Source organism: Acinetobacter sp. BIGb0196 (assembly GCF_011759595.1).
Classification (GTDB): domain Bacteria; phylum Pseudomonadota; class Gammaproteobacteria; order Pseudomonadales; family Moraxellaceae; genus Acinetobacter; species Acinetobacter guillouiae.
On the sequence record NZ_JAAOZA010000001.1, the window covers coordinates 2,595,217 to 2,710,559 of the forward strand.

The window sequence follows — 115,343 nt, forward strand, 5'->3', positions numbered from 1 at the left end:
GCTCACTCACAAGCATTTGTTGAATCACTCGGTTTAACCTTCAACCCTTATACAACTCAAATCGAACCACACGATTACATCGCTGAATTATTCGATGCTTTACGTCGTTTTAACACAATTCTTATCGACTTTAACCGTGACGTTTGGGGCTATATCTCTTTAGGCTTCTTTAAACAACGTTTAAAAGAAGGTGAAGTCGGTTCTTCTACAATGCCTCACAAAGTCAATCCAATTGATTTTGAAAACTCTGAAGGTAACTTGGGCATTGCCAATGCAGTATTAGCGCACTTAGGCGAAAAATTACCAATTTCTCGTTGGCAGCGTGATCTTACCGACTCGACTGTATTGCGTAACATGGGTGTTGGCTTGGCACAAAGTTTAATTGCTTTTGAAGCATGTTCAAAAGGTATTGGTAAACTTGAGCTCAATGCAACACGTATTCTTGAAGACCTTGATCATGCTCAAGAAGTATTGGCTGAACCAATCCAAACTGTAATGCGCCGTTATGCAGTTGAAAAACCATATGAAAAATTAAAAGCATTGACTCGCGGTCAAGCGATGACACGTGACATGATGGTTGATTTTGTCAATGGCACTGAACTTGAAGCCGTACCTGCTGCTGATCGTGCACGTTTGGCTGAAATGAGCCCTGCGACTTACACGGGTAATGCTGCGGATCAAGCCAAACAAATTAAAGATTTGATTGCTAAAATCTAAGCTTTTAATCTTCTAAAAGACCTGAAAATGCGAAGCCAATGCTTCGCATTTTTTTGCTTTTTGATTACAATGCGCAGTAATAATTTTTAGAAAATACCATAATGATTTATCATGCCTTAACAAAAAAACATTGGCTTGTTCTTGCTATTCTTGCAATCGCAATCATTCTTGCCAGTATCAATCCTTTAGAATATCCATCCTACATGCTGCATCAGATTGGCACCTTGCTCATGCTGATTACCCTGTTTTTCTGTCTAAAGAAAATAGGGCTGACATTTTCATCATTTTTATTGTATATCCTCTTCTTGGTGATTCATGTCATTGCAGCACATTATCTTTATTCTTATGTGCCTTATAATGATTGGTCAATCAAATACTTACATTTTGATCTCAATCAAGCAATGGGTTGGACACGTAACATGTTTGACCGCTTTGTACACTTGTTCTATGGTTTATTCCTTTACCCATTTTTCTACCGAATTTTCCAAGTCTGGTTACCAAGCTTAAAGCCTAAAACCTTATTTTTATTGGTCATTCAATTTGTTATGGCAACCAGTTTATTTTATGAATGGATTGAATGGTGGATTGCCATTGGCCTATCTCCAGAAGAAGCTGAAAACTACAATGGGCAACAAGGTGATATATGGGATGCACATAAGGATATGTTCTTAGCCACCATTGGTGCAATCATGACAGGACTAGTCTCTTTAAAAGCTGCGACAAAAGGGAATCATCCTCAATAATAAGGACTTTCCTCTCAATATACTCACTCAGCGATCAAGTTCTTGGTGAGTATAGAATCCACTGAGTTTTACTTTTGCAATCTTTGTTTATTCTCTAAGATATCGGGCAAACTGCGCTCGATCCAACCAATCAAATAGTTTAATTTTTCAGCCGCTTGTGCACCTAAAATCGTCAATTGATACTCTACTTTCGGTGGTACTTCAGGGTAAACCGTTCTCAATATAAAGCCATCTTGCTCAAGCACTTTTAATGTCTGTGCCAGCATTTTTTCGCTGATCCCCTCAATTCGATTGCGCAGTTCACTAAAACGTTGCACACCATCATTTAAACAACGTAAAACCAATACAGACCATTTGCTGGTTAAATGCTCCAATATTTCTCTAGATGGGCACTGACTGGATAAAACTTGACCAATTAAATCACTTGAAGCATAGATGCTCATAAATTCTCTCTACTCAGTAATTAGCTTACTTTTAGGTACGTACTTACATATAGTAAGTTTAATGATTATGATAATAACATCAAGTTTAAAAAACATCCAATTTAAATCATATTTAAAGGTGAATTTATGAAAATCGCAATTACAGGTGCAACGGGCCAACTTGGACAATTGGTGATCCAAGCCTTACTTCAACATACTGCCGCTGAAAATATTGTGGCGCTGGTTCGAAATATAGATAATGCGCAGTCGCTCAAACAACAAGGGATTGAACTTCGCCTATTTAACTATGATCAACCTGAAACATTAATACCTGCTTTACACAATGTAGATAAATTACTTTTAATTTCAGCCAATGAAATTGGTCGTCGTACCCCACAACATAAAGCAGTTATAGATGCCGCAGTCGCAGCCAAAGTTGAACACATTGCCTATACCAGCTTACTCAATGCAACAGATAACCCACTCGGTTTAGCGCAAGAACATCGTGAAACAGAAGAACTTATTCTGCAAAGTGGTTTGAAATATACGTTTTTACGCAACAACTGGTATAGCGAAAATTATCTTGGCAACGTTAAACATACGGCAGAAACCGGAACACTTTATGGCAGCGCTCAAAATGGAAAAATCAGTTCAGCTTCTCGTTTAGATTATGCTGAAGCTGCAGCCAAAGTGCTTGCTTCCTCAGGACATGAAAATAAAACCTATGAGCTTGCAGGTTCAAATCATTTTACCCTTGCAGATTTAGCCTCTTATATCGCTTTGGCATCAGGTAAAACTGTACAGTATCAAGATATCAGCCCAGAAGATTATACTCAGGCGCTTCTCACAGCAGGATTACCCCAAGCACTGGTAACGGTTATTGTTGATGCAGATGTACAGACTGTAAATGGTGCAATGTATAGTGAAAGTAAAGACTTGGAACATTTGATTGGTCGTAAAACAACGCATATTCAGGATCAGGTTAAAGCTTTATTTTAGGCATTTTTAAAGATAAGCATGGGTTTAATACAAAATTTAAGCCCATGCTCTACTGAGTAATTAAGGATGAATATTTTTGATAGGAAAATCGATATTCATCTCCAGATCTGCGAGGGACTGTCTTTCTGTGTTGTACATAGTTGCACGGAACACCGCAATTTTTTTCATCGTCATTGGATCATTAATATTCAGTATTGGCTTAAGTTTATGCTTAACATATAAATGAATCACTTCATCAAATTCTAAATAAACAGGCCCATCAAACATAATTTTGATCGGAACTTGATAACGTCGTTTTAACTTAAATGGCACCGAAAGTTTAATCGGAATATCCACTTTTAAAGGAAATTGAGGCAACAGTTTATTTTGATAAACCAAGTCCGTAGTTGTTTCTAATGGCATTAGCGTTTCAATCTGAATATCAGTCTCATAATCAAGCTCAACCTCAATCGGCGTTGTCACAACAAAACTTAAATTAGCCAAATATTTGCCTTTCAAAGGTAAAGCCAACTCACGGTCAATCGTCAACTCAGTATCTAAAGCGCCTTGTGCATGTGTTTGTAAATAATTCCCCACATGGATTTTTGTCGGTAAAGATTCCGACAATTGAATTTGTGCGCTTTGTGCAGAAACCTGCATTGAGGCATGAATATTCAAATATAACCAAACGCACAGTGCAATGAGCAATACGACGCTGATAAAAATGAACAACAAATTTCGTATAGATTTAAAGATCCACATTTCCATACCACCCTATTTTAAAACTTCGGACTGTGGTTGTTGTGGTTCTACTGGCGGATGATCGCGACGTGATAGCCTTAAACTATTGAGTGGAATTTTAAGTTGCCCTTTTTCAATTTTTACTGGCAATGTATTTTGAACATCTACTGTTGCTTGAAGTGCTGATTTAATTGGAACATTGAGGTGGCCTTGAATTGGAATATTGGTTTTTAATGTCGCATCAAGTGGCACATGTAAATTTTCTTTAAGTAAAACCTTTACAGGCGCATCAAACTTTAAATGAATATTTTGGTTGAGTGGCACTTGTAAATTAATCGGCACATCCATATGAATCGGGATGTTCCCTTTTAACGGTAAAGTAATATCTTTGCCTAAAACAGTGACTTTAACCTTGGTATCAATCGGCATATCCTGATTGATTTTGATCACTTCATTCACAGGAATTGTGGTTTGAATTGGGACTTCATTATCAAAATACACGTGTGGGGTTAAGGTTTGTGTAATCGGTAAATTTAGCTTTTCATGAATAGGAATTTCAGCTTTGACTTTTCCTTTAACATCCACATCTAATGCGTCATGAATTTGTACTTTGGCTTGTAAAGGCTCTTTTAAATCGATACGTACAGCTTGATTTTCAAGTGGAATATAAATATTAAAATGTTTAAATACCCAGATTGCAATCAATACACCACACACTGTAGCAATAAGAATAAAGGCAACTCCTGCCATAACTTGCTTCAACTGCAAAATCCTGTCCTTAATTTTTATCCTTAATTATTTTTCATTTTAAATACTTATGTGAATTAATATGCGTTTTTATGTATAAAAGTCGAAGGATTTTGTTTAATTAATAAACAATTGATATCTAACCTACGGATTATTTCGAAAAATCAGCTAACCAATAGCACTGCACAATTGCTGTATTATTTTTATACTCAACACTCACATCGCCTTTTTCATGATTTTGATTGAATTTTAGAGTTTTAAATCGCTGCTTTGCTGCTGTAGCACTCAGATCAAAATATAAATATTCATTGTATTGTTGCGCTGGATGACCAAAACTAAATTCTATTTTGCGAATAGGAATGCCAGCATAAGTGACATTTTTTAATTTATAAGTGGTTGAGTCATATACCTGTTTATCCACATATTTTACATCAACCGTATAGTGTTCAAGTGATGCAATCAGTTCTGTATCTTCATTATGAAAATCATATTGCTGCCGAATTGCACAGTTTTGTTCAAAACGATCTTTTAATAAAGGACGTAATTCTAAGGATTTTGCATGTGTAACAAAACAAGTAAATAACATCATGATGCATAAGATTTTTGTTTTCATTTTATTTTCTCTAATTTCTTAATCAAATGTTTTTAGTCAAATTGCTGAGACAAATGGTAATTTTCATTTGAATTTAACCATATATCATCAATTTTGAATATAAAAAAAGGAGCTTCATTTGAAGCTCCTTTTCGACGACTCTTACAAATTATGCATTTGTTTCAGCCGGTACTTTTGGATAGCTTACGCCACATACTTGTTCAGCAATACGCAATACTTGGCAGCTATAACCAACTTCGTTATCGTACCAAACGTAAGCTGTTAAACGGTTACCAGAAGTAATTGTTGCTTGTGCATCAAATACACCCGCTGTACGAGAACCAATAAAGTCAGACGATACAACTTCTGTAGAGTTGGTATAGCCAATTTGACCTTGAAGGTTAGAGTTGATCGAGATTTGACGAATATATTCGTTCACTTCTTCACGATCTACTTCTTTCTCAAGTGTTAAGTTAAGAATAGCAAGTGAAACGTTTGGTGTTGGAACACGTACTGAATTACCTGTTAATTTACCTTGTAACTGAGGTAATGCTTTCGCAACAGCTTTTGCAGCACCTGTTTCTGTAATGACCATATTCAGAGTTGCAGCACGACCACGGCGATCCGCTTTGTGGTAGTTATCAATCAAGTTCTGGTCATTTGTAAATGAGTGAACAGTTTCCACATGACCATTAATCACTTTGTATTTGTCTTCTAACACTTTTAAAACTGGTGTGATCGCGTTAGTTGTACAGCTTGCAGCAGAAATGATTTTGTCTGAATCAATGATGTCTGCTTGGTTAACACCAAACACGACATTCTTCATATCACCTTTACCAGGCGCTGTAAGCACAACACGACTTACGCCAGGGCATTTAAGGTGTTGAGATAAACCATCGATATCACGCCATTTACCCGTGTTATCAATCACTAAAGCATTGTCGATACCATAAGCTGTGTAATCAACTTCAGCAGGACTAGACGCATAGATCACTTTGATAAAGTTACCATTTGCAATGATTGCTTCATTTTGTTCATCAACAGAAATTGTTCCTGCAAATGGACCATGAATTGAGTCACGACGTAACAATGAAGCACGTTTTTCTAAATCACCATCAGATGATTTACGTACAACAATCGCTTTAAGGCTTAAACCACGACCAAGACCTGATTGGCTAATGATTAAACGCGCTAAAATACGGCCAATACGACCAAAACCATAAAGAACAACATCTTTAGGCTCAACTTGCGCAGGACGACCTTCTAAAGATTGAACAGCTTGAGCAACAAATGCATCAATATCGCCACCCTTTTCTTTATATTCAACTGCAAGTTTACCTAAATCAACTTCAGCAGAACCGATATTATCTAATTTCGCTAAAGCTTCTAAAATAGGGAAAGTATGTACAACAGAAAGCTCAACATCCATCATACGTGTACGACGGTGTGCTTTAAGAATTTGAATTACTGAACGGTTCACTAAAGAACGACCGTACACAGAAGTCACAATGTTTTTTTCACGGTATAATTGACCGATTAATGCAATCATACGTTCCGCGATTTCTTCACGGTTTTTCCAGCGACCTTGGTGCTCTGCATGTAGGGCGATGATAGTGTCTTTGCTCACAGATACGTCCTCTATTTATGTATATCTAGACATGGATTTTTAAACCCCATAATTGTAATGTAATTCTCATTTAGTTGAAATCAAATCGTGGTACATTTTTATAATATTTTGTCATACTGGGTATTTTATTTTAAATTATGCCTTGATCTCTAAACAATATTTCAGCCATTTCGGTTTTTTACATCTATGTAGAATTTTAGTATTGATATTGACTTTAGCAAAGTAAGAGGAAAATAAACCAGATAACAATAAAAACAAATCAGACAAAAGAAAAAATAAAGCTGATGTTGCATCGTTAAACATCCTATTATCGCGCTTAGTCTGGGCTCTCTACTCAGCCCCTAACACACGCTTTAATCATCATTAATCGACGCATTAAATTCTTCCAAATCAAAATCAGCTAAATTTTCAGGCAGCTTCATTAAATAAGGAAAGCGAATAATACCATTGTCCCCTGAAGGAAATGCGTAATGGCGCTCCAATTCACTCATTGAAGTCAGGCTTTCAAACTCAATAAATACACTATACTTTGCTAAACCTTTAGGGACAGTTAATACCTCTAAATAGGTTTGTTTTTTTATCAACATTGCAGCATGGTTTGCTTGAACAATATCTTTTTCAACTTTCCCACCTTTGATCATTTTTTTTAACAGCGAGCCTTCTACTTCATTTTGTTCATTCTTTAATTGTTTAACATAGCTGTCTAAAGCCCTATAATCTTTCACTTGCTCAGCGATAATTTCTTGAAGTTTTCTAATCGGTTGTTGTGAGCGTTCATGCATGACTTGCCACTCTCGCGGACTCATTGGAATAAAAATTTCATCTTTACGCTTTTCCAATAGCTTTAAATAAGCCAGCAGACGATATTCAAACAGTTGTACATGAGAATTAAAAAATAATGCGGGTTGTTCTTTAAAGTCACGATAATGCGATAAAATTTCAGAAAATATTCGATGCACACTCATAAACAAATATTCAAATTCTTCAATATGTGATAAATCGCTTTTAACCGCATTTCTTAAAGGCATCAATATATTGGCCGTGAGCAACTGTTCAATGGTTTTGATATGGTTTTGTGCAACCGTATCACTATTTTTCCCCACCATTCCAAGGGGTTCCATCAAAAATGGCAAGAGCTTGTTTTCTGTGAATTCTTCAAATTCTTGCACAATTTCAATCACATCTCTATGGACTTGATGCTGAATTGTGACCATTTTCTGAATCAAAAGATCCGTGCTATCTCGATATTCACTTTCACTCATTTGATCCGTATCGAGAACCAAACCCGTTACATAGACCTGATTTTTATATTCAATATTTTCTTCAAACAAAAAGCGTCGAATTGAATAAGGATTCTGTTCAAAATTTTCAATTGGTGCAATTAAATAGATAAATTCAGAGGTTTTAACAATCTCAAACTTACGAATCCGTTGTTCTCTTAAAATAAAATACTTAAAAAAAGGACGTTTCATTAATTCAGATGATTTGGTCAATAAGGGCTTAAACCAATAACCCAATAATTGTTGTTTAATAAACACTTCAATAATAAAACATTTAATTTGATCAGAAGTTAAGTTGCGGATACCTGCTGGCGCTTCAATATTTAATGTACGGATCAATTTCGCCACATCTTGTAAAAAAACACGACGAATCAGTAATTTTTCTCGCTGCAAATTTAGATGATCATCCACCGAAATCAAATCAATTTGATACAACGCATTTTCTAAATAGTCTGCAATCTGAATACTATCTGTAATATTTTTTAACCAATTGATTGAGTTGCTCAGTTTGGTTGCAATGGAACGCATTCGCTCATTTTCAAAGGTATATTTTAAATTTTCTAATGAATTTGTGATTTTAAATTCAAAGCTGTTATTGCCTTTGTTCCATTGAATTTCTTTCGGTCTTAAAATTTGACGCTCAATCTCTTCGCGTATTTCGATATTGGCTTCGTCAAAAACATCACACAAAACCTGTTCCCAGTTTAAATCGGTACTAGGCTCTAATTGCAATAAGGTTGCCCGTGTTTGATAGGGAATTATTGTTGTGTTCATAATATATTCAGCGTTTTTTTACTCAAAAACCAAATTAAAACATAGATTAATGAGATTAATTTAACACTTTTAAAAATTATAGCCCAACAATTATCAATTTATTTTTTCTTGATTAACCTATTCTTTCGTCTAATTTTTCGATATTCAAGGCTAAGTTTTTCCGTTTATTGTTTTGTTGATAGAGATGCCAGATCCCCTCCAATACCAAAACACCCACAGCACACCAAATTGGAATATAAGTAAACCATTCATCTGCTGAAATAGACTCACCCAGCGCCAACGATGCTAAGGCCAACAAGACAGGTTCTAAATAACTTAACAATCCAAACAAGACCATCGGTAGATGGCGACTCGCCAAAATATAGCTACCTAAACCAATCGCACTCAGTATCCCAAGTCCTGCAACCACAAATATTAAAACCGGTGCATCAGCAAATTGGCTATAAGCATCTAATCCTGTTTGAGTGAAATAAATTGCGATGGGAATACAAATTAAAATATCCCACCAAAAGCCACCTAAATTATCGGTTTTAATAGTTTTTCGAACCAGAAAATAAAGCGAATAGCCCAATGCAACACTGAGGGTTTCCCATGCAATAGTGCCCAAACGCCATAATTCGTGCCCTACTCCAAGCACCGCAAAAGCAACGGCAACCATCTGGAATTTAGATAATTTCTCTTTATAAAAAATGCTACCTGCAAGGACTAGAACCAAGGGTAAAAGAAAATACCCAAGCGATACTTGTAAGCCGCGTCCATTCATCGGCCCCCAAAGGAAAAGCCAAAGTTGGAAACAGGTCAAAATAGAAGTGATGATCAATAAAAGTAATAAAGCAGGTTGTTTGACCATTCGATGATAAATGGTTTTAACATGGACAAAATCACCGCTCAATAACATAAATAAGGTCAGGAACGGTAAAGTGGCGATAATCCGCCAACCAAAGGTTTGTTGACTATCTAGATCGCCCAGCAATTTGGTATAAAAGTATAAGACCCCAAATGTTACAGATGCCAATACAGACAATACGACGCCCTTAAACATCTGTCGCCTCACGGTGATTTTCAAATAAATTCTTAGGCATTATAAACATCTTCACCCAAAATTAATTTGAATATTCAATTATTTTTCCAAACTCAAGATTTGCAAATATCGAAATATTCAAAATATATCGGCTTAAATTTCTGATTATTCTTGCGCGTTCTGCTTGGTTCGAATCAGATCTTTTAAGTTAAAACCAACAGTCTGTGCATAACGAAGAAATTCAGTTACTTTTGCTTCATCTGGATGAGGATCTCTAGACAGTAACCACAAATATTTTCGCTTCGGTTCTCCCACCAAAGCCATTTGATAGTTTGAATCAATTTTTAACACCCAATAATCACCACGTCCCACCGGCATCCAACGAATCGCTTCTGGAATAAAACTTACTTTAAATTTTGAATTAAACGGCTCATTACTGATAAATGCTTCACCCAATGAACGTAATTCTTGTCCATTTTGATCTACGCATCGATTATCAACTGCGACATTGCCATATTCATTCACGGTATATCGTGCAGTCACATCAGACTTACAATCTTTTTGAAAATACATTGGCTTGCGGGCAATTTCATACCATAGCCCTAAATATTGACCCAATTCCAATTTTGGAATCGCAGCTAAAGTCGAATTTTCCGCATAGGCTTTTGGATAAAAAAAGCTCGAAAAAACCATCCCGAATACGATTATTAATTTTTTAAAGTCATAAGAATTGGGTAATATTTTAAATAATTGCACCTTATACCCTCAGCATTACTTTTTACTATTTATTATAAAATAATCAGAAATTTAAACTTAGACTGTAGCTTTATGTATCCTTGTTCGAGCTAAAGCTACAGCAAGCACAAAAGTGAAATCATCTCACAATGAGACAATTACTTTAACATTCTGGTTTTTAAACGCACAATTTCGTCACGTAATCGCGCAGCTTGTTCAAATTGCAGTTCTTTAGACGCTTTTAGCATTTCTTTTTCAAGCTTGCTAATGTGTTTCGTAAAGAGTTTTGGATCAGATAAAATGTGACGCTCATCCGCAGTTAAAGCCTGATGCTGGTCACTAATTCCTGCTTCAATTTGATCATCGCTGATCACTTCACCAGTATCAATTTCTTTAATTGCTTGACGTACAGCACTGCGTGGAATAATGCCATGCTCTTCATTAAATTGAATTTGTTTGGCTCGACGACGATCAGTTTCATCTATGGCTTTCTGCATCGAATCAGTTATACGGTCAGCATATAGAATCGCCTTACCTTTTAAATGACGAGCGGCACGACCGATGGTTTGGATTAACGACCGTTCAGAACGAAGAAAACCTTCTTTATCTGCATCAAGAATGGCAACCAACGATACTTCTGGCATATCCAGACCTTCACGCAACAAGTTAATCCCGACCAGAACATCATGTACTCCTGTCCGCAGTTCGTGAATAATTTTGACACGCTCAACGGTATCAATATCTGAATGTAAATAAGCCACCTTAACCCCATATTCTTTTAAATATGAAGTTAAGTCCTCTGCCATCCGCTTGGTTAAAGTGGTGACTAAAACACGTTCATCGAGTTCTTTACGGATATTAATTTCTGAAAGCACATCATCCACTTGAGTCAATACAGGACGTATTTCAATTTCTGGATCGACCAATCCTGTTGGACGTACCACCTGCTCTGCAACTTGTTCAGATTTTTCCAGTTCGTATTTCGCAGGTGTTGCACTGACATAAATAGTGGTTGGAACAATACGCTCCCATTCCTCAAATTTCATCGGACGGTTATCCAATGCACTAGGTAAACGGAAACCATAATTGACCAAGTTTTCTTTACGTGAACGGTCACCTTTATACATTGCCCCAATTTGTGGAACAGTCACATGCGATTCATCAATAATCAGTAACGCATCATCTGGGATATAGTCAAATAATGTCGGAGGTGCTTCACCCGCTGGACGACCAGATAAATGACGTGAGTAGTTTTCAATACCATTGGTATAGCCCAACTGTTGCATCATTTCTAAATCATAACGGGTCCGTTGTTCGATCCGTTGTGCTTCAAGGAGTTTTTCATGTTCTTTAAAGAACACTAAACGATCAGCCAATTCATCTCGAATCGTTCCAATTGCACGCTGCAAATTATCTTTTGGCGTTACATAATGACTTTTTGGGTAGATTGTTATACGTGGTGCTTTACGGACCATTTTCCCAGTAATTGGATCAAACCATCGAATTGAATCGACTTCATCATCAAACAACTCAACCCGAACCGCATGTTGGTCCGATTCAGCAGGGAAAATATCGATAATTTCGCCACGAATACGATAGGTACCGCGTAAAAATTCCAGCTCATTACGGGTATATTGCATTTCAACAAGTCTGCGAATAATGTCATCACGACTAATTCTATCCCCTTGTACAATATGCAATAACATACTCATATAAGCATTAGGATCACCTAAACCATAGATCGCGGATACTGAAGCGACAATAATGGCATCACGGCGTTCTAATAAAGCACGTGTAGCAGAGAGACGCATTTGGTCAATATGATCATTGATTGCTGAATCTTTTTCAATAAAAGTATCCGAAGATGGTACATAAGCTTCAGGTTGATAATAGTCATAATAACTAACGAAGTATTCAACTGCATTGTTTGGGAAAAATGCTTTAAATTCACCATATAATTGTGCAGCGAGAGTCTTGTTATGTGCCATGACAATAGTTGGACGTTGCGTTTGTGCAATCACATTTGCCATGGTATAGGTTTTCCCTGAACCCGTTACACCGAGTAGAAGTTGGTCGTGAAAACCTTTATTTATGCCTTCGACTAATTTTGCTATTGCCTGTGGTTGATCCCCAGCAGGTTGATAATTTGTAACAAGTTCAAAAGGTTGATGTTCACTCACAATAATTCACTCTTTAACCAATCGGGAAGAAGCCACAGTAGTTTAACAGAAACCAATTAAACCCATACATTGACACCTATTCTAGATGGGGCTTTTTACACAATATTCAACAAATACCTTGACCCTTTTTTATTTCAATAGCAACATGGAAACAAGCCAATTAAAAGATTGAAAAACATGACATATCACTATCATGATGAAAGCATAATCAAAACTTTGCCAGAAGATACTGTGTTTGTTTTTGGTAGTAATATGGCGGGTACTCATCAAGGCGGTGCGGCAAAAACAGCACATTTACATTTTGGCGCAACCAAAGGTGTTGGACGTGGCTGGGCAGGACAAAGTTTTGCTATACCGACCATGAATGAACATTTACAACAAATGCCACTTTCGCAAATTCAACACTATATTGATGATTTTAAAATTTATACAAAAAATCACCCGAAGATGAAATATTTTATTACGTCGGTGGGTTGTGGTGTTGCAGGCTATAAAGTCGAAGAAATCGCGCCGATGTTTAAAGGTATTTCACGCAATGTGATCTTCCCTGCTTCATTCCGTCCATTTGTAGAAAAAACCTTGCCTAAGCTCACGCAAAAATTACTGCATAGTTTTTTAACTGATGACGTCATATTTAGTTCAGATATAGAGCAAAAGATTCAAAGCTTAGATTTAACTGAAGCTGAAAAAAGCCTTGCTACGATTATTCTCAATACGCCAATGTATCCTAACGACAGTAATGGTCGAGATCGTATTTTTGAAATACAAGATATCCTGCACAATTTAAATGGAAAAATATTTGAATTTCAATCTAATTCAGAAGGTTCAATGATTTTTGGAGGGGCTATTTTAGCACTTTTAGAACTCTATAATTTAAATGAAACAGACTTTATTGCAGTATGGACTGGTCAGCGTACTATTGCTGCACCAAAAGCAGAACATCGGGCTAAAAAGTAAAATGCTTTGATTATTTTTAATTGAACAACTATTTATGTTAAGTTTTTACTTATGTTATATAGTTAAACAGGGGTTGTTAACAATTCGTCTATGTTTGCGACTACGTGTATTTTTTAGGCGATACTAGGCACGAAGTACGAAATTTAGTCATTCTAAATGAGTAGTTCGTAACGACGTAGCGGCAAAAAACACACAAGTCCCGAAGGGTTGTGGCTAAAATTATCTCAGCCTACGTTATGACACTCGAAAATAGTCTCGCTATTCTCTTCGTTTCATGCCTTGTCTGCTCAATTTTAGCCTACAACGCAAGCCATTTATGAAATGTCAACAGCCCCTAAATTAATAAATAATTTTTTGGAAAATATATGGAGCAAATGGATTTAACAATATTTGATTTGTCTCCAATTGCCATGTGGCTACAAGATTTTAGTGGTATAAAAAAAATATTTGATGAATGGACTGCGCAAGGTATTTCCGATATTAAGCAACATCTATTGGAAGATACTAGCCGTTTAAAACCTTGTTTGGCGGCGATCCGCACCATTCATATCAATAAAAGCACCCTGATTTTATATGAAGCTGATGATTTAGCGGAGATTTTAGAAAAATTTCCAGAAATGCATACAGAAAATACTGAACTATTACATATCCAATTTTTTTCAGCGCTTTGGAATAAAGAAACAGATTGCTCGATTCAAGTGGTCAACCTTAGCTGCAAAGGCAAAAAAATTGATATCCAACTTAGAGCCAATATTTTAAAGGATGCGAAACAAAGCTGGGATCGAGTTTTATTAACCACGGAAGATATCTCTCAGTGTCAAAATGCACGTCGGATTGCAGAATCCCTATTTTTGCATTCACCCACTGCCCTCTGGGTCAAAGACTACAGCAAAATAAAATCATTATTTAATCAATTAGTAGCGAATAATGTCACTGACTTAGATCAATATATTCAGCAAAATCCAGATTTTCTATTTCTTTGTTTTGAAAACATCCGATCCGTTGGTGTAAATCAAGCTTTACTGGACTTATTTAATGCCGACAATGAACAACATTTTTATCAGCATTTAAATCATATTTTTAGAGAAAATTATCAACAAAATTTTCATAAACAATTATTACATTTATGGAATGATCATCATCAACTTAAACGAGAATGTGAATACCAGTCAATCAATGGAGATTTGCTGCATGTACTCGAACAGTTTGTTATTTTTCCAGATTCAAAACATAACTGGGATACCGTGCAAATTGCCTTTACCGATTTAACGGAACGAAAAAAATTAGAAGATCATCTGCAACATGCCAGTAAACATGATCAATTAACGCAGTTATATAATCGAACATTTTTTATCGGTGAAATTCAACGCTTACAATCTCAAAAATTTAATTCACTTTCATGTATGTATTTAGACATCAATGGTTTAAAAAGAGTGAATGATTTACAGGGACATCATGTCGGCGACTTACTGATTCAACGTTTTGCACATCTGTTAAAAAAATCCACCATCAAAACACCTTATTCTGTTTCGCGTATTGGTGGTGATGAATTTGTGATTCTTATGCCTGAATCAAATCATCTGCATATAGAAACATTACTTAAGATCATTCAACAAGAATTAGAGATAGATCGACTGAACAATCCTCAACATCCAATTCATGTTGCGATTGGTTATGCGACAACAAGCCATTATAAAAATATTGATGATTTATTAAAAAAAGCAGATCAAATTATGTATCAAGATAAGCAAGCATATTATTTATTAAATACGGATTAATGTCTTTTAAGAATTAAAGAAATTAATTGAAATTAACCAACATCAATGTAAACCCAATAAAAGGATAACCAGCGATCATAAAATACAATAAGTAATAAATAACTTGGATTTTATTATTTTATATCGCTCTTTTTTAGGATATATTTCAAACATTCTAGATCACCGCTCAACACACGAGAATCTTATAATGGAATTTTCTGATTCTTCTATTTTTGATATATCACCTACCCCGATGTGGATAGAGGACTATAGCGAAGTAAGAGAACAATTTAATCAGTGGAAAGGCCAAGGAATCACAAATCTTCAAAGCTTTTTAGAAGAAAATCCAGATCAGATTACGGCTTGCGCACATAAAATTAAGATTCTACATGTCAATAAAAAAACCTTAGATTTATTTGAAGCCAGAAATCAGCAACACCTGTATCAGAACTTAAATATTATTTTTCAGAAAGAAATGCTGCACTCACATATCAAAGAGCTGGTTGCACTTTGGAATGGAGAAGCTGAGTTTTCAAATACCACAGTCAATTACACGATTTCAGGCAAAAAATTAGACATCAAATTACGCGGTATCATCATGCCGGGTTCAGAAGTCAGTTTAGACCGGGTTTTAATCACCACTGAAGATATTACGGACTATCAAAATGCGCGCCGTTTAGAAGAAAAAAATCGCCAACTGGCAGAATCTCGCTTTATTTACTCGCCTACCTCGTTGTGGGTTGAAGATTTTAGTCGTGTAAGACTCCGCATAGACCAACTCCGTGAAATTGGTATCGAAGATTTTCGCACCTTCTTAGATGTACATACCGACTTTGTAAACCAGTGTATCGAAGACATCATCTTATTGGATGTCAATCAAGCAACCCTTGATTTATTTAAAGCCAAAGACAAAGAAACCCTGTTTAAAAACTTAAACAAAGTATTTGCAAAAGAGATGTATCAGACTTTCCGTGAGCAACTGATTGAACTCTGGAATGGTAAAATTCATCATCAACGTGAAGCTGTAAATTATGCATTGGATGGTTCAGTACGAAATGTATTGCTTCAATTTACTGTTTTCCCAGGCTATGAACATGACTGGAGTCTAGTGCAAGTTGCATTGACTGATATTACTGCACGAAAAAAAGCAGAAACGTATTTGGAATATCTGGGGAAACATGATGTTCTGACTAAATTATTCAATCGTTCGTTCTATACAGAGGAAATTAATCGTTTAGAGCGTGGTGTACTGCGTCCGACTTCAGCCATTTTTATTGATATGAACGGTTTAAAAGCCATCAATGATCAGTTGGGTCATGATGTTGGTGATGAATTACTGCGACGAATGGGCAATATTCTGACTCGTACCATTGCCAATACAAGTTATACCGCTTCTCGTATTGGTGGAGATGAGTTTGTGATTCTTATGCCTGCGGCAAATGAACAGACCGTCGAATCGATGATTATGACCATTGAAGAATTACTCAATATCGACAATCAATATTATTCGTCACAGCCTATTAGTATTGCCATTGGTTATGCAACAACATCTGCAAATGAAAGTATAGACAATATGTTGAAACGTGCAGATTTATTGATGTATCAAAAGAAAAAAAATTATTATGAATATGTCACGGAAATGTTAAATGGTAGTGCTTAATATTCCACAAGGATAAATGCTATAGCGTTAAGTAAAAGATTCTTTTTAATTCTTTTTATAAAAATAGGTGCATCAAGCACCTATTTTTATATCTCAAACACTTAGCGTTTTCCCATCGAACGGCGTGTACCACGAGGTGGCATCCAAGTACGATCTGCATATTGCTCAGGTTTAGGACGGACGTTGTTGTGGGCAACATCATCATCATTTTCTAAAGATGATGGCATTGGAAATGGTAAATTCACCAATGGCTTCTTTTTGGGAGTATTTTGGGTGCTCATGTGATTCACTCAATTTTAACTGGCTATATTGTACGTAAATTTCAGCTTTGATGCGAGTGCTCTTAAACTTTCGCTTTTATTTGTATTCTCTTGATACATTAATTTCTGCTTTTGATGAATATTTATTGAATTTGCATAGATATTAGACGACCAAACATGAAAAATTAGGCTATGATAATGTGCTTTTTATTTTTTTAATCCCTATAAGAAGGAATAATGCCGTGGACGTACGTCTCTCTGATCGTGTAAATGCCATCAAACCGTCTCCAACGCTTGCTGTTACCAACAAAGCTGCTGAATTAAAAGCTGCGGGTAAAAATGTAATCGGATTGGGCGCTGGCGAACCAGATTTTGACACCCCACAACACATCAAAGATGCTGCTATTACAGCGATTAACAACGGTTTTACCAAATATACCGCTGTTGATGGTACACCAGGCCTTAAAAAAGCAATTATTGCGAAACTAAAACGTGATAACAATCTTGACTATGCTGCAAATCAGATTTTAGTGTCTTGTGGTGGTAAACAGTCTTTCTTTAACTTAGCACTTGCTTTGTTAAACAAAGGTGATGAAGTCATTATTCCAGCACCATATTGGGTAAGCTATCCAGATATGGTGATCATTGCTGAAGGTGTTCCTGTCATCGTGAAATGTGGTGAAGAACAACGTTTCAAGATTACACCTGCTCAACTAGAAGCTGCGATTACAGACAAAACACGTTTGGTGGTTTTAAATAGTCCTTCTAACCCAACAGGCATGATCTACAGCAAAGCTGAGCTTGAAGCTTTAGCAGAAGTGCTCCGTAAATATCCTCAAGTTTATGTTGCTTCTGATGATATGTATGAGCCGATCCGTTGGGATGATGAGTTCTACAATATTGCTACTGTAGCTCCTGATCTTTATGAGCGTGTTATCGTGCTTAACGGTGTATCTAAAGCATATGCAATGACTGGATGGCGTATCGGCTATGCAGCAGGACCTGCAAAATTGATTGGCGCAATGAAAAAAATCCAATCACAATCAACTTCAAACCCAACTTCGATTTCACAAGTTGCTGCTGAAGCTGCATTGAATGGTCCTCAAGATGTACTCCAACCGATGATTGAAGCGTTCAAACGTCGTCATGATTTAGTTGTGAATGGCTTGAATGAAATTCAAGGGATTAGCTGCTTACCTGCTGATGGTGCATTCTATGCTTATGCCAACATTCGTCCTTTGATTCGTGCAAAAGGCTTAAAATCTTGCACAGAATTCTCAGAATGGTTATTGGAAGAAACTGGTGTTGCTGTTGTTCCTGGTGATGCTTTTGGTTTAGGCGGCTATATGCGTATTTCTTATGCGACTGCTGATGAAGTACTTGTTGATGCGCTTGCTCGTATTAAAAAAGCTGCAGATTCTATTGACGGTGTTGATGCAGCAATTGCTTCAATCGCAGCTGAAAAAGCAGCACAATAAGACGAGATTGGTTTAAATGAAAAATGGGTGTATTGATTACACCCATTTTTTTATCTTTGTTTATATTTTTAGATTTGTTGATATTGCTTATCAACACGTCACGATGTTTTATCAATAAGCTTCTATATTTTTTGTAAATTAATCTTTGAGTAGCAAGCCCGTGGTATTGTCTCCATCATTTCCAGTACCGTAATGATCTATACGTACAGTATCAACTTGCACAGTAGATGTGTTTGCCGCATAGTACTTTTCATGATCGACTAATAATAACCCTGTGGTATTGTCTCCATCATTGCCTGTGCCATAATGTTCAATTCTCGGCTCCTTATTTTGATCAAGCTTTGAATAAGGCACAAGTTTTATTGGCTCTTTCAATAAAAGACCTGACGTGTTATCTCCATCGCTACCTGTACCAAAGTGATCAATGCGTATTTCTTGCGTATTTTGATGTGATGCAAAACTTAAACTTGAAACACTACAAAGACCAATAACAGTTAATCTGATTAAAGTTTTCATGTCATTCTTCCCATTGAGATATCATTTCATTCTAGAGGTCGAAACTATACAATTCACGGTCATGGGAATTACATTTATGACATTAACCAATCTAAGCACATCTTCAAAAAAATCTAAAACCTAGCCTAAATCTTCAAGTTTTATTGCTGTTCCAGATCAGTTTGACTAAATACGATTCAGTGTTAAAGCGCGTTTTAGAGCATAAAAACTAAAGTTGATCATTTGTATTTATAGATCACTTTGTATCAATGATGCTCTAAATACTTTCGGTGCACATCCATATGTTTGTGTGAAAGCACGAGTGAATGCTGCTTGTGAGCTATATCCTACTAATTCAGCAATTTGAAAGATATTTTTGTCAGTCTCTTTTAGAAACTGACTTGCTAGTCTCATCCGCCAATTTTTTAAATATTGAATTGGAGAAACACCCACTTGTTCAACAAATTTTTTAGCAAAACTTGAACGAGATTGATGGGTAGATTGAGCCAAATTTTCCACATCCCATGCATAAGCAGGACGATCATGCATCAAAGATAATGCTTTACTAATCGCAGGATCACGTAAAGCGACAATCCAGCTTTTATGTTCGATGGTTGCCTTTGCCAACCAAAACCGTATTGACCACACCAATAGAAGATCGATGATTCGTGAAAGCATCACTTGACTACCAAGGCTAGGATGCTCAAGCTCAAGCTTTATCGCAGCAACAGTCATTGGCACCCATTCTGCAATTTTACCATTATCATTATGCGATGGGACATGGATATAGCGAGGCAATCCCTCTATTATGGCTTCACCATAAATTCCACTGAGTTTAAAAATACAGCTAATCACAGCAGCTGCTTGGCTTTCAGCATCCAACAATTCAATCGTGTGTTCTCCAGCTGAAGGTAGAACAATAATGTCCCCTGCTTTTAAAACCAGATCTAGATTAGAGTTTGCTACTTTAAGTCTGCATGTCGCCTGCTGAACGATATGGATATATGCATAATCCTGTTTAAAGCTTAACTGTTGTTGATCTGTAAATCGCGCGAAGTCATAGATCTCACCTGATATTTTTGCAAATTGATAAATATCAAAGAATATATCCGTTAAAGCACTTTTTTCAGCATATTCATCTCTCATTCTTTGTCACAATTCCTAAAAAGTGTTTCTGCAAAAACATTGGTGTTTCTGTTATTGTTAAAGTGAATTTAAACATGAATAATCGTTTATAGAAGCTTTTTTGAGTATAAAAATTACATTCAGTATCTATCCAATCTTTATACAAAAAGTCTTCAATCATTTAGCTCAACAAATACAATAGCATTTAGCTAGGAGACACACATGAGTAATAAACCGACAATTATATTCGTACACGGATTTTGGGGAGGCGCTGCTCATTGGAGTAAAGTGGTAACTGAGCTGTCTCACCGAGGTTATGAATCATTACGTGCAGTAGAACTCCCGCTTAGCTCACTGGCTGAAGATGTTGAACGAACAAGAAAAATGATTGCGCAAGTTCAAGGAGATGTGCTTCTGGTTGGTCACTCATATGGTGGCGCTGTAATTACTGAAGTTGGCAATCAAGCGAATGTGGTAGGTCTGGTTTATATTGCTGCTTTTGCACCTGACTCAAACGAAAGCCCTGGTGGCATTACTCAACAACATTTACCTGAGGCTGCACCAAACTTAGAACCAGACAGTGATGGTTATCTCTGGCTTAAAGCAGATAAATTCCATGAAAGTTTCTGTCAGGATTTAACCAAAGATGAAGGGTTTGCAATGGGTGTCACCCAAAAAGCGCCAGTAGCAAGCACTTTTGCCGATACGATTTCCACGCCAGCATGGAAAACGAAACCATCTTGGTATCAAATCTCGACTCAAGATCGAATGATCCACCCTGAAAATCAAAAAGTCATGTCTGCACGCTTAAATGCAAAAAAAGTGATTTCGCTAGATGCAAGTCATGCTTCTTTGGCATCACATCCAAAAGAAATTTCAGACTTGATTGAGGAAGCTGTCAGCTTTCTTGCTCAATAAATGATGAATGAATAGAGGAAATCAACAGATTTCCTCTATATCTTAGACCCATTTAAAACTAAGATTTATCGAAATTCAATTTGGCTATATAAATGCCTAAATTAGAATTCAGTAATAAAACCTCTACAACACTTTAAAACCGATGCTCCAGCTTTAAACTAACATTATGTTTATCATAAGAATATAGCCACTCTACATTGCTGTTATTTTGATTATATTGATAAGTGAGATTAGGTGTTAAACCATAAAAAGCCCAACGAGGTGCACTTAAAATCAAAGTATAATTTTGTTCAAAATCATGTCGTCTAGCCTCCAATACCGGAGTAAATTTATCAAATTGACGCCAACGGAAAGAACTAAACAAATTTGCGTTAAAACCTGAGTCAAAGTTTTTGGAAAGGCCTAAACGTATGCCCTGTTGCTGATAAGCCGTAAAATATTGTTCTTGGGTATTATGGTCGACAAAATCCAGTCCGCCAAATAGCGTCCAGTTTCTCGGTAAAATTTTCCAAAAGGTTGAATAGACTGAATATTCCACGCCATCTTGGCCTTTATACTGGGAATAATTTATATCTTTGATTTCGGCTTCTAACTTGACAGCTTTGTCGTTAGAGATAAAACGCATCCACTCACCCCTTAGCCCATAGGCACTATACAGCGGGTCGTGGGCATAGTATTTATGTTCAAATACGGGGGCAATCAAGACTTGATTACGTTCGTTGTAATAACTATAACCCGCATTTAAGTTAAAAGTTAATTCATTATAATCTGTCTGCTCTGGATAAACTTGACCATAGAATAATCCACGCAATGCAATACCATGTTGTCCAGAAAGCGACCATCGTTTAGTTAAGGTCGCTTCATAGTCCAAACCTTGTGCACTGATCGCATCAGGTGTGCCACGCTTTAATTGTTCAACAGGCACTACTTCCTTGGTCACTGGATCAATACCGTAGTAAGTAATAATGTCGTATTTATCGGAAGCATTATTGATATTGCTAGCATAACGTGAACCAAAAGCCAATGAACCATGCCATTCATCTCGTTGTTTAAGCCCTTTGAGATACATCTCTACGGTTTGACGAATACCTTGGGCAGCGGGATCTGTAGACAGGGCTAGTTGAGATTGAATCTGCTGAAATAACTGTTGACCTTGCTGATTTTTTTGTTGTTCAGTATAGACACGAGCCAGTTCAAGTTGAGTCATTAAATTATTCGATTGAATCTCTAGACTGTGTTTTAGTTTACTCTCAGCTAAACTTAAATTCCCCTGTGTTCGTGCCATGACGCCCTCAGCGAACTCAGTCAAAGCCTGATCATAATTTGGAAATTTTTTATATTTTTCAAGATAGCTTAAAGCCACTTGCCATTGTTTTTGCATCACTGCCAAGTAAAGTGCATATGCGACTTCTGCGGGTTCATCCTTAACCACATATTCTTGACCTTGTATGATCAGATTCGGTAATGCTTGTGTGTTTTTAGGGTCTTCTGATTTGAGTAGTTTCTTATCATTTTGATATTGCTGTTGGCTAATTTCCTGATTTAACCTGATACTGGTATCATCCGCTGCATAAACACATTGTCCACACTGCAATACGGCACCAAGCAATACTATTTTTTTCATCTATAAACTCACCAGATAGAATAAAAAAAGAAAGACTTACCGAAGTAAGCCTTTCTCATTTAAATCATTATTTTTTTCCACCAAAAGCAACGTCATGCACATTATTGTTAAATGTTGCAATTCCAGCTAAGCTGCTTTGGCTATTATAGAATTGACCTGAAACTGTCCCTGCACCAGCTGACGGATTAGTCGTCCAAGATGCATTTGAACCACTAATCGTTGCGTCGTTATTAATTGTTGCAGTACCCAAATTAAAGGTACGTGAACTATCGCTCAATGAACCCGTTAACTGTTTGGTTGCAAAGTTAGCGGTAAAAGTACCTGACAATAAATTAGAGCCATTATAATTATTGACACCTTGAACACTATAATTTGCAGTACCTGTAGACGGTACGCTGGTATCCGCATCTTTACCATTGTAATAAACAGTGTGTGTTGCTGGATCAACCGCACCTAAACGCTTACCGCTGGCATCTTTGGCTTCGGCATTCCACTCACCAAACCAAACGTCTTGTGTAGGCACTTGTTTATAGTTGGCATAACCAATCCCAGCATGAGACGCTGGAAGCCCAGGTAAGTACGGGCTTAGACGTACCACACCATTGCCATCTGCATAGCCGTTAAAACCTGAGAATGCAACAATTGCACCGTTATAAAGAATGTTAACACCAAAACCAACACCTGAGTTTGGATGAGTCGGTCCAAGTGAACCTGTAGAACCAACTACAATATTACCAATATCACTTGATTCACCTACAACAGCTGCTTGTGCAACACCCACTAAACCAACAGATAGTAAAATAGCCAATGAGATAGATTGAAGTTTCATTTTAAGTTCCTCGATATGAGTTTTAAAGTTTTATCATTAAGAATAAAAATAAAAGTATTAATGATTATCATTAAAAATAAAACATGTGCTGCACTGATTTTAATTTTTAAATTCAAGTGTAAAATCAAGGAGTACGTGTCTTATTTTCCACACATTTATTGCATTTGGTGTGCAATAAATTCGGTTAATTACCTCTAAGTTCCTTAAAACTTATGGGTAATGCTTAGCTTAAATGTTCGACCTGGTGCTGCAATTGCCGAACGAGTTAATGGATCAATATAGAATTCGTCAGTGAGATTAGTCCCCACCAGTTCAAATAAGGTGTCTTGTTTAAGTCGATAATTGATATAAGCATCCACAATGGTCATTGAGTTCCATGCCAAAGGGGTATTGGCGTAATAACTCATCTCTATATCGTTATAGTTTTTAGTTTCAGGATTTTCATACTTATGGTGATAGCTCGCACGAGTTCCGACTTCAAGTTTTTGATCAAAGAATCGTCCACCAAGTGTTAAATTAACTGAATATTTTGGGGTTGCCATACTGACTAAATATCCACCTACAAATCCATCATCAACACAACGATTTAATAAAAACTGGTGGCTCGCCCCTAAAAGCATCGCTGAGTTTTCATCACAAACTTTATTTTTAAAACGATAATTGGCACTTAAGTCAGTAAAGAAACGCCCATTGTCAAAGCGACTTTGCAGTTCTAATCCTTCTGTGGTAAGGCTATCGACATTGCTAAATGCCAAAGTTGGACTACGCTCAATCGCATTCTTAGTTTTGTTATAGTAATAAGCCAATTTAATATCTGCATAACTACTGTTTTTAAATAACTCAGATAGATTATGAACATAGGCAAGTTCATAATTTGATGCATGCTCTGGTTGTAACTTATAACCACTTAAGGTTCCAGAAAACCCAAGCGTGCTTTCAAACATACTTGGCATTCTATAAGCTTCGCTATAACGTAAATACATTCGACTATTGGGGCTAAAATTAACCGTTGCTGAAGCTGTTGGTGTCCAACCATGATCTTTAGTTTTTTGCACACCTGTTTTTGTTAAGTCAATATCTTCATAACCGCTAGGAATGCCACTACCAGAATAATATCCATAATCCCGACCTTGTACTAAGGTCCCATTTAAAAAGGGATTATTGGCAATGGTTAATTTTCCACGGTTATCCATTTTGTAATCAATTTTATTAGATTTCTGATAAATTCGACTTAAAATTCGAGCCTGCTTGCGCTCATCAGTCCAACCTTCCGCTAAAGCAAGAGCCTCTATACTTTCTCGTGTTTGCTGTTCAAGTTCTGGTGTCATATTTGGGCGTTTAGTAAAATAAGTCATACTTAATGCCGTGGCTTTTTTAATCAGGCTAAACTGGGGATCACCCGCATTGACTCGTTCATTAAGAAAATCATCAAAGGCCCAATAGTTTTGATATCTTGCACCTGCGTTTAAATTCAGCCATGAGACAGGTTGATAGTCAAAGTTAAAATTAAATTCTTTTTCTTCTCGACGACCTGCTCTCGGTAACATCCTATAACCCGAATTTGTTCCGTTAATATTCGGGTCTTTATAAATATCATCCGAACTGAGTTTTTCTTTTTGAAAACTCCCCCCAACAGTTAAACCCAGATTAGACAGCAATTTAAACTTATTACTTAGGGTCATTCCTTGGCGAGTATTGTCTGAATTTGCAGTAGCACTGTTCACAAAAACACCCAAGTTTGCATTGGTATCATTGGGAAATCCACCTGAACTATAGGTATGACTCTTGGTATCAGTCCGCCAAATATTGCCGTAGAAATCGACTAAATTATTATTTTGAGGTTGATATTTGTATTCCATATTATAGGCTTTAGAGTCGATATGACTTAAAGGCCATTGTGGTACCCCTGCTTTATTTTTGACGACTTCACCCCAAGCAATTCGTGAAGGTAAAATTTCTCCATTGATGATTGAACTGTCCCGATAACCGAACTCTAAACGCTGTTCATCTGTGGGTTTCCACGCCGCTTTTAACAAATAAGATTCTGTTTCAAGGGATGTATTGGGAACTTCTGTACCTCCTGGGTAAACTTTGGCAAGGTATGGAACGTAATTAAATCGTCCTGTGGCAGGTTTATCATAAAAATCACTGCCATTTTTTCCTGCAAAGTGATTGCCTTTATTACGATAAGCATAAGCAGCCAAAACTTCAAAATTATCACTACGTCCCGCCAAAGCAATACGTGTTGCAACATCATCGCCTGAATAAATATTATTTTCTTTATTCTGACGTGCTACTTTAAATAAGGATGGATCATAATAAGGCTCGAACACTGGATTGCCTTGCCAGTCCGTTCCTGTAGCTGGATAATTTGGATTATCATAAATGCTTTGACCTGTGAGTAATTGTGGTTCTCTAGGTTTCACTGCATTGCTGCTGGTTTCTACTTTTATCTCCCCACCAAAATTTTTACCTTCCTTTAAAACATCATCTACAGCTAGAGTATGAATAACGACCGCACCACCCACACCTGTATTTACATTGCGTGTGATGGAAGGCCCCTTAATGACTTGTAACCCACCGATTAAATTAGGGTCAATATAACTCCGATTATTCGCACCGTTATAACCACGCCATACAGTGAGTGCCTGTTCTGTCCCATCAATAAGGACAGGAACACGGCCCGGCCCTTGAACACCACGGATACTTGGATCTAAAGCACCACTGTTTCGGGCATCACCACTGTATACTCCGACCATTCCCTTGAATAAGTCTGCTGGCTGAGCGCCTTTATATCGTTCTATTTGCTCTTTGCTGGCATAGACGCTAGAAATATCTTGATCATAAACATCATTCTGCCCTTTTGTATCGCGACTGACAGTGCCAAAAACAGTCATTGGGCTAAGTTGTACGACATTTTCTTGATCAGCTATCATCGGCTGAGATTGTACTGGAATGGGTCTAATTTCAGCTTTATCCACATGCTTCAATATATAGCCATTTCCAACTTTCACCACAGTAAACTCGGTTGCTGCTAAAATATGTTGAAAGCCGTTTTCTAAATTATATTGTCCGCTTAAACCTAAGCTACTTTTACCTTTAAGCTGATTTGCATCAATTGCAATCGAGGTCCCCGCTTGCTCGGCAAAGGTATTCAGAACACTGGCAAGTGAACCCGCTGGAATATGATATGACTGCGTTTCTGTACTGAGCGCATAACTGCTTTGTGTCGCGACTGTTGTTGCTACACCCACACAAACGAGATGAATCGCCAATGCCAATGATGTCACTTTGAAAGAATATTTTGGATGCTTTTGACCGCAAACAGCTTCACTCATTTTACGCCCCAGTAAATGTAAATAAGAATCATTCAATATATTAAATTAAATGTATTCCTAATATTTGCTTCTACTTACTATGACGCTTCAGAATTGAAAAAGTGGAACCATTTATTCAAAATAAATTTAAATTATCTATCTTTTATTTTTCTAAGTTTATTATTAATTATATTTATCAAACAATTAGTAAAAAACGATATAAATTTTAGGCCTAATTTAAAGCTAAACAGCATGATTCAAACCAAGTGCTTAAATCATGCTGTTTATTGCAAAGTCACAACTGTGAAATATGGGGTGATTTGATAGACATTTAGCTGAGGGAATACACTGCTTAATAATTGCAATGCACTTTCGGTATGATCTAAAGGCAATACAGCATTGACCTTAATTTTCTCTAACTTAGCAGCGTTAAATATAATTTTTTCTTTGCTGTTTCGATTCAACTCATTTAGCACTTTTGACAAAGACATATTTTCAACAATCAAATGCCGTTGATTCCATTTCCGCTGTTCATTGTATAAATTAAAAGTATGTATAGGTTGTATACCATTTCGATCAAGTATGACTTCTTGCCCTGCTGTCACAATCACAGAAGATGCTTTGGTTTGATCTTCGTCTTGTTTCGAGGACTGAACTTTCACTTTGGAATGTAGCATTTTAAGCCCAGTCGCATCTGGCTGATATTGAACACTAAATGCAGTTCCCAATGCTTCAATTTGACCATGTTGGGTTTTGACAATAAAAGGACGGGCTTTGTCTTTGGCCACATCTACAAATATTTCCCCTTGAACCAACTCCACAACACGCTGATTTGCTGAGAAGTCCAGATTAACCGCACTCTGACCACTGAGTTTAAGTTGTGAACCGTCTGCTAAGGTTTGGGTTTTCCATTCTCCCGCATGATTTTTAATATCAGCGGTTAGATATGACACTGGATGATAAATAAAATAACTATAAATACCCCCTACACAACACAATATCACCGTTAAAATTCCACCATAGCGCATATTTTTTTGCTTACGGGCACTATGCAAACCTGTTTTTAAGACAGATTGGGTCATTTTCTGTTGTTGTGGAGTCTGTACCAGTTTTTGAATCGAAGTAATATATTGCTCGATATCTTGAGCAATTTTTTGGCGTTGTGGACTCTTGCTTTTCCAAGCATCAAAATCTGTTTGCGCTGTTCTTTTGAGTAAGTCATCATCGGTACTCAGCAGCACAATCCATTCCGCTGCTTCTTCGATTAATTGTTGCTTACTCTTCTCTTCTTCAATCATTTACTCAAACAAATCCTTCTCTTGTTTCAGTGCGTAGCATTGCACAAGGCAAGTTGCTAGATATTTTTGAATCATCTTGGTTGAAACACCAATGATTTCTGCAATTTCTTTATGGGTTAAACCTTCAAAATAATGTAGCACAAAAGCTTGCTGTGCTTTTTCAGAGACGCGTATCAAAGCCTGACAAATCTGGTCAATCGCTTGAACAACCTGAAGTTGATCTTCTGGCGAAGGAATTGTATCCAGCATATATTCCATCTGACTTAATTCATTCAGATAGGCTTGCTCTATGCGCTTACGGCGCACCTGATCAATCATTAAATTTCTAGCAATGGTCACCAGATATGCACGAGGTTCTTTTACTCCAAAAAGTTCATCACGCGTTTGCAGAATTTTAATAAACGTATCTTGTACCAAATCTGCAGCTTGCTCACTATTGCCTACTTTTTTTCTAAGCCATTGATGCAACCAAGATTGGTGATTACGGTACAATTGATCTACAAATGCAGGATTTTTGTTCACAATAGGATCAACTCTTTGATGGCCTGTTAAATGATAATAATTATCATTTAAATGTCAAGACACCCTGAGAGAAAATCCCCGTATATATGATTATTTTTTAGTTTATGTACATCCTTATGTTCTATTTGATCATTTAATATACTTAAAAAATAAAGTTAAATTATCAATAGTTAATGCCCATTGAACCTCAATATCTGGGTTATCATTCAGTTTAAATTCCGATTTATTATTTATGGATATTTTTATCATAAAATAATCTACCCTTTGGCATGTTATTTTAATGACTACAATAAGGACAAGAGGGTTTTTCTATAACAAGATGATATGAACTTGCACCATGTTCTAAAATAAGTCCTCGAATTTGCTGCTCTAAAGCCTCATCATTAATTTGTTGCAACTGACTACACTTTTTACAATATATTCTCATATTGGTTTGACTTCCCTTGAATGAATATAATGCTTGTTCACTGCCCAGCTTAAATTTAACCAACAATCCTGCTTTAACAAGCTGTTTCAGGGTTTGATAGACACCAGCAAAAGATAATTTTTTCACTTTTAAATCTGGACTATACAAAATTTCGGCTGCTGTCAGCTCTCGTTGTGCATTTCTTAAAATATTCAGTACAGTTAATCGTGTTGTGGTTACTTTTAAGTTTGCTTGCAACAGCAAGCGTTTAAGTTCTTCAGTATTTTTATAATATTCAAAGATTTCCATCCTGAGATTATCCTCATTTATGCTTTTAACCACATCCACAATTGCACACAAACCATCATCAAAACAATGGTCCCTACTGCCCATGGATGAGGCACAGTCCAAATTAAAATTCCAGCAGCCACACTCATACTGGCCAAAGAAAATAGTTTTACTTTTACGGGCAAAGTTCGTTTGAGTTGCCATTGCTGTAAAATCGGAGCAATGACTTTATTATTAACAATCCACTGATGCATTCGCTGCGAACCCTTTGCAGCAAACAACGTCGCAAGAAAATAAAAATCAAACGTAGGCAAACCAGGAACCACCAAACCGATCGTCCCTAAGACCAGACATAACCCCGCCAGTGCAATACAGATCCAGCGAACCAACCATGACTTCGCCAATCTCGGCTCCGACATAGAAATACTGGTATTTAGATTGGTCTCTGACCCCGTTTGCTTCATTGCTTGATTTCCTTTATCCATCATCAATTATTTATTTCAGTGTTTTTAATTGTGCTAAAAGTTCACCAAAACGATGAAAGCCTTGCATAGCCCCCTCAATAATCAATTGCTGTTCCTCTAAACTAAAATTTGCATCATCTAGGGTTTGCTTGAAACGCTTCCATACTAATCCACGACCCTCTGGATATGCTGCTAAGTTACGTGCAGCAAAATCAGCATTAAAGCCAAATCTAGCCTGAGCCTCTTTGAGTAAAAATGCTGCGCCTAAGGTTGAACCTTCTGAAACATAAATCCAGCCCAAAGATTGTGGAAAACTAATTTCATCTGTTGCAATACCCTGCTGCTGAGGCGTTAAACCTAAATCAGCCAAGTCTTGTAAAGCTGCATCGGAACGCCCACGCACATCTAAATCGGGAATCAATTGTTCAACCTGTGAATCTTGATAAAGATGTTCAACATCTTTCTGAAAATAATATTGCGACAGGGTGAATTGCGCATAATTCTCTTTGCTCTCAAACGCGCCTGATTGTTGCATCAAGATTTCCATACGTTCATGCTCTGCCAGTGTTTCTTGTTTCAAGCGTTGCATTAAACTACTACTGATCACTTTTTCTGTTGATGCGTTCATAAAAACTCCTAAATAAACCCTTTCATTGTTTAATGATCCAATCAGCGATTACGACCAAGCTTAAGCTGAATGGGAAAATCCACCACGATTGCCAATGCTTCACCATTGACAATATGTGGTTTAAATTTTGCTTTTTGTGCAGCTTGTATAGCTCTTTCATCCAAACTACTAATACCTGAGCTTTGCTTTACTCTGGCATCTATCGGCTGCCCTTGAGGATTGATTTTGATGGTGAGAACCAACAAGCGCTGCTGGTTTTGCAATTCGCGATCATCGTAATTAAGCTTGCCAAAGCTGAGTACATCGACCCGACTCACGGGAAGCGGTTGCTGTGGTTGAGAAGTAGAGGCAGCGTTTTGTTCTTTTTTATTGTCTTTGCCTGCTTCACCACCTGCACGTTTGGCTATCTCATTTGACTGACCTGAAGCAGTCTGTTCAGTATTCGTAGATGATTTTGTTTCAGTGAATGTTTGTGTTGACTGACGATTTGATTCAGATTTACTTTCCGTCTGTTGATCGGTTGGTTTTTTTTCTTGTGCTTTTGTTGTCTGTTGTGTTGTTTGATCCATCTTCAACTTTTTTGACTCAGTACTATGTATCACTTTGACCTGTTGTTGATGTTGTATCGCTGTTGCTACTGTAGATTGAGGTTGTGCTTTTGATTGCGTTGCAGCTTGCTCTGATGCCGTCTGCAGCTTTGTACTGCTTTGTTGTACAACATCGGTTTTGTTCAAGCTGATAAAACGAATTTGAATCGCATTTTCAGGTGAATGTGATTCAATACGAACATCTGTTTTTAAATAAGACAAAGACCATAACAACAATATATGACTGATCACTACCCCACAAAGCGTAGAGTATTTTTGCTTATCATTTGAAGCGAGAATTACAGCAGACATAGGCTTAGATACAGCACAAATAAATGTAGCGCATTTGCTGAGTGCTGGATAAAACCCTGTGCTTTTCTTGTCTGCTCAATCTATTGTATTGCGTTGTACTGTTCATGAATCCTTCCTGCTTCGTCTATCAGATCAATTGCCGTGAATTTAAAAAACGCTGCCTTTATCTATATAGACGAATGAGAAGGCAAAAATGCCTAATGAGAAATGTAATTAAATGTAAATAAGAATGGTTTAGAGGGGATAATTTGACGATAAAACAGTGGGCTACTGAACGTATTTATTTAAATGTAAAAAATAAACTTATATAAATAATGCAGTTAAAACAACTGAACTGTATATCTAAAGAAAACTATACGAGATAAAAATAATAGGAAGAAAAATTAGGCATCCAAATAAATGCATATAATAAATGCAATGGATGGCTTAGAAATATTGTAGAGGACAAATGCTTATCCTCTACAAAACACAAGATTAAAAATTAAAAGCTTAACGCAGAGCGCTTAAGGCAGTTTACGTACAGGTAAAGCTTTGCCACGTAATTTCTCAACAGCACTGAGGATAAACACAAAAAATACTGGCACAAAAAAGATTGCAAGTATCGTCGCACTGACCATACCACCAAAAACCCCTGTACCAATCGCATGTTGAGTTTCAGAACTTGCGCCTGTAGCAATCACCAATGGAATCACACCAGCGGTAAAAGCCAAGGATGTCATCAAGATCGGTCTTAAACGAAGTTTGGCAGCAGCAACAGTGGCTTCAATCAGAGTCATTCCCTCTTCTTTCAGCATTTTGGCAAATTCAACAATCAAAATGGCATTTTTTGCAGATAATCCAATGATGGTAATTAAACCCACTTTAAAGAAAATATCATTGGGAATTCCTCTGATCCATACCGCAACCACTGCACCAATCATACCTAAAGGTACAACCAGCATCACCGACAATGGAATCGACCAGCTTTCATAGAGTGCAGCAAGGACGAGGAAGACCACTAACATTGACAATGCCAATAAGAAATTGGTTTGCGCTTCTGACTGTTTTTCCTCCAAGGATTGCCCTGTCCACTCATAACCAATTCCTTTTGGTAATTGCTCAATCAGTCGCTCCATTTCCTTCATCACTACCCCAGAAGAAACCCCTTCTGCGCCTGCCCCTGCAATACTCAATGATGGTCGTCCATTATAACGATTGTATTGCTGCGGAGACTGTGTCCACACAGGTGTAACAATCTCAGAGAGTTTAACCAGTGCTCCAGTTTTATTAACCACATTCAAATTTAGAATATCAGTGATTTTCATCCGTGAATCGGCATCCACTTGAACAATCACTTGCTGCATTCGTCCTTGATTTGGAAAATCATTGACATACATTGAGCCCATTGAAGATGAAATGGTGTCTGTCACATCAGCAAAATTCACACCTAAAGCTTCTGCCTTATTACGATCAATTTTTAAATCGACATTACTGCCTGGTGGTAAACCCTCTGGATAAACATAAGCCAGTTTTTTACTGGTTGCTGCAAGACCAATCAACTGTGCTTGTGCCTCATTCAAAGCTTGCATTCCAAGATTACCGCGATCTTGTAAACGTAAAGTAAAGCCCGAAGTTGTTCCCATTTCTTCAATTGCTGGCGGTAAAACAGACATAATCGTACCTTCTGCACTGTCTGCCATGGCCGCATTTACAGCGTTAACCTCATCTGCAGCGGAGGTATTTCTTTCTTTGAAATCTTTTAAATTTGTAAAGGCAATGGCAGTGTTATTGCCAGAACCACTAAAGCCAAACCCGAGTACAGAGACATTTTCTTTAATACTTTCTCTGCTTTTTAAATGTTCCTCAAACGATTTTACAATGGTCAATGTCCGCTCTTGACTGGCATCTGCAGGCAATTGAAATGAGGTGATAAATGAGCCTTGGTCTTCTTCTGGTAAAAAAGCGGTTGGGATCGATTTAAACGCAAATAATAAGAAACCTGTCAGAACAACAAATACAATCATCACAGTAAAAATGTGTTTCAATAATTTCACTAAAATTGCTTCATACTTTTTATTGACGCGGTCAAAAAAGCGATCAAACCACGCAAAGAAGCCTTTTTTCTGATGATCGGCTTCAATCGGTTTTAACAAGGTTGCACAAAGTGCAGGGGTTAAAGTCAGTGCTAAAAATGCTGAGAATGCAATGGATACCGCCATGGTCACGGTAAATTGTCTATAGATAATCCCTACCGAACCACTGGCAAAGGCCATCGGTAAAAAAACCGCCACCAGTACCAAGGTTATCCCGATGATTGGACTGGTAATTTCTTGCATTGCTTTAGAAGTCGCATCAACAGGTGATAAGCCTTCCGTTGCCATGATGCGTTCCACATTTTCAATCACCACAATCGCATCATCGACAATAATACCGATGGCTAAAACCATACCAAACATAGTTAAAACATTGACCGAAAAACCACTGATCAACATCACTGCAAATGTGCCTAGAAGTGCAATCGGTGCAACAATTGAAGGGATCAAAGTGTAGCGAATGTTATGTAAAAATAAATACATGACAAGGAAAACCAACACCATTGCTTCCAGCAAAGTCATGATTACTTTTTCAATCGAAATTTTAACAAACGGCGCAGTATCATAAGGAATCGAATATTGCATCCCCTTTGGTAAAACCTTGCTCAACTCCTCAACTTTTGCTTTGACAGCTTCAGATGTCTTGACTGCATTCCCCCCTGGGCTCATTTGAATCGCCAAAGCGGTTGCTGGCTTTCCATTTTCTAAAATAGAAAAACTATAGGTTTGCGCCCCAAGCTCCACCCGTGCAACATCTTTAAGTGTGACTTGTGCGCCACTCTGGTTGGCACGTAGGGTAATATTTTGAAATTCTTCAACTGTACTTAACTGCCCTTCAGCCGTTAATGGCAGTGTAATCATCTGTCCTTGAACCGCAGGCAAACTCCCGACACTTCCCGGAGATATCGGCGTATTTTGTGCTTGAATGGCATTTGTGACATCTTTAATCGACAGCTGATAAGACACCAATTTGTTTGGATCTATCCAAATACGCATGGCCTTTTCAGATCCAAAGGATTGGATACGTCCTACCCCTTCAACCCGTTTTAATTCTTCAACCACATTTCGAACCAAATAATCACTTAAATCAATTTCTTTAAATTGATCATTTGGTGAGTTGATTCCGACCATCATCAGAAATCCAGAGGATGCCGCTTCAACAATTAGGCCTTGCTGTCTAACCGATTGTGGCAATCTCGGTTCGATAGACTTTAGTTTATTTTGCACATCTACCTGAGCCAACTCTGGATCAGTCCCCGGTTTAAATGTGGCGGTGATACTCGCTTGACCACTGGCATCTGAGGTGGCGCTGTAATAAAGTAAATTCTTTACTCCCGATAACTCTCTCTCAATCAAGGTGACAACACTATCATTCAAGGTTTCTGGTGTTGCTCCCGGATAGGTTGCATAGATACTAATCGAAGGTGGTGCAACTGAAGGAAAACGAGAAATCGGCAACTTTGGAATACTTAAGACACCAAACAGAATAATAAAGAGTGCAATCACCCAAGCAAAGATTGGTCGTTTAATAAAGAACTGCGATATCATAATTTTTCTCCTGTATTCGGAGAAGACTGACCTGCCGTGCTTTGATCACTGCCCTTATTTTGTGCTTGCGTGCCCCCAGCATCGGTTGTGTATTGCGACTTCCACTGGGTTATTTTTAAAGGCTGTTCTGGCTGTTGAATTCGATCATGCCCCTCAACGATGACTTTTTCACCTGCTTTAATTCCACTATTCACCACATAGAAACCTTTGTATAACTGTCCTAAACTCACTGGACGTGTTTCTGCAGTCTGATTTGCTTTTACAATCATCAGTTGTGCTTGACCTGAAATATCTCTTTGTACGGCTTGTTCAGGGACAAGTAAGGCATTGGGTTGTGATGCTCTGTTTAAACCAACTCTGACATACATCCCTGGCAATAATTTCCGTTGAGGATTATTTACTTCCACACGGATAGTGACATCACCGGTATTGGGATCTACGCTGGTATCTGAGAATAAAATCTTCCCAGTCACTGGATATAATTTACCCTGACTATTGGATATGCTGACCTCAGCACCACCACGTTGTAACAACGAACCATCATTCAAACGATCTTGCAATTGCTCATATTCAGAAATTGATTGTTTAACATCAACATAGACTTTATCTAACTGATGCACCAAAGCCATTGGATTGGTATCACTGGTGCTGACCAATGCACCTTCGGTTACCAGCAACTTACCAATTTGACCTGAAATCGGAGCGCGTACAGTCGCATAGCGTAAGTTTAAATTTTGTCGTGCCAATGCTGCCTTGGTTTGAGCAACTTCGGCCAAAGCCTGATGATAAGCGGCTTCTGTATTATTAAATTCCTGTTTACTAATGGCATTGGAAGGAAGCAGTTGTCGATATCGCTCCTGTTGCATTTTTAGACGCACTACTTCTGCCTGTGCTTTTGCCAATAAAGCCTGATTACTATTGACATCTGCTTGAAGAATTTCCGAATTGATCTTAAATAAGGGTTGTCCAGCCTTAACTTCACTGCCTTGGGTAAACAGCACCTTTTCAATAATTCCGCCAACTTGTGGGCGAATTTCTGAAATTCGATAGGCTTGTACACGTGCAGGTAAGTTTTCAATCAAATGAATATCTTGCTGTTGAACGGTATAAATACTGACTTTGGCTGGTGTAGCCTGCTGTGCTTGTTCTGCTTCAGCATTTCCTGAGCGATTACATCCAGTTAACGCACTCCCACTTAAAACAACCAATAAAATAATAAAAAAATAAGGCTTAGGCATCATCTGCACCCAGAGTTCTAGATATGACGATTATTGGCAATATTTGTGTACTTAGCGTCACCAAAGTGTGGAGATTGTGTGGATATAGCCACTAAAAATAAATTATGATGGGCCTGTATCCATTTTAAAGTATCCAGCAATGGGCAATATTTCTTTTGCGTCTGATCCAGCCAGTAAACAAATTTTAGTCGTTGAAGATGATTATGATATCGGCGATATTGTGGAGCATTATCTGAAAAAAAATGGCTTCAATGTGCTTAGAGCACTTAATGGACAGCAAGCCATCGAAATACATGCGCAGCAACAGATTGATCTGGTGATTCTTGACGTGAAATTGCCGATCTTAAATGGTTGGGAAGTTTTAAATCATATTCGTCAATCCAAACAAACCCCTGTGATTATGCTGACCGCATTAGATCAAGAAGTGGATAAAGTCACAGCACTTAGAATCGGCGCTGATGACTTTGTGGTAAAACCATTTAATCCAAATGAAATTATTGCCAGAGTTGAGGCAGTATTGAGAAGAAGTGCAATGTCATCTCAGGCGAAAGCCCAAATCATTAGCTTTAAATCAATTGAAATTAATACAGAAACACTTTGTGTATACATTATCAAAGAACATTCGAAAGCACTGTTAAACCTTACCTTAACGGAATTTAAGATTCTTGCGTTGATGTCGCAAGCGCCCTACAAGGTTTTTACCCGATCAGAATTAATGAACCATTGCTTGCCTGATGGTGATGCCTTAGAGCGTACTGTAGACAGTCACATCAGTAAATTACGTAAAAAACTGGAAGATCATCATCAAACTGACTTACTGATCAATGTCCGTGGTGTTGGCTATCGTTTAAGGCAAAATGATGAAAAATAACATTGGAATTAGCCGCCAGCTGATTATCACCATGGCCAAAGTGAGCTTATTGACCACTTGTTTTTCCTTGATTTTTGGCTATTTGACTTATTTTGTTGCCATCGAGTTTAAATTGGTCTCGCTAGAACAGTTAAATTCCGAAGACTGGTCATTTAATTTTGTTGATCTCACTTGGATTTTACTGGTGACTTTATGCGGTTCATTAACTTCTGTTTATTTAGGATTAAAATTAGCGCAACGCTTTATCGCCCCGCTAAATTCTTTAGCCATTGCAGCAAGAGAAATTAGTTTGGGCAATCTTTCCGTAAGAGCGCAATTGGACAATCCCTCTTCTGTCGCTGAAATCACAAAGATGATCAATGATTTTAATCGTATGGCAGAAAAACTGGAAATCTCAGTCAACAATGCATCTATTTGGAATGCCGCAATTGCACATGAATTAAGAACACCTGTGACTATCTTACAAGGTCGCTTACAAGGCGTGCTTGACGATATATTTACCCCAGATAAAGCCCTATTAAAAAATTTACTCAATCAAGTTGAGCAGTTGTCATTTTTAATCGAAGATCTAAGAACCCTAAGTCTGGCGGATAATCAACAACTTCGACTTAACCTAGAGTCAGTTTGTCTATCTGACGTCATTACACAATCTGTAAACTTACTTCAAGACCGTTTTGATCAAGCAAAATTAGTCATCGAAACCAATTTATCAGATCAAGCCTGCTTTTTTGACCGACAACGGCTTGAACAGATCTTAATTGCATTATTTGAAAATGAAATTCGTTATGCACAGGCAGGGATTTTACGGATTAGCACACAAAAAAAATCAGAAGGTTTGGTTTTAACCATTGAAGATCAAGGACCCGGTATTGCAGATCAGCATATCCCCTTTATATTTGATGCGTTTTATCGACTTGAAGAATCCAGAGGCAAGAAGAATGGTGGCAGTGGTTTAGGTCTATCTGTTGTCAATGCAATTATGATCGCGCATGAAGGTCGGATTGAATATTCCAAGTCACAAGCTTTAGGGGGAAGTTGTTTTAGTATTTTATTTAAGCCCGATAATTTAAATAAAATATGAGATCAACATCCAAGTATAAAATCGACTCATTTAAACAAACATTCAACTCATCTGTTTTAAATTGACAACTATCAACAACTATAGACAGATAACATAGCGGCCTGTAGCTGATCAAAGCGCTATCCAAACACATTTCTATGGCTATTGGTCTATGGTTATTGAGGCAAATTTGATTTTAACCTAGCGTAATTTTCTTTAAACGGTAATCCAATGTTGCCCGACTAATTCCAAGCATACGTGCAGCTTCTGAGACATTCTGTTGGCTTTTATCCATAGCGCTACGAATAATATTTTGTTCAAGTTGATCTAAAGAGAAATTCTCACTAAATAAATCCTCTACATTGATCAGCGATTGTGCAGTTTCACCCACTGCTTCTAAATCCTTATGTTGAGGAAACAAACTGTCCAATTTAATTTCCTGTTGATGATCGGTCAGTAAGGTGGCTCTTTCCAATAAGTTTTCCAACTCACGAATATTGCCAGGCCAATCATATTTCATCATAAAGTTTTTCGCTTTATCACTGAGCCCTTTTAGGGTCTTGTTATACATATTTTCAAAGCGTGCCAAAAAGTGATTAATCAGCAAGGGAATATCTTCTCTTCGCTCACGCAAAGGTGGAATAATCACAGGAAAAATATTTAAGCGATAATATAAATCTGCACGGAATTTTCCATCTTTAACGGCCTGCTCTAAATCCTCATTGGTCGCAGCAACAAGTCTGACATCGACTTGGCGGGTGCGACTATCTCCTACCCGTTCAAACTCACCTTCTTGCAGCATCCGTAATAACGCAGCTTGTGCGCGTGGTGAAAGCTCAACCACTTCATCTAGAAAAATAGTTCCACCATGAGCACGTTCAAATTTTCCCATTCGAGATTGAACCGCACCAGTAAATGCGCCTTTTTCCACCCCAAACAGTTCTGACTCAATCAGATCAGGAGGAATACAGGCACAATTCACAGCCACAAATGGTTGCGCTTGGCGCTGACTGCCATTATGAATACCCCGTGCAAATGCTTCTTTGCCAACGCCTGTTTCACCCTGTAATAAAACTGCGACTTTACTCCCTGCTGCTTTTTTAAGTAGATCACAGACTTTGCGATAGGCGACCGACTCTCCTACCGCATTAAACATGGTGTAATCACTTTCAGCATCGGTATAGATATTTTTCTTTAATTGATTGAGTTCCGCCTGTAAGGCAATGATTTCATCCGAGACGGCATCGGGTGACATAAAGCGAATCAACTCATCGGCATTTTCCCATTCACTCAACGGCTTTCCAATGATTCGACAATGCTCATCACCTTGAGCAACGCAATGTGTCTCCTGATAGATAATGGTCTGCCCCATGACAAAGCTGCTATAGCCACAGGCATAGCCCAATAACATCCAACAAGCAGGTTGATCTGAAGCACCAAATTCACTTAAATGCACTTCTGCCTCAAATGAATTAAGCCAGTTAAAATCAGCATAAAACTGTTTTAAATCATGACTTAAATGCAGTTCATTGACATCAACCTGTACCATGCCACGGATGCCATGCATTTGCGGTCCAGCCATAAAAGCTTCTGCTTCATTTAAATTTGGTCGTAGTTTTGAGGTTACTTCTGCATCGCGCATGCCAGCTTGGTAACCACAACGAATAAAAAAGCGTTTGGTGCGTTCAAGCCCCAGCATTTGATAGAGATCTTTTCTTAAAAAGCCCAGAATACTGGTATGCATCAACAGCATTCGATTTTCATCAAACCAGATTTGTCCGTGTTGAGCATCAAAAACGATTTTATCGAGTAAATCTTGAATATCTTTGTTCTGTTCCAGTATTTTTTTATATACCTTCACATCTTTGGCTGGGGGCATGATATATCCATCCTTGGCTATATGTCTTTGTGAATGCAATCTTGATATTACCTAATTCTGAACCAAAAGCTTCACTACCTTTTCTTATATTTTCATACCTTTAAGGTATATTGTTTTTATTTTAACCAATATCAAGTCGTTATTGGTTTTTATAAACATTAACTCGACCTCTCCCATCAAAATCACTGTTTCATCTTTTGATGAAATCAGCATCTCTTTACGTTCATTATTTGATGAAAATAATGTTGTCGTGCTTCATATCCTCATGAGCAATAAATAATAAACATTTGAATTTTAATTAAATTTTAAAGTTGGCACGACTTTTGGAATATCTAGAGCAAACCTAGTACATGAGCATGAAGCTCTACATCGAAATTGTTTTGATGTTGATAAAAGGATAAGCACATGATTGACGCTAAACAGCCTACCGCATTGGTCAAATATATCCGTATTACTGGTGAGCGGAATGCCAAATTTGTCGAGTTCGATTTTGCCATTCAAGACCCTACGCTTTTTGTTGAACTGATTCTCCCCCAACAAGCTTTCCAGCATTTTTGTGAAATTAATCATGTCATTGAAATGACCGCAGAACAACAAGCTTGGAACGATGCGCAGGAAGATAAATGGCGTTATGGCATTGAACCAACTGTTTTAAATCATGCTCGCCAACATTCTGATCAAGAAGATCAGGCTTAATTCTACAAGGAGAAGCTAATGACTTTAGAAATTAAAACATCCAATTTGCAACCGATTCGTCAGACTTATGCGTATATCGAACGCCGTTTTGGAGCCAAGCCCGCAACACGCTATCAAGAAGTCAGCTTTGATATTCAAGCTTCGACAAATTTTCACTATCGCCCCTTATGGAAGCCAGATAAAACCTTAAATGATAAAACCCATACCGCTTTGCAAATGCAAGATTGGTATGCATTTAAAGACCCTCGTCAATTTTATTACGGCGCTTATGTGCAACATCGTGCACGTCTGCAAGATACCGCTGAAAGTCATTATGCTTTTTTTGAAAAACGTCAGTTGGTCAATAATCTCAGTGATGAAGTGAAACAAAAAATCATCCAGCGTTTATTACCTTTTCGCTATGTCGAACAAACAGCCAACTTACATATGATGTCAGGCAGTGCCTATGGTTATGGCACTGTCATCACCCAAGCATGTATTTTTGCGGCTATGGATCGTCTCGGTATGGCGCAATACATTTCACGTATTGGCTTAATCCTTGATGGCAATACAGGTGAATCCTTACAACAAGCCAAACACGCTTGGCTAAATGATGAAACTTGGCAACCCTTACGTAAACTTTGTGAACAAAGCCTAACCGAACAAGACTGGTTCAAACTTTATATTTTGCAAAATCTTTTGATTGACAGCATGTTACAAGAGCTGGTTTTTGGACAGCTCGATGAATGGCTGGTTGAAAATGGCGGGCGTGATATTGCCATTCTTACTGAATTTATGAAGGACTGTTTAACTGATTTAGCGAAGTGGTCAGACAGTGTTTTAAAAACTGCGATTTCAGAATCTGAAGAGAATAAAACCCTGATTCAATCATGGATCACGGAATTACTACCCCAAGTTAAACAAGCATTTAGTGCTTGGGCACAAACCGCACTTACGGATTCAGGGATTGATTCAGGTCTAAATAAGATCTCTGAACGTAGCAAAAAAGCCGGCAACATTTTACTCGATTTAGCAGCATAAGGATTTGCCATCATGACCTCTAAAGTTTATTTAGCATTGCAAGACAATGACACTTCACGCTACATCATTGAAGCGATTGAACAGGACAATCCTGAAGCAACAATTCAATATCTTCCCGCGATGATTCGGGTCGAAAGCACTGGCGAGCTGGTGGTACGTGCAGAAACAGTATCAGAAAAACTTGGGCAAAACTGGGATATCCAAGAACTTCAACTCAACATGATCACCTTGGGTGGCAATGTTGATGAAGATGATGACAGTTTTACCTTGAAGTGGAACTAAGCCGTACTTCCCCTAGATTTAAAGCATAAATAGCAGGCAGCTGCATGTAAGTTAAAGGATGATCAAAATGAATAGCCAAGCCAAAGTAAACAATAAAAAGCTCAATGCCAAAGAACGTTATCGGATACTCACCCGTGATCTAGATTGGGACTTTTCCTATGCAGATCGTAAAGATGCTTTTCCGTATGAAGAGTTTGAAGGCATCAAAATTACCGACTGGTCGAAATGGGAAGATCCTTTCCGTTTAACCATGGATAACTATTGGAAATACCAAGCAGAAAAAGAAAAGAAGCTATATGCCATTTTTGATGCTTTTGCACAAAACAATGGGCAAATGAATGTTTCAAATGAACGTTATGTCAACGCAATTAAACTGTTTTTAACCGCGGTAACCCCGCTTGAGTATCAAGCGTACCAAGGCTATGCCCATGTTGGACGTCAGTTCAGTGGCATTGGTGCACGTATCGCCTCGCAAATGCAATCCATTGATGAATTACGTCATGTACAAACCCAGATTCATGCGATGAGCCATTACAACAAGTTCTTTGATGGCTTCCAAGACTGGGCACATATGCATGACCGTGTCTGGTACTTGTCTGTACCTAAATCATTCTTTGAAGATGCGCGTTCAGCGGGGCCTTTTGAGTTTTTATTGGCAATCAGCTTTGCCTTTGAATATGTCCTAACTAACTTATTGTTCGTTCCTTTCATGTCGGGAGCAGCTTACAACGGTGATATGGCAACCGTAACATTTGGCTTTAGTGCACAATCAGACGAAGCACGCCACATGACGTTAGGACTGGAAATTGTAAAATTCTTACTGGAACAGCACGAAGATAATGTGCCAATCGTACAAGAATGGATTGATAAATGGTTCTGGCGAGGAACTCGCCTGCTGTCCATCGTCGGCATGATGATGGATTACATGCTGCCAAATAAAGTCATGTCATGGAAAGAAGCTTGGGAAACTTATTTTGAAGAAGCAGGTGGCGCTTTGTTTAAAGACTTAAGTCGCTACGGGATTCGTATGCCGAAATATAGTGAAGTGATTAGCAAAGAGAAAGAACATGTTTCGCATCAAGCATGGTGGATTTTCTATAACTTCGGTCATGCAGCAGGCTTCCATACGTGGATCCCAACAGATGAGGAAATGGATTGGCTCTCAGAAAAATATCCTGACACGTTTGATAAATACTACCGCCCACGTTGGGAACTTGCTCGAAAAATGGAAGCTGAAGGTAAACGCTTCTATAGCGCGGGTTTACCTCAATTGTGCCAAGTGTGCCAAATTCCCATGACCTTTACTGAAATGGATGGTGACCCAACGCTATTTAGCTATCGCGATTCAATTTACAAAGATGAACGTTACCACACTTGCTCTGATGGTTGTCATGACATTTTTGAACGCGAACCTGAGAAATACATCCAAGCTTGGCTGCCTGTACATCAAATTTTGCAGGGTAACTGTGGTGGTCCAGATTTAGAAAGTATTTTAAGGGATTACTACAACTTTAATGTCGGTGCAGACAATCTCGATATTGAAGGTTCACCTGACCAACAGCGCTGGAAAAAGTGGAAAGGCAACGCAGCTTAAACCCTCATCCAAAAATTAAAAAATAAACAATGGATGTTGTCTAACTCGACAGCATCCGCTCAAGGATTTATTCAAAAGTTTAAGGAAATACACCATGACTGTACAAGCGATTGTTGAAAAATATCAATTTGAACCACTAGACCTACAACAAAATTACGGCGAAAACATATTGTTGTTTATTGGTTGGGATCATCACACCCTATTCTGTTCGGCACATGCTTTTGTGGTTTCACCAAAACAAAGCTTACAAGCCTTGATTGATGGGCAAATTCAAGCAGGTTTTGAGCAACATCCCGATTTTAAACATATTGATTGGTCTAAAGTTGAATTCCGTTTAAACCGCAATCTTTTACAGGCTGATTTTTCTAAGTCCCTAGAAGATTTGGGTTTTGATCATAAATCTCTCCTGCGCTTTGTAACGCCTGATTTAGCAGGTTACCAAGGCACACATGTTTAAGGAGAACACAGATGAGCTATCAAGTCACGATTGAACCAGCAGGAACCATCATTCAAGTTGAAGAGGATCAAACCATTTTAGATGCAGCATTGCGTCAAGGTGTTTGGTTGCCCTTTGCTTGCGGACATGGCACTTGTGGTACATGTAAAGTTCAAGTCACAGACGGCTTTTATGATGTAGGTGAAGCCTCACCTTTTGCGCTTATGGACATTGAACGTGAAGAAAATAAAGTGTTGGCTTGTTGTTGCAAACCAGAATCTGACATGGTCATCGAAGCTGATGTGGATGAAGACGAGGATTTCTTAGGCTATTTAGTCCAAGACTACCAAGCTAAGGTTATTGAAATAACGGATTTATCGCCAACGATTAAAGGTGTCCGACTTCAACTTGATCGACCAATGCAGTTTCAAGCAGGCCAATACATCAATATCCAACTCCCAAATATTGAAGGAACCCGGGCATTTTCAATCGCCAATACACCGAGCGAAGCAAATCTGATCGAATTACATATTCGTAAAGTGCAAGGTGGTGCAGCAACACGCTATGTGCATGATGAACTGAGTGTTGGTGAAGAAATGGCGCTTTCAGGACCTTATGGACAATTTTTTGTGCGTAAGTCTGATCAGCAAAATGTCATTTTCATTGCAGGTGGTTCAGGGCTTTCAAGCCCTCAATCGATGATTCTGGATCTTTTAGAACACGGTGACACCCGTATCATTTATTTGTTCCAAGGTGCACGGGATGTTGCTGAATTATATAACCGTGAAAAATTCGAACAGCTTGTCAAAGAATATCCAAATTTCAGATACATCCCTGCCTTAAATGCGCCTAAGCCAGAAGACCAATGGACAGGGTTTACAGGTTATGTACATGAAGCGGTTGCCAATTATTTTGAAAATAAATGCAGTGGGCACAAAGCATATTTATGTGGCCCGCCACCAATGATTGATGCCGCCATCTCCACCTTGATGCAAAGCCGTTTATTTGAAAAAGATATCCATACTGAACGCTTTTTAAGTGCGGCAGATGGTGCAAATGGGCAATCACGTTCGGCACTTTTTAGACACATCTAAAGTTGAGTGGTTGAACCCTTAAATTATCCAATATAGCAACACCAGCTTGAGTGATCTGCACCGATTCCAGATCACTCTCAAGATACTCATGCCAAATACTCATATCAATCAAAGGAAGATGATGATGAATAGACAACAAATCGATAGCCTCGTTCAGCAAATGAATGTCGCGACAGCAACAGGTGAAGTCAATCTGCGTGTTCAGCAAATCGTTGTACGTTTACTTGGTGATTTATTCCAAGCCATTGAAGACTTAGATATGTCTCAAACCGAGCTTTGGAAAGGCTTAGAATATTTGACAGATGCAGGTCAAGCCAATGAACTTGGACTTTTGGCAGCAGGTCTCGGGCTAGAACATTACTTAGATTTACGTGCAGATGAAGCAGATGCTAAAGCCGGTATTACAGGTGGAACACCACGAACAATTGAAGGACCGCTTTATGTTGCAGGTGCGCCTGAGTCCGTTGGCTTTGCTCGTATGGACGATGGCTCTGAATCTGGGCATGTCGATGCCTTAATCATTGAAGGCATTGTCACTGACACTGCTGGACAGATTATTCCCAATGCAAAAGTAGAAATCTGGCATGCCAACAGTTTAGGCAACTATTCATTCTTTGATAAATCTCAGTCTGCATTTAATTTACGCCGCAGTATTTTCACCGATACACAAGGTCAATATATCGCTCAAACCACCATGCCTGTCGGTTATGGCTGTCCACCTGAAGGTACAACACAAGCTTTACTCAATTTGTTGGGTCGACATGGTAACCGCCCTTCGCATGTTCACTACTTTGTCTCTGCGCCGGGTTATCGCAAACTGACCACCCAATTTAATATTGAAGGAGACAAATACCTTTGGGATGACTTTGCCTTTGCTACTCGTGATGGACTGATTGCTACTGCGCTGGATGTAACAAATCTCGCAAAAATTAAACAATACAATTTAAATAAAGCCTTTAAACACATCAAATTTAATTTCCAATTGGTCAAAGACGTTGATCAAGTCCCCTCTACAGAGGTTGATCGTCGTCGAGTAGCCGCTTAGTCAAAAATGTAGTGATACTAAATCCGTTTAACTACAGCTAGCTGCAATATAAATATCATTGAAAAGGATTTTCTATGAAACAACTGATGTTCAAACTTTCAGTTCCATTGATGCTCGGTTTAACCAGTAGCATTGCCTGTGCCACAGAAAATGGGGCTGACTCATTTGCCCTCGGTGCTGAAGGTATGATGGCAGGCGCACTACCTCCTGCTGGCGTGTATCTATTAAGCTATTATCAAAATTACCATGCTGGAAGTTTTGACAACGGCCCAGCGAATTTTCATTTAGATGTAAATGCCTTTATACCCCGTTTGGTCTGGATGACAGAACAAAACTATCTCGGTGGTCAACTGGGTTTCTATGCCATACAGCCTATGGTTGATCTCAGATTATCTGCAGCGGGGATGTCAGATCATAACAGTGGCTTAGGTGATTTAATGTTGGGGTCAATGTTAGGTTGGCATCAAGGAGATCACCACTGGATTGCTGCGATAGAAACAGTACTCGCTACAGGTCAATATGATAAGGCCACAGCACAGCAGCCTTTGGTCGCCAATATTGGCAAAAACTATAATACTGTTCGACCGATTTTTGCCTACAGCTATGCGCCAAAAAATGGTTTAGATATTTCAACTAAAATTTCTTATAGCTTTAACACTGAAAATGATGATACCCAATACAAATCTGGCGAATATTTTGCTGGTGATTATAGTCTTGGATATAAACTTACTGATCAGGTTAAAGTGGCTGTTGAAGGCTACGCTTTTAAGCAAACCAAGTCAGATAAGCAACAGGGTGAAAATATTGCGATGCGTGGACAAGTTTTGGCAATTGGTCCTGCAATACAATATCAAGATAAAAACTGGTCAATTGAAGCAAAGTATTTAAAAGAAACTCATGTTGAAAATCGCCCTGAAGGCCATACGAGTGTATTAAAATTTGTTTGGGCTTTTTAGTGGCTATGCTTTGCACTTAGCTGTATTTGGTTTTTTGTGCTGATGCTCAAATGTAGTTGTTAAATCATACTCATAATCAGTCATTAACGCCGAATGAACTTCATTCGGCGTTAATTTAGAAACCGTCAATTCGGGTTAAAGTAAAGCTGCAATATATAGTCAACCTGTCAAAAAACTCTGACACAAGAATATAATTTTTCATAATCGCTATTTTTAATTAAATCAATTGCATGGGGGAAATAAATTGTTTGATTATAAAAAAGTTTGCAATGCCACACCTTACAATCAAAGTTTAAATCGCTTTGCGTAGGCGATGCCTCACTTTTCAGAGATGAAAAGATACCGTCTTAACTGTCAAGCAAATTATTTCAGGATTCATGCCTTATAATTTGCCTGATAAGGTTGTTGGTTTTTAAGAACACCATAGCAAAGATGAATTAACTTTCGCATAGCAGCAGCAATCGCTACCATTTTAGTTTTCCCTTTCGCTAAGAGCCGTTCGCTCAACTCTTTAATGTGAGGATTGTACCGAGTTGCAACAATGGCAGCCATATATAAACCCGATCGAATTTTAGGTGAACCGGCTTTAGATAAGCGACTTTTTCCAAGCACAGAACTACCAGATTGTCTATGAATGGGAACTAAACCCACAAATGCAGCAGCTTGGCTTGCTTTTTCAAAAGAATGAGCACGAAAAAAAGCAAGCATTAATAAACTGGTCCGCTCAGCAATTGCTGGAATGCTTTCAAGAAGTTTTTGATCACGTTTAAGCTCATGGTCTTGATCAATATGATTTTGAATTTGTGTATCTAGATTCTGAATTTGCCTAGTTAATGATTTAATATTGGTCTTAATAGACTTTAAAATTGGTACAACTATTAGAGTGGAGTTTGCTTTTTCCAAACGATTTTGTTCACGTTTTAAGTCGTTCGCAAGACTTGACCTTCTATCTAATAAAGCATTGAGCAATCGGATATTATCAGGAGTGGGTTGCCATAAATGTAAATCTACAGTCATTGCAAATCGCGCCAATACTTCACTATCGATTTTGTCAGTTTTATTAAGCTTAGAGATACTTTGAGCAAAATATCGAGTACGGGCTGGGTTAGCCACACAAACTTGAAATTTTAAATCAAATAAAAATTGAGCTAACATTTCATGATAGACGGATGTTGCTTCCATTAAGGCTCTAGTTTCTTCAGCAACAAGACCAAAACGATTTAACCATGATAACAATTGATGAAATCCTTTATTACTATTGGAAAAGCATTTAGTTTTTATTTTTCCACTAGAGTCATCAAGAAATAAACAACAATCGAATTTAGCTTTAGAAACATCAATGCCAAGATAAAACATAGCTTCACCTAATTATTGATTGAATTAATATTAAAAAACCACAGTCTTTTCTTGTGAATGCAGCATCAAAGTGCTTAGTTACCGTCCAGATTTATGTCAGTGGTTAGGTGTAAATTGTAGGTTTAATCTTTTCAGGAAACTCGAAGTTTTGATGACAAACCAAACTCTACAATTTACGTGTAGTGATAGCTAATCACTACAAAGAACAAGATACAAGATGACAAAAATCTTCCGTTGGGCGAGGGGTACGTCCTGTACCCCCGCTCAACTGCGACATCCATGTCGCCCCACGGTAGGATAATCATCAAGGATTCAAAAAGTACAAAAAATGAATCGATATCCAACAATTTCTAAAAGTTCATATAAAAACATAAGCTTCATTTATGATCATTTATAAATCTAATACCAATCTTTTGCCTTTGGCACGAGATACACAGATCATCATCGATTGCTGTGATGCTTTTTCATCATCACTCAAATACTGATCAAAGTGCTCTGCTTCACCATCTAGAATTGCAGTTTCACAGGTACCACACACCCCTTCACGACACAAACACTCAACATCGATATTCAATGCTTCAATCGCCTGTAAAATAGTCTGGTTGCCTTGAACTTCGACTTGCTGATTGGATTTCGCCAAAACCACAGTAAACGCTTCACCATCTTCAGGTACGGTTGAAGCAAATTGTTCCCAATGAATATATTCATCTCGATAACGATGAAAATTACAACGATCAATCACCGCATCAATCATTGGCTTTGGCCCACAGACATAAACGTGTGTGCCCTTTGGCTGTGCGGAAATTAATTGATCGAGATCAAGGCATTTCCCATCTGAATCGACATAACTAAAAATATGTTCAGCATGTTTTTGTTTAAGCTCTTGCAACAGTGCAGCATGCTCTGGCGAACGATAGGCATAATGCAATTCGTAATCTGCCCCACGTGCAGCCAACTCATCCATTTGCGGCACAAAAGGCGTAATCCCAATCCCACCCGCAATTAAAATATGTTTTGCACCATTTTCAGCCAGTGGAAATAAATTTTTAGGTTCTGAAATCAGAATTTCACAGCCTTCATTGCATTGCTCATGCATATAGACCGAGCCACCTTTACCTTCTACATCTTTGCGTACGCATACTTGGTAAGTGCTAAGATCCTGAGCACAGCTCATCAGTGAATAGGCATTGGAAAGCTGATCATTCATTTTAACAATGATATGACTGCCTCCATTAAACTGAGGAAAATTTTGTCCATCCTGACGTTTAAATGTAAACCGTTTGATCAATGGTGTAAGTTGCTCTACCCCTGTGACCACTGATGCAAACATTTCATAATGACTTGCCATGTCTAAATCCTCTTTACCACATGTTGCTTTTTTAAGTACTTATTCAAGCGCTTTCTCATTGGAGGGCAGCGTGTTGGATGATCATCAATGAATGTCCAACACGCCTTTATCCTATAGCCCTAAACACATATATTTAATGGTCATGAATTCTTCTAAGCCATACTTAGAACCTTCACGGCCTACCCCAGATTGCTTCACACCGCCAAACGGGACTACTTCATTTGAAATTGCAGTTGAGTTCATCCCCACCATGCCATATTCAAGTTGTTCTGCGACACGCCAGATCCGTGAAATGCTTTCACTATACACATAGGCTGCCAAACCAAAGATGGTGTCATTGGCTTGGGCAACCACATCTGCTTCATCACTAAATCGAATCAGTGGTGCCACTGGCCCAAAGATTTCTTCTTTGACAATTTCCATGCTTTGATCCACATCAGTAAGCACGGTTGGTTCAAAAAAGGTCTGTCCAAGTGCATGCTGTTTACCACCACATGCCACTTGTGCACCTTTTTTTCGTGCATCATCGATCAACTGTTGAGCCTTAAGGACGGCTTTTTCATTGATTAAAGGCCCTATCTGTACATTTTCTTCAAGACCATTGCCAATCTTAAACTTTTCAACTTCTTGCACAAATTTCTCAGTAAATGCCTGATAAACCTTGTCATGTACATAAATACGGTTGGCACAAACACAGGTTTGCCCTGCATTACGGAATTTGGCAAAAATTGCACCTTGTACTGCTTTATCTAAATCCGCATCATCAAAAATAATCAGTGGCGCATTTCCACCAAGTTCAAGCGCAAGTTTTTTAATCGTGTCTGAACATTGCTGCATCAATAAACGACCAACAGGTGTTGAACCAGTAAAAGTCAGTTTTTTGACTTTTTCATGACTGGTAAATACCGCACCGATTTCTTGTGACTGACCTGTTACAACATTGATCACCCCAGCAGGAATCCCTGCCATTTCTGCAAGTTTTGCAATGGCCAGGGCGCAATAAGGCGTTTCATTGGCAGGTTTAATCACAATCGTACAACCCGCAGCTAAAGCTGGCGCAGCCTTACGGGTAATCATGGCGATTGGGAAATTCCAAGGCGTGATCGCTGCAACCACACCTACAGGTTCCTTGGTAATGATAAAACGCTGTTTATTATTGGTAGTAGGAATCACATCACCATAAACTCGCTTACCCTCTTCTGCGAACCATTGAATAAATGAAGCAGCATATTTCACTTCACCTAAAGCTTCAGCCAAAGGCTTGCCTTGTTCAATGGTCATGATACGAGCCAGTTCGTCAGCATGTGCCAATACCAACTGATACCAAGCCAATAATAAATCTGCGCGTTTTTGTGCAGTTAAGGCTTTCCACGTTGCTAAAGCTTGATATGCAGCATCAACAGCTAGGCTTGCTTCTGCCGCCCCCATATTGGGAATAAGCCCAATATCTTCACCTGTTGCTGGGTTGGTGACGGGTACAGTGGCATTGGATTGTGCATTGATCCACTGACCATTTACCCATCCACGTTGTTGAAATAGCGGACTACCTTGCAAACTTGACATGTCATGATCCTATGGTTTGAAAGCAAGGTACGACTTTATTTGCCGCACCTTTAACTTGAGAGCGTCTCAAAAAACACATGATCGAGCTGTTTGCCCCAGTGATATTTTGAGAGGCTCCCTTAAATGATTATTTGTGATATTGCGCAACGAGGTTTTGGAAATAAGCAATGCCGTGTTCACTAATCCCCGAACGTTGCTTATCCGTCATGATTCGCCCTTGACCGCGATAACCACGTGACTTTAAGCCACGTTGCACACTTTCAACCAGATTTAAATCTTCTGGGCGGAAGACATTACGATACCATTCAATCAAATCTTTTTGGTCTTGAGTCAGTTCTTCATTGGTAAAGTAAATATCATAATGTTGTAATGTCGTTTCAGCATCTACAGGAAATTCATAGATCACGGTCATAAAATTACCACCTGGTGGCACATTAAACATGGTGCAAGGCCATGTCCAAAAACCACTAAAGGTTGGATCTTGTACAGATGGATCCAGCTTGAAGGATTTTTCTGAAGAACGTGCATAACCATATTGCAAGGTCCAGTTTTGATGTGTGGTATGCCAATATTTATCCACCTGAACAGAATCGGCAAAGCCCGGATGCGCAGGCCCACAGTGATAACATTCCATATAGTTATCTACAATCACTTTCCAGTTCGCTGGTGTTTCCGTCACAAAGCGTGCTGCAAGTTTTAAATCTTTGATGACCGCACAAGTTTCATTGAGCTTTTGTGCAAACTCAGGCAATTGATCTTCAACAAAAGTGGCATTTTCATCCATATTGATAAAAATAAAACCGGCATACTCTTCAACTTTTACAGGCACCATACTTGAGTTTTGTTTATCAAAGGATTCAACATGATCACAGTTACGTGCCAGCGCCAAACTTCCGTCTAGCTTAAATGTCCATGCATGATAAGGACAGGTAATCACATTCTTCGCTTTACCACTACCACTTAACAACTCATGCCCACGATGCGGACAGACATTATAAAAAGCCCGTAATACGCTGTCTTTACCGCGAATCACAATAATATTTTCACCAATGACCTTACGGGTAATATAGTCATTGGCTTGTGCCACTTCACTGCCGTGTGCAACGCAAATCCAGCTTTTTGCAAAAATTTCTTCTTTTTCACGCTCGAAAACTTGAGACGATGTATAGAACACTTTGGGAAATGTCCAAGCAACGTCTGGGTTTGAACAGAAATCTTCTGGTAATTTTTCAACTGCATTCATGTTTTTACTCCATTAAACTCTTTTTTGTCCTAACGACCGTTTGTTTAAAATTGGCTGATGTTCAAATCAATTGAACATTGGCTTTAACGAACTCAGCATGCGCTGATATAAATCTTGCACCACAGGACAGTCACGTACTAAACGCAAACTGCCATGTAGTAATCCTTTACCGAGATAAAATTCGGTTGCAATATTGGCCTGTTTTAACTTTTCAGCAAAAATACGCCCATCATCACTGAGAGGGTCATACTCAGCGACGGCAATAAAACTACGAGGCATATTGGAAAAATCCTGTGCCAACAGTGGTGATAAACGTAAGTCCTGCCAGTCGCTTGTATTTGGCGCATAGGCTTGCAAGTAATCATGCATATCCGCTAGCGACAGTAATGGTGCATCTGCTTGCTGCTGACATGATGCCGTATCAAAACCACTACTCAAACATGGATAAATCATTGCAAGACCACAGGCTTGAGCACCTGTATGTTGTAATTGCACTGCAAGTGCAGCCGCTAAATTACCACCCGCACTGTCCCCCATCAAAACAATTTGATTTGGATTAATCTTCCATTGCAGGCCATGTTGATAGAGCCAGTGATATACCGTTTCACAGTCTTCATATGCAGCTGGAAAATGGTGTTCTGGTGTTAAGCGATAATCCACACTCAGCACAGCAACATTTAAATCACGACATAAATAGCGGGTGATAAATTCATGTGAATCAAGATTCCCCACCATCCAACCGCCACCATGAAGATATAAAATACATGGCCAACCTGTCGCTGGTGCTTCGCCCAATGGTGAATACAACCGAACATTGACTGGATGATTGAGCTGCGGCACAGTTTTATCTTCAATATTGACCGTACCATCACGTGGTAAGGTGTAATGTAAGCACATCGCATCATACGCAGCCCGAATAGAATCGATATCATTATCCGCCGGTGAATAAATGCTGCTCCAATACACCAGACTTTGCATTTCTTCACTCAATCTATAGTGCATGCTCGGTTGTTGTGTCATGACAATTCCTTTTGACTGGTTTTATCCGCAGTGGGTTCAATTGCAACATCAATGTGCATATGTTTATTTGCGTCTGTTTGATCTAAAGATTCCAACTCACTAAAACTCATTTGCTCTATCAGATGGGATGGAACCTTTGAATAATCCTCAATCAACCATTTCACCAAGCCATAGGTCTGTATCAAAATAATCACAATGAATGGCAAGGCAGTCACAATGGTCGCGGTCTTCATGGTGTCCAAAGGTGCTTTAGAGAAAATCATCGCAATCGGGACAAGGGTTAGCATCACACACCAGAACAAACGTGCATTTGGTGATGGGTCTTGCCCCTCACGTAAACCACGGGTACAAGTTGCCGACACTGCATAGCCCACAGCATCCATATGTGCTGCAAGAAAAATCACCATAATCCCAAGGAAAATCCACATCATCAGCTTGCCAGCAGGCAATAAACCAAGCAGTTGGCTAATCGCAACTTCACCACCTTGTTGGCTTAAAACTTGTGGTACATTGACCATACCGTGAATAAAGTTATAGACACTGTAGTTTTCAAACACCCCAAAGATGAACCATAAACCAACGCTACCGCCGATGACCATGGCAAGAATCACTTCTTTGATGGTCCGTCCCTTTGAAACACGCGTTACAAATAAGGCCACACCCGGTGCATAAGAAATCCACCATAACCAATAAAATACGGTCCATTCACGGGTGAACTTTCCATCGCCCATTGGGTCGGTAAATAAACTCATATCGACAAAATTGGTTGCCATTAAGCCAAAGCTCATCAGCGAGTTATTCATAATGAATTGGGTCGGCCCAAAGCACAGCACGTAAATCGCAAACAACACCACACCTAAACACACCATATGGCTGAGACGTTGCATGCCCTTATCCATCCCCACATAAGAGCTCAGGGCGAATAAAATCGATACTGCAAAAATAATCACCACTTTGGTCATAAAGGTATTCGGGATACCTGTCAGCTGCGACAAAATATTGGTAAAAGTCACCGCAGTCAGCACCAAAGAAATCGTTAAAGCACCGAACATACACAACAAGAACATCAGATCGACAAGGCGCCCAACAGGTCCAGTTGCCTTAAAACCAGTGACCGCTTCAATCATTGACGCCAAACTTAAGCCTTTATTCTTTCTGACGTGATAGCTATAACACAGTGAAATTGAAGCCAGCGCATAGATCGACCAAGCACTCAATCCCGAATGAAAGAATGAGTAAGCAACGCTATATTTCAATGCTTCCGCAGATTCAGGAGTTAAATTTAAACCTGGTGTTTGATAATAATAAGCCCAGTCTAAGAAGCCCCAATATAAGGTCGAAGAACCAATACCCGATAAAATGAACATGAAAATCCATGACATGGTACTGTATTGCGGTTTGCCTTCACCTAATTTGATTTTTCCATATTTACTGAACGCCAAAGCAAAGGTAAAAATAATTGATAAAAATGCAAATAAAAGCACTGGTGTAGTAAAAACAGATGTTGTCCACTTCATCCATTGAGCAGCAAGCTGTATAGATTCAGTCGAGTAAATTGCCAAACCAGCCACCGAAATAAACACAACGGCAAGACTGGTTATTGCAAGTGTCTTATCTGTATAAAGTTTTGTATTTTGATTATCCATATCCATTCAATCCATCTTGGATCCTGATTGTTTATTCCCTAAGGGCGATTACTCCATCGCGAATAAGTCCATTTTTTGATGTGTTACAAATGCTGCTATCGCATCTCCAACGTCGTCCGTTTTGGCTGTTCCACCCACATCTGGTGTTTTCGGGCCATATAGCAATACATGTTCAATCGCCTGCATAATCTCTTGACCTGCTTGAACCACCTGTTCGTCGCCATCTGCCAAGAAATCCAACATCATTGCGCCAGACCAGATTGCAGCAATTGGATTGGCAATTTTTTGACCATAAATATCGGGTGCAGAACCATGTACAGGTTCAAACAACGATGGGAAATTACGTTCTGGATTTAAGTTTGCAGAAGCAGCTAAACCAATCGTTCCTGTACATGCAGGTCCCAAATCCGACAAAATATCACCAAACAAGTTTGAAGCAACCACGACATCAAAACGTTCAGGCTGTAACACAAAACGCGCGGCCAAAATATCGACATGCTGTTTGTCTGCCTTAATTTGCGGATATTGTTTTGCCATCTCATCAACACGTTCATCCCAGTACGGCATACTGACTGCAATACCATTTGATTTGGTTGCAGCGGTAACTTTTTTAGCATCGCGTTGATTGGCAAACTCAAAGGCATATTTCAAAATGCGGTCTACACCATGACGGGTAAACACAGCTTCTTGTAAAACAAACTCACGCTCAGTACCTTCAAAAGCCTTACCACCAATCGCAGAATATTCACCTTCGCTATTTTCACGTACCACGTAGAAATCAATATCCCCCGGTTTTTTCCCTGCAAGTGGGCATTTCACCCCTGGCATTAAACGTACTGGACGTAAATTTACATATTGATCAAAACGACGACGGAACTGTAGCAATGACCCCCAAAGAGAAATATGATCTGGCACTTTTTCAGGCCAACCCACTGCACCAAAGAAAATCGCATCGTATTGCTGTAAAATTTCAAACCAGTTATCCGGCATCATTTTTCCGTGTTCAAGATAGTAATCACAACTTGCCCACTCAAACGCATCGAACTGTAGCGCTATGCCATATTTGTCTGCAGCCGCCTTTACAACCTTGATCCCTTCTGGTAGAACTTCTAACCCGATTCCATCGCCTGCAATCGTCGCAACTTTATACTTTTTTGCCATAACACTCCCTTACACCTTTGGTTAATATCCTTAGCTGTAAACATGCTATTTTCAGCAAAAATGATCAATAATAAAACTATCACCCCAATGGACACGGATCGTGAATAATCTACCTAACCTATCGGATTTAAAGGTTTTTTGCACAGTCGCAAAACGTAAAAGTTTTGTTGATTCTGCTGAGGAACTGGGTGTTTCGCCTGCGTTTATTAGTAAGCGCATCAACATTTTAGAAAACAATTTAAACTGTAAATTGTTTCATCGCAGTACCCGTCATGTCAGTTTGACTGAAGATGGCAAACTGATTTTGGAGCGAGTCGCTCATATTTTGGATGAATTTGATGAAATCAGTGAGTTGGTCAATAACCCATTAAGTACCCCTACAGGGCATCTGGATATTGTCAGCAGCTTTGGTTTTGGGCGGAAACATGTTGCACCAATCCTGTCTAAACTGCTGACCATGTATCCAAAATTAGAAATTCAGTTTGATACAATTGATAATACGAAAGATTTAATTCAACACAGTATTGATCTGGATATTCGGATTGGTAATGAAATTGCACCCAATATGATTGCCAAAAAAATGGTTTCTAATTTCCGAATTTTTTGTGCTGCACCAAGCTATTTATTAAAAAATGGAATGCCTGAAAGTTTAGACGATTTGCGTAGTCAAGATTGTTTAACCATCAGTGAACGTGACCAATCTTCGGTATTATGGAAATTACGCCACGCTTCAGAAGATATGTCGGTACATGTCACCCCACGTTTTATCTCCAATAATGGTGAAATTATTCACCAATTGGCAGTCGAAGGTCATGGCATTATCTTACGTTCAATTTGGGATGTTGCAGATGAGTTGATTAGCGGTCAGTTACAGCATATTTTGCCTGAATACTGGCAAGATGCCGATGTATGGGCAGTCTATCCGTCACGTTTAAAAAGCTCGTCTAAATTACAGACCTGTATCCTGTTTATCCAAAATGAATTACAGAATCGATTGCAGCATGTTCAGAACCTATCACGTGGACAACTGATTCAACCGGTAGAATCGGTAACACAGCACGCTGAAAAGGTATTTTTATAATCGAGATCAGCTGCCTGCTTTCTTTTTTTAACAACATCATGCACATTAATTCAATCATGAACATGCAGGCAGCATATGAGCACGGCAATATTTGGCCTTATTTTAATCGCAGCGGTATTTCACGCCACATGGAATGCTATTGTCAAAGCAGGCTCAAATAAATTTTTAACCACTGTACTGGTAACTGCATCAGCAGCAGTTTTAGCAGCGCTACTACTGCCCTTTTTCCCGATACCACATCGCGCTAGTTGGCCTTATATTTTGGCCTCAACGGGAATACAGATTCTCTATTTTGGTATGGTTGCCAAAATCTATCGTGTTGCTGACATGGGACTAAGTTATCCACTGATGCGTGGTACTGCACCGCTTATTGTGGCAGTTTTAGGGACATTCTTGCTGCATGAAACATTAGAACTTAATGCTTGGCTTGGGATCATTACCATTTCCATCGGCATTTTATCTATGATCTTCGCGACCTCTCAAACAGGAAGAAAAGGGATTGGCTTAGCCTTGCTCAATGCAGTTTTAATTGCTGGCTATACCTTGGTGGATGGTCATGGGATTCGTCTCTCAGGATCACCCATTTCTTATATCTTATGGAGCTTTGTGCTCTCAGGTCTGATCTTTTTTATGTTTGCCTTGAAAATGCAGTATCGCCAGATGGGTGATTATTTTCGCCATAATTGGCATTTCGGTTTAATCGGTGGGATTGGCTCATTTTTCTCTTATGGACTCGCATTGTGGGCGATGACACTTGCACCAGTTGCTATTGTTGCCGCACTGCGTGAAACCTCGATTTTATTTGCGACGCTAATTTCGATTTTTATTCTCAAAGAGCAAGTTAATGCGATACGTATTATCTCGTCATGTATTATTTTAATCGGGGCATTGATCCTAAGAGCCGTCTAACCCTAACAGCCGTTTATTCCTAAGTACCAACTATTCCTAAGAATGGCTGGCGTAGGCAGAATCGAAAAAACCAGTCTATTTAAAATAGGCTGGTTGATCTTCAATGTTAATTTTAGAAGTAATAACCCAGTGATAAGTAAAATAATTTATTCCACTGATTACTGTCGCCTTGTGCAAGACCGTTGGCACTGCCGCCTGTCATTGGATCATTACGACTCCAAATATACTCGCCCTGAATCCCTACGGCCTTGTAATTAAAATACACTCCAGCAATTAAACGATCTGAATCTTGATAGCCCTTTTGATCTTTAAAGAAACGGCTATAGGACAGATAAGGTTTAATATTTTCCAACTGATAAAAGGGTTGAGCCAAAGTGTAATTAATTTCATTGGCCATAAATTTGCCTTTATTGGCCACTTGGTAGGGATAATCAAATGCCCCGATGGTTGAGCTATTTGGCAGAAGATTATCGGCATTTTTAATGTTCTGTTCACCTGCAAGGAAAAGCCATTGCCATGCTTGATAATTGGTTGTACTAAATACACTCCATGTACTTCGATGACCATCTTGCTGCGTGCGATTATTTTCCAGATCTGAGTACCAGAATGAACCACCAATCTCAGTTGAAAACTTTTGCGCTGGGTCTAGCTCAAATTTTTTAGATAAGCGAGTCACCCACATATTTTTTTCATCGATATCTGTGCCTTGGCTTAAATCATCGGCTTGAACAAAGTTACCACTATAGCGACTTGCGTCTTTGGATGTTCCTGTATAATTACCACCATCTGTTGGGTAAAAACCTAAAATAAAATTGTATTGATCATTTTTAAACTGATACTTCGCACCTAGATTTTGAATATCTTCTAAGCCAACCGTATTTAGCAAGGTTTCATAATAGCTGTTGCCCCACAGTCGACCAAATCCAAAATCAACTGACTGGAAACCTACGGTAAAGCGTTGTTGGTCTGAAATTTTATATCCAGCCCAAGCATCTTTTAGAAATAATCCATCACATAAACGGCTGTATTGGTAACAGCGTAGATCTAATGAGGCAATCCAATTTGGGTTTTCATAACTCAATACCGTTTTAATATCTGCAAGCTGCCAATCCTTGTTTTTAGAACCTTCATTTGCCTCAACGATATAATCTTTGTACATATATCGGGTACGGATTGCGCCAGAAAGTTTAAGTTCACCTGATTCTGTTTTAGGGTCACCTATACTTAAATCTGCTGCAAAACTAGGCATGCTGACCAAAAGCCCCATTGAACCTATAAATAGAAATAACTTCTTCATTGTTGTACATCCTTGTTTAACCTCATATAAAAATGAAGAATTTATGTACAACAAACAATGGGCAAACTATAAAGTCGGAATTTACAGACTGTGTTTAATGCGGATTGATTCAATCACGATAAGGGGATAAAAAAACTGTGATTTTAGGTTTTATTGAAAAACCAAACTTATGACAACGATTCAAATCAAAGCGTCTTAAAATCAATAAAATCGTTTGAATTTTGATTACAAGTAGCTAACTTTGATGTACTTTTATAAACAGAAATCTGCCAGAAATTAATGTCATCATAGCTTAATGGAATACCTGCTGGAGTCTTTGCGAATTTTCCTAATGGATATAAAATAATTAGAGAAAAATCTTCTCCATAGCAAAAATTAACGTAATTATCATGATTAGTCTCGACTAATTTCCACCCTCCATCTTCAAGTTTTTTATAAATATTTTTCATTTCATCGCGATTTAAATCTGCTTTTTTAATTTTAATTAATGCATATTGCTCACCATAATTATGATTACCACGAGCATTAATGTCCTTATATTCATAAATATAGCCATGAAAATATATATTCATAAAATTCTTAAAACGGTCAGGAATAATTTCTGCTTTATCTGTATTTGAACATGCAGCCAGCCAAAACACTAGAAATGAGGTTACAATAGACTTAATAATTTTTTTCATAACGTCTCAAAAAAACCTAACTATAAGTATTTTTTAATTCTATTTGGCACTTTGCTTAAAAGACCTAATTTTTTCATCTCTACATAATATAGAGCGTAGTTTTTCCTAGCGAGCGGTTCATTTTTTTGTGCGACATAAATATCGGCTATATTTAAGTAAGCTACTGCTCTACTTGGATCTAGCTTTATAACATGGTTTAAAATGTTTAAAGATTCATTGTAATAACCTAATTTATATAAATAAAATGCAGAATCATTAAGCTCTTGAACATCATTTTTGCTATATACAGGCAATTGACAATTTATACTTTTAATTATTTCATCTATTTCTAATTTCTCAGACTTTTTCAATTTCTTTAAATTTTGGCTTGTTGAATAATTCATATAAACAACTGCGCCTCTTCCCCCACCGACATCAGCCTCCCAAATAGGTAGATCCTTTTGCTTATCCCACTTTCCAGCACACATACCGCTTAACATCGTCGGAATAGCATCAACAATCACTTTATTTTTATTATTGATAATTAAACAGTAACGTTGATCTTGATCTGAAATCGGTAACGTCAAAAAGTTATATTTTTTAGTGATGTATGAATATTCAGGAAAGGCATCTTTCGATGAAAGACTAAAATTTGCATCACTTAAATTTAGCGGACTGCAATTTTTATAGCTTAAAAAATCAGGAGTTGCATGTACTGAAAAAATTGTACTACTTAACAATATAAAGAGCGTTTTCTTTAGCATTATCGTTGTCCTAATGTTTATATCTTTATTAGATGTACAGGTTCATTCATTGGCATATAAAATTTGTCACTTTATAAAGTAATTTAGAGGCTACATGCTGTTTTTAAATATTTATTGGATTTTATTCAACATATCCATAGCAGGCTGAAATCCATAGTTTTTAGCATATTCTAGATATTCTTTTGATTTATTTAAATCACGATTAACTCCCAATCCATTTAAATACATATAACCTAAATTTGAAGCTGCTACAACTTTTATGTCTTTATCTGACTGACTATATAGTGAATTAAAAGTAGTTAATGCTAATTTATAATTTTTAGAACAATTATTACCTAACAAATATTCAGAACCAACGCTTAAACCAGCAGATAAATAACCTTTATCAAAAGATAATTTATACAAATCACAAATCTCAGGATTAGCAACTCCATCTGATTTATATTGTAATACTCTAGCCTTCAATGCATACCCTATAGCAACATTATGTTCTATTAATTTATTCGATAAATCAATAACTTTATCCAAATCACGATAACCTTCAAGATTTGTCATTTCTCCCAAGTATAAAACAGCTAAATCAGCATAAGAAAACCAATACTTTTTATCAATTGCAATGTTATTATATTTAACAAACCCTTCTATATTACCTTTTTGGAGTTCAATCAAAGCTATCTCTGAAAAAGAAGCAGGAATATATTCTTTCGATTGATTCAATAATAATAATGCTTGATCTAAATTTTTATCTACACCAATCCCTCTGCTATATCTTGCACCTAAACTATGTATTGCCAGAGGATTTCCTAGATTAGCTGCTTCTTTTATTAATATAGTTGCGGAATTAATATTACCTTCTGCTTCATATTTTTTAGCTAACCAAAATTTTGCTTGAGGATTCTGATGCTCTGCAGCATATTCGATATATTTTAATCCTTCTGCCTCATTTTTATCATAAAACTCTCCATAATATTTTAAATTTCCTAAGATATAGGCATCAGCAGGCCTTTTATCATTCTGTTCTAAGCACTTTTTACTATTATCATTAAAATTTTCAAAGTCTATTTGACAATTTGGTATCAATTTTTGATTGACTTCATTTCTTAGACTTATTGGGATCAGTCCACATTTGATCGTGCCATACTCATTTGCAATTTCACATGGGATTGAAATTATATTTGGATTTTTCTCTTCGGCAATGCTCACTTTTGAGTTTGCACAACCACTTAACCATCCTATCAAATATAAAATCAATAATTTATTCATTTTCTTGCCTTGTTATTTTCGAAATTGGTAATTCTTTTATTAATTAATTTTTTGTTCTCATAACTCAACTCATTATAACCCTCTGTTTTTATGAAATTTTTTAATTTTTCCAATAAGATTTTCTTATCATTCTCATTAATATACTCATACAATATTGCTTCTGCCTCAGCATCATATATAAAAGCATCTCCTCCCAATATAATTATTGAATAATAGAAATCTACTCTATCACTTTCTTTTTTTTCTTTAATCATATGTATTTCTTTATAGAACATACTAATCCAGATTCTATCTGGAGCCTTTTGAAGTAATAGCACTTTAACGCTTCCCCATTGGGCACTACCGCCAATTGCTTTAATTTCAGACAAAACAAAACCTATGTAGCCTAAAATATAGATAACTAAAAATAGAAAAACACTTAAAAATATATAAAAAATGCGATGATTCATTTTATCTCTTCGTTCAAATAAATAAAATTTATATACTTATTTTTATTTCCTAAAAGATAACCAATTAAGCCTATTGTTATCCTTTTTAAAAATTTACCACGAATTTGTCTGAATAATATATTTACTCTCCATCTTAATCTACTTTCTAAGTATTCAACCCTGTTTCAATTACTTTTAGCGTTGTTAAATTTAACCAATCTATATTTATGGGTTGGGCTAGACCCGCTCTAAAATTCCAAAGAGTTATACTAGATCAGTCGTTAATTTCATTTGAAAGTTATCAATTATATAAACTATTAACTACAGCCCCCCCCCTAAACAGCTGATTAAAAAAGTGATCCACACTTAAAAAGTTAAAATCAATAGATTAATTGCAGGAATCAACACCAGAAATTAGATACATAAACGCAACGCCATTTACTGAAAAATCTCCTGGAGTCAACACTGAGCCATTATAATCAATTACAGGACCTGAATTTTCAGTTACAATATTAATACGATTATTCCTACCTAAACAATATGTATCAACGCCTTTACCCTGTCCTTTGAGTACCCATCCATCTTGTTTTAATATCTTTATTATTTCATCAAGTTTTTTTGAATCCTTAGAAACTTCTACATTAGAAATCTGTGTTTGCGATTTATTTATTGCATTTCTTATTTTAACATCAGAACCCAATATTTTGATCATTTTATCATCAAAAGGATATCTATCCGAATCATCTGGTCTAAGACCTGTTGTACAAGCAATTAATACCAACACTAAACTCATACAAGAGAGCATTTTTATAATCTCAAATATTCTCATTTACTACTCTCCTTATTACACTAATTACCTTTGATTTTTGAACTTTTTTATTATAAATTTTTATTTTCCTTGTTTAAATCATACCTTAACCTATAATACACTTAAATACATGTAGCCTGAATTTTAAGATACTACAATCCTCAGTTCTTCACTAAGCTGATTATATAAGTTATTAAACTAATTTATAATTTAAATATAAGAAAATAAACTACTCACACTCATTAACTCCAGAATTAACATATGAAAATATAACTGTATTTACGGAAAAATCACCAGAAGTCAATATTGAACCCTGATAACCAATTATAGGACCTGAATTTGCTGTTATAATATTAATACTATTATTTTTACCTAAACAATATGTATCAACGCCTATACCCTTTCCTTTGAACACCCATCCATCTTGTTTTAATATCTTAATTATTTCATCAAGTTTTTTTGAATCCTTAGAAACTTCTACATTAGAAATCTGTATTTGCGATTTATTTATTGCATTTTTTATTTTAACATCAGGACCCAATATTTTGATCATTTTATCATCAAAAGCATACTTGTCTGAATTATCTGGTCTCAGACCTGCTGTACACGCGATCAAGTTAACCGTTGAAATAATACAGAACAGAGTTTTTATATTTTCACCTATTTTCAAAATATTACACCTCATATTTGAATTAAATTTCCTTTAAACACCAGAAAAATATTTTTTAAATACTTCTAATAATTTTAAATAAAAACTCCGTACAAATTACTTACAACCATTTACACCATCATCATTATATACATAATAAATCAACCAATCATTAAAATCACCAAAGACAACTCTACTTCCACTTCTATCAAAATATTCATTCTTTTCTGGATATAAAATTCCTAATTTATTATAAACACCATGACAATATATATATAATCCATTATAAACATCCTTTCTTACCCATCCTTCTTTTATTATCTTTTCTTCAACACCAAAAAATTCAACTTTACTCATATTATCTTTGGATATCAAAATATTAGACATTTCAGCATTAGGCTTCACTATCCCAGGCTCATACTCATATTTATACCCTTTAAAAACCAATTTTGAAAACTCTTGAATATCGACCTTATTTTTGTGTGAATTATTATTTACACATGACACTAAGAAAAAGGGTAATCCTAGTATAGAAAAGAATATTTTATACATTTTTAATCTATAAGTTTTATCCAAAGTTGATTTTAGTTTTGTCAATAAAAAACTATTCAAAATTCAGCATCCTTACAATATAAAGTTCCTTCTTTTATATACTTTATACTTATCCCCCACTTATCAAGAGAACTAGATTTTATGTATAATTTTTGACCAAATTTATCATAATAGTCCATTTTTTCTGGATAAATAATTGTCATTTGATTATATCGATCATAACAAAAAACATATTGATCCTCAGATGTATAAACCAACTCCCATTTTTTCTCTATTTTACTTTTTATCATTTCAAAATCAGATAAGGATAAATCAGACTTAGGAATAAAAACATTATAGTAGTTCGCAAAACCTCGTTGCATACCTACCTTTAAATCATAATTATAGCCATCAAATAAATAAGAAATTTCTTTCTCAACTTCAATTTCATTGCTTTTAGAACTATCTATTTCATTACATGCTTGTAAAAATATAATTATAATTATTAATAAACCGACTTTAATCCAAACACCAACTTTCATTTCACCTTATTTTCCACATTCAAGTTAAACCTAACAAACAATTATAATATAAAAAATATTACAAGATACTCAAATCAATCTAATAAAAAATTCAATCAGTTTTTAACAACTACACTAATATATCTACTTCATCAACACACTCTCCTTTAAAAATAATATTTCTCACAAACAACTAAAAAACCTCACAAAAACAATATTAGCCACTATTTATAAAAAATGGCTAACCATATTACATAAGAATCATTAAATTTAAATATCACTAAGACTTCTAAATATTTTAATTTACTCTAACTCTATGATTGGAAGCTTCTCTTTACGACAATCATTAACTTTCCTTTCATTATAATCAAGAAAAATTACCCAATTATTTTGGCTAGATGGTTTAACCTCATGACCTATGAAACTATAATATATATCTTTTTCAGGAAATAAAGCTCCAAGATAAATTTTTTCACCAAAACAATATTCGTAAAAATTATCTTTATTAGATATTAATTTCCAACCATCCTTTTTTAATTGAATATCAATTTTCTTATATTCAATTAATGACAATCTAGCCTTCCATATTTTTGTTATTGAATATTTATTTTCTGGCTTATTTATGGAAATATACTCATCAGGAGCATATGCTCTAAAGTATTTATCAATTATAATTTTGGAATACACCCCATCCTTTGAAACTTTAGTATTCACACACGAAGTTATTAATATTATAAAAACAATAAGATGCCCAAAATTAATCCATTTCATTTTTTCTTATCCTTATTCAAAAACTCTAGTTTAAAGTTCGCATTCTTTGTATTAGTCTCTGACATATCAAAGGTTGTAGTCCCAGCACCAAACTCAATACCTACTTTAGCTGTTGGACTAAACCATTTTTCAGCCTCTGGAATGGTCACGCCACCAGTTACTCCCCTAAATCCAACTGTTGTTGTCACGCCTTTACCTGGAAGCCAATTATTTACAAAACGAGCGATATCTTCTCTATCCTCTTTAGTTTTATTTGTAATATAACCAAAGCTACACCCTCCTCCCTTAGCAGTTATACTTTTATAAATACCTTTTGCAAATTGTAAAGATGTTAAATTTTTTTTATTCAACATTGCTGCTATATCGTTTGGAATTGCTGTACCGCTAATCCCCTGAGTAAGATAAACACTTCCATCATGCAAATTAACAACAGCTCCCGCTGATAGTGGCCCTACCCCGCCAGAACATATTGCATAATCCAAAGTACAAGTATTTTCCAATATACATTTACCTACTCTATCAATCTGATCCAATTCACGATCTCTACCAGAACTATTTGAATTGTATGGAAAATTAACATGTCCTTTTTGAACTGCATCGAATTTATTTTTAACCCATTTATCTAATTTTCCAACTGTCGTGCTTTCTACTTTTGCTTTTGCTTTAAGATAATCTTGCTTTCTTTTTGCATCTAACTCTCTATTTATTTTATCAAAATCATAATATTGTTTATCAGCCATCAACCCCATCGGATCCACCCACTGATTTGGATCACTAACATACTTAGTGCTATGTAAACCACCAAATAACCCAATTGGGTCTTTACTTACATAGCTTGCATTATACGGTTCGTAATAACGATAACGGTTATAGTGTAGGCCTGTTTCTTTATCCTTACGCTTCAGACCGAGCAGTGCTCGATCTTTTCTATGCTCCTTGAGATCTTAGCTTGGTTTGCTCAAGTAAATTATTAATCCTTCAAATCAAAGCTTCTTAAAATCAATAAAATCCTTTGAATTTTGATTACATTCAGCAATCTTAGTAGTACTTTTATAGATAAAAATATTCCAACTATTAATATCATCAAATTTAATAGGGACTCCCGTTGTAGTTACCTCATACTTTTTTAAAGGAAAAAGAATATCCAAACTATAATTATCACCATAGCAAAAACTTACATAATTTTTATTATTAGACTCAATTATACGCCAGCCATCTTCTAGTAGTTGATTATATATTTTCTCCATCTCATGTTGATTTAAATCATCTTTACTTATTCTAAAAAGTGCATATTGCTCACCGTAGTTATGGTTACCCCTTGCATTGATGTCCTCGTAATAGTATGAATATTTATTAAAGTATTTATTCATAAAAACTTTTAACCGATCAGGAATAAAATTATTATTCTCTTGTTCATAATTGGTACACCCAGCAACACAAATTAAAAAATAAAATAAAATAAAATAAAACTTCATAATTTCCTCATTTAATATTTAATCGGTGTTTTGAGGGCAGGAATGCTAATTGAAACTCCACCATCAACATCAAATTTCTCAGTATTTAGTCCAATTTCAATAGCTTTTGGTGTTTTTAAACTCAACCAATTTGGACCCATTGCAGAAGCCACCCCAATTCGTATATTTCTTAATGTCCCGCCAACACCACCGGCACCACCTTGTAAGAAACTATCTGTATATTTAGACTGAACACCTTTCGTGTTATAAATATACCCTAAACTACACTGTCCCCCTAAAAGTTGAGACATTTTCTTTATATCAGCTTGAGTATTAGTTACCCCTTTATATATTTGCTTTGGCACATATAGGAGATCAGCTCCAACAACCATATATGACTGTCCATTCCATAAATTAACTGCTACACCTGCACTCCTTCTAGTTCCAGATTGGCTACAATATAAATAATCTGGCAATTTACAAGTAGGGCTCGCATGACATGCTATAGCCATCAGAGCTTGAGTTGTATCTAAAACTTCTTTTGCTTTTTCTTTGCTTTTTACCCCAAGCTCATAAGCATTAATATTGGCAACAGCACTTCCTAATTTTTTTGTATCGTTATATAAATTTACAGCACTACCCTTTATTGAATGAAGCCCACTTTTTACATAAGGTGAGGCAACTTCGCTAATTTTTTGCACATTTCCAACCACAACAGCTCCCCCCCTATATACATCTTTTGCTGTATTTTTCACAGAATTAGTTGCCTCAACTAATTCTGTATACATCAGTGTTGATGGAATTTTTGCTATATTAGCAACTTTCTGTAACTGTTTTTTTTCATAATCTGTTATAAATTCAGTTGATTTGTCTTGACTTAGTCCAAATGGATCCACCCACTGATTCGGATCACTCACATAAACAGAATTATTTAACCCACCATCTAATCCAATTGGATCTTTACTCACATACCTTGCACTATACGGTTCGTAATAACGATAACGATTATAGTGTAAACCTGTTTCCTTATCGTAATATTGCCCTTGAAATCTTAAGTTGGTTTGCTCAAGCAGATTATCACTTGTATTAATTTCTAAAGCAGTGCCCCATGTATCCTGTTTGATTTCCCAAACACACTCGCCTAGCTCATTACTTAAAGTTTGTGGTGTACCGACTTGGTCGCAGTGATAAAACGCAACACGTTCTAATTCAGCTTTGTTTTTTCTTGTTTCAGTTTTCCATACAGGATCTTTATAAATCGAATAGGGTACGTTTTGGAATTGACGATAGTCTGGTGTTTCAATCAGCTGAATAAAGCCTGTATAACCAGTCTGTAATAACGGTACAAAGCTATTCGGTTCATAGACATAGTGCTTAGTATAATCAGTTTCAGCTTTCGATGATTTCACTGATTCCCACACCATCAAATCACCATCCCAACCAAATAAAGTTAAACTGTGGTCTGTTTGGTTATTCTTAAATAATCGTCTGCCAAAAACATCATAACCATAGTCTGTGATTTGACCATTGTTGTCACTTTGAATCAAACGATTTAAGTTATCCCAAGTGAGTTTTAAGGTCTGACCTGCTTGGGTGGTTTCAATCACATTGCCCTGTGCATCATATTTATAATGTTTGCCTTGATACTGGCTAATCAAGTTATTTTTCACTTGCGCAGCTTGTGTGGCAATCGGATCAATCAAGTTCCCCGCAGGATCAAAACTAAAGCTTTCCGATTTATATGGGTTTTGGCTTTTGATTAAACGCCCGATTGGATCATATTTGTAATTTAACTTTCCTAAGCGACTATCATCAACTTGAGTCAGTAGGTAGTTGTTATCATAGTGATAATGGCGTTCTGCTTGAAATTGTAGTCTGTCCGTAGTTTCTTGCTCTGGGCGAATGATTTGTGAGCTGAGTAAGCCCACATCATTATAATTCTTAGTTTGCACTAAACCATTGGCCAGCAGTCGTGTAGTTTCACGGTGTAAATCATCACGTTGAAATGCCACCATATCTTGTTGGTTAAAGGCAATACCATAAATATGCCCAGATCCATAACTTAGATTGGCTTGTACTTGCCCATCAGGACGAATGGTTTGAGTCAAATTCCCCAATTCATCGTACTCATAACGTAATACTGCTGTCAGTGGCGTTAGATTTGCTACTTTATAGTGTTGATGCTCACGTACCAATTGTCCAAGTTGATTACGATAAAAATCAATTTGGCTTTCTGTATTGGTCGCTTTACTGAGTTGGTTATTTAAGTTGTATTCAAATTCTTCAACTTGGCTATGCCGAGTCTGCAAATGGGTATAAGTCTTTGACGCGATCGAACCATCCGTATGATAGCCGAATTGAGTCAGAATATTTGGTTGGCGGATTTGAAATAAAAATCCATTGTCATGATATGTAAAGTGCTTTTCTTCACCATCAAAGGCTTGTTCACGCACCAATTGCCCAAAATGATTATAGTCAAATAGATATTCGGTATGGTTTTGATTGCTTAGTTTTTGAATTCGACCTTGTTTATCCCACTGGTAGCCGATTTGGTGTCTATTGGCATCGACCCGTTGCGCTAATAGCCCGACTTGATTGTATTTATATTGGGTGATTAAGCCTTTACTATCAGTATGCTTAAGTAAACGCCCTTCTTCATCATGTTCAAATTGTTCTTTTAATCCATCAGGATAAATGATTGCTTGTAACTGCCCTCGGTCTTTACCTTGAGTACTGTAGAGATACTGAACCTGTTGTGCATCCGCAGCAGCTTGTGCGGTCAGTGTACCGTCTGCATCATATTCCCAAGCACTACTTTTCCCTGAACAATCGGTATACGACACCATCTGCCCAAGATCATTATATTGAATTTTCTTTGAGCCGCCTTTGGCATCAATCACTTCAACCAATTGATTATCATTATTATATTTATATTGGGTAGTATGCCCTAAAGGATTAATGTCTTTGCTGACATTGCCATCAGCATCATATTGTTTTTTCCAGATATTGCCTTCTGGGTCCTTAGTTTCAGTCAGATTACCATTTTCATCATAGGCAAAAAGGATGATGCCACCATTTGACTGTACAATTTTCACCAACTGACCTAGTTCATTATAAGCTTGTTCAGTTTCTAAGCCTGCAAAATCAATTTGTCGAGTAATCCGTTTTTGACTATCTCGAGATATCCACTTTTCACGACCATCGGCTAAACGAGTACGATAGGTAAAACCGTCTAAATCAAAATAATAATAGGTTGGAACTTCATAAGCATCATAGACTGCCACCTGACGCAAACGTGGATGCCATTCTAAACGGGTTTTAAAACTACCATCATCTGCCCATTCCTCAATCGCTTTGGCTTTGGGTGCGGTAGAGTCATATCGAATATTTTGCCCACGTCCAGTACGATCTGTATAACGGGTCAATTGATGGGCATGATTATATTCATAACTGCGTGTATGTCCATTTTGATCAATGGCTTTGATCAGATTGCCTTGTTGATCATATTCATAACGTGCTAATGCTTCCGCTTGTTCATCGACAAATGCGGCAATGACTTTGGCTTGTTCATTAAAAGCAAACTTGACTAAGTGTTTAGCGCGCTTCAATTGAAAATCAATCGCCTGTAAATAGGCAAATTGTTCAAACAATAAATAGGTCAGAACCACCTTTTCATCAGTCTGATCATTAAATTGTTGAACGAGGTGATAATGTTTTCCCGCATTAAAACTATGAAAATGGAAATTCCAGTCTGAACCAAAATTCAGCAATAAATCTCCATCGTCATGTGGCGCGACACTAAAGCCTTCAAAGGGTACGTAATATTTTTCATAGACGATCGAAGCAGGCAGCTGATGTTTACGTCCATTGCTGTCAATAAATAAATACCCATTTTGATTTTGTATGATCACATTGGAAAATGGCATCATCCAACGTGCGCCGATCATACTGTGGTCAAACTCATTCATCTGAGAGTTATATTGACGACTAAAGGTAAAACCAACTTTAGGCAAGTAAAAGTCTGAATGATTAACCCGCTCCGCACCAATCGCATAACTAATACTATGTGTCGTTGCTGAATCACTCGGTAAGGAATCGGGTTGTTGGGTTGCACAACTCGGATCATTTAAAGCATCAGGTTGTAAGGTGACAAACTCTAAAATATCACCATTGATATGCTGCTCATGTTCGCCTGTTTGGTTTAACGGCACACTGGCTGTGGCTTTTTTACCTTGAGTTTGGATGGCTTTTAGGGTTTCTTGAATCAACCAAGCAAGGCTATATTGAGTTCCTGTATTGCTTTGTTGTTGAATCACTGTAGCAAGTTGTGGTGTCGCCTTAAGCACTTCTTCTGTTAATCGTGTTGCGATATTCGGAGTCATCTTTGCGGTCATATCAGCTTGTGCAGGTGTACCCAACAAATCAATCAATGGCTGTGCCCAGTTGCTAAACTGCTTGCTGGGATCACGTTTTTCAGCTGTGGCTCCCGCTGAAGCAACGCTGGGCAATCCAGCTACAGCACTGCTGCTAAAAGCTTGGAGAATTGAAGTCCCTAGTGTCGTAGCACTCGACAATAAACCTGATAATTTACTTTGTGTTTCTTGTAGGAATTTTTCTAAATCGCTGGCCATCTGCGCATTTAAGTGTAGCTGCATACGACGTAAATCAGCTTCTTTGATTTTGCCATTGGCTGGGTATAAACATTCTGCCATTAAACCCAGCATTGGACGTAAAGCCATACGCACATGCGCTTCTGTATTCGGTTGTAAAAATAAACCGATTAAGTTCATGCTTAACAATGCCGATTGTTGTACGCCTGCCTCGGCTTGCTTGGGTTCAGTGGCAAATAAAATAAGGTCTAAAACACTGCCGGATAATGCAAAGATATTGGCGACTGTCGCTACATTGGCGCTTGCTTTGATCTGTTCTAGGCTGGTATTTCCGCAAGCCTGTAAATAGTTTTGGATTTGATGCGCGATAAACTTATGGTCTTCTGTATGCGTCAGACTGGCCAAATTAAATACTGCCAACTCTACCGCTGGCTTGGTCTCTTTAGCGGTTGGTTGTTGCTGTGTATTTGACCCTGCGGTCTGATTTTTACTATCTATAAATGCCATAAACTTAACCTTAATACGTTCTAATTTTTAATTTAATTTCAATCAATTAAAATTCAAAAAAATGTTCAATTATTTATTTCGCGCGTTATATACATCTGGTTGTTCAGCAGCCGTTTTCCGCACAGTCACTTGTTTGGTGACATAACGAGACTCTTCCAGATCCATCCGTACCACATCCTTATCCATATCATAAATCGACTGCGGTTTTCTCACTTCGACAGGTGCTGTCGCTTGTGGAGTCTGTTGAGTCAAAATTGGCGCAGGCTGACTGACTTGTTGAGGAATATTTTGTGGGATCGTAGGTACTGATGCATCGCCTTTTCGAGTGGTAATGCTATAGGTTAAGAAGCGAGAGAAATATTCATCTTTTTTAATAAAATCATCCACTACTTTCACTGGGGCATCTAGCCCATTTTGAGCAGCGCCAAATGACTCTGCAACAAAACCTTGACCCAGTGACGACCCAAATCCTGTTCCAGCAGTTAAATTAGAAACCAAACCGCTGGTCTGTTGAGCAAACAATGCTGAGGCTTGGTCTTTAAAGAAATCGATGCCTTGATCTTTAATGTTTTGTAGGGATTGACTTGGATTAGCAATCATCTGTCCCACATTCATCATCTGTGACGGAGATAAATTTAAATTCAATGCTGAAGAGACTGAACCTAATGCACTTTGAGTAAATTGTTCTTTAAATTGTCCCAAGCTTTGTGTGCCTAAGTCTTTTAAAGCATTTTTGCCCATATCTTTCAATGAGTCAGCATTCAAAGAGAATAAATTGTTTTTGAGTTGGGACATCATATTTTGTCCCACTGAATTTAATGCATTTTGTGCAAAACTTGTGGCACCACCGACCACTTCTTCTGACCAAGTATAATCACGATTAAAATGACTTGCTTTATCCCATGCACTCCGTGGATCAGTTTCAAATTCAACTTTGGCAGGGCCAGGTGCAATACCTGTCACTTGGGCAAAACCATTGCCATCCAGCTTGCCAGACACTTGCTTGCCAAATGAGTCAATTACTTTAAAGCCGGTTTGTTTAAAGAAGTCTTGTCCACCATAGCTTTTTAATAAGTCGAGCGCGCCTTTGAGCGGATTCGATGGGGGCAGTTGTGCTGATTTACTCACACTGGCACCCGGCTTAAATGTGTGCTGCCCAGCATTCACCTCAAACTTACCGCCTGTTTTGGGGAAAATCCCTGAGCCATTTAGGGCAATCTGTGATGAACCACCAGTAATCAACACTTCTTTTGGACTACTGATTTCTATCCGATCTTCTGTAGATGATATGGTAATCCCCAGTTTAGCAAATACATCTAAAGCGTCTGACTGTGCTTGAATTTCAACTTTACTTTGCGCGGCAATGGCTTTAATACCACCTTGTGCAGCAAATAGGCTCACTTTGCCTAAAGCTTGTCCCAAAAGATTCTTTTGGGTACTGAGGTTAATACTATCGCCCGCCGTATGGTTAATGATGCCTGTGGCTGAAAGATGGATATCTTCAGGGGTACTTAAGGCAATCCCATCAACAGAACTGAGTAACATGATGGCTTTTTTATACTTGGCAACATCTTTTTCAATTTCTTCTGCAAAAGCTTTGAGTTGCTCAATCGATTCTATTTCATCCGTCTTTTGATTCTTGGCAATATCACTTAAAGCTTTACTGTTGGTCTGACTGCCTTCAAGTTGCTTTTTGGCAAGCTCTGAATCAAGGTGATCACCTTTAGCTTGGTCTTGTTTATAGGTTGAAAGTAGTAAGCCTTGCCCTGCCCGAACTGCTCCCCATTGGTCAGTTCTCAGCTCAAAGCCTTCACCACGATCATCACTTTCTGCTTTGTCTTTAGGATGACTCAGTTTGCCCAAGTTGAGTTGGCTGGCCCCATGACTACTCTGTAACTGGCTGCTGATTTGGCCAGTAGTATCGTCAAACCTCAGTTGATTGTAGCCACTGCCTTGATACTCTCGACTTTTTATTCCTGCCAGTTTCTTGGTGTCAGGCAGTTTGCCTTTGTCATCAAACTTACTTGGATGACGTTGCGCTTCATGGATGCGCCCAACCACAAATGGACGGTCAATGTTGCTATCAAAGAAGTCAATCACGACAATCTCACCGATTCTCGGTAAGAATCGCGCCCCATAGCCTTCACCAGCCCATGGGGTCAGGACATCGACCCAAGCTGAATCTGTGTCATTGTCATTAGAACCCGCACCGCCATCATGGGTATTGTCTTCATTACGGCTAAACAGGAAGCGAACTTTAATACGCCCCCATTCATCGACATGGATTTCTTCTCCGCTTGGCCCCACCACTTTGGCCCGTTGTGCTGATGCAATCGGTCGGTGTTGTAATGGGTTATAGGCTGGAACCGTGCTGATGTTACGACGTTGAATGGTTAAATTACTGGCTTGACGTTCATCACTCGTGTTGCTGGTGATTTGGGTGGCTTGCCAATTGCTTTGTTGAACTAAAGCGGTGACTTGATCAGTGAGATCTTTGGGTAAGTTATTTTGGTTATAAAAGCTTTTAGCCGTGATTAAAAATTCTTTGTCTGCACCTGAGTGTTGATCTATCTCAGGGTGTTCATTCAGTTCAAACCAATAACCAACATGTGCATCGCGCACAGTTGACGTTGCTGTAAATTGTTTGGCTTGTGAATCATAATAGTTACTGAGGTTTTGATTAAACTTTTCAATCTGACTGTTGCCCGATGGCGTTGCGCCATCTTCACCATTAAGGTCTTGAATCCATGCAGGGCTAAAGTGCCATGCTTGTTCTAAAGCTAGACTGGCATTGTCATAATTTTCACTATGGCTGTGCTTACTTTGGACACTGCCAGCGCCTTCATCAATATCCAGTACATCAGCTTGCCAACGCTGGATATGCACTGAAGTCGGTTGAATGGAACGCTGACCAATAAAATTGGTAATTGAATCAGTTTTTTCTACGGCGCTGCTTCTATGGAAGCGAATATTGCGGCGTTCTAGGGCACTAAATTGCGAATTGTCATCAATTAAACGGAGCTTTTGTGCTTGGATTTGTTCTGTTGAGCTCGACACTTTAAGTTGTGCTTCATCGATCAGCCAGTTAATCCCTTCACTTCTCATCAAACGGGTCAGGAAGTCAAAGTCACTTTCAGATGCCTGCATAATGAATGGACGCACATCATAGTCTTTGCTCAGTCCACTCTTATCTAAACTTAGACTTGAAGCAAACAGCGGGCTGCGTTGTGTCCATTCTTGCAATACGGTTTGGATCACATCCACAACCGACTTATTCATAAATACTCGAGAGTTTCTACGGTGTTTCCAAAGTGCTGTTGGGTCTTCTACAGTCAAACGATAGATAGTAAGAGAACCATCAGATGCGCCAATATCGGCTTGGGTCACAATCCCTGAAATACGGGTTAACTCAGATTTATCTGTGACAATATCAATCGCAGCTTGCGTTCCAATAAAGCTTTTTAAAGGGATAGTTGCTGACGTTGCAAGACAGATGAGTTGGAGCCGAACACCCTCATTGATTTGATGTGTTCCATCGATACGTTGTAGGAATACTTGCTGGCTCAACGCCGAATTAGAAAATTGTACGTGAATCGCACGTTTTTGTGCTGATAAGCCAAGCTGCTCCAAAGCAGCGTAAATATTGTTAGACATGCATTATTATTTAATTCTAAATTGTGATCAATTGTACTAAAAAATTTAGGGCTTTGTCTATACAGACCAGTCTATCTTATGATTAATATTTAAGCAAAACTGCATCTATTTTTATTATAACTCATATAAAAGATAAAAATTTCTCATTGTTTTATCAAATATTTATTTAAAAATACGCCCTTGCTTAAAACACGATTATCACACTGAGCTGATGTTTGATTATCTTTATTTCGATTCGGTCAATTCACATAATGCGTTTTAAACAGTATGGGGAAACTAAACAGCTTTGAACCAAAATTAGGACGATACAACATGTATTCATTGAATTTTTATTCATTTTAAATTGTGCAACGACAACTCAAATAGAATAGACCTCTACAAACATGGCTAAAAAATCCGCTAAATAGCTTATCCATTCTATTGTTTTAAATTTTTGACGACACTTGATACTTATCTTTGGTTAAGAATTTGTTTTATATAAATAATAAAAAAGCTGGTGATAAGTGAGAATTAAACACTCAGCACCAGCTTTTAGCTAACATCAATTAATAATTAAAAGTATAACTCAAACCAAAGGTCCGCCCTTGTGCCCGCATACTAGACACAGGGGAAAAGGTAATTTCTGACTGCTGGCTATACACAGTGCGATAGTCTTTATTCCACACGTTATAAATTCCAAAATCCACCCGCCCCTTATACGCAGGGAAATTCACTAGGGTATCCATAATCGCATAACCCTTTATTTTTGCAGCACGGTTTGGAACCACCTTATCACTGTTCACTGCAACCTTATCATCTTCAAATGCTTTGTCAGTTCCTTTTACAGCAAGCATCTGTACACGGAATCCATAACCATCATCACTATTCCACTCACCAAAAATAGTTCCCTTAGTTGGAGATACCTGATAAGCATTTAACTCACGCCAATTACCAGCCGCATCCTTATATTGTCCACGGGTGTAAGCCAACGTACCACCAATTTTAAAATCATCCAGAATTGGATATGCCGCAGTCATTTCAGCACCGTAAACACGCTGATCAGTATCAGCAATATTGACTGAACGGTCCGCATTGAACTGAATGACTTTATCAGATGTGTTATAAAAGCCAGTAATTCCTAAATCAAGTTTTTGATCATCTTGCAGACGCCAACCCAGTTCATAACTATTGACGGTTAGTGGTTCTATATTCGCAGTTGAAACGGTCAGAATTGAGACATCACGCAACATCCGTAATACATCTGGATAACTAAATCCTTGAGAGAAATTGGCAAATAATTGCTGATTATCAGTAAGTCTATAAACTGCGCCTAAATTAAACAAAAACTTGTCAGCATTTGTTGAATCACTCGCTACGCTTTGTGTTTGTCTAGAAGGTGTATAAGCGTCTGTATCTGCCTTAATATATTGATAGCGCGTTCCCGCTTGTAGATTAAAGCGATCCGTTAATTGATAATCTGCCTGTAAAAAAGCACCGATATTTTGAATGACAGTATCTGGACCTGCATCTAGCCTTCTACCAGTATCCTTGTAAACCATACCGTTATTGCTGACAGACAATACGTCATAATGCTGAGTATCTTTTTCCCGGTCATAATCCAGACCATAGGTCAGATTAAGATCACGCGCTGCAAGCTTAAAATCAGACTGAACTGTGGACCGCATTCCTGCCACATCAACCGTATATTGCGATTGATTTACCGTCGCGCCACCAGCATAAACTGGGAAAAAACGTCCTTTTTCATTTCTATAATAGGCTTCCAAATTTACCGTCTGCCCCCATACATCCTGATTTTGATATTGGGTATTAAAGGCATAACGATCCGTAAATGGCTGATTACTTAATTCCAGTCCCTTGATTGCTCGTTCAGACTGTGGCCCTTTAGCAATGGTATAGTTCGGTCCATAATCAGGTAGATAACGAGTATCCTGCTTATCCTTATAATACTGCGCACCAAAACTCAAGCTTTGTGTGTCAGTCAAATTAAAATTCAGGCGCCCATTTATGTCTAGTGTATCTGTATCATTACGGCTAGTCTGATTGGGTTCAGTTGCGATTCGATCCCCATTCGCATCAAATAATGATCCTCGACTGGTATAGTTCGCACCAAGAAAACCATCCATTTTATCATTGCTGAAAGAAACGCTCTGACCCGCTTCATAAGCCAGGCCATCTCCTCGGAAATTATCAGCAGAGGTTATCCCTAATTTCGTCTCAAAACTCAGTGGTTTCGATTTGTCAGCACGTTTGGTAATGATATTAATAATCCCACCCGTTGCGCCAGAACCATAGATACTGGTTGCCCCAGAAATAACCTCAATCCTTTCAATCATCCCCGGACTAATACTGTTCAATTGGCGCGCAGGATCACGCGATCCCGTCTGAGATACACCATCAATCATCACCAGTACCGTTCTGCCTCGCATGGTCTGGCCATAATTACTTCCAGTACCACTAGACGGCGCCAGTGAAGGAACCAGTTGAGCAAGAACATCTGCTACTTTTCGCCCTGCCCCAGCCTGTTTTTGTACCTCTGCTCCGCTAATGTTCTGTACAGTCCCTGCAATATCTGCAATGCTTTTTTCTGATCGTGTTGCTGTAATAACGATCTGTGGCAATTTCTGGACAGATTCCTGTTGTTGAGCATTGCTAACTGGTGTCTGATTATTCGAGGTTTCATCCTGTGCATATAACTGACTACAGATTGCAATAGATAAAACACATAAGCTGAATTGGGAAAGGCGCATCCTGTTTCCTCAGTTGTAGGCCTGAATTTTAGTGCTAATAATAATCATTATTATTACCGATGTAAAACATAATATTCCGATGGTGTATATCAAACCTGTTCTGGCATATTCGAGATAAAAAACAATTAAGTTGTTGATTTATTATATTTTACTGTACTCTTATTTCTGTTTCATTTAGTCCATCACCTTGCCGATAACGTCCACAGCGTGAGTAAAATTCATTTCGATAACAATGATATAGAACTGCTGTTTTTTCCAACATCTTTATTTTTTTCTGCGCTTGGTAAGCAATATCTTCTGCAATATAGGCATAAGATTTTACATTTTCATCCGGCTCACCCACAATTTTACTGGCAGCTGAATTTTCAAAAATAAAATAACTCATCATGCGCATGACAGCTCTGAAATGTCCTTGCCCAAGCACATGTTTTTCACCGAGTAAAATATGCCAGCCCAGATCAGAGTCATCAGCATCATAATAAAGTGCCAGTCGATCGCGCTTGGCTTCATATATCTCAAGATAACCGACATCTGTATGTTCAATCGTAATAATAAATAAACGCTGATGATCATCACAAATCATCTTTTCAAAATAAACGGCCAGTTCAAGCTCTGGTTTATTCAGCTGCCACTGCGGAATCACATGAGGTTCATGCATCCATTTATACAATAATGGAAAATCCTGCGGAAGTTGCACAGCCCTTAATCCATAAGCTATTCCTCTTTCCTCGTAATGGAACTCATCCAACAGCTGTGAAGATAATGTCATCATAAATATTTACTCAATTCAATTTCATGCAGATGCAGTAAAGTGATAATAATCCTGTGCTGAATGTTCGCTGAAAAACTGGTCCCGTTTCTGCCGTTCTTGGATTTCCATTTGCTGAAACTGCTCGAGATGATGACGGGCAATATCTGGACTCAAAATAAACACACCATCGGCATCTCCCACCATTAAGTCGCCAGAGGAAATACAGGTATCTCCCATCTGTATTTGCTGGTCAAACTCCACCACACACTCTCCCTGCTGACGTGTAGTCAGACAACTGACCGATGAAGCAAAAACGGGGACCTTCATGTTTCTTAAAGCAGTTACATCCGTTACTGCACCCAATATGATTACAGCGGCAAGCTGATGATATATGGCAGCGCGATGTCGCTGTTCTCCCCAGCAGGCACGATGTTCCAGCCGACGTGCATCAATGACCAGTACATCACCCGGCTGACTGTTCAGCAAAGCCTGACGCAGTGCCATACCATTGACTGAATGCACTGTAGCCGTACGCACCCGACCCACAGCATGCCCAATCTGGTTAATCGCATGAATCTGTGGTAAATGCCCTTGGTCCAGTACATGACCAATGGTTGAGCTGGCAATATCTGCATAACTCTGGATTAAATTATTTAACTGCTCTTGCATGAGTATTGACCTCTGTGTTCATCCTGTCTTAGTAATGGACAGCTTGCACAATATTCTTTCTGTGCTTCAGGTAACTGAAAATAAAAGCAGCATTTTTTACGTTGATAGGTCGTGGACGATTGCTGCCGACTCTGATCCAGTAAATAAAATGGGTTTTGTTTTAGGCCCAGATCAGCTGCAGGCAAATCTATCAAAAACTGCCGTTGATACTGGATACGGCTGAGTAAAGCTTGGTTACCCCCTTTTCTGTTCATCATGTCGTAAAATTGCAGAATTCGTAATGCAGTATTTTCCCACAACAAAAATTTCTGTACTTTCCCTGTACGGGCAAGGACATCAAATAACTTTTTCAGGTCATCCAGTATGAATCGCACATATCCTTCAAAAGATTGCTGTTTTCTACTGACGCCATGCTGTAATTGGGGCAGATTAATCAGATGCAGTGTTCTGTCCCAATACCAGTCAGGAGGCAATCCTGTGGAAATACAGGATAAGTCCCATGGCAAATCAATATCCTCAGAAGTCAGTGCGTAAAAATATGGGAATAACAGAGGGACAGCCCAGTATTTAATGAACATGGATGTAGCGCAGGTTAAATTCACTGCATCCACGCGAGAACCAAAATCATTTAATGCTATCAAACATGCAGAGGGATTTAGCAGATCAGTAAAACTCAGTATCTGCTGCCCCTCTACAGGCAGTACATCAAATTGAATATTCAGGCGTTCAGCCAGCAACTGCCTAAGTACTGATATATCAGATTTTGTCATTTTAAAATCAGACCCAATATTCAATACTGCAATCTTTGACTGCACACCTGAGTTTTCTCTATTCATGAAATTAAACAACACTCCTGAATACATTCGGCACAGTTCCCATACTGCTTGGCATACTTCCCACCCTATTATCTTGTTCAAGTAGTGGGCGGATCAGTTGCTTATATGGCCACAACTCACTATCAAATAGGATATGCTTTAATTCAGCTCGGGCCGTATCCGTAAATGGCACATCATCCAGTGCTTGCTGTAACTGCTGAGCCAATACACGCCATAAATCCGCCGAGTCAATCTGATAGAACTCTGCAACAGTTTCCAAGATACTGGCCAGATTGACCTGTATACCGAGTGTCTGTAGATAGAGAATCAAACTTTCCACGCTGTCGTGGTACAACGTAATACGAAAATCATGTGGACTCAGGTACTCAGGATCAGGCAAGCCCTGCTGCTGCATCCATGGCTGATAAATACGGACAGAATCATGGTCGCGGAGCATGAAACCAGCGAACTGCCCATGTTCCAGTACAATACAGATATTCTGACCATGAATTTCGCCCATCAGACCAAGACGGAACAGGCGCAAATTTACCTCAAAGAAATCACGACATAATGCAGCAAAAATATTGCAGATATGCAGTGGTGTAACAGTTAAATTCTGCCATTTTAGAATCAGATCAAATACACATCCCCGCCCATCCATCAGTTGCCCTAAGCTAGCCATAGGAATAATCTGATAAGGTGCTTGTAACAACTCAGCAGGAATCCTTCGGCGCTGTGCTGCGAGATGCATCGGACGTTCATTGAACAGCATTAAATTATCTGGCGTTAAATTATCCTGCTGCTCCGGAAGATAAGCCCACCATTGATTTTCATCGCATAACCACAGACGTCTTTTCAATACCTCATCTTTTTGCTTAGCGAGCTGTAACAGTTGCTGATTCTTTTGCCCATTGATCATTTTGACAATCGGTAAAAAACGCAATGAACCCAAAGACTTAACTGCAAGTGGTAATTTTAGACTATCCTGTGGCTGTGACGCTGAAAGAAGGCTTCTTAGTGACGAACTGGCGTACCAGCCGCTGGACTGAAACGCTAAGGGGATAATGTCCTTATGTTGCAACTCTTCAGAAAATTTGTCAGACAGCACATGCTTGAACTGCCACGCATGTAAGGGAATCGCCAAATAACTATCCCCCAGCGCTTTTTCATCACACTCCTGTTTCAACATCAGGAACTGTTCCGCGTTCAGAAAAATACGAGCAGGTTGCTGCCTGCTGATCTCAGTAACATCCTTCCCATAGACCAACTTTTCTCTATTTACTGCAACCCAGTGAACATTCATATCCTGAGCAAATTCAGGACTGAAATACTGATATTCATCGGAACTAAAACCGTCCTTTAACTTGGCCAACGGATGATAAGGGCGATCCCGCAAAGCGGCATACTGCTCCAGCTGTATAAATAAGTCTGCGGGATGCTGCGTTAACCACTCTGAGGAGGACAACTGATGTTGCTGAGACAATTCTGCATGCAACATTGCCTGTTTTAAATCTGCACGAAAATCTGCCAGTTTTGATGCATCAGCAGAGTTGAAGCAGTGTAATTGCTGCATGAAGTCAAATAACTGCAATGCACTTAATTTCTGAACATGATAACCCTGTGCTTCGTCCATGCTAAGCTTATAGATCGATGCTCCAACATGCATCTGCCAACGCTGTTTCAAACCCTGTTTCAGCGGTAGAATCAAACACTCAGTCTGTGCAGAATTAAATAAAACTGCAAAACACTCCCCAACTGTATAACTGTCGAAAAGTGATTCAAAGCCATGCTGAAATCTTTGTCTGCATAGTCGTTGAGCCTGATCCTTTGTCAGGATCTCCGATTCTGAAATATATTGCTCAGCAAGTAGGCTATTGACCAAATCCATCAATATCTCCTGCCCTGAAACGGCAGGTGAAAATACCATGGTATTCATTCGTTTATCCCCCTAAACAGGCTGACGGAAATGGAACAGAGGGTTATTGACATAACGCATCTGTACATCACCATCACCGAATAAGCGGCGGCGGGTCAGCGATTCAATACAATATTGCTCTGCAAAGACATCAAACACCGCATAGCGTGACTGATGTTCAGGATATTGCTGCTGAAAATCATGAATAATATCTGCTGCTTTTTGCCAGAAGACCTGTTCACTAAAGTCAAGCTGCTGTTGTAGTGTCATGGCGATATCACTCAATGCAACAAAGAATAGACAAGCGCAACTAAAATCCCGTACTGCATTTAGATCATCCGTGAGGATAAATGACATGCGATTGGCTTTCGCATGTTCCGCAGGTAATGCATGCAAGGTCGGAAAAGCTTCTGGATGGGTCAGATGATCAGGACTAAAGCGTACCCCATCATGAAAATCCTTTAAAATGATCCGTACTGGCCAGCCATTACGATGAACTAAAATGATATTCTGCCCATGCGATTCAGTTCCAATTCCTTCAGCAAAGAGTAAATATAGAATTGGTTGAATGACCACAGACAGCAATTGCCCAACCCATGCATCCACACCATACTGATCCAGCCAAGGTGCGATCAGTAACTTCCCATCCTGCTGGACATGACCAATTCCATTCAAAGGAATAGCGTCTTCACCAGATTTTAGATACTGCTGCACACTTTCACGCCACAGACTGGCAATAGTTCCATATGCCTGTTTGGCATGTGATGCAGGCAGACGCGTGAAATCCACTGCTGAGGCATGTACTTCACCAAGAATATCAAAATCCAATTTTTGGGCAATTTCACTGTTCTTTTTTAAACCCTGTAGCCAATCTGTAATTAGCGGCCCATTCATTGCGGTATGCGTTGCCAATATCCGTGAACTTGAGGTATTTGTCAGACTCATGGACATTTTGATATAAGGCTTTTCAGGATGTTGTAAATTGGTCAGTGTTCTCAGTGACTGCTGAGCAATATAGGCATATTCCCCTCGTCCCAGATAAACAATCTTCTGCTCAGCAATTTCCTTAAAGAACACATGCACAATAGTATTTTCCCATTGCCATGGATGAACGGGTAACCAAATATACTCATCTGCATTTTTTTGCTGATCCAAAACCTTTGCAAACTCTTGCTGATCCTGTTCAGTCAACTGCTGCTGCAGGAAATCATCCGCATTTAAATGACTGGATGCGTTATGGGAAAATATGGACTGATGTACTGCAATCCACACCAGATGAATAGGTTGTGCATATTCAACCCCATATTTCAGATTATCCTGCAGATTAAAACCAACTCGAGATTTATAACAAGGATGATAGGGGTGGCCATCCATCAGATAGGTTTCCAGCACATCATAACTATATTGTGCTGCTGGTAATGCATACTCATTCTGGCAATGTTGAGACTGCACATCATGAATAAAAGTTCGCTTCAATTCACTGATAAAACCATCAATCTGGGCTGCCTGTGGAATACTTCTGACGATCTCATCAATCACTAAATTCAACTGTGCAACCGTTTTCTGTCCCTGATGATCTTCACGGATAACATCTGAAGCAGTCATGCGTACCAGTCCAAAACTGAGATGTCGCTGTCCTGCAGCCACGTAACGAACCGACTGCCCTTGTGGATTGATCACCTCTATATAAAAAACACCATCCTCAAATTGGGCTGGAATCACCTCTTCATAAATCAGTGCCTGTAGCAATTGTTTGATCACACGCTGTTCAACTTTCTTCATTGTGACTTGATCAGGCTGTTGCCAAGCCAAAGTGCTTGTATTCACAGAATGTGTGGTCGTGGAAAGTGCTGGATGTAAATTGCCCATTATTTTTACCTTTATTGATTTTGAACCAAAACGTCCGCTTGCTTCTGACTCGGAAACTTCCATGCAGCGGGTAATGCCAACAGCATCACTCCTGCACAGATCAAAAACAGTTCCCGTATTGCATGAATTTGAGCAATTGCGAGTTCAGGTGAATATGAAATATTGTGTGTACGAATTTGCAGATAGAGTGCTGCAATCACAACAGCAATTGCAGCGCAGATCCGGCGCAGTAAGTTATTAACAGCTGCTCCCTGAGTCACCAGTTCCTGATCTTCCAGACTATTTAACCCAGCCGTTGTCGCTGGCATATAGGACAAACCAAATCCCAACCCATGCAAGATCATACAAAACATCAGGGATATAACATGTGTACCAGGAATCAATGCCAGACCAGCAAATGCAGCAACAGTCAACAGAAGACCAAAACAGATTAATTGTCGGGCACCATGTTGATCGAGATATTTACCCGCCCATTGACTACATAGACTGGTGGTCAATGCACTGCTCATCAGGATCAGCCCTGTCCACACTGGACTGAGTTTTAAAGTATTCTGTAACAGTAGTGGGATCAGGAGTAAGGTAATGAACAGTCCGATGGTATGCACAACTGAAATAATGACACTGTAGTTAAAACCACTACTGGTAAACAGTTGCCAGTCAATTAAGGCATTGGGTTTATTACGACTAAACCAAATAAAGCCACAACATGCCGCAATGCCTGTACTGAACAACAGCAGAAACGCAGGTCTTTGGATGTCACTCAACTGCTGGATACCACTCAAACTGAGCAGTAACGCCACAATACCCACAGCAAGCAGTACAAAACCCCTCCAGTCAAAACCTAACAATCTCATATTCGTCTGCTGTGACGGCAACCAACGCAACCCCATCACCAATGCACAGATGGTTAGCGGAACATTCAATAAAAACAACACCTGCCAGTTCCACCATACCAAAACCAGTGCACCCAGCATGGGTCCACATGCCAAAGTCAGCATAATCATGGCACCCCATAGCCCTGTAGCAGTACCCCGCTGCGCACGCGGAGTTACCATAAATATAATTCCCAGAGACAATGGGATCATCAATCCACTTGAAAAGCCTTGTAAGGCACGAACCAGCAGTACAGTTTCAAAATGCTCTGCAAAAGCACCATACAGCGAGCTCAAACCAAAGACTGTCAACGCAGTCAGATATACCTGACGTTTACCAAATCGCTGACTCAAATAACCTGTGAGCAATAGACTCAGGCTCATACTCAGCAGAAAAATAACCATCACCCAACTGACGGCTGTTTCATTGATCTGAAAATCATGCATCAACTGAGGAATAGCGGGGTTAAAACTACTGTTATTTATACTGACGGTGCCAGTCCCCAGCATCACACAGATCATCACCCAACGTTGTAACCCTGAAGATGCAGGATTTTCTGTCTGCAACAGTGGTTGTGGCTGTTCAGCCATCTCCTGTCCCCTGTGTTATTTGCTCATGACTTTTAAATACTGATCATCGGTTTTCCCAGAGGGACGCGGCATGACTGTATTTGTTCGGGAATTATTTATTTGGAATTCAGTCGTCAAGGCCTGACTACCTAGCTGAAAATCCTGAAAGCCTTGTTTTCCGTCTACATCAAAATAGTTTTCTTTCAGAATCTGATTGGCGATCCGTGCGGAACGAAATGCGCCCAATCCCAGATCAGGGGTACCTACGCCATGGTGTTGAAGACTGGTATTTTGAATATAGATCTCACCATCCCCTTGATATTGCAGTTGATGATGCTCACTAATTTTCCAGCGTTGCTGGGTATCTAATACAATCCCGTCATTTAGCTTATTCAGGAACGTCTGTGCAGGATATTGATAACCCGTTGCTGCAATCACTGTACTCGCCCGGAGTTTCAACATCTGCTGCTGCTGAGTCTGTAAAAATTCAAGTTGGATATTATTCGGACCATGTAACTGTGCATTCTCCAACTGATAGTTGCCAGCAATAGTCACACAGGTATCCGGTTGTCCAATACTACGGTGATAAAGGCGCTCATAGATTTCCTGAATGGTTCTGCTACTGATACCCTTATACAAATGGGCTTGTGCAGTTGGCAGAGTATCCTTGAGAGCTTCTGGTAAATGGTAGAAATAACGCATGTAATCTGGACTAAAGCTTTCCAGACCCAATGGTGTATTTTCCATGGGTGAAAAACCTGCGGAGCGGGTCAACCAATACAAATGGAATCGGGGCTTACCTGTTTCTGATGAAATCTGCTGATCAAATAAATCAATAAAAATTTCCGCCGCAGACTGACCAGAGCCAATCAGTACCACATTGCCAGACAGATTATCGGTACACTGCTGTAGATAGCTGGAAGAGTGCAGACAAGAGGCGGTCTGTTCTGAAATGGTTTGTAATGGTTTGGGTAATCGCGGCACCGTTCCCACCCCCAATACCAGTTTACGGGTCTGATGAATGGACAATCGTCCACGCTGTTCAGCAATCACCTGAAAACCTCCAGAGATTGGAGCAACGTCCACCACCCGCTGACCAAAGTGTAGATCATGCAACTGCTGTACGACCCACTGGCAATAATGGTTATATTCTTTGCGTGGAATATACAAATTCTCACGGAAGTAAAACTTATAGAGACGTTGCTGTGCCTTTAAATAGTTCAGAAAACTATAAGGGCTTGTCGGCTCAACCAGACTGACCAAATCAGCCATAAAAGGGACCTGCAACATCGCACCTGGTAGCTGTAATCCTGCGTGCCAATCAAAATTTTCGCGTTTTTCAAAGAAACAATACTTCAATGAAGCATGCTGATTCAGCAACGCAGCAAGACTTAAATTAAAGGGCCCCAGACCAACACCGATGAAATCAAGCATAGTCGGCCTCCTCAATAACTTGTCTAACATAGAGTGGATTTTTTAAATCGACATAGATTGATTGCTGAGAAATATCAGCTTGCAACTCATCCAGTTCATACAGACGTGTCATCATATTGCCTTTATAGGGGAAAGTTTCATGATGCAAAACAGTCTTTAATAAATTGCTTTCAGGATATTTCTGATAGGCCTGCAACAAGTAGGATTGCAGCATTTCAATTAATTGTTGCTCCTGAACGGCGCCAGTCATACCTATGGCATTAATCAGACCAAATAAGGTATTACCAATAAAGTAATAACGGAAACGTTCATCCACCAATGACAATGGGCATACTGCCTGACCATCTGTTGCCAGTGTCGGATAATGTTTCAAAATTTCTGTGGCAAGCTCACGGATATAGTAAAACCCTTGATTATCCCTAAACCATACTGTTTTAGGCATACCCTGTTCCAGTTCAATCAAGGTATTCTGTTGGTGTGCTTCAAAAGCCATTCCATATTCATGATACAACTCCATCAATGGCAGAATGGTCATTTCCAGGAAACGATCAAACCATAGCAAGGCAACTTGTGACTGAGACTGACCTGTTTGTTTTGAAATATCTGCAAAAATTTCACTGAAACGATTTTTTGCCAATACAGGATGATCCTGACACAATGAAGCAATACAAGTCACATCATCACTGACCTTAAATGGATTTTCACGCAGAATACAGATGGTTTCATCCAGTACCTGACCATCAAATTTCAATGCAATCCAAGCAGGATCACTCAAAGCCTGAAGGTTCGGATTTCTCTGCCTGAATTCACTTAGACAATCATCATGCCACAGCTGATAACTCAACAAACCACGGTGGCATTCCTTATACAGATTGACCCGAACTGAATTAGTCACAGCCACAGTCATGGATGCCTTGAACATCCAAGGTGATTGCTCACTGTACAGCGTACGTACTGAAGTTGTTGCTTTGACATCCCAGCCTAGCGCGCCAAAATCAATCAATTTTTCTTCATGTAAAAGCTGTTGATACCAGTCCTTGTCCTTTAAAAAACGTGCCTGCCATGGATGTAAAGGTAACAAGGCATAGTCAGGAAACTGGGCTATTTTTGCTCGGTGATACGCATTGAAATATGGCTCTAAATCATGTTTAAACTGTGTGGGAATATCAATTTTATGCGCATTGTCCGAAGCAATATGTTCTGGGTGCACATATAAAAATTGCATTTTGAAGGTATTCTGTGTTTCAGGTGAAAAAATCTTCCAGTCATCCTGTACAAAACCCTGACGGCTTTTTGGTGAAGGATGCATGCTATGACCAAGTACCAATGCCTGTTCACTCTGAATAAAATTTTGTTGTTTTGCTATAATCTGATCAAAATCTGGTTCACGATGACTGAGAAATTGCTGTAGTGCCCTGTGACTCTGAATCCAACATTCCAGCAATGAAGATGCATCAAGTTGCTGAGCTTTGGATTGTTCAATTAAATTTTCCAGTAGATTTGCCGCAATACTTACAGGGCTGAGTGCCAGATACTGACCTTCTCGCTCGACCCACGGCAAGTCAGCAAAACGGTGTCGCCCCACCTGACTGAAATATTCAATCGGTGCATAAAGAAACCCATTGATTGCGTGCAAAGGGATACTGAGTAAAACTTTACCCTTGCCTCTGTCTGTTAAATGAGGAGATTGTTCTGTTAAAGAGAGAAAACGACCATGACCTGTTTCTTGTAAATATGAGTTCACTAAATGCTGCAAGGCAATTTTATTTGTGATTGATCTCATCAGGATTACTCTGTGGGGGGATAAGTACCTACGGAGAATATCCATGCTTAATTGCAAATACAAATGATAACTATTATTATTTACATTCAATAATAAAAAATTACTCCCACTTAACAACTCTTCATTTTTCTCACACAGTAAAGTCTAATCAAATCACTCAGACTATAAAATTCAACCTTAAATTTCCTAAAATGCTGATCAATGAAAGACAGGATCAGATAAATTTATCTTGATTAAGCGTGATATAAATCACGATTATTTTATAATTTTTAACAAATAGAAAGTTTGCCCTCTTAATACTTTCTTCTCGTTCCTGAATAGAGCGAGAAACAAATTACTAAAAACAAAAAAGCAATTCGCTAGGATCAATTGAAAGAAATGATACAAGCCGAGTAAAAAAAGATTTATGAAAGCAAATCATTATAAATTTAAACTAAATATAAGTGCTTTATTCTGTATTCAGTAGTTTCTGTGAATTACAATCATTCTCAATTATACTTTCGTCAATTTAAAGCAATCTCAGGGTGAGATAAAAGGAAACAAGATGAAAAGCAACAAAATTTTTAATAAGAAGTCTGATGTAAAAAAAATCATTCCACTTATATCAATTGGTGGGTTCATCTTTTTATCACAATCCTCTTTTGCTATTTCACCCACAGAGGCTACAGATACAGAAAACAAAGCTGCGGTGCTTCCAACCATTACTGTCAGCGCATCACGCTCAGATGAATTCTCCTCTTCTGCAAAACAAGTGACCAAATTAGATGAAAAACAAATTGAATTTCTAAAAAATGCGTCTTCTGGAAATATTGCCACTGTTTTAGCCAAAGTTGTGCCTGGTTTATCAGACTCAAGTCGTACAATTACTGATTATGGGCAAACTTTACGCGGACGTAATGCCTTGATCTTGGTTGACGGCGTACCTATGAATTTGACACGTGATACATCAAGAGGTCTTTCATCAATCGACCCTCAAAGTATTACGGGGATAGAAGTCATTCGTGGCAGTAATGCGATTTATGGAAGTGGTGCTGCTGGCGGAACGATTTCAATCACCACCAAAGCAGCGGGCGGTGAACCGACTGCAAAAACTGTGATTGGGCTACAAAGCGCATTGACCAATTTTCGTACAGATGCTTTAAGTGGAGATATCCATCAATATTTTTCTGGAAGCTTAAATAACTTTGACTATGCATTTGATTTTGGCTATCAACGTATTGGTAGTCCATACGATGCCCGAGGCGATCGTGTTGCACCAGAACCAAGTCAAGGTGATTTATTTGATGCGGATACATATAGCGTAGGCGGTAAACTTGGCTATCACATTGATGATAACCAATATCTACAATTTGCAGCAAATTACTATAACGCTGAACAAGACTCTGACTATGCCTCTGACCCAAGTGTAGCAAAACTTCCTGCAGGTAGCGTACCTGCGAAAGCAATCAAAGGGCTTAAATTAAAAGACCAGAATAAAAATGAAAATCAAATCTACAATTTGACCTATAACAATAAAGATTTATTTGGCAGCAAAGTTGACGCGCAAATCTATTACCGAGACTTTTTTACTCGCTTCTCGCCATTTGATGCGCGTCAAGTCAGTACCCGTGGTGGGCAAGTCGATCAGGTTTATCAAAATAATAATGTACTTGGCAGTCGCCTAACCGTAAACACTCCACTAGAATTTTTAGGTGATACGTCAATTGTTTGGGGTGGCGATTTTAGTCGTGAAAAAAGCGAAATGCCTCTAGACACGTTTGATCCTAAAATTTATGACCAATCTGGTGGCTTAGAATTTGTTAAAAATGGAAAACTGATCTATTTACCCGAATTAACCACCCAAAGCATCGGCGGTTTTGCGCAATTAAAGCATAATTTCAATGAGCAATGGTCTGCTGAAGTTGGTACGCGTTATGAAGACAGTTATGCAAAAATTGATAGCTTTGTTCCACTATCACAACTAAGTAAACCAAATCCTTATACTGTTAAGGGTGGTAAAGTAACGGCGGATGCATGGTTATATAATGCCAATGTCACCTTTAAGCCAACAGATCAGCACTCGATTTACGCATCTTTTAATCAAGGTTTCCAATTGCCCGATGTAGGGGTTGTAATCCGTAATGCAACAGCAGGATTTAACTTAGCATCCTCATTCCTTGAACCCGTTAAGGTGGATAATTACGAGCTCGGTTGGAACGGTCATTTTAATAATTTTAGTTCAAGCTTAGCGGTGTTCCAGTCAACTTCAGATCTGGGTGGTGTTCAATCCTTTAACAATGGCTTGATACTGACACGTACCAAAGAAAAAGTGACTGGTGTAGAAGCGACTCTTGATTATCTTGATGATGCAAAAGTATGGGGAACTGGAGGAAGTGTTACATGGATGAAAGGCCGTGAAACCCCACAGAACACCAATAAAGAACAAGACATGACGGGTTACCGTATTCCACCTTTAAAAGTAACAGGATACATTTCTTATAGCCCAACAGACACATGGACAAATCGTTTACAAGCGACATATTTCGCTTCAGAAGATTATCGCTTAAACGGTGTCAACAGTTTTGGTCGTTATGATGTGAAGTCATATACCACTGCAGATTTAATCAGTAGTTTTGCCCTAAACAAAAAAGATACCGTTACGATTGGCTTAGAAAATATGTTTAACCGTAAATATTATCCATTATATAGCCAACTTCTACGTACCAGTAATAACACCAGCCATCTGCTGGCATCAGGTGCAACATTGAAAGTGACTTATAGTCATAAATGGTAAGATTTAATGATAAAGCCTTGTGCTTTTGAATCATAAATGGTTGTCCTACCGTGGGGCGACATGGATGTCGCCCCTTGTGTGTGGGAATACGGGGGTGCAGGACGTACCCCTCGCCCAACATGAGCAAAAACAAAGCACTGCTTTGTTTGCAGCGCAAGGTTTGGCAATCCCTGCGAAAAGTCAGGCATCACCTACACAAAGGTATTGAAACTTTGAATGTAAGGTGGGGCATTGCAAACTTTTTATAATCAAACAATTTATCTCGACATATAATTGATTTAATTAAAAATATTAATTTCTTGGGTTTGATTTTTTGACAAGTTGACTATACATAAACTCACATGACAAAGAACAGCAAAAAGCCGGCAGTATTGAAACGACCGGCTTTTTTAATTTTGAATCACAAACTATTTAGCTATTTATTACGATAAACAATAAATTATGCGCTTAATTCAACTGCAAGTGCTGTAGCTTCACCACCACCAATACAAAGTGTTGCGATCCCTTTGGTTTTACCTAAGCGTTTTAAAGCATGGATCAAGGTCACAATGATTCGTGAACCTGATGAACCCAGTGGATGCCCGAGTGCACAAGCGCCACCATTAATATTGACTTTTTCAGGATCAAGTTTAAATGCATCAATTGCAGCCATAGTGACCATGGCAAAAGCTTCGTTAATTTCCCAAAGATCAACATCGTCTACGGACCAAGCGAGATTTTTCAGTAATTTTTGAATTGCTCCCACAGGTGCAATGGTAAACTCTTCAGGATGCTGGGAATTGGTTGTATAGCCTTTGATTTCTGCTAATACAGTTAAACCACGCTTTTGCGCTTCTGACGCCGACGTGATCAGTAGTGCAGATGCACCATCACTGATTGAACTAGAGTTTGCAGCAGTGATCGTACCGTCTTTAGCAAATGCAGGTTTTAAGCTTGGGATTTTATCAATCTTGGCATTTTCAGGATTTTCGTCCACATCTACCGTGATCTCACCCTGACGTAACGCCACTTTAACAGGCGTGATTTCGTCTTTAAAATAACCTTCTGCAATCGCTTTTTTTGCACGTGTTAGTGAGCGAATTGCAAACTCATCCATTTGCTCACGGCTATAGCCCTTTTTATCCGCCATTTCCTGTGCAAAACTTCCCATTGCACGCCCTGTACCCGCATCTTCCAAACCATCAAGGAACATATGATCAATCACTTGACCATGCCCCATCCGATAACCTGAACGTGCTTTAGGTAATAAATACGGTGCATTGGTCATAGACTCCATACCACCGACGACAATAATTTTGGCACTTCCTGCTTTAATGGCATCGCTGGCTTGCATTGCAGCTTTCATCCCAGAACCACAGACTTTATTGATTGTGGTTGCGCCAACATGATCTGGTAAACCCGCTTTTCGCATCGCTTGACGTGCTGGACCTTGTTTTAAACCCGCAGGTAATACACAGCCCATAATCACTTCATCAATATCAGCAACAGGCACATTGGCTTGTTCAATAACTTTTTCAATGACGACTGCACCCAAATCCGGTGCAGATAAGCTTGCAAAACTGCCTTGAAAACTTCCCATTGCAGTACGACGAGCAGCGACGATGACAATCTTTTCCATTCGAGTTCACCTTGTATTTTAAATGCGTATACTTTTGAAGCGGGTATTTTTGAAAATAGCATATCCATTGATAACATGTCTAAGCCGCCAAAGCGACTTAGCATTTAAACTTGGCTGGTTAAATTATAATTTTAAGCTTGCTTTGTCACAATCAAGCCACAGCGAGATTTGAGGTGATCAGTTCTACCCCAGTTGCCGCCTGAATTTGTTCTAGGCTTACATCTTTGGCCAATTCAATCAACTCAACACCTTGGGGAGTGATATCCATCACCCCTAGATCCGTAATTATACGGTTTACGACGAGTCTACCCGTAAGCGGTAATGAACATTCAGCGACAATTTTAGGACTACCATCTTTAGCACAGTGTTCCATCAACACCACGACTTTTTGAACACCTGCAACCAAATCCATTGCACCGCCCATGCCTTTTACTTTTTTCCCAGGGATCATCCAGTTGGCTAAATCTCCCTTTTCGGAAACCTCCATTGATCCTAAAATGGCAATATTGACCTTACCACCACGAATCATGGCAAAAGATTCAGCACTAGAGAAAAACGCAGCACCCTTACGTGCAGTTACGGTTTGTTTACCCGCATTAATTAAATCTGCATCGACAGTATCTTGTGTTGGAAATTCATCAATTCCCAATAAGCCATTTTCAGATTGAAGCCAGACATTGATATTGTCAGGAATATAGTTTGCAACCAAGGTAGGTAAGCCAATGCCTAGATTGACATAAAAGCCATCTTCAAGCTCTTGCGCTGCACGTTCAGCCATTTCATTACGCGTCCAAGCCATGATTAAATCTCCGTCTTCAATGTCAATTGTTCAATTCGTTTTTCAGGCTGCGCATTTAAAACAATACGACTTACATAAATTCCCGGTAAATGAATTGAATCTGGATCTAACTCACCAATTTCAACAATTTCTTCAACTTCGACAATGGTCAATTTGCCAGCCATTGCACACTCAGGGTTAAAGTTTCGTGCAGTCTTACGAAAAATTAAGTTGCCGGCTTTATCTGCCTTATAGGCTTTTACCAAAGCAATATCTGCAACCAATGCTTGTTCGAGTATGTAATCTTTACCATCAAATTCGCGAACTTCTTTGCCTTCGGCAATCAATGTCCCAACACCTGTTTGGGTAAAGAACGCTGGAATGCCAGCACCACCTGCACGTAACTTTTCAGCCAAGGTGCCTTGAGGTGTCAACTCAACTTCAAGTTCACCATTTAAATATTGACGTTCAAATTCTTTGTTTTCACCGACATAGGATGAAATCATTTTTTTAATTTGTTTAGTTTGTAAAAGCTTGCCTAGACCAAAATCATCCACACCTGCATTGTTAGAAATACAAGTTAGACCCGTTACACCAATTTCTTTTAAGGCATCAATCAATGCTTCTGGAATACCACATAATCCAAAACCACCCACTGCAAAAGTCTGGTTGTTTGCAACCACATCAGCCAAAGCTTCATGTGCATTCGCGACAACTTTGTTCATCGTTTTAACTCTATATCCTTTAGAATTATTATTATTAACATCGAGCAAATTATTTTAGAAATTGATTCTTTCAAATGTCTAATGAGTAAAACTCATTAATCTGATTTGATCCTGAAATAGTGGACTTTATGATGGGCTAACATTCTTTTTAAAACTGGTGTGCCAATATCGTTTCAATAAATTGCGAAGAAATATTAGAAAGTTCAAAATCTTTTTTATAAATGATCCCAACCGAAAGATTGACATTGCCCTCTTCAATTTCAACCAAGACATTATTTTCTTTATCGATATAATTTTGAAAATGACGTGGAATCGCACTGACCCCCATACCAAAAGCCACAAAATGCGACAATGAACTAATCTGATGACACTCAAGTTTTAAATCTAAGATCATATTATTTTGTGAACATTTCTCTTCTACCACGTGTCGAATGATCGAAGGTTTCTGTAAAGTGATAAAAGGATAAGCATAAAGCTCACGCCATGTCACACTTATACGCTGCGCCAACTCATGATCTTTGGGAAGTAGTGCTAAAAAATCTTCATTGAAAAATGGCTTAAATATTAATTGATCATTGTGTTGCGGTTCAAAGCAAATCCCAATTTCAAAAATGCCCTCTTGGACTTTTTCAATAATTTTTTCATTGGGAATATCATGGATTGAAAAATTGATATTGGGGTGATTCTTATTAAATTCATGTAGTACAGCAGGTAAAACAGCATGTGTCGCGAAAGGCATCGAGGCAATATTCAATGTGCCACGATGTAATTTAAAACGCTGTTTAACATCTCTTTCCATGTCTTCCCAATTTGCCAAAAGTTTTTTAGCAAATGGAATCAACGAATTTCCCTCAGCAGTAAGATCCACACGGCGGGTATTGCGCTTAAACAGCTTGCCACCCAACTCATCCTCTAAACTTTTGATACTTAAGCTTAAAGCAGATTGACTTAGGCAAAGTTCATTGGCGGCATTGGCATAATTCAATGTCCGAGCAAGAACTAAAAAAGCTTTTAACTGTTTGAGTGTCATACGGCAACCTAACTGATTTATAGCTCTATAATACGCTAAACCAAGCGAGTTTTGATCCTAAAATGAGTCATTTGAGCTATCGATTTGCTTATAGAATTAGATATCAATCCATGCTAGCTGATCTCACTTTTGCTCAGATTGATGCCTTAATGAAAGTTTTTGATTTATGTGATCTATAAAAATATGTTTATGCATTTAAATCAGGGCAAAATCGATATACGACGTATTTCAAGCAACATACTTGTCAATAAAGCCACTGCTGTAAATAAAAATTAAAACGCTCAACACACACTCATTCATCTGCACTTCCAATTTGGCTTTTTTCTTTTGCTTATCTATGACCTATTGCGCAAAAACCTCATGAAACTTGTTTCTATTCATTAGTTTTCCATATTGACTCATAAATATTTTCAAACAATGCCTCGAATAATTTGGATTATAGTTTTATCCATCATTTGGAAATGGATATTCCAATTTATAAGTCTGGACGATTTATAAAAGCTAAATTTATTGATCAATATTAATTTCTCTAGATATCCATTTTTATTGGTTTCACTCACTAATGCATTTTTATGATTGAGATAGCCTTGTCGTGATTTGAAATAAAAACAAGGTGGGTTTTGACATATATTCTTTAAGGACGGAGTAAAAATATGTGGGAACTGGGTATAATTTTACTTTCTCTTGGCTTGTTGATGTACACAGCCTACAGAGGATTTTCTGTAATTCTCATGGCACCGATTTGTGCCTTATTGGCCGTCTTGCTGATTAACCCTGCCAACGTTTTACCATTTTATTCTGGTGTGTTTATGCCAAAAATGGTGGGCTTTATTAAAGATTATTTCTTGGTGTTTTTGCTGGGTGCGATTTTTGGTAAAGTTGTTGAAATGTCTGGTATTGCTGAATCCATTGCCAAAACGATTGTTAAATTAATTGGCTCTAAAAATGCAATGCTTACCGTTGTTCTGCTAGGGGCAATTTTAACCTATAGCGGCGTCAGTTTATTTGTCGTGGTTTTTGCAGTCTATCCCTTTGCAAACCAATTATTTAGACAAGCAAATATCCCTAAACGTTTGATTCCTGGCACGATTGCACTGGGTGCTTTCTCCTTTACCATGGATGCCTTACCGGGTACGCCTCAGATTCAAAACGTTATTCCAACTACATTTTTTGGAACCAATATTTATGCAGCGCCATTTTTAGGGATTATCGGTGCAATCTTTGTTTTAGGTGTTGGTTTAACTTATCTGGAATGGCGTCGTCGTGTTGCTGCTCGCAATGGAGATGGCTTTGCATCTGGTATTACTTTAACAGAAGCCGAACTTCAACAATTCGAAAATCAATCTCAGCAACAAGATAATGGTTCTGGTCTACGTCAATTCATGGCATTTGTTCCCTTAATTTTAGTTGCAGTGATGAATAAATATTTATCTACAGCAATTAAAACATGGTATCCAAATGGCTTTGATTTTAATGCACTCGGACTGGCAAACTACACTGTCGATGTCGCAAAAACGTCAGCGATTTGGGCAGTTGGTTTGGCTTTAATCGTTGGGATTGTCACTGCGATTATGTTCGATTATCGTCGTGTTTCAACCAGCTTTAAAGAAGGTGTAAATGCAAGTATAGGTGGTTCTCTACTCGCTGTGATGAACACTGCATCTGAGTATGGTTTTGGTGCAATCATTGCCGCTTTACCGGGTTTTGCCGTAATCAGCCATGCTTTAGGTCATACATTTACCAATCCACTAGTCAATGGTGCAGTCACCACAACCGTTTTGGCAGGGATTACAGGTTCAGCATCTGGCGGTATGAGTATTGCCCTCAGTGCCATGGCTGACCAATACAATACAGCTATTGCTGCAATGGGCATTCCTGCTGAAGTCATGCATCGTATTGTTGCAATGGCATCTGGCGGTATGGATACCTTACCGCATAACGGTGCCGTAATTACCCTACTTGCAGTCACTGGGCTTACACATAAACAATCTTATAAAGACATTTTTGCCATTACCATCATTAAAACAGTTGCAGTATTTGTCGCAATTGCCGCATTTACATGGTTTGGTATCGTCTAAGTTTATCTTCAAAATGAACACAGGGAGTCAATAATGAGTCAACTTCTCAAAGATAAAGTTGCATTTATCACAGGTTCAGCAAGTGGTATTGGTCTTGAAATTGCCAAAAAATTTGCCCTTGAAGGTGCAAAAGTAGTGATTTCGGATATGAATGCGGACAAATGTAATGAAGCAGTTTTAGCCTTAAAAACTGATGGATTTGAAGCCTTATCTGCACCTTGTGATGTTTCAGATGAAGATGCTTATGCTGCTGCTATTGGTCTAGCACATAGCACCTTTGGTCGTTTGGATATTTTGATCAATAATGCTGGTTTTCAACATGTTGCTGCCATCGAAGAGTTTCCAACTGCCATTTATCAAAAACTACTAAATGTCATGCTGGTGGGTTCTTTTATTGGAATCAAACATGCATTTCCAATCATGAAGGCACAAAACTATGGTCGTATTATCAATATGGCTTCGATCAATGGTTTAATCGGCTTTGCTGGAAAAGCGGGTTATAACAGTGCCAAACATGGGGTGATTGGTTTAACTAAAGTTGCAGCGTTAGAATCTGCTCGTGATGGAATCACGGTCAATGCATTATGCCCAGGTTATGTCGACACACCTTTGGTACGTGGTCAAATTAAAGATTTAGCCAAAACCCGTAATGTCAGCGAAACAAGTGCACTTGAAGATGTCATTTTAGCCATGGTGCCACAAAAGCGCTTACTCAATGTTGAAGAAATTGCAGATTATGCCGTTTTCTTGGCGAGTGAAAAAGCAGCGGGCGTGACGGGTCAGGCAGTGGTTATGGATGGTGGTTATACCGCTCAATAATACAGTTGATGATTGCAACGATCATGAATTTATCTCTATGTAAATCATCTAACCAGATGTAATACATATTCATTTGTAGGGGAAATTCTCCCCTACTGTTTTTAGTGTTTCTATCTTTAGTTTTTATCAAAGTGAAAGGCTCACTTTGTCATGTGTCATAACGAGACAATCCAACGTTCTCAGGTTATTCAAGGAAAATGAATATATGAAACCCATAAATAAAGTTGCCATTATCGGTACTGGTGTTATTGGTGCAAGTTGGGCAGCATTCTATTTAAGTAAAGGATTTCAGGTGAGTGCTTTTGATCCTGCTGTTGATGCAGAATTAAATTTAAAAAATAGAGTTCAGACCTATTTACTTGATTTGTTTGAATTGGCTGAAGAGCAAACCACTTCTTCTGATCATTATGTTTCAGACACTTTAAAAAATCTCACTTTTTATCAAAATCTAGCAGATGCGGTAAAAGATGCCGATTTTATTCAAGAAAATGGTCCTGAGCGGATTGATCTAAAAAAAGACTTATATGCACAGCTTACTCAAAATTGCCCCAAAGATAGCATTATCGCCTCAAGTTCATCTGGCTTAAAAATCTCAGATATTCAACATGATTGCCTTTATCCTGAAAGAATTGTACTGGGCCATCCTTTTAATCCACCACATTTATTACCTTTGGTTGAAATTATTGGTGGAGAAAAAACCCAAGCCAACTATATCCATGATGCTTTTGAATTTTATAGATTATTGGGGAAAAAACCGATTTTAATTCAAAAAGAAGTCAAAGGCCATGTCGCCAATCGTTTACAGTCTGCAATTTGGAGAGAAGCGTTTTATCTGGTTTCTGAAGGTGTATGTAGCGCAGAAGATATTGATATTGCGATCACCAATGGACCTGGATTACGTTGGGCAATATTTGGTCCTTATTTAAATATGCAGTTGGCCAATCAACATGGATTTAAAGCCGCTATGCATCATTTAGGTGAACCAATGTCTGAATGGTGGGCTGATATGCACCCTTATACTTTATCTGAAGAAAAAATTGAGATGCTGAATGAAGAAACTCAGCAGTTTGTTAAAAAGCTAGGCGATAAGAATCTTCAATTACTTCGTGATCAGGCATTACTGCGATCTTTAAAGATGCGTAAAGAGTTAGATTTGCCTTAAATGGGATTTTACAAAAGTGATCTCCTTTGATTCTCCAGAATTCTCATCTGGAGAATTTAGTCTTCAAAAACTTAGCCAAGGGAATCAGGATCATTGACCTTCCCGCTCCTAAATTGAATCAACAGATCAAAGCACCCCAAGCAACAATTTTAGACTGGACGTTGTTGCTCATTTTTGAACTATATCAAAAATGCCCATTAGCTTTTAGATTGTTCGAAAATTCGAATAGACATGCCAAGTTTCATATCATTATTGTTCTACTAAAAACATTTATCCTTGTCTTATTCGCTACTTTAATCATTAAGTCGCCCAAATAAGGGAAGTATTATGCTCAACAATAAAATAAAGTTAAAACAAATGTGGTAAAGCAACTTCGATATGATGAATGAAAAATACAAACAACTCCTAATTCAAATGGTGACCCAATATGCGAACTTTCTATACGATTCTCATCGGTATAATGCTACTCCTTGCAATTCTTTTTATAAGTCGAATATTACGTGGTCGCTTTAGTCCAACATTATTTTTTATTCTGTTCATCTTGATTTGGTTTGTAGCAATGAGCTGGAATATGTATATGGGCATACAAGCAGGATATGCGGTTAAAGAAGAATTCTTAATATTTTTACTTAATTTTGGTATTCCTTCTCTTCTCGCAACTTACTTCATATATAAAAAATAAAAGCTCTATTTAGCTTACTAAGGTTAAAAACCATCATGTAAACAACGATCAAAACTAGTGATTACTTATTATAAAGCACTCTCCAAAGAGAGTGCTTTTTGAGTTAACTTTTACTGGTTAAACATGATTAGGCATAGATTTGATCAATTAAAATTAGCTTTCCTTTTTTCGATAAAAGCCGCAACGCCCTCTTTATAATTGTCTGATTGTCCAGCAATACGCTGTAACTCACGTTCCAACTGTAATTGATCAGCCAAAGTATTTTGCGAGGCAGTATTTAATGCCTTTTTAATTAGCGAAATCGAACTGCTTGGTTGCTCTGCCAAACGTTCCGCCAATTCAATCACGCCCTGATCAAAAGCATCATCTTCATAGACCTCCCAAATAAGCCCCCAACTCAAGGCTTTCTGGGCAGATAACTTATCCCCGAACATGGTCAAACCTTTGGCTCGGGCAAGCCCCACCAGATGTGGCAAATTCCACGTCCCACCTGCATCTGGGATTAAACCGACTTTGCAAAAAGACTGTATAAAAGCAGCAGATTGTTTGGCCACAACAATATCGCAAGCCAAAGCCAAATTCGCACCAGCACCAGCCGCTACGCCATTGACCGCAGCCACAACAGGTTTAGCCATATTGGAAATTTTAACGACTAACGGATTATAAAATTTTTCTAAGGCAGCACCTGCATCATAATCAGCTGCGCTTATCACCTCTTTATTTCTGGCTCTTAAATCCTGACCCGCACAGAAGCCCTTGCCTGAACCAGAGATTACAATGGCTTTAATCTCAGTAGAAACCGCCCACAGGTCTAAAATTGCAGCAATTTCACGATGCATTTGCTCATTAAAACTATTGAGCACCTCGGGACGGTTTAAGGTTAAATAGCCCACCCGATTTTCCTGCCGAATCAAAATATGTTGAAAATCCATTTATTTTTACTCATTTAAATAAAAAACAGCCTGACCCTGCTTAAAAAGCAAAGTCATCTTGTTCTAATTCCATTACCGCTTCAGCACCTGATGCAATAGCAGCCGCATGACTTTGGGTACGGTGTAATAATTTTTGAAAGAAAAATTTCGCTGTGGTTAATTTAGCCTGATAAAATTTTTCGTCCTGCGTTGCTTGGCTTAACTTTTCATCTGCTACTTGCGCCATACGTGCCCAAAGATAAGCAAACACGACATAGCTAGAGAAATACAGATAATCAACTGAAACAGCGCCAATTTCTTCTGGGTTTTGCTGTGCTTTTTTGGCAACACTGTCTGTGATTGATAACCACTGTTGCTTGAGTTCCGTCAGTTTTTCCAGATAAGCTGCCAATACGGTATTTGATTGATTGGCTGTAATAAACTGTTCTATTAAATCAGTCATATTTTTTAATAGTTTGCCATCCGACTTGAGCACCTTACGTGCCAGCAAATCTAAAGACTGAATCTCTGTGGTTCCCTCATACAAGGTTGAGATACGGGCATCACGAACAATTTGCTCCATGCCATGTTCAACAATAAATCCATGCCCACCAAAAATTTGTACGCCGTGTTTTGCAGCTTCATTGCCTGATTCAGTTAAAAAAGCTTTGGCAATCGGGGTTAAAAATGCCAACAATTCATCTGAGATTTTCTGTTGTTCAGGATCATTGGATGTTTCAACAATATCAACATGCTGAGCCAGAAAATACGCCAATGCGCGACCACCTTCAGAAAAGGCTTTTTGCGTCATTAACATCGAACGCACAGCTGGATGCACAATAATCGGATCAGCATTTTTATCTGGATATTTTGCGCCTGATAAAGCACGCATCGCCAAACGTTCTTTGGCATAACTCAATGCACCTTGAAATGAAATCTCCGAAGCCGCCAACCCTTGTACAGCTGTTCCAATACGTGCTGTGTTCATAAAGGTAAACATACAATTTAACCCACGGTTTTCAGGACCAATTAAATAGCCTTTGGCCCCATCAAAATTTAAAACACAGGTTGCATTGCCATGAATCCCCATCTTGTGTTCAATCGCACTACAGATAACCTTATTGCGATCTTGGCAATCACCTGCATCATCGAGGTTAAATTTAGGTACGATAAACAGTGAAATCCCTTTGGTCCCCGCTGGTGCTTGTGGTAATCGGGCTAAAACAATATGAATAATATTTTCTGACAGATCATGTTCACCAGCAGAAATGAAGATTTTTTCGCCAGTTATTGCATAACTTCCATCTGGGTTTGGTTCGGCCTTGGTGCGGATCAAACCTAAATCTGAACCGGCATGTGACTCAGTTAGACACATTGTCCCTGTCCACACGCCACTAATCAGTTTGCTTAAAAATTGTTGCTTCTGTTCTGCTGTGCCATGATGTTCAATGGTGCGCATTGCACCATGCGATAAGCCTGGATACATTGCCCAAGCCCAGTTAGAACCACACAGCATTTCTGAGATTGCAATACGCAATAATGTGGGTAGACCTTGACCGCCATATTCAGGATCCGCCGTCAGTGAGGTAAAACCCAATTCAGTATATTTATGATAAGCCTGTTTAAATCCCGCTGGGGTTGTAACAACACCCTGATTTAAATGACAACCTTCCTGATCACCATTTTGATTGATGGGTGCAAGCTCATTTTCACAAAAGTCTGCTGCGGCATCTAAATATTGATTGATCAATTCACGACTGACCGTTTCCTGATATTTGGGTAGTTTTTGGTAGTTTTCTTCTGTTTGCAGCATTTCATGCAATACAAATTGCATATCACGCAGTGGTGCTTTGTATAAAGGCATAGTGTTTCCCTTTCAGTTCTTCTGCCGATGATGCAGATAGAGATGATTTCCCTTGGATGACAATTTTATTTTACGATTGCTTAAAAATATCAAATAAATTTCTTATTGCAAAATTTATTTTCATTTTCATTAGATAAATTTATTCAAAAATACCACCAAAAATATGACAAATCGACACAACAAGCTGTATTTGAACAATAAAATTTAAATAAATCAAAATTCAAGCATAATATTTGATTAAAAAATAATTTTGTATGGCAAAATATTATTTCGTAAAATTAAATTTTATAGTATGGTAATTAGATCGCTTAACACTCCAAGGATGATTTATGGATAACCCTCAATACACAGGTCTTGAATTCTTAACTGCTTTAAAAAATGGTGAAATTTCAGCGTCGCCCATGGCGCAAACCATTCCTATGCAGTTAATCGAAGTTTCTAAAGGCAAAGCGACGTATAAGGTTACGCCAAGTCAAGCGCATCGAAATATACAAGGAACAATCCATGGCGGTTTTTGTGCGACTGCTTTAGATACTGCAACGGGAAGTGCAGCACATACCTTGCTGGAACATGGCATGGGTTATGGCACGATTGATCTCAATGTGAAAATGATTCGCCCAATGCAGATCGATACCGCCTACTACGCACAAGCTGAACTGATTAATGCTGGACGTAATATCATTACCACAGAAGGTAAAATTGTGGATGAAAATGGCAAAATTTATGCTTTTGCGACGGCAACACTGATGATCATACGAAAATAATAAAAAGACTAAGCCCTTTTGTGGCTTAGTCTTTTATCACTGTTTTCTTCATGACATAAAAATCTATTCGGTCAATTATAAAACTTAGAATTGCCATGGCTAAACCCACAGCCACACAGACACTCCATCCCCAATGTTTCCACGTGTAGACCGCAACCAAAGAACCCAACGCAGCACCACCAAAATACAATGTCATATAAATAGAATTAATTCGAGAACGTGCTTGTGCTGAAATTCGATAGACCAGATTTTGGTTAAGTACATGAAAGGCCGATAAACCAAAATAAGCCAAAATCACACCTCCTGCATAAGCCAGCAAAGACTGTTGGGCAAAAAACAGTGGAATCCATGCCAGTACCAATAACCACATACAAATCAGTGCAACTTTATTTTCCAATCCTTTGGCAATTTGTTTTCCCGCCCAAGGGGTTGCAAACACACCCGCCAAACCAACTATGCCAAATAAGCCAATTTGGAAATCATTAAAATGATAAGGCGCATTGGCAAGAATAAAAGTCATGGTGGTAAAGATCAACGCCAATATACCGAAGCCGATCCCACCTGCCAGACCGCGGCGAATTAAATGTGGCTGATCAACGGCCAATGTAAACAATGAACGATAAATTTGCAGCACTGTTAATTGATGAGATTTTCGAGCAACGGGTAATTTAAGCCACATCACTACTGCAAAAGCTAAAATCACAATACCACTGAGTAAATACACCGCATGCCATGACCAAACGGTCGAAAGTAAGCCTGCGATTGATCTGGCCAAGAGAATGCCTAAAAACAAGCCACTCATCAGTGTTCCGACAATTTGCGGGCTTTTTTGAGGGCTCGCCAAACCAGCAGCAAATGGCACCAAGACTTGTGTCGTAATCGAAAAGAAGGTGGCTAAAAAGGTAAAACCATACAATACGGGCAAACTTTGACTTAAAGAAAGTCCGATCTGGGCGAAACCTGTGCAGCACATCAACAAACAAATATAGCTACGCTTTTCAAAAAAATCACCGAGCGGCACCAAGATAAACAGACCAACGGCATAAGAGAGTTGGCCGATCACAATTGTTAAAGCGACTTGCTCTGCATTGACCTGTAATGCCTCGGCAATAGAATAAATCAAAGGCTGGTTATAATAGTTCGAACCTGCACAAATTCCACATGCCATTGCCATGATGAAAATAAAGCTTTTTGACAAGATATGCGTTGTGTCAGGTTGAACTATTTTTTCCATTGCGCAGCTCACCTTATTTTAGAATTTGTACATCGACACAAAGTTAATGCGAGAAACATCTGCTGTTCTTCCATCAAACACTTCACGCTTACCTTGATGATATTCCATACCAATATCAATTTGCTCAGCAGGTGAATAAAACAGATTGGCAGCATAATCCGTTAAACGCTTATTTGCGTCAGGATTGAGTTTTGCATAGGCTGAATCATCATCAAAATCAAAAATCGATGCAGATAAATTTGCACGCCATTGCGGATTAAATTTATATGAATAGCCAATATTTAAGCTATTGAGTTTATTCATCTCTAAATCTGTTTTTTGCGCATTTAAAGAAAAATCACCTGCCGCATTTAAACTGGTTGCATTTGTCAGGCCAGTTTGTGTGGTATATGGCATGAATTTTTGATCACCCACGATATATTGATAATTCGCCTGTACAGATTGCGCTGGGCTTAGTTGGTATTTTAAACCAGCACCCGCGCCCCAACTGACTTTTTTAACCGTATCTTTCGCAACATCTACTGATTTTTCATTGACAAAACCTTGAGCCAAAGCCGTTAAGGCACCTTCTTTTACCGTATATCGACCTGTCAATGTCGGGAATGCTGAAACCCGAGATCCAGTGTATTCCAATGCGACTTTTAAATCACTCTTGCCATTTATCTTCCAGTCATAGCGCACTTGAGGTGTACGGGTATAAGAGGTTCCCATAAACTGAGTATAATCGACGGACTCTGTACGTGTTTCCATATTGGACATCAAAGACCATGTTTGACCGAAAGTCCAATCTTTATAAGTAAAGAAAGCATGACGAATACGGAATTTACCATCGCCTGTACCCATGTTGGCACTGTCAAAGAAATCGGCTTCAATATTTCCTGTTACAGCCTTATCTGGACTATTGAAATACACCCCGATTCGACTGGCATTGATCATGGCATCTGAGCGGGCATGATCGGAACGCTTGTCACTTTCAAACGGAGTCCGGTTTAAGCTATTGGTGGTTCTTCCTCCCGAATCTGGTGAGGACTTAAAATCAACTGCAGCATCAAGTCGAGCAATTCCATAGACTTTAACATTGTCGGTCCAAGTCACCCACGAAGGTGCTATTGGTTTCGCGGTTTCAAGTGATTTATTTTTTTCTACATTTTCTTCAATTTTTGCTTGTTTGACCTGCAAATTATTTTGTGACAGCTTTTGAGCATCGAGTTCTGCTTTGAGTTTTTGCAGCTCTGTCTCTAACAAATTAATCCGTTGTTCTGCTGTCACTGGTGAATTTGCAAAAATAGTCCCTGAAGCCACAGCGCAAGCTGTGGCTAAAATTAATTTTTTCATCTTTTAATCCTTAAAGAAGCTTTTTTTCCTACGCTTATAAACTAAGCGTCTCGTGCATCTATCAACGGGCAGCCCGTTACTGCCTGTAATTCATCAAAACTCAGTCCCGAAACCATTTCAGTGACATAGGCTTTGTGATCTTTTAATTCAATAATGCATAAATCGGTATAAATACGATCTACACACTGTTCCCCTGTAATGGGATAACTCAATGCATCGACAATTTTAGCTTCGCCCTTTTTGGTGACATGCTCCATATAGACATAAATTGACTTGGCTCCCACCGCTAAATCCATTGCACCACCTACAGCGGGAACATCATCAGCTTTGCCAGTATGCCAATTGGCTAAATCGCCATTCACTGCAACCTGAAAAGCACCAATCACGCAGATATCCAGATGCCCACCACGCATAATGTCAAATGAATCTCCATGATGCATAAAGCAACCACCATCCAATAAAGTCACTAACTCCTTTCCAGCATTGACCAAGTCCTCATCTTCTTCACCTGCTTTGGGTGGTGGGCCAAAGGCCAAAACCCCATTTTCTGAGTGCAGAAAGATTTCTTTGTCTTGAGGTAAATACTTCGCAACGTTGGTGGGTAAACCAATACCTAAATTGACATAAGCTCCTTCGGGAATATCCTGAGCAATCAACTGAGCGATATCTTCACGAGAACGTTTTTGAACTGACATTAGATATCTCCTACTTTGACAACATGCTGTACAAAAATCCCAGGTGTGATAATGCACTCAGGATCAAGGCTTCCTAGATCTACCGTATGATTCACTTGAACAATGGTTGTTTTTGCCGCTTTTGCCATAATCGGGCCAAAGTTCCGTGCTGCCTTACGATAGGTCAAATTCCCCCAACGATCGGCTTGATCGGCATAAATCAAAGCAAAGTCAGCTTCAAGCGGATACTCAAGTACATAGTTTCGACCATTAATGGTTCTGGTTTCTTTGCCTTCTGCGACTTTTGTGCCATAGCCTGTCGGTGTAAATATTGCACCTAGACCTGCACCTGCCGCTTGAATACGACAGGCTAAGTTGCCCTGTGGAACCAGTTCTAATTCAATCTTTCCTGCACGATATAAGTCTTGAAATACGGTCGAACCCGCTGACTTTGGAAATGAACTGATCATTTTTCTGACACAACCTGCAATGATCAGCTTGGTCAAACCACGATCACCAGAGGCAGCATTGTTATTGACAATGGTCAGCTCTTTTTTACCTAAATCGATTAAGGCTTCAATCAGTTCCGCAGGCTGACCTGTCACACCAAAACCACTGGTCATGATGGTTGCACCATCAGGAATTGCCTTTAAAATCGGTTCAATGTCACTGGTGATTTTATTTATCATTTCGCTTGTCCCTTTTCATCCTTAAATTGACGTGACAGGTCAAATTGTCACTCTGCCTTTTGCGGGTTAAATAATCGGTCTTTAATAAATAACAGTGGAATTACACCGCATATAAAGTACGCCCCAGCCATCACCAACAGTCCTAAACCAATCGAACCATGTTGTGATAAATAACCGATGGTTAATGGTGAGAAAATTGAAAGTACTTTACCGATGTTATACGCACCGCCGACTGCCGAGCCTCGAATTGAGGTTGGAAAACTTTCAGTCATATACGTGGCATTGATTGCATACGGTATGCCGTATAGAAAACCAAAGAACAGCATGAGCCATAAAATATTGGCAGGCGTGTTAAGGTAAACAATCACGGGAATAAATAGAGCTGTGCCAATTGTGCCGAATGCAAATACAGCGCGGCGACCCAATTTATCCGCAATAATTCCAGCAATAATTTTGGCAAACATCATGATTAAGAAAGTGCCGACCATATACATCGCCATTTCTTTAAACTTGATTCCTAGATCAGATTCCAAATAAGCCGGCAGCCAGTTACTCACCCCGTAATAACCAAATTGCAAAGCACCAGTACTCAAAATCCACAGCACAAACATGGTGCCATGTTTCTTATCTTTCAAAATTTCCCAATACGGATTCTGACGTTTAACAGGCTGTGCATTTTGTGGCGTTGCAATGACTTTTAATTGACGTGCTTTTTTCCATGACTCAGGCTCAGGTACGATAAAATGCATCAGTACTGATAAAATAATCGGGGTAATTGCAAGCCAATACAGGAAACGCCAGCCATGTTCAGGAATAATATGACCTGCCAATAAAGTCGCAAGTAAAGACCCCAAGGTATAGCCCGTCATCAGTGTTGCCAACACTGTAGAACGATGTTTGGTCGGCACCATTTCAGACATTAAAATATTACAGGCAATATAAAGTGCGCCTAAGCCCATTGCACCGACTGTTCTTAAAATCGCAAATTGCATATATGAATGCGTAAAACCCAATGCACAGGTCAGAACAGAAGAAAAAGCAATAAAGAATACGATCACGCGTACTCGGCCAAAGCGATCACAAGCCCATCCACCGACTAATCCCCCCACAGCGGAACCTAACAGTGTCAAGCTGCCCAATGTTCCTGCTTGTACACCGCTTAGATGAAACTCAGCCTTTAAACTGGTCAAACTTAACGCTAAAAAGCCTAAATCTGCGCCATCACAAAGCAAAGTAAAAAATGCAAAGATAAAGGCTGTAATCCAAATCTTTTTGGGTGTCTGAATCACCTCTCCAGCACCATTATTACCGCTATTATTTTGTGTAACTGTTTCCGTTGTCATGTCCATATCCTCAGAAGGAATATGAGGCATCCCCTGCCTCATGGCATCTAATTGTTATTAGGCTGTAGCGTCCCTAATCATGTTTTTTGCGATAATCAATTGTTGAACTTGCGTGGTTCCTTCATATAAACGGAACAAACGTACATCACGATAAAAACGTTCAATGGCATATTCACTGATATAACCAGCACCACCGTGAATTTGTACGCAACGATCTGCGACCCGACCACACATTTCAGTGGCAAACATTTTTGAACAAGATGCTTCTGTACTAATGTTTTCACCATTATCACGGCGACGCGCAGCATCGAGCACCATACATTTTGCCGCGTAAATCTCAGCTTTTGAGTCTGCAAGCATGGCTTGGATCAATTGAAAATTAGCAATCGGCTGACCAAATTGTTTGCGCTCAATGGCATAGTGAAGTGCGTCATTTAACATCCGTTCAGCCACACCGACGCTATATGCACCAATATGTAAACGACCTTTATCTAAAACCTTCATGGCTGTTTTAAAACCAATACCTTCAATCCCACCAATCAGTGCTGATGCTGGAACGCGGCAGTTTTCAAAAATCACATCACAAGTATGAGAACCCTTTTGTCCCATCTTTTGATCGATTTTTCCCAAACTAATCCCAGGCGTATTGGCTTCAACTAAAAATGCAGAAATACCACTTGCACCTTTAATATCAGGATTGGTCCGTGCCATCACGGTAAAAGTAGCAGCATGTGGTGCATTGGTAATAAAGCGTTTAGTGCCGTTTAAAACGTAAAAATCACCATCCTTGACCGCATTGGTTTTTAAAGAGGCAGCATCTGAACCTGCCTCAGGTTCGGTTAAGCAAAATGAACCAATAATTTCACCGCTGGCATAACGAGGAAGATATTTTTGTTTTTGTTCTTGTGTGCCATCAATCAAAATCGCACTTGAACCAATACCATTGTTGGTACCAATCAGTGAACGGAATGCTGGTGAAGTTTGTCCAAGTTCAAATGCAACATTCACCTCCTCTTCCATGGTAATTCCCAATCCACCATATTCTTCTGGAATGGTTAACCCAAACAAACCTAATTCACGCATTTGTTGCACGATATCCTCAGGAATTTTGTCCTGCTCGGCAACCTCATGTTCACGTGGAATCAATTCATTTTTTACAAAGTCACGAATTGTTGTGAGCAACTGTTGCAACATTCCTTCATCACGGATCATCTATGATCTCCCTTCTTTTGTAGCTTCATTGCATCCATCAGCTATTCCAGCTGGGTAATGGATACCCTGTTTTAAATCTTGTTTACTGCGAATGTGTTTCATAGTACGAGATTAAAAACACAAATTTCAAGCTTTTTTGAAAATTAATTTCATTAAGCGAAATTTTATGATCTACCAATATTAAATATCAATCACTTAGAAAAATATGCTGACGATAAAGTGTCAAGAGGAGTAAAAACTACTTGAAATAAATTTCAAAACACGCATTATTAAAGAAACATAGTTTTGATCTGCGAAACAAGGAATCAAAAAATGAGTGAAATAACAGGGAACAGTTTCATTGAAGTTGACTATTCTGTTCAGAAAGTAGCGATCGTGAAGATTAATCGTCCAGAGGCTAAAAATGCCTTAAATACACAGGTACGTCAGCAACTGGCTCAAGTGTTTACTGAGTTAAGTTTTAATGACCACATCCATGCCATTGTGCTTACTGGTGGTGAAGAAGTTTTTGCCGCAGGGGCAGACTTAAAAGAAATGGCAAGCGCAACCTCTACTGAAATGTTGCTACGTCATACAGAACGTTATTGGAATGCAATTGCGCAATGCCCTAAACCCGTGATTGCTGCTGTAAATGGTTATGCACTGGGTGGCGGTTGTGAACTTGCCATGCATAGCGACATTATTATTGCGGGTAAAGGCGCAACTTTTGGTCAACCTGAAATTAAAGTCGGTTTAATGCCTGGCGCAGGTGGAACCCAACGTCTCTTCCGTGCAGTGGGTAAATTCCACGCGATGCGTATGATCATGACGGGTGTAATGGTCAAAGCCGAAGAAGCATATAGCATTGGACTGGTTTCCCAAGTTACTGAAGATGACCAGACCATCCCAACTGCCATTCAAATGGCGCAAAGTCTAGCAAAAATGCCACCGATTGCCCTGCAACAAATCAAAGAAGTTGCATTAATGAGCGAAGATGTTCCATTAAATGCAGGTTTGGCATTGGAGCGTAAATCATTTCAATTGTTGTTTTCGACCGAAGATAAAAATGAAGGCATTCAAGCATTTATCGAAAAACGTAAACCTTCATATCAAGGCAAATAAGTTTAATTGATAACAACAATGGAATAGAAATGGCTAGAAAAGTATTGATTAGTGCAGGCGGTTCAGGAATTGGACGATGTATTGCAGAAGCATTCTTAGCGCATCATGATGAAGTTTTCGTTTGTGATATCAATGCAGAAAGCTTAGCGCAATTCCAAAAGACCTATCCTGCACTACATATTTATGCATGTGATTTATCTAACCATGATGAAATCAAATCTATGTTTAGTGATGTCATCAGCAAACTGGGGCATATTGATGTTCTGGTCAATAATACAGGGATTTCTGGCCCAACCATTGCAGCAGAAGAATTGAGTTTTGCCGATTGGAGTGCAGTATTAAACCTTAATTTAAATAGTACCTTTGCGATCACCCAACTCGCCATCCCCTTTTTAAAACAGTCGGAAGCAGGTGTCATTATCAATATGTCATCGATCGCTGGACGTTTGGGCTATCCATATCGTTTGGCTTACGCGACCTCTAAATGGGGATTAATTGGTTTTACCAAAACATTGTCGATGGAACTTGGTGCAGACAATATTCGAGTCAATGCCATACTTCCAGGTGCAGTGGATGGGGAACGTGTTCAACGGGTGTTACAAGCGCGTGCAGATGTCGCTCAAACTTCTTTGGATGCCGTTACGCAAAATGCACTTAAAAATCAATCGCTCAAATATTTTGTCAATCCAAAGCATATTGCCGATTTGTGTATATTTTTAGCCTCGGAAAGCGGTTGCTCTATTTCTGGACAAATTTTACCGATTGATGGTGATAAACAATGTCTGAGTTAACCCACCAGACTGTACTGGTTTATTTCGTTTCTATTTTTTCCGTCTCTAATTTTTCGTTTAATCTGGATCAGTTATCAGGATGATCGACATGACTTATGATATTCAAAGCATGGCTGTAATTGGTGTTGGTATTATGGGCAGCGGTATTGCTCAAATTGCCGCACAATCAGGTCATACCACCTATTTATATGACACCAAAGAAGGTGCTGCGCTACAGGCCAAAGAAAAGCTGGCAGCAACTTTTCAAAAGCTGGTCGATAAAAATAAAATCAGCGCTGAACAGGCGGAAAATGCCAACAAACATTTGATCGTTGCAGCGCAACTTGAAGATTTAAAAGCCTGCGACTTGATTGTGGAAGCGATTATTGAGCGTTTAGATATCAAACAAGCGTTGATGCAACAACTCGAAGAGATCGTTTCAGACACCACTATTTTAGCCTCAAATACTTCATCGCTTTCAATCACAGCCATTGCAGCAAACTGTAAAAAACCACAACGTGTAGTCGGTTTCCATTTTTTTAATCCGGTACCACTGATGAAAGTTGTGGAAGTGATCCAAGGATTAAAAACGGATCCACGCATTGTAGATGCATTAAATGAGTTGTCACGTGCATTTGGTCATCGACCTGTTGTTGCCAAAGATACCCCAGGATTTATTATTAATCATGCGGGGCGCGCCTATGGCACCGAAGCGTTAAAAATCTTAAATGAAAACGTCTGTGACATCAGTGAAATTGACCGCATTTTAAGAGATGGTGTTGGTTTTAGAATGGGACCATTCGAACTCATGGATTTAACAGGACTGGATGTATCACATCCTGTAATGGAGTCGATTTATCATCAATACTATGAAGAAGCCCGTTACAAGCCCAATCCATTGACCAAACAAATGCTTGAAGCCAAACAACTTGGGCGTAAAGTTAATCAAGGCTTTTACCACTATGAAACAGGCACAAAAACAGGTGAAAAACCCGCACAGTTTGTTGAGCGTTTAACCAACTATCCAAAAGTTTGGATTGCAGCTGATTTTGCTGAAGATAAACAACAACTGGAAGATTATTTAATCCAGCAAAATATTGTCTTAGATACAGGTTTAGAACCATTACCTGAGAGTTTATGTTTACTCGCTTGCTACGGTGAAGATACCACCCAAGCAGCGACACGTTTAAAAGTCAATCCACAACAAGCTGTTGGCATAGATATGCTATATGGCATAAGCAAACATAGAACGTTAATGCCGTCACTGGCGACAAACACTGAGTATCGTCAAGCAGCCCACTCTATGTTTAATTTAGATGGTGCTATGGTCAGCATGATCGCTGAAAGTATTGGCTTCGTGGCACAACGTGTTTTAGCCATGGTGATTAATTTAGGTTGTGATATTGCACAACAAAATATTGCCAGTGTCGATGATATCAATGCCGCAGTCCGTTTAGGTTTAGGCTATCCATTTGGCCCTATTGAATGGGGTGATCATATCGGTAGCCAAAAAATCTTACTCATTCTCAATCGTATCTCAACACTGACCTATGACCCACGTTATCGCCCTAGCCCATGGTTACAACGTCGTGTCGCATTAAATTTACCGCTTACTTTTAATTCTGGATTTTGAAAAGGAACTTCTCAATGTTAAATGCCTATATTTATGATGGTTTACGTAGCCCGATTGGTCGTCATGCAGGTGAGCTTGCTTCAGTACGTCCAGATGATTTAGCTGCGGCAGTTTTGCAAAAGCTCCTTGAAAAAACTGGGGTTCCGGGCGCAGCGATTGAAGATGTTATTTTAGGCGATACCAACCAAGGTGGTGAAGATAGCCGTA

Annotated in this window: 96 protein-coding genes and 1 pseudogene (2 of these 97 only partly in view); 30 read left to right on the forward strand and 67 right to left on the reverse strand. The window is 38.6% G+C overall.

The annotated features are described in order from the left end of the window. Window positions 1-717, forward strand: partial view of an adenylosuccinate lyase gene (purB, locus tag FHR28_RS11925; RefSeq protein ID WP_166782655.1) — the 3' portion only. Its footprint begins 672 nt before the window's first position; only the last 717 of its 1,389 coding nucleotides appear in the window; its start codon lies off the left edge, out of view; the stop codon is at window positions 715-717. Between the two features lie 101 nt (window positions 718-818). Further along, entirely contained in the window at window positions 819-1,460 is a 642-nt protein-coding gene (locus FHR28_RS11930) for a DUF2238 domain-containing protein (protein WP_004721297.1), read from the forward strand. A 68-nt stretch (window positions 1,461-1,528) separates the two neighbouring features. On the opposite strand, the gene FHR28_RS11935 is transcribed toward FHR28_RS11930, so the two are convergent. Further along, the gene (locus FHR28_RS11935; protein ID WP_004721299.1) at window positions 1,529-1,903 is read right to left on the reverse strand and encodes a winged helix-turn-helix transcriptional regulator; all 375 of its coding nucleotides are present in this window, start codon (window positions 1,901-1,903) and stop codon (window positions 1,529-1,531) included. A gap of 126 nt (window positions 1,904-2,029) precedes the next feature. Here FHR28_RS11935 and FHR28_RS11940 point away from each other — a divergent pair, with 126 nt between their 5' ends. Next, window positions 2,030-2,881, forward strand: coding sequence for an SDR family oxidoreductase (locus FHR28_RS11940; RefSeq protein ID WP_166782656.1), 852 nt, complete (start codon window positions 2,030-2,032; stop codon window positions 2,879-2,881). Window positions 2,882-2,941: 60 nt separating this feature from the next. Here the strand turns inward: FHR28_RS11940 and FHR28_RS11945 are convergent, their stop codons facing one another. The 8 genes from FHR28_RS11945 to uvrB all read right to left on the reverse strand — a co-directional run bounded on the left by FHR28_RS11945 (window position 2,942) and on the right by uvrB (window position 12,557). Beyond that, window positions 2,942-3,622 (reverse strand): hypothetical protein, encoded by a 681-nt coding sequence (locus tag FHR28_RS11945; protein ID WP_056512609.1) that lies wholly within the window; start codon window positions 3,620-3,622, stop codon window positions 2,942-2,944. 12 nt (window positions 3,623-3,634) lie between these two features. Continuing rightward, window positions 3,635-4,369, reverse strand: coding sequence for a hypothetical protein (locus FHR28_RS11950; RefSeq protein WP_056512445.1), 735 nt, complete (start codon window positions 4,367-4,369; stop codon window positions 3,635-3,637). A 130-nt stretch (window positions 4,370-4,499) separates the two neighbouring features. Continuing rightward, on the reverse strand, window positions 4,500-4,961 hold the full coding sequence (locus tag FHR28_RS11955) for a hypothetical protein (protein WP_166782657.1): 462 nt from the start codon (window positions 4,959-4,961) through the stop codon (window positions 4,500-4,502). 148 nt (window positions 4,962-5,109) lie between these two features. Continuing rightward, window positions 5,110-6,567 carry a glyceraldehyde-3-phosphate dehydrogenase gene (locus FHR28_RS11960; RefSeq protein WP_004721304.1) on the reverse strand — a complete coding sequence of 486 codons (1,458 nt, stop codon included), beginning with the start codon at window positions 6,565-6,567 and terminating at the stop codon, window positions 5,110-5,112. 353 nt (window positions 6,568-6,920) lie between these two features. Beyond that, window positions 6,921-8,621 carry a hypothetical protein gene (locus FHR28_RS11965; RefSeq protein WP_105712944.1) on the reverse strand — a complete coding sequence of 567 codons (1,701 nt, stop codon included), beginning with the start codon at window positions 8,619-8,621 and terminating at the stop codon, window positions 6,921-6,923. Between the two features lie 112 nt (window positions 8,622-8,733). Then, window positions 8,734-9,663, reverse strand: coding sequence for an EamA family transporter RarD (rarD, locus tag FHR28_RS11970; RefSeq protein ID WP_004721306.1), 930 nt, complete (start codon window positions 9,661-9,663; stop codon window positions 8,734-8,736). Window positions 9,664-9,807: 144 nt separating this feature from the next. Beyond that, window positions 9,808-10,398 carry a lipocalin family protein gene (locus FHR28_RS11975; protein WP_105712946.1) on the reverse strand — a complete coding sequence of 197 codons (591 nt, stop codon included), beginning with the start codon at window positions 10,396-10,398 and terminating at the stop codon, window positions 9,808-9,810. A 137-nt stretch (window positions 10,399-10,535) separates the two neighbouring features. Continuing rightward, window positions 10,536-12,557 carry an excinuclease ABC subunit UvrB gene (gene uvrB, locus FHR28_RS11980; RefSeq protein WP_004721309.1) on the reverse strand — a complete coding sequence of 674 codons (2,022 nt, stop codon included), beginning with the start codon at window positions 12,555-12,557 and terminating at the stop codon, window positions 10,536-10,538. A gap of 177 nt (window positions 12,558-12,734) precedes the next feature. Here uvrB and FHR28_RS11985 point away from each other — a divergent pair, with 177 nt between their 5' ends. The 3 genes from FHR28_RS11985 to FHR28_RS11995 all read left to right on the forward strand — a co-directional run bounded on the left by FHR28_RS11985 (window position 12,735) and on the right by FHR28_RS11995 (window position 16,931). Continuing rightward, on the forward strand, window positions 12,735-13,514 hold the full coding sequence (locus FHR28_RS11985; RefSeq protein ID WP_004721311.1) for a hypothetical protein: 780 nt from the start codon (window positions 12,735-12,737) through the stop codon (window positions 13,512-13,514). Window positions 13,515-13,888: 374 nt separating this feature from the next. After that, the gene (locus tag FHR28_RS11990; protein ID WP_228722061.1) at window positions 13,889-15,292 is read left to right on the forward strand and encodes a sensor domain-containing diguanylate cyclase; all 1,404 of its coding nucleotides are present in this window, start codon (window positions 13,889-13,891) and stop codon (window positions 15,290-15,292) included. A 187-nt stretch (window positions 15,293-15,479) separates the two neighbouring features. After that, window positions 15,480-16,931 (forward strand): GGDEF domain-containing protein, encoded by a 1,452-nt coding sequence (locus FHR28_RS11995; protein WP_105712947.1) that lies wholly within the window; start codon window positions 15,480-15,482, stop codon window positions 16,929-16,931. Window positions 16,932-17,032: 101 nt separating this feature from the next. On the opposite strand, the gene FHR28_RS12000 is transcribed toward FHR28_RS11995, so the two are convergent. Then, a complete protein-coding gene (locus FHR28_RS12000) occupies window positions 17,033-17,212 on the reverse strand; it encodes a hypothetical protein (protein ID WP_004721316.1) in 180 nt (59 codons plus the stop codon). A gap of 221 nt (window positions 17,213-17,433) precedes the next feature. Here FHR28_RS12000 and FHR28_RS12005 point away from each other — a divergent pair, with 221 nt between their 5' ends. Next, a complete protein-coding gene (locus FHR28_RS12005) occupies window positions 17,434-18,669 on the forward strand; it encodes a pyridoxal phosphate-dependent aminotransferase (RefSeq protein WP_004721317.1) in 1,236 nt (411 codons plus the stop codon). A 138-nt stretch (window positions 18,670-18,807) separates the two neighbouring features. Here FHR28_RS12005 and FHR28_RS12010 read toward each other — a convergent pair whose 3' ends face one another. Both FHR28_RS12010 and FHR28_RS12015 read right to left on the reverse strand, forming a co-directional pair. Further along, entirely contained in the window at window positions 18,808-19,185 is a 378-nt protein-coding gene (locus tag FHR28_RS12010; protein WP_004721319.1) for a hypothetical protein, read from the reverse strand. 228 nt (window positions 19,186-19,413) lie between these two features. Continuing rightward, window positions 19,414-20,310 carry an AraC family transcriptional regulator gene (locus FHR28_RS12015; RefSeq protein WP_166782658.1) on the reverse strand — a complete coding sequence of 299 codons (897 nt, stop codon included), beginning with the start codon at window positions 20,308-20,310 and terminating at the stop codon, window positions 19,414-19,416. Window positions 20,311-20,511: 201 nt separating this feature from the next. On the opposite strand from FHR28_RS12015, the gene FHR28_RS12020 reads away from it, so the two are divergent. Beyond that, on the forward strand, window positions 20,512-21,207 hold the full coding sequence (locus FHR28_RS12020) for an alpha/beta hydrolase (protein WP_166782659.1): 696 nt from the start codon (window positions 20,512-20,514) through the stop codon (window positions 21,205-21,207). Window positions 21,208-21,340: 133 nt separating this feature from the next. On the opposite strand, the gene FHR28_RS12025 is transcribed toward FHR28_RS12020, so the two are convergent. The 11 genes from FHR28_RS12025 to FHR28_RS12075 form a co-directional block, all read right to left on the reverse strand. Further along, complete coding sequence (locus FHR28_RS12025) at window positions 21,341-22,831, reverse strand: surface lipoprotein assembly modifier (protein ID WP_151957807.1); 1,491 nt, start codon at window positions 22,829-22,831, stop codon at window positions 21,341-21,343. A gap of 67 nt (window positions 22,832-22,898) precedes the next feature. Beyond that, window positions 22,899-23,660 (reverse strand): Slam-dependent surface lipoprotein, encoded by a 762-nt coding sequence (locus FHR28_RS12030; RefSeq protein ID WP_166782660.1) that lies wholly within the window; start codon window positions 23,658-23,660, stop codon window positions 22,899-22,901. 203 nt (window positions 23,661-23,863) lie between these two features. Further along, a complete protein-coding gene (locus tag FHR28_RS12035) occupies window positions 23,864-26,998 on the reverse strand; it encodes a TonB-dependent receptor (RefSeq protein WP_166782661.1) in 3,135 nt (1,044 codons plus the stop codon). A gap of 263 nt (window positions 26,999-27,261) precedes the next feature. Next, complete coding sequence (locus tag FHR28_RS12040) at window positions 27,262-28,275, reverse strand: FecR family protein (RefSeq protein WP_166782662.1); 1,014 nt, start codon at window positions 28,273-28,275, stop codon at window positions 27,262-27,264. Continuing rightward, complete coding sequence (locus FHR28_RS12045; RefSeq protein ID WP_004721334.1) at window positions 28,276-28,797, reverse strand: sigma-70 family RNA polymerase sigma factor; 522 nt, start codon at window positions 28,795-28,797, stop codon at window positions 28,276-28,278. Window positions 28,798-29,074: 277 nt separating this feature from the next. Next, window positions 29,075-29,512, reverse strand: coding sequence for a Fur family transcriptional regulator (locus tag FHR28_RS12050; protein WP_004820653.1), 438 nt, complete (start codon window positions 29,510-29,512; stop codon window positions 29,075-29,077). Window positions 29,513-29,529: 17 nt separating this feature from the next. Then, window positions 29,530-29,955 carry a YbaN family protein gene (locus FHR28_RS12055; RefSeq protein ID WP_004721341.1) on the reverse strand — a complete coding sequence of 142 codons (426 nt, stop codon included), beginning with the start codon at window positions 29,953-29,955 and terminating at the stop codon, window positions 29,530-29,532. Between the two features lie 31 nt (window positions 29,956-29,986). After that, entirely contained in the window at window positions 29,987-30,583 is a 597-nt protein-coding gene (locus tag FHR28_RS12060; protein ID WP_004721344.1) for a biliverdin-producing heme oxygenase, read from the reverse strand. Window positions 30,584-30,624: 41 nt separating this feature from the next. Next, complete coding sequence (locus FHR28_RS12065; protein ID WP_166782663.1) at window positions 30,625-31,482, reverse strand: energy transducer TonB family protein; 858 nt, start codon at window positions 31,480-31,482, stop codon at window positions 30,625-30,627. Between the two features lie 503 nt (window positions 31,483-31,985). Then, complete coding sequence (locus FHR28_RS12070) at window positions 31,986-35,102, reverse strand: efflux RND transporter permease subunit (RefSeq protein ID WP_171527317.1); 3,117 nt, start codon at window positions 35,100-35,102, stop codon at window positions 31,986-31,988. After that, entirely contained in the window at window positions 35,099-36,343 is a 1,245-nt protein-coding gene (locus tag FHR28_RS12075; protein WP_166782664.1) for an efflux RND transporter periplasmic adaptor subunit, read from the reverse strand. The genes FHR28_RS12070 and FHR28_RS12075 overlap by 4 nt, the downstream gene beginning before the upstream one ends. Window positions 36,344-36,479: 136 nt before the next feature. On the opposite strand from FHR28_RS12075, the gene adeR reads away from it, so the two are divergent. Then, window positions 36,480-37,211 (forward strand): efflux system response regulator transcription factor AdeR, encoded by a 732-nt coding sequence (adeR, locus tag FHR28_RS12080; protein ID WP_004721351.1) that lies wholly within the window; start codon window positions 36,480-36,482, stop codon window positions 37,209-37,211. Beyond that, on the forward strand, window positions 37,201-38,292 hold the full coding sequence (adeS, locus tag FHR28_RS12085; RefSeq protein WP_004721352.1) for a two-component sensor histidine kinase AdeS: 1,092 nt from the start codon (window positions 37,201-37,203) through the stop codon (window positions 38,290-38,292). The genes adeR and adeS overlap by 11 nt, the downstream gene beginning before the upstream one ends. A gap of 175 nt (window positions 38,293-38,467) precedes the next feature. On the opposite strand, the gene mobR is transcribed toward adeS, so the two are convergent. Then, window positions 38,468-40,150, reverse strand: coding sequence for a phenol degradation transcriptional regulator MobR (gene mobR, locus FHR28_RS12090; RefSeq protein ID WP_034615101.1), 1,683 nt, complete (start codon window positions 40,148-40,150; stop codon window positions 38,468-38,470). A 405-nt stretch (window positions 40,151-40,555) separates the two neighbouring features. Here mobR and FHR28_RS12095 point away from each other — a divergent pair, with 405 nt between their 5' ends. The 8 genes from FHR28_RS12095 to FHR28_RS12130 all read left to right on the forward strand — a co-directional run bounded on the left by FHR28_RS12095 (window position 40,556) and on the right by FHR28_RS12130 (window position 47,273). Next, on the forward strand, window positions 40,556-40,846 hold the full coding sequence (locus FHR28_RS12095; RefSeq protein ID WP_056512494.1) for a phenol hydroxylase subunit: 291 nt from the start codon (window positions 40,556-40,558) through the stop codon (window positions 40,844-40,846). A gap of 18 nt (window positions 40,847-40,864) precedes the next feature. Then, window positions 40,865-41,866 carry an aromatic/alkene monooxygenase hydroxylase subunit beta gene (locus FHR28_RS12100; RefSeq protein ID WP_166782665.1) on the forward strand — a complete coding sequence of 334 codons (1,002 nt, stop codon included), beginning with the start codon at window positions 40,865-40,867 and terminating at the stop codon, window positions 41,864-41,866. 12 nt (window positions 41,867-41,878) lie between these two features. Continuing rightward, entirely contained in the window at window positions 41,879-42,148 is a 270-nt protein-coding gene (locus tag FHR28_RS12105) for an MmoB/DmpM family protein (protein ID WP_004721361.1), read from the forward strand. Between the two features lie 67 nt (window positions 42,149-42,215). After that, a complete protein-coding gene (locus FHR28_RS12110; protein ID WP_004820631.1) occupies window positions 42,216-43,742 on the forward strand; it encodes an aromatic/alkene/methane monooxygenase hydroxylase/oxygenase subunit alpha in 1,527 nt (508 codons plus the stop codon). A gap of 94 nt (window positions 43,743-43,836) precedes the next feature. Then, window positions 43,837-44,199, forward strand: coding sequence for a phenol hydroxylase subunit P4 (locus tag FHR28_RS12115; protein WP_166782666.1), 363 nt, complete (start codon window positions 43,837-43,839; stop codon window positions 44,197-44,199). An 11-nt stretch (window positions 44,200-44,210) separates the two neighbouring features. Beyond that, window positions 44,211-45,272, forward strand: a complete 1,062-nt coding sequence (locus FHR28_RS12120) for an NADH:ubiquinone reductase (Na(+)-transporting) subunit F (protein ID WP_004721366.1) — start codon at window positions 44,211-44,213, stop codon at window positions 45,270-45,272. Between the two features lie 124 nt (window positions 45,273-45,396). Beyond that, window positions 45,397-46,317 carry a catechol 1,2-dioxygenase gene (gene catA, locus FHR28_RS12125; protein WP_166782667.1) on the forward strand — a complete coding sequence of 307 codons (921 nt, stop codon included), beginning with the start codon at window positions 45,397-45,399 and terminating at the stop codon, window positions 46,315-46,317. A 74-nt stretch (window positions 46,318-46,391) separates the two neighbouring features. Beyond that, window positions 46,392-47,273: a SphA family protein gene (locus FHR28_RS12130; protein ID WP_151802780.1), complete on the forward strand. Its 882-nt coding sequence runs from the start codon at window positions 46,392-46,394 to the stop codon at window positions 47,271-47,273. A gap of 375 nt (window positions 47,274-47,648) precedes the next feature. Here FHR28_RS12130 and FHR28_RS12135 read toward each other — a convergent pair whose 3' ends face one another. The 7 genes from FHR28_RS12135 to FHR28_RS12165 form a co-directional block, all read right to left on the reverse strand. Continuing rightward, complete coding sequence (locus tag FHR28_RS12135; protein ID WP_166781741.1) at window positions 47,649-48,629, reverse strand: IS110 family transposase; 981 nt, start codon at window positions 48,627-48,629, stop codon at window positions 47,649-47,651. Between the two features lie 391 nt (window positions 48,630-49,020). Continuing rightward, the gene (gene cntB / locus FHR28_RS12140; protein WP_004721372.1) at window positions 49,021-49,977 is read right to left on the reverse strand and encodes a carnitine monooxygenase, reductase subunit CntB; all 957 of its coding nucleotides are present in this window, start codon (window positions 49,975-49,977) and stop codon (window positions 49,021-49,023) included. Between the two features lie 111 nt (window positions 49,978-50,088). Then, a complete protein-coding gene (locus FHR28_RS12145; RefSeq protein WP_166782668.1) occupies window positions 50,089-51,540 on the reverse strand; it encodes an NAD-dependent succinate-semialdehyde dehydrogenase in 1,452 nt (483 codons plus the stop codon). A gap of 127 nt (window positions 51,541-51,667) precedes the next feature. Further along, complete coding sequence (gene cntA / locus FHR28_RS12150; protein ID WP_166782669.1) at window positions 51,668-52,783, reverse strand: carnitine monooxygenase subunit alpha; 1,116 nt, start codon at window positions 52,781-52,783, stop codon at window positions 51,668-51,670. A gap of 66 nt (window positions 52,784-52,849) precedes the next feature. Then, complete coding sequence (locus tag FHR28_RS12155; RefSeq protein WP_166782670.1) at window positions 52,850-53,803, reverse strand: alpha/beta hydrolase; 954 nt, start codon at window positions 53,801-53,803, stop codon at window positions 52,850-52,852. After that, window positions 53,800-55,455 carry a BCCT family transporter gene (locus FHR28_RS12160; protein ID WP_016539053.1) on the reverse strand — a complete coding sequence of 552 codons (1,656 nt, stop codon included), beginning with the start codon at window positions 55,453-55,455 and terminating at the stop codon, window positions 53,800-53,802. The genes FHR28_RS12155 and FHR28_RS12160 overlap by 4 nt, the downstream gene beginning before the upstream one ends. Window positions 55,456-55,497: 42 nt before the next feature. Further along, on the reverse strand, window positions 55,498-56,610 hold the full coding sequence (locus FHR28_RS12165) for a tartrate dehydrogenase (RefSeq protein ID WP_166782671.1): 1,113 nt from the start codon (window positions 56,608-56,610) through the stop codon (window positions 55,498-55,500). A gap of 100 nt (window positions 56,611-56,710) precedes the next feature. Between FHR28_RS12165 and FHR28_RS12170 the strand changes: the two genes are divergently transcribed. Further along, complete coding sequence (locus tag FHR28_RS12170) at window positions 56,711-57,691, forward strand: LysR substrate-binding domain-containing protein (protein ID WP_166782672.1); 981 nt, start codon at window positions 56,711-56,713, stop codon at window positions 57,689-57,691. A 75-nt stretch (window positions 57,692-57,766) separates the two neighbouring features. Next, on the forward strand, window positions 57,767-58,600 hold the full coding sequence (locus tag FHR28_RS12175) for a DMT family transporter (RefSeq protein ID WP_166782673.1): 834 nt from the start codon (window positions 57,767-57,769) through the stop codon (window positions 58,598-58,600). Window positions 58,601-58,712: 112 nt separating this feature from the next. Here FHR28_RS12175 and FHR28_RS12180 read toward each other — a convergent pair whose 3' ends face one another. The 24 genes and pseudogenes from FHR28_RS12180 to FHR28_RS12290 all read right to left on the reverse strand — a co-directional run bounded on the left by FHR28_RS12180 (window position 58,713) and on the right by FHR28_RS12290 (window position 89,941). Next, entirely contained in the window at window positions 58,713-59,897 is a 1,185-nt protein-coding gene (locus FHR28_RS12180) for a hypothetical protein (protein ID WP_056512528.1), read from the reverse strand. Between the two features lie 185 nt (window positions 59,898-60,082). Beyond that, on the reverse strand, window positions 60,083-60,577 hold the full coding sequence (locus tag FHR28_RS12185; RefSeq protein ID WP_166782674.1) for a hypothetical protein: 495 nt from the start codon (window positions 60,575-60,577) through the stop codon (window positions 60,083-60,085). Window positions 60,578-60,597: 20 nt separating this feature from the next. Next, window positions 60,598-61,320, reverse strand: a complete 723-nt coding sequence (locus tag FHR28_RS12190) for a tetratricopeptide repeat protein (protein WP_166782675.1) — start codon at window positions 61,318-61,320, stop codon at window positions 60,598-60,600. A 111-nt stretch (window positions 61,321-61,431) separates the two neighbouring features. Beyond that, window positions 61,432-62,583: an SEL1-like repeat protein gene (locus FHR28_RS12195; RefSeq protein WP_004721396.1), complete on the reverse strand. Its 1,152-nt coding sequence runs from the start codon at window positions 62,581-62,583 to the stop codon at window positions 61,432-61,434. Then, on the reverse strand, window positions 62,580-63,032 hold the full coding sequence (locus tag FHR28_RS12200; RefSeq protein WP_166782676.1) for a hypothetical protein: 453 nt from the start codon (window positions 63,030-63,032) through the stop codon (window positions 62,580-62,582). The genes FHR28_RS12195 and FHR28_RS12200 overlap by 4 nt, the downstream gene beginning before the upstream one ends. A 367-nt stretch (window positions 63,033-63,399) precedes the next feature. Continuing rightward, window positions 63,400-63,840 (reverse strand): hypothetical protein, encoded by a 441-nt coding sequence (locus FHR28_RS12205; protein ID WP_004721399.1) that lies wholly within the window; start codon window positions 63,838-63,840, stop codon window positions 63,400-63,402. A gap of 208 nt (window positions 63,841-64,048) precedes the next feature. Next, window positions 64,049-64,489 (reverse strand): hypothetical protein, encoded by a 441-nt coding sequence (locus tag FHR28_RS12210; RefSeq protein WP_166782677.1) that lies wholly within the window; start codon window positions 64,487-64,489, stop codon window positions 64,049-64,051. Between the two features lie 96 nt (window positions 64,490-64,585). Next, entirely contained in the window at window positions 64,586-65,080 is a 495-nt protein-coding gene (locus FHR28_RS12215) for a hypothetical protein (RefSeq protein ID WP_228722062.1), read from the reverse strand. Next, window positions 65,077-65,541 (reverse strand): hypothetical protein, encoded by a 465-nt coding sequence (locus FHR28_RS12220; protein ID WP_166782678.1) that lies wholly within the window; start codon window positions 65,539-65,541, stop codon window positions 65,077-65,079. Before FHR28_RS12220 ends, FHR28_RS12215 begins: the two co-directional genes overlap by 4 nt. A 282-nt stretch (window positions 65,542-65,823) precedes the next feature. Beyond that, the gene (locus FHR28_RS12225) at window positions 65,824-66,291 is read right to left on the reverse strand and encodes a hypothetical protein (RefSeq protein ID WP_166782679.1); all 468 of its coding nucleotides are present in this window, start codon (window positions 66,289-66,291) and stop codon (window positions 65,824-65,826) included. Beyond that, entirely contained in the window at window positions 66,288-67,031 is a 744-nt protein-coding gene (locus tag FHR28_RS12230) for a hypothetical protein (protein WP_228722063.1), read from the reverse strand. Before FHR28_RS12230 ends, FHR28_RS12225 begins: the two co-directional genes overlap by 4 nt. Then, a pseudogene (locus tag FHR28_RS21925) lies at window positions 67,032-67,184 on the reverse strand (RHS repeat-associated core domain-containing protein); the annotation flags it as partial. A 90-nt stretch (window positions 67,185-67,274) separates the two neighbouring features. Beyond that, window positions 67,275-67,766 carry a hypothetical protein gene (locus FHR28_RS12235; protein ID WP_166782680.1) on the reverse strand — a complete coding sequence of 164 codons (492 nt, stop codon included), beginning with the start codon at window positions 67,764-67,766 and terminating at the stop codon, window positions 67,275-67,277. Between the two features lie 11 nt (window positions 67,767-67,777). Beyond that, entirely contained in the window at window positions 67,778-72,862 is a 5,085-nt protein-coding gene (locus tag FHR28_RS12240) for an RHS repeat-associated core domain-containing protein (RefSeq protein WP_228722064.1), read from the reverse strand. Window positions 72,863-72,931: 69 nt separating this feature from the next. Further along, window positions 72,932-76,516 (reverse strand): type VI secretion system Vgr family protein, encoded by a 3,585-nt coding sequence (locus FHR28_RS12245; protein WP_166782681.1) that lies wholly within the window; start codon window positions 76,514-76,516, stop codon window positions 72,932-72,934. A 545-nt stretch (window positions 76,517-77,061) separates the two neighbouring features. After that, entirely contained in the window at window positions 77,062-79,263 is a 2,202-nt protein-coding gene (locus FHR28_RS12250; RefSeq protein WP_166782682.1) for a TonB-dependent receptor, read from the reverse strand. A gap of 148 nt (window positions 79,264-79,411) precedes the next feature. Beyond that, complete coding sequence (locus tag FHR28_RS12255) at window positions 79,412-80,035, reverse strand: GNAT family N-acetyltransferase (protein WP_105712979.1); 624 nt, start codon at window positions 80,033-80,035, stop codon at window positions 79,412-79,414. 21 nt (window positions 80,036-80,056) lie between these two features. Beyond that, complete coding sequence (locus FHR28_RS12260; protein ID WP_166782683.1) at window positions 80,057-80,683, reverse strand: RraA family protein; 627 nt, start codon at window positions 80,681-80,683, stop codon at window positions 80,057-80,059. Continuing rightward, window positions 80,668-81,546, reverse strand: coding sequence for a (2Fe-2S)-binding protein (locus tag FHR28_RS12265; protein WP_166782684.1), 879 nt, complete (start codon window positions 81,544-81,546; stop codon window positions 80,668-80,670). Before FHR28_RS12265 ends, FHR28_RS12260 begins: the two co-directional genes overlap by 16 nt. After that, the gene (locus FHR28_RS12270; RefSeq protein WP_166782685.1) at window positions 81,524-83,434 is read right to left on the reverse strand and encodes an IucA/IucC family protein; all 1,911 of its coding nucleotides are present in this window, start codon (window positions 83,432-83,434) and stop codon (window positions 81,524-81,526) included. The genes FHR28_RS12265 and FHR28_RS12270 overlap by 23 nt, the downstream gene beginning before the upstream one ends. 12 nt (window positions 83,435-83,446) lie before the next feature. Continuing rightward, window positions 83,447-85,282 carry an IucA/IucC family protein gene (locus tag FHR28_RS12275; RefSeq protein WP_166782686.1) on the reverse strand — a complete coding sequence of 612 codons (1,836 nt, stop codon included), beginning with the start codon at window positions 85,280-85,282 and terminating at the stop codon, window positions 83,447-83,449. An 11-nt stretch (window positions 85,283-85,293) separates the two neighbouring features. Then, on the reverse strand, window positions 85,294-86,745 hold the full coding sequence (locus FHR28_RS12280) for a DHA2 family efflux MFS transporter permease subunit (protein ID WP_166782687.1): 1,452 nt from the start codon (window positions 86,743-86,745) through the stop codon (window positions 85,294-85,296). Between the two features lie 15 nt (window positions 86,746-86,760). After that, window positions 86,761-88,158 (reverse strand): lysine N(6)-hydroxylase/L-ornithine N(5)-oxygenase family protein, encoded by a 1,398-nt coding sequence (locus FHR28_RS12285; RefSeq protein ID WP_166782688.1) that lies wholly within the window; start codon window positions 88,156-88,158, stop codon window positions 86,761-86,763. Beyond that, complete coding sequence (locus tag FHR28_RS12290) at window positions 88,151-89,941, reverse strand: IucA/IucC family protein (protein ID WP_166782689.1); 1,791 nt, start codon at window positions 89,939-89,941, stop codon at window positions 88,151-88,153. Before FHR28_RS12290 ends, FHR28_RS12285 begins: the two co-directional genes overlap by 8 nt. 544 nt (window positions 89,942-90,485) lie before the next feature. Between FHR28_RS12290 and FHR28_RS12295 the strand changes: the two genes are divergently transcribed. Beyond that, window positions 90,486-92,714: a TonB-dependent receptor gene (locus FHR28_RS12295; RefSeq protein WP_166782690.1), complete on the forward strand. Its 2,229-nt coding sequence runs from the start codon at window positions 90,486-90,488 to the stop codon at window positions 92,712-92,714. 64 nt (window positions 92,715-92,778) lie between these two features. Continuing rightward, on the forward strand, window positions 92,779-92,922 hold the full coding sequence (locus FHR28_RS12300) for a hypothetical protein (RefSeq protein ID WP_166782691.1): 144 nt from the start codon (window positions 92,779-92,781) through the stop codon (window positions 92,920-92,922). A 231-nt stretch (window positions 92,923-93,153) separates the two neighbouring features. On the opposite strand, the gene FHR28_RS12305 is transcribed toward FHR28_RS12300, so the two are convergent. The 4 genes from FHR28_RS12305 to FHR28_RS12320 all read right to left on the reverse strand — a co-directional run bounded on the left by FHR28_RS12305 (window position 93,154) and on the right by FHR28_RS12320 (window position 96,865). Beyond that, window positions 93,154-94,332 carry a thiolase family protein gene (locus tag FHR28_RS12305; RefSeq protein WP_166782692.1) on the reverse strand — a complete coding sequence of 393 codons (1,179 nt, stop codon included), beginning with the start codon at window positions 94,330-94,332 and terminating at the stop codon, window positions 93,154-93,156. A 151-nt stretch (window positions 94,333-94,483) separates the two neighbouring features. Next, window positions 94,484-95,131, reverse strand: coding sequence for a 3-oxoacid CoA-transferase subunit B (locus tag FHR28_RS12310; protein WP_154130373.1), 648 nt, complete (start codon window positions 95,129-95,131; stop codon window positions 94,484-94,486). Between the two features lie 2 nt (window positions 95,132-95,133). Then, the gene (locus FHR28_RS12315; protein WP_004721433.1) at window positions 95,134-95,835 is read right to left on the reverse strand and encodes a CoA transferase subunit A; all 702 of its coding nucleotides are present in this window, start codon (window positions 95,833-95,835) and stop codon (window positions 95,134-95,136) included. 148 nt (window positions 95,836-95,983) lie between these two features. Next, window positions 95,984-96,865, reverse strand: coding sequence for a LysR family transcriptional regulator (locus FHR28_RS12320; protein ID WP_166782693.1), 882 nt, complete (start codon window positions 96,863-96,865; stop codon window positions 95,984-95,986). A 653-nt stretch (window positions 96,866-97,518) separates the two neighbouring features. On the opposite strand from FHR28_RS12320, the gene FHR28_RS12325 reads away from it, so the two are divergent. The 3 genes from FHR28_RS12325 to FHR28_RS12335 all read left to right on the forward strand — a co-directional run bounded on the left by FHR28_RS12325 (window position 97,519) and on the right by FHR28_RS12335 (window position 100,924). Then, window positions 97,519-98,943, forward strand: a complete 1,425-nt coding sequence (locus tag FHR28_RS12325; protein WP_004820560.1) for a GntP family permease — start codon at window positions 97,519-97,521, stop codon at window positions 98,941-98,943. A 33-nt stretch (window positions 98,944-98,976) separates the two neighbouring features. Continuing rightward, complete coding sequence (locus tag FHR28_RS12330; protein ID WP_096733811.1) at window positions 98,977-99,762, forward strand: 3-hydroxybutyrate dehydrogenase; 786 nt, start codon at window positions 98,977-98,979, stop codon at window positions 99,760-99,762. A 205-nt stretch (window positions 99,763-99,967) separates the two neighbouring features. After that, entirely contained in the window at window positions 99,968-100,924 is a 957-nt protein-coding gene (locus FHR28_RS12335; protein WP_105712987.1) for a 3-hydroxyacyl-CoA dehydrogenase NAD-binding domain-containing protein, read from the forward strand. 825 nt (window positions 100,925-101,749) lie between these two features. Here FHR28_RS12335 and paaG read toward each other — a convergent pair. Together paaG and FHR28_RS12345 are read right to left on the reverse strand one after the other, a co-directional pair. Beyond that, entirely contained in the window at window positions 101,750-102,538 is a 789-nt protein-coding gene (gene paaG / locus FHR28_RS12340) for a 2-(1,2-epoxy-1,2-dihydrophenyl)acetyl-CoA isomerase PaaG (RefSeq protein WP_166782694.1), read from the reverse strand. Window positions 102,539-102,578: 40 nt separating this feature from the next. Then, window positions 102,579-104,381, reverse strand: a complete 1,803-nt coding sequence (locus FHR28_RS12345; protein ID WP_166782695.1) for an acyl-CoA dehydrogenase C-terminal domain-containing protein — start codon at window positions 104,379-104,381, stop codon at window positions 102,579-102,581. Window positions 104,382-104,710: 329 nt separating this feature from the next. Between FHR28_RS12345 and FHR28_RS12350 the strand changes: the two genes are divergently transcribed. Next, window positions 104,711-105,145 (forward strand): PaaI family thioesterase, encoded by a 435-nt coding sequence (locus FHR28_RS12350; protein WP_004721448.1) that lies wholly within the window; start codon window positions 104,711-104,713, stop codon window positions 105,143-105,145. Between the two features lie 25 nt (window positions 105,146-105,170). Here the strand turns inward: FHR28_RS12350 and FHR28_RS12355 are convergent, their stop codons facing one another. From FHR28_RS12355 to FHR28_RS12380, 6 genes are read right to left on the reverse strand one after another with little or no spacing between them, the layout of a single operon-like run. After that, entirely contained in the window at window positions 105,171-106,379 is a 1,209-nt protein-coding gene (locus FHR28_RS12355; RefSeq protein WP_166782696.1) for an MFS transporter, read from the reverse strand. Between the two features lie 18 nt (window positions 106,380-106,397). Continuing rightward, window positions 106,398-107,714: an outer membrane trimeric porin-like protein DcaP gene (gene dcaP, locus FHR28_RS12360; RefSeq protein ID WP_166782697.1), complete on the reverse strand. Its 1,317-nt coding sequence runs from the start codon at window positions 107,712-107,714 to the stop codon at window positions 106,398-106,400. Between the two features lie 41 nt (window positions 107,715-107,755). After that, on the reverse strand, window positions 107,756-108,409 hold the full coding sequence (locus tag FHR28_RS12365) for a 3-oxoacid CoA-transferase subunit B (RefSeq protein ID WP_034614881.1): 654 nt from the start codon (window positions 108,407-108,409) through the stop codon (window positions 107,756-107,758). Continuing rightward, the gene (locus tag FHR28_RS12370; RefSeq protein WP_004721455.1) at window positions 108,409-109,077 is read right to left on the reverse strand and encodes a 3-oxoacid CoA-transferase subunit A; all 669 of its coding nucleotides are present in this window, start codon (window positions 109,075-109,077) and stop codon (window positions 108,409-108,411) included. The genes FHR28_RS12365 and FHR28_RS12370 overlap by 1 nt, the downstream gene beginning before the upstream one ends. 47 nt (window positions 109,078-109,124) lie before the next feature. Next, the gene (locus FHR28_RS12375) at window positions 109,125-110,420 is read right to left on the reverse strand and encodes an MFS transporter (protein WP_016539715.1); all 1,296 of its coding nucleotides are present in this window, start codon (window positions 110,418-110,420) and stop codon (window positions 109,125-109,127) included. Between the two features lie 57 nt (window positions 110,421-110,477). Next, window positions 110,478-111,632, reverse strand: a complete 1,155-nt coding sequence (locus FHR28_RS12380; protein ID WP_166782698.1) for an acyl-CoA dehydrogenase family protein — start codon at window positions 111,630-111,632, stop codon at window positions 110,478-110,480. A gap of 312 nt (window positions 111,633-111,944) precedes the next feature. Here FHR28_RS12380 and FHR28_RS12385 point away from each other — a divergent pair, with 312 nt between their 5' ends. From FHR28_RS12385 to FHR28_RS12400, 4 genes are all read left to right on the forward strand, one after another. Next, window positions 111,945-112,733 (forward strand): enoyl-CoA hydratase, encoded by a 789-nt coding sequence (locus tag FHR28_RS12385; RefSeq protein WP_166782699.1) that lies wholly within the window; start codon window positions 111,945-111,947, stop codon window positions 112,731-112,733. A gap of 29 nt (window positions 112,734-112,762) precedes the next feature. Beyond that, window positions 112,763-113,524 carry an SDR family oxidoreductase gene (locus tag FHR28_RS12390; RefSeq protein WP_166782700.1) on the forward strand — a complete coding sequence of 254 codons (762 nt, stop codon included), beginning with the start codon at window positions 112,763-112,765 and terminating at the stop codon, window positions 113,522-113,524. Between the two features lie 88 nt (window positions 113,525-113,612). Continuing rightward, entirely contained in the window at window positions 113,613-115,136 is a 1,524-nt protein-coding gene (locus tag FHR28_RS12395; protein WP_216076334.1) for a 3-hydroxyacyl-CoA dehydrogenase, read from the forward strand. A gap of 14 nt (window positions 115,137-115,150) precedes the next feature. Further along, on the forward strand, window positions 115,151-115,343 hold the beginning of the coding sequence (locus tag FHR28_RS12400) for a 3-oxoadipyl-CoA thiolase (RefSeq protein WP_004721463.1). Its footprint extends 1,013 nt past the window's final position; only the first 193 of its 1,206 coding nucleotides appear in the window; the start codon lies at window positions 115,151-115,153; its stop codon lies off the right edge, out of view.

What these genes read in the sequence shown, in the direction of transcription:
- FHR28_RS12395 (WP_216076334.1), top strand. Translation starts at nt 113,613, where the DNA reads ATGACTTATGATATTCAAAGCATGGCTGTAATTGGTGTTGGTATTATG.
- FHR28_RS12160 (WP_016539053.1), bottom strand. Translation starts at nt 55,455, where the DNA reads ATGGATATGGATAATCAAAATACAAAACTTTATACAGATAAGACACTT.
- rarD (WP_004721306.1), bottom strand. Translation starts at nt 9,663, where the DNA reads ATGTTTAAGGGCGTCGTATTGTCTGTATTGGCATCTGTAACATTTGGG.
- FHR28_RS12230 (WP_228722063.1), bottom strand. Translation starts at nt 67,031, where the DNA reads ATGGCTGATAAACAATATTATGATTTTGATAAAATAAATAGAGAGTTA.
- FHR28_RS12320 (WP_166782693.1), bottom strand. Translation starts at nt 96,865, where the DNA reads ATGACACTCAAACAGTTAAAAGCTTTTTTAGTTCTTGCTCGGACATTG.
- FHR28_RS12050 (WP_004820653.1), bottom strand. Translation starts at nt 29,512, where the DNA reads ATGGAAATCTTTGAATATTATAAAAATACTGAAGAACTTAAACGCTTG.
- FHR28_RS11965 (WP_105712944.1), bottom strand. Translation starts at nt 8,621, where the DNA reads ATGAACACAACAATAATTCCCTATCAAACACGGGCAACCTTATTGCAA.
- FHR28_RS12200 (WP_166782676.1), bottom strand. Translation starts at nt 63,032, where the DNA reads ATGAATCATCGCATTTTTTATATATTTTTAAGTGTTTTTCTATTTTTA.
- FHR28_RS12305 (WP_166782692.1), bottom strand. Translation starts at nt 94,332, where the DNA reads ATGGAAAAGATTGTCATCGTCGCTGCTCGTCGTACTGCAATGGGAAGT.
- FHR28_RS12280 (WP_166782687.1), bottom strand. Translation starts at nt 86,745, where the DNA reads ATGGCTGAACAGCCACAACCACTGTTGCAGACAGAAAATCCTGCATCT.
- FHR28_RS12300 (WP_166782691.1), top strand. Translation starts at nt 92,779, where the DNA reads ATGTCGCCCCTTGTGTGTGGGAATACGGGGGTGCAGGACGTACCCCTC.
- FHR28_RS12015 (WP_166782658.1), bottom strand. Translation starts at nt 20,310, where the DNA reads ATGAGAGATGAATATGCTGAAAAAAGTGCTTTAACGGATATATTCTTT.
- FHR28_RS11930 (WP_004721297.1), top strand. Translation starts at nt 819, where the DNA reads ATGATTTATCATGCCTTAACAAAAAAACATTGGCTTGTTCTTGCTATT.
- FHR28_RS12040 (WP_166782662.1), bottom strand. Translation starts at nt 28,275, where the DNA reads ATGATTGAAGAAGAGAAGAGTAAGCAACAATTAATCGAAGAAGCAGCG.
- FHR28_RS11935 (WP_004721299.1), bottom strand. Translation starts at nt 1,903, where the DNA reads ATGAGCATCTATGCTTCAAGTGATTTAATTGGTCAAGTTTTATCCAGT.
- catA (WP_166782667.1), top strand. Translation starts at nt 45,397, where the DNA reads ATGAATAGACAACAAATCGATAGCCTCGTTCAGCAAATGAATGTCGCG.
- FHR28_RS12275 (WP_166782686.1), bottom strand. Translation starts at nt 85,282, where the DNA reads ATGGGCAATTTACATCCAGCACTTTCCACGACCACACATTCTGTGAAT.
- FHR28_RS12095 (WP_056512494.1), top strand. Translation starts at nt 40,556, where the DNA reads ATGATTGACGCTAAACAGCCTACCGCATTGGTCAAATATATCCGTATT.
- FHR28_RS11940 (WP_166782656.1), top strand. Translation starts at nt 2,030, where the DNA reads ATGAAAATCGCAATTACAGGTGCAACGGGCCAACTTGGACAATTGGTG.
- FHR28_RS12390 (WP_166782700.1), top strand. Translation starts at nt 112,763, where the DNA reads ATGGCTAGAAAAGTATTGATTAGTGCAGGCGGTTCAGGAATTGGACGA.
- FHR28_RS12345 (WP_166782695.1), bottom strand. Translation starts at nt 104,381, where the DNA reads ATGCCTTTATACAAAGCACCACTGCGTGATATGCAATTTGTATTGCAT.
- FHR28_RS12135 (WP_166781741.1), bottom strand. Translation starts at nt 48,629, where the DNA reads ATGTTTTATCTTGGCATTGATGTTTCTAAAGCTAAATTCGATTGTTGT.
- mobR (WP_034615101.1), bottom strand. Translation starts at nt 40,150, where the DNA reads ATGCCCCCAGCCAAAGATGTGAAGGTATATAAAAAAATACTGGAACAG.
- FHR28_RS12000 (WP_004721316.1), bottom strand. Translation starts at nt 17,212, where the DNA reads ATGAGCACCCAAAATACTCCCAAAAAGAAGCCATTGGTGAATTTACCA.
- FHR28_RS12260 (WP_166782683.1), bottom strand. Translation starts at nt 80,683, where the DNA reads ATGCAAGAGCAGTTAAATAATTTAATCCAGAGTTATGCAGATATTGCC.
- FHR28_RS12355 (WP_166782696.1), bottom strand. Translation starts at nt 106,379, where the DNA reads ATGGAAAAAATAGTTCAACCTGACACAACGCATATCTTGTCAAAAAGC.
- FHR28_RS12130 (WP_151802780.1), top strand. Translation starts at nt 46,392, where the DNA reads ATGAAACAACTGATGTTCAAACTTTCAGTTCCATTGATGCTCGGTTTA.
- FHR28_RS12220 (WP_166782678.1), bottom strand. Translation starts at nt 65,541, where the DNA reads ATGAAAGTTGGTGTTTGGATTAAAGTCGGTTTATTAATAATTATAATT.
- cntA (WP_166782669.1), bottom strand. Translation starts at nt 52,783, where the DNA reads ATGAATGCAGTTGAAAAATTACCAGAAGATTTCTGTTCAAACCCAGAC.
- FHR28_RS12055 (WP_004721341.1), bottom strand. Translation starts at nt 29,955, where the DNA reads ATGAAGCAAACGGGGTCAGAGACCAATCTAAATACCAGTATTTCTATG.
- paaG (WP_166782694.1), bottom strand. Translation starts at nt 102,538, where the DNA reads ATGGATTTTCAACATATTTTGATTCGGCAGGAAAATCGGGTGGGCTAT.
- FHR28_RS12365 (WP_034614881.1), bottom strand. Translation starts at nt 108,409, where the DNA reads ATGTCAGTTCAAAAACGTTCTCGTGAAGATATCGCTCAGTTGATTGCT.
- dcaP (WP_166782697.1), bottom strand. Translation starts at nt 107,714, where the DNA reads ATGAAAAAATTAATTTTAGCCACAGCTTGCGCTGTGGCTTCAGGGACT.
- FHR28_RS11945 (WP_056512609.1), bottom strand. Translation starts at nt 3,622, where the DNA reads ATGTGGATCTTTAAATCTATACGAAATTTGTTGTTCATTTTTATCAGC.
- FHR28_RS12375 (WP_016539715.1), bottom strand. Translation starts at nt 110,420, where the DNA reads ATGACAACGGAAACAGTTACACAAAATAATAGCGGTAATAATGGTGCT.
- FHR28_RS12115 (WP_166782666.1), top strand. Translation starts at nt 43,837, where the DNA reads ATGACTGTACAAGCGATTGTTGAAAAATATCAATTTGAACCACTAGAC.
- FHR28_RS12030 (WP_166782660.1), bottom strand. Translation starts at nt 23,660, where the DNA reads ATGAAACTTCAATCTATCTCATTGGCTATTTTACTATCTGTTGGTTTA.
- FHR28_RS12070 (WP_171527317.1), bottom strand. Translation starts at nt 35,102, where the DNA reads ATGATATCGCAGTTCTTTATTAAACGACCAATCTTTGCTTGGGTGATT.
- FHR28_RS12385 (WP_166782699.1), top strand. Translation starts at nt 111,945, where the DNA reads ATGAGTGAAATAACAGGGAACAGTTTCATTGAAGTTGACTATTCTGTT.
- FHR28_RS12020 (WP_166782659.1), top strand. Translation starts at nt 20,512, where the DNA reads ATGAGTAATAAACCGACAATTATATTCGTACACGGATTTTGGGGAGGC.
- FHR28_RS12335 (WP_105712987.1), top strand. Translation starts at nt 99,968, where the DNA reads ATGAAACCCATAAATAAAGTTGCCATTATCGGTACTGGTGTTATTGGT.
- FHR28_RS12270 (WP_166782685.1), bottom strand. Translation starts at nt 83,434, where the DNA reads ATGAATACCATGGTATTTTCACCTGCCGTTTCAGGGCAGGAGATATTG.
- FHR28_RS12065 (WP_166782663.1), bottom strand. Translation starts at nt 31,482, where the DNA reads ATGTCTGCTGTAATTCTCGCTTCAAATGATAAGCAAAAATACTCTACG.
- FHR28_RS12185 (WP_166782674.1), bottom strand. Translation starts at nt 60,577, where the DNA reads ATGAAAAAAATTATTAAGTCTATTGTAACCTCATTTCTAGTGTTTTGG.
- FHR28_RS12235 (WP_166782680.1), bottom strand. Translation starts at nt 67,766, where the DNA reads ATGAAGTTTTATTTTATTTTATTTTATTTTTTAATTTGTGTTGCTGGG.
- FHR28_RS12075 (WP_166782664.1), bottom strand. Translation starts at nt 36,343, where the DNA reads ATGATGCCTAAGCCTTATTTTTTTATTATTTTATTGGTTGTTTTAAGT.
- FHR28_RS12010 (WP_004721319.1), bottom strand. Translation starts at nt 19,185, where the DNA reads ATGAAAACTTTAATCAGATTAACTGTTATTGGTCTTTGTAGTGTTTCA.
- FHR28_RS12175 (WP_166782673.1), top strand. Translation starts at nt 57,767, where the DNA reads ATGAGCACGGCAATATTTGGCCTTATTTTAATCGCAGCGGTATTTCAC.
- FHR28_RS12310 (WP_154130373.1), bottom strand. Translation starts at nt 95,131, where the DNA reads ATGGCTTGGACGCGTAATGAAATGGCTGAACGTGCAGCGCAAGAGCTT.
- FHR28_RS12380 (WP_166782698.1), bottom strand. Translation starts at nt 111,632, where the DNA reads ATGATCCGTGATGAAGGAATGTTGCAACAGTTGCTCACAACAATTCGT.
- FHR28_RS12155 (WP_166782670.1), bottom strand. Translation starts at nt 53,803, where the DNA reads ATGACACAACAACCGAGCATGCACTATAGATTGAGTGAAGAAATGCAA.
- FHR28_RS12285 (WP_166782688.1), bottom strand. Translation starts at nt 88,158, where the DNA reads ATGCTTGATTTCATCGGTGTTGGTCTGGGGCCCTTTAATTTAAGTCTT.
- FHR28_RS12180 (WP_056512528.1), bottom strand. Translation starts at nt 59,897, where the DNA reads ATGAAGAAGTTATTTCTATTTATAGGTTCAATGGGGCTTTTGGTCAGC.
- FHR28_RS12190 (WP_166782675.1), bottom strand. Translation starts at nt 61,320, where the DNA reads ATGCTAAAGAAAACGCTCTTTATATTGTTAAGTAGTACAATTTTTTCA.
- FHR28_RS12100 (WP_166782665.1), top strand. Translation starts at nt 40,865, where the DNA reads ATGACTTTAGAAATTAAAACATCCAATTTGCAACCGATTCGTCAGACT.
- adeR (WP_004721351.1), top strand. Translation starts at nt 36,480, where the DNA reads ATGGGCAATATTTCTTTTGCGTCTGATCCAGCCAGTAAACAAATTTTA.
- FHR28_RS11995 (WP_105712947.1), top strand. Translation starts at nt 15,480, where the DNA reads ATGGAATTTTCTGATTCTTCTATTTTTGATATATCACCTACCCCGATG.
- FHR28_RS12245 (WP_166782681.1), bottom strand. Translation starts at nt 76,516, where the DNA reads ATGTCTAACAATATTTACGCTGCTTTGGAGCAGCTTGGCTTATCAGCA.
- FHR28_RS12145 (WP_166782668.1), bottom strand. Translation starts at nt 51,540, where the DNA reads ATGTCAAGTTTGCAAGGTAGTCCGCTATTTCAACAACGTGGATGGGTA.
- FHR28_RS12350 (WP_004721448.1), top strand. Translation starts at nt 104,711, where the DNA reads ATGGATAACCCTCAATACACAGGTCTTGAATTCTTAACTGCTTTAAAA.
- FHR28_RS12195 (WP_004721396.1), bottom strand. Translation starts at nt 62,583, where the DNA reads ATGAATAAATTATTGATTTTATATTTGATAGGATGGTTAAGTGGTTGT.
- FHR28_RS12325 (WP_004820560.1), top strand. Translation starts at nt 97,519, where the DNA reads ATGTGGGAACTGGGTATAATTTTACTTTCTCTTGGCTTGTTGATGTAC.
- FHR28_RS12060 (WP_004721344.1), bottom strand. Translation starts at nt 30,583, where the DNA reads ATGAACGCATCAACAGAAAAAGTGATCAGTAGTAGTTTAATGCAACGC.
- FHR28_RS12255 (WP_105712979.1), bottom strand. Translation starts at nt 80,035, where the DNA reads ATGATGACATTATCTTCACAGCTGTTGGATGAGTTCCATTACGAGGAA.
- FHR28_RS12295 (WP_166782690.1), top strand. Translation starts at nt 90,486, where the DNA reads ATGAAAAGCAACAAAATTTTTAATAAGAAGTCTGATGTAAAAAAAATC.
- FHR28_RS11990 (WP_228722061.1), top strand. Translation starts at nt 13,889, where the DNA reads ATGGATTTAACAATATTTGATTTGTCTCCAATTGCCATGTGGCTACAA.
- adeS (WP_004721352.1), top strand. Translation starts at nt 37,201, where the DNA reads ATGAAAAATAACATTGGAATTAGCCGCCAGCTGATTATCACCATGGCC.
- FHR28_RS12240 (WP_228722064.1), bottom strand. Translation starts at nt 72,862, where the DNA reads ATGGCATTTATAGATAGTAAAAATCAGACCGCAGGGTCAAATACACAG.
- FHR28_RS12315 (WP_004721433.1), bottom strand. Translation starts at nt 95,835, where the DNA reads ATGAACAAAGTTGTCGCGAATGCACATGAAGCTTTGGCTGATGTGGTT.
- FHR28_RS12265 (WP_166782684.1), bottom strand. Translation starts at nt 81,546, where the DNA reads ATGTATTCAGGAGTGTTGTTTAATTTCATGAATAGAGAAAACTCAGGT.
- FHR28_RS12250 (WP_166782682.1), bottom strand. Translation starts at nt 79,263, where the DNA reads ATGCGCCTTTCCCAATTCAGCTTATGTGTTTTATCTATTGCAATCTGT.
- FHR28_RS12025 (WP_151957807.1), bottom strand. Translation starts at nt 22,831, where the DNA reads ATGAAAAAAATAGTATTGCTTGGTGCCGTATTGCAGTGTGGACAATGT.
- FHR28_RS12290 (WP_166782689.1), bottom strand. Translation starts at nt 89,941, where the DNA reads ATGAGATCAATCACAAATAAAATTGCCTTGCAGCATTTAGTGAACTCA.
- FHR28_RS12035 (WP_166782661.1), bottom strand. Translation starts at nt 26,998, where the DNA reads ATGAGTGAAGCTGTTTGCGGTCAAAAGCATCCAAAATATTCTTTCAAA.
- FHR28_RS12225 (WP_166782679.1), bottom strand. Translation starts at nt 66,291, where the DNA reads ATGAAATGGATTAATTTTGGGCATCTTATTGTTTTTATAATATTAATA.
- FHR28_RS12205 (WP_004721399.1), bottom strand. Translation starts at nt 63,840, where the DNA reads ATGAGAATATTTGAGATTATAAAAATGCTCTCTTGTATGAGTTTAGTG.
- FHR28_RS11985 (WP_004721311.1), top strand. Translation starts at nt 12,735, where the DNA reads ATGACATATCACTATCATGATGAAAGCATAATCAAAACTTTGCCAGAA.
- FHR28_RS12110 (WP_004820631.1), top strand. Translation starts at nt 42,216, where the DNA reads ATGAATAGCCAAGCCAAAGTAAACAATAAAAAGCTCAATGCCAAAGAA.
- FHR28_RS12105 (WP_004721361.1), top strand. Translation starts at nt 41,879, where the DNA reads ATGACCTCTAAAGTTTATTTAGCATTGCAAGACAATGACACTTCACGC.
- FHR28_RS12330 (WP_096733811.1), top strand. Translation starts at nt 98,977, where the DNA reads ATGAGTCAACTTCTCAAAGATAAAGTTGCATTTATCACAGGTTCAGCA.
- FHR28_RS12165 (WP_166782671.1), bottom strand. Translation starts at nt 56,610, where the DNA reads ATGGCAAAAAAGTATAAAGTTGCGACGATTGCAGGCGATGGAATCGGG.
- FHR28_RS11955 (WP_166782657.1), bottom strand. Translation starts at nt 4,961, where the DNA reads ATGAAAACAAAAATCTTATGCATCATGATGTTATTTACTTGTTTTGTT.
- cntB (WP_004721372.1), bottom strand. Translation starts at nt 49,977, where the DNA reads ATGGCAAGTCATTATGAAATGTTTGCATCAGTGGTCACAGGGGTAGAG.
- FHR28_RS12370 (WP_004721455.1), bottom strand. Translation starts at nt 109,077, where the DNA reads ATGATAAATAAAATCACCAGTGACATTGAACCGATTTTAAAGGCAATT.
- FHR28_RS12120 (WP_004721366.1), top strand. Translation starts at nt 44,211, where the DNA reads ATGAGCTATCAAGTCACGATTGAACCAGCAGGAACCATCATTCAAGTT.